Origin of the sequence: Methanoculleus horonobensis (assembly GCF_001602375.1) — an archaeon.
GTDB classification, from domain to species: Archaea; Halobacteriota; Methanomicrobia; order Methanomicrobiales; family Methanoculleaceae; genus Methanoculleus; species Methanoculleus horonobensis.
Map to the genome: position 1 here is coordinate 1 of NZ_BCNY01000015.1, position 111996 is coordinate 111996.

General features: G+C 62.9%; 113 protein-coding genes and 2 tRNA genes (1 of these 115 only partly in view). 57 read left to right on the forward strand and 58 right to left on the reverse strand.

From position 1 onward, the window contains the following. Positions 1–259: 259 nt before the first annotated feature. Complete coding sequence (locus MCUHO_RS07640) at positions 260–1132, reverse strand: ADP-ribosylglycohydrolase family protein (RefSeq protein ID WP_067076275.1); 873 nt, start codon at positions 1130–1132, stop codon at positions 260–262. Positions 1133–1199: 67 nt separating this feature from the next. Between MCUHO_RS07640 and MCUHO_RS07645 the strand changes: the two genes are divergently transcribed. The 10 genes from MCUHO_RS07645 to MCUHO_RS07685 all read left to right on the forward strand — a co-directional run bounded on the left by MCUHO_RS07645 (position 1200) and on the right by MCUHO_RS07685 (position 7638). Next, positions 1200–1466, forward strand: coding sequence for a UPF0058 family protein (locus tag MCUHO_RS07645; RefSeq protein ID WP_084385969.1), 267 nt, complete (start codon positions 1200–1202; stop codon positions 1464–1466). Between the two features lie 3 nt (positions 1467–1469). Continuing rightward, positions 1470–3044 carry a tRNA uridine(34) 5-carboxymethylaminomethyl modification radical SAM/GNAT enzyme Elp3 gene (locus MCUHO_RS07650; RefSeq protein ID WP_067076278.1) on the forward strand — a complete coding sequence of 525 codons (1575 nt, stop codon included), beginning with the start codon at positions 1470–1472 and terminating at the stop codon, positions 3042–3044. Continuing rightward, a complete protein-coding gene (locus tag MCUHO_RS07655) occupies positions 3041–4204 on the forward strand; it encodes a DNA primase small subunit domain-containing protein (protein ID WP_067076281.1) in 1164 nt (387 codons plus the stop codon). Before MCUHO_RS07650 ends, MCUHO_RS07655 begins: the two co-directional genes overlap by 4 nt. After that, positions 4201–4863: a hypothetical protein gene (locus MCUHO_RS07660; RefSeq protein WP_235808204.1), complete on the forward strand. Its 663-nt coding sequence runs from the start codon at positions 4201–4203 to the stop codon at positions 4861–4863. The genes MCUHO_RS07655 and MCUHO_RS07660 overlap by 4 nt, the downstream gene beginning before the upstream one ends. Positions 4864–4900: 37 nt before the next feature. After that, the gene (locus tag MCUHO_RS07665) at positions 4901–5179 is read left to right on the forward strand and encodes a 50S ribosomal protein L44e (RefSeq protein ID WP_048181892.1); all 279 of its coding nucleotides are present in this window, start codon (positions 4901–4903) and stop codon (positions 5177–5179) included. Positions 5180–5185: 6 nt separating this feature from the next. After that, the gene (locus MCUHO_RS07670; protein ID WP_011844885.1) at positions 5186–5374 is read left to right on the forward strand and encodes a 30S ribosomal protein S27e; all 189 of its coding nucleotides are present in this window, start codon (positions 5186–5188) and stop codon (positions 5372–5374) included. A 7-nt stretch (positions 5375–5381) separates the two neighbouring features. Beyond that, a complete protein-coding gene (locus MCUHO_RS07675) occupies positions 5382–6161 on the forward strand; it encodes a translation initiation factor IF-2 subunit alpha (RefSeq protein WP_067076285.1) in 780 nt (259 codons plus the stop codon). Between the two features lie 6 nt (positions 6162–6167). Further along, the gene (locus MCUHO_RS12375) at positions 6168–6335 is read left to right on the forward strand and encodes an RNA-protein complex protein Nop10 (RefSeq protein ID WP_084385970.1); all 168 of its coding nucleotides are present in this window, start codon (positions 6168–6170) and stop codon (positions 6333–6335) included. Next, positions 6317–7063, forward strand: coding sequence for a proteasome assembly chaperone family protein (locus MCUHO_RS07680; RefSeq protein ID WP_067076288.1), 747 nt, complete (start codon positions 6317–6319; stop codon positions 7061–7063). The genes MCUHO_RS12375 and MCUHO_RS07680 overlap by 19 nt, the downstream gene beginning before the upstream one ends. A 122-nt stretch (positions 7064–7185) precedes the next feature. After that, on the forward strand, positions 7186–7638 hold the full coding sequence (locus MCUHO_RS07685) for an RDD family protein (RefSeq protein ID WP_067076292.1): 453 nt from the start codon (positions 7186–7188) through the stop codon (positions 7636–7638). Between the two features lie 51 nt (positions 7639–7689). Here MCUHO_RS07685 and MCUHO_RS07690 read toward each other — a convergent pair whose 3' ends face one another. Further along, complete coding sequence (locus tag MCUHO_RS07690) at positions 7690–8112, reverse strand: rhodanese-like domain-containing protein (protein ID WP_067076297.1); 423 nt, start codon at positions 8110–8112, stop codon at positions 7690–7692. 92 nt (positions 8113–8204) lie between these two features. Beyond that, positions 8205–8924 (reverse strand): ATP-binding cassette domain-containing protein, encoded by a 720-nt coding sequence (locus tag MCUHO_RS07695; RefSeq protein ID WP_067076301.1) that lies wholly within the window; start codon positions 8922–8924, stop codon positions 8205–8207. 451 nt (positions 8925–9375) lie between these two features. Here MCUHO_RS07695 and MCUHO_RS07700 point away from each other — a divergent pair, with 451 nt between their 5' ends. Beyond that, complete coding sequence (locus tag MCUHO_RS07700) at positions 9376–10083, forward strand: DUF1614 domain-containing protein (protein WP_067076306.1); 708 nt, start codon at positions 9376–9378, stop codon at positions 10081–10083. A gap of 467 nt (positions 10084–10550) precedes the next feature. Here the strand turns inward: MCUHO_RS07700 and asnB are convergent, their stop codons facing one another. From asnB to MCUHO_RS07750, 10 genes are read right to left on the reverse strand one after another with little or no spacing between them, the layout of a single operon-like run. Further along, positions 10551–12383: an asparagine synthase (glutamine-hydrolyzing) gene (gene asnB / locus MCUHO_RS07705; RefSeq protein WP_067076310.1), complete on the reverse strand. Its 1833-nt coding sequence runs from the start codon at positions 12381–12383 to the stop codon at positions 10551–10553. Between the two features lie 21 nt (positions 12384–12404). Beyond that, positions 12405–12851 (reverse strand): carboxymuconolactone decarboxylase family protein, encoded by a 447-nt coding sequence (locus tag MCUHO_RS07710; RefSeq protein WP_067076314.1) that lies wholly within the window; start codon positions 12849–12851, stop codon positions 12405–12407. Between the two features lie 5 nt (positions 12852–12856). After that, positions 12857–13798 carry a methanogenesis marker 7 protein gene (locus MCUHO_RS07715; protein WP_067076318.1) on the reverse strand — a complete coding sequence of 314 codons (942 nt, stop codon included), beginning with the start codon at positions 13796–13798 and terminating at the stop codon, positions 12857–12859. Further along, complete coding sequence (locus tag MCUHO_RS07720) at positions 13795–14379, reverse strand: methanogenesis marker 17 protein (protein WP_067076321.1); 585 nt, start codon at positions 14377–14379, stop codon at positions 13795–13797. Before MCUHO_RS07720 ends, MCUHO_RS07715 begins: the two co-directional genes overlap by 4 nt. Continuing rightward, the gene (locus MCUHO_RS07725; RefSeq protein WP_067076333.1) at positions 14380–15618 is read right to left on the reverse strand and encodes a methanogenesis marker 15 protein; all 1239 of its coding nucleotides are present in this window, start codon (positions 15616–15618) and stop codon (positions 14380–14382) included. It abuts the gene before it with no gap. Further along, on the reverse strand, positions 15615–16067 hold the full coding sequence (locus MCUHO_RS07730) for a methanogenesis marker 5 protein (RefSeq protein WP_067076336.1): 453 nt from the start codon (positions 16065–16067) through the stop codon (positions 15615–15617). Before MCUHO_RS07730 ends, MCUHO_RS07725 begins: the two co-directional genes overlap by 4 nt. Before the next feature lie 5 nt (positions 16068–16072). Beyond that, on the reverse strand, positions 16073–16534 hold the full coding sequence (locus tag MCUHO_RS07735; RefSeq protein ID WP_067076339.1) for a methanogenesis marker 6 protein: 462 nt from the start codon (positions 16532–16534) through the stop codon (positions 16073–16075). Next, positions 16534–18060, reverse strand: a complete 1527-nt coding sequence (gene mmp3, locus MCUHO_RS07740; protein WP_067076342.1) for a methyl-coenzyme M reductase-associated protein Mmp3 — start codon at positions 18058–18060, stop codon at positions 16534–16536. The genes MCUHO_RS07735 and mmp3 overlap by 1 nt, the downstream gene beginning before the upstream one ends. A 10-nt stretch (positions 18061–18070) precedes the next feature. Further along, complete coding sequence (gene atwA, locus MCUHO_RS07745) at positions 18071–19684, reverse strand: methyl coenzyme M reductase system, component A2 (RefSeq protein WP_067076347.1); 1614 nt, start codon at positions 19682–19684, stop codon at positions 18071–18073. Positions 19685–19731: 47 nt separating this feature from the next. Continuing rightward, positions 19732–20574, reverse strand: coding sequence for an HAD family hydrolase (locus MCUHO_RS07750; RefSeq protein WP_067076351.1), 843 nt, complete (start codon positions 20572–20574; stop codon positions 19732–19734). A gap of 54 nt (positions 20575–20628) precedes the next feature. Between MCUHO_RS07750 and MCUHO_RS07755 the strand changes: the two genes are divergently transcribed. Then, positions 20629–21558 (forward strand): ribose 1,5-bisphosphate isomerase, encoded by a 930-nt coding sequence (locus MCUHO_RS07755; RefSeq protein ID WP_067076354.1) that lies wholly within the window; start codon positions 20629–20631, stop codon positions 21556–21558. Positions 21559–21570: 12 nt separating this feature from the next. Here MCUHO_RS07755 and MCUHO_RS07760 read toward each other — a convergent pair whose 3' ends face one another. Then, positions 21571–22377, reverse strand: coding sequence for a winged helix-turn-helix transcriptional regulator (locus MCUHO_RS07760; RefSeq protein WP_235808205.1), 807 nt, complete (start codon positions 22375–22377; stop codon positions 21571–21573). 871 nt (positions 22378–23248) lie between these two features. Here MCUHO_RS07760 and MCUHO_RS07765 point away from each other — a divergent pair. The 3 genes from MCUHO_RS07765 to MCUHO_RS07775 all read left to right on the forward strand — a co-directional run bounded on the left by MCUHO_RS07765 (position 23249) and on the right by MCUHO_RS07775 (position 24687). Further along, complete coding sequence (locus MCUHO_RS07765; RefSeq protein WP_067076357.1) at positions 23249–23812, forward strand: hypothetical protein; 564 nt, start codon at positions 23249–23251, stop codon at positions 23810–23812. 122 nt (positions 23813–23934) lie between these two features. Further along, the gene (locus tag MCUHO_RS07770) at positions 23935–24342 is read left to right on the forward strand and encodes a hypothetical protein (protein WP_067076361.1); all 408 of its coding nucleotides are present in this window, start codon (positions 23935–23937) and stop codon (positions 24340–24342) included. A gap of 63 nt (positions 24343–24405) precedes the next feature. Further along, positions 24406–24687 carry a type II toxin-antitoxin system RelE family toxin gene (locus MCUHO_RS07775; RefSeq protein ID WP_067078739.1) on the forward strand — a complete coding sequence of 94 codons (282 nt, stop codon included), beginning with the start codon at positions 24406–24408 and terminating at the stop codon, positions 24685–24687. Between the two features lie 316 nt (positions 24688–25003). On the opposite strand, the gene MCUHO_RS07780 is transcribed toward MCUHO_RS07775, so the two are convergent. The 7 genes from MCUHO_RS07780 to MCUHO_RS07810 form a co-directional block, all read right to left on the reverse strand. After that, the gene (locus tag MCUHO_RS07780) at positions 25004–26056 is read right to left on the reverse strand and encodes an ABC transporter permease (RefSeq protein WP_067076365.1); all 1053 of its coding nucleotides are present in this window, start codon (positions 26054–26056) and stop codon (positions 25004–25006) included. A 22-nt stretch (positions 26057–26078) separates the two neighbouring features. Continuing rightward, positions 26079–27068: a YcdB/YcdC domain-containing protein gene (locus tag MCUHO_RS07785; protein ID WP_153020019.1), complete on the reverse strand. Its 990-nt coding sequence runs from the start codon at positions 27066–27068 to the stop codon at positions 26079–26081. Positions 27069–27468: 400 nt separating this feature from the next. Beyond that, on the reverse strand, positions 27469–28317 hold the full coding sequence (locus MCUHO_RS07790; protein WP_067076373.1) for a winged helix-turn-helix transcriptional regulator: 849 nt from the start codon (positions 28315–28317) through the stop codon (positions 27469–27471). Between the two features lie 314 nt (positions 28318–28631). Next, positions 28632–29360, reverse strand: a complete 729-nt coding sequence (locus tag MCUHO_RS07795) for an MBL fold metallo-hydrolase (protein ID WP_067076377.1) — start codon at positions 29358–29360, stop codon at positions 28632–28634. A gap of 1 nt (position 29361) precedes the next feature. Next, a complete protein-coding gene (locus tag MCUHO_RS07800) occupies positions 29362–30648 on the reverse strand; it encodes an ATP-binding protein (RefSeq protein WP_067076381.1) in 1287 nt (428 codons plus the stop codon). Positions 30649–30691: 43 nt separating this feature from the next. Next, on the reverse strand, positions 30692–31573 hold the full coding sequence (gene map, locus MCUHO_RS07805; RefSeq protein ID WP_084385972.1) for a type II methionyl aminopeptidase: 882 nt from the start codon (positions 31571–31573) through the stop codon (positions 30692–30694). Continuing rightward, a complete protein-coding gene (locus tag MCUHO_RS07810) occupies positions 31570–32700 on the reverse strand; it encodes a M24 family metallopeptidase (RefSeq protein ID WP_067076384.1) in 1131 nt (376 codons plus the stop codon). Before MCUHO_RS07810 ends, map begins: the two co-directional genes overlap by 4 nt. A gap of 59 nt (positions 32701–32759) precedes the next feature. On the opposite strand from MCUHO_RS07810, the gene MCUHO_RS07815 reads away from it, so the two are divergent. The 3 genes from MCUHO_RS07815 to MCUHO_RS07825 all read left to right on the forward strand — a co-directional run bounded on the left by MCUHO_RS07815 (position 32760) and on the right by MCUHO_RS07825 (position 33432). After that, complete coding sequence (locus MCUHO_RS07815) at positions 32760–32993, forward strand: hypothetical protein (RefSeq protein WP_067076388.1); 234 nt, start codon at positions 32760–32762, stop codon at positions 32991–32993. Between the two features lie 31 nt (positions 32994–33024). Continuing rightward, positions 33025–33324, forward strand: a complete 300-nt coding sequence (locus MCUHO_RS07820) for a hypothetical protein (protein WP_067076392.1) — start codon at positions 33025–33027, stop codon at positions 33322–33324. A gap of 35 nt (positions 33325–33359) precedes the next feature. Continuing rightward, a tRNA-Asn gene (locus MCUHO_RS07825) sits at positions 33360–33432 on the forward strand. Positions 33433–33747: 315 nt separating this feature from the next. Here the strand turns inward: MCUHO_RS07825 and MCUHO_RS07830 are convergent. Together MCUHO_RS07830 and MCUHO_RS07835 are read right to left on the reverse strand one after the other, a co-directional pair. Then, complete coding sequence (locus MCUHO_RS07830; RefSeq protein ID WP_067076395.1) at positions 33748–33933, reverse strand: hypothetical protein; 186 nt, start codon at positions 33931–33933, stop codon at positions 33748–33750. 186 nt (positions 33934–34119) lie between these two features. Next, positions 34120–35682, reverse strand: coding sequence for a sensor histidine kinase (locus MCUHO_RS07835; protein WP_067076399.1), 1563 nt, complete (start codon positions 35680–35682; stop codon positions 34120–34122). A 506-nt stretch (positions 35683–36188) separates the two neighbouring features. Between MCUHO_RS07835 and MCUHO_RS07845 the strand changes: the two genes are divergently transcribed. After that, on the forward strand, positions 36189–36623 hold the full coding sequence (locus MCUHO_RS07845) for a sensor histidine kinase (protein WP_067076406.1): 435 nt from the start codon (positions 36189–36191) through the stop codon (positions 36621–36623). Positions 36624–36669: 46 nt separating this feature from the next. Here the strand turns inward: MCUHO_RS07845 and MCUHO_RS07850 are convergent, their stop codons facing one another. Beyond that, positions 36670–38115 (reverse strand): CorA family divalent cation transporter, encoded by a 1446-nt coding sequence (locus tag MCUHO_RS07850; protein WP_067076409.1) that lies wholly within the window; start codon positions 38113–38115, stop codon positions 36670–36672. A 142-nt stretch (positions 38116–38257) separates the two neighbouring features. Between MCUHO_RS07850 and MCUHO_RS07855 the strand changes: the two genes are divergently transcribed. Genes MCUHO_RS07855 through MCUHO_RS07865 form a run of 5 tightly spaced genes read left to right on the forward strand, consistent with a single transcriptional unit; the run spans position 38258 to position 39810 of the window. Beyond that, positions 38258–38527, forward strand: a complete 270-nt coding sequence (locus tag MCUHO_RS07855; protein WP_067076412.1) for an epoxide hydrolase N-terminal domain-containing protein — start codon at positions 38258–38260, stop codon at positions 38525–38527. Further along, on the forward strand, positions 38520–38654 hold the full coding sequence (locus MCUHO_RS13075; RefSeq protein WP_268872793.1) for a hypothetical protein: 135 nt from the start codon (positions 38520–38522) through the stop codon (positions 38652–38654). The genes MCUHO_RS07855 and MCUHO_RS13075 overlap by 8 nt, the downstream gene beginning before the upstream one ends. A 33-nt stretch (positions 38655–38687) precedes the next feature. Then, positions 38688–38834: a hypothetical protein gene (locus MCUHO_RS12765; protein WP_161485887.1), complete on the forward strand. Its 147-nt coding sequence runs from the start codon at positions 38688–38690 to the stop codon at positions 38832–38834. A 55-nt stretch (positions 38835–38889) separates the two neighbouring features. Continuing rightward, positions 38890–39297 carry a hypothetical protein gene (locus MCUHO_RS07860; RefSeq protein ID WP_067076416.1) on the forward strand — a complete coding sequence of 136 codons (408 nt, stop codon included), beginning with the start codon at positions 38890–38892 and terminating at the stop codon, positions 39295–39297. A gap of 3 nt (positions 39298–39300) precedes the next feature. Further along, positions 39301–39810 (forward strand): pyridoxamine 5'-phosphate oxidase family protein, encoded by a 510-nt coding sequence (locus tag MCUHO_RS07865; RefSeq protein WP_067076419.1) that lies wholly within the window; start codon positions 39301–39303, stop codon positions 39808–39810. Positions 39811–40017: 207 nt separating this feature from the next. On the opposite strand, the gene MCUHO_RS07870 is transcribed toward MCUHO_RS07865, so the two are convergent. Then, entirely contained in the window at positions 40018–40665 is a 648-nt protein-coding gene (locus tag MCUHO_RS07870; RefSeq protein ID WP_067076423.1) for a DUF3800 domain-containing protein, read from the reverse strand. A 191-nt stretch (positions 40666–40856) separates the two neighbouring features. Here MCUHO_RS07870 and MCUHO_RS07875 point away from each other — a divergent pair, with 191 nt between their 5' ends. From MCUHO_RS07875 to MCUHO_RS07890, 4 genes are read left to right on the forward strand one after another with little or no spacing between them, the layout of a single operon-like run. Further along, positions 40857–41372, forward strand: coding sequence for a hypothetical protein (locus MCUHO_RS07875; protein WP_067076427.1), 516 nt, complete (start codon positions 40857–40859; stop codon positions 41370–41372). Further along, on the forward strand, positions 41369–42574 hold the full coding sequence (locus tag MCUHO_RS07880) for an ABC transporter substrate-binding protein (RefSeq protein ID WP_067076430.1): 1206 nt from the start codon (positions 41369–41371) through the stop codon (positions 42572–42574). Before MCUHO_RS07875 ends, MCUHO_RS07880 begins: the two co-directional genes overlap by 4 nt. A gap of 11 nt (positions 42575–42585) precedes the next feature. Further along, positions 42586–43638 (forward strand): FecCD family ABC transporter permease, encoded by a 1053-nt coding sequence (locus MCUHO_RS07885; protein WP_067078743.1) that lies wholly within the window; start codon positions 42586–42588, stop codon positions 43636–43638. Continuing rightward, the gene (locus MCUHO_RS07890) at positions 43638–44426 is read left to right on the forward strand and encodes an ABC transporter ATP-binding protein (protein ID WP_067076432.1); all 789 of its coding nucleotides are present in this window, start codon (positions 43638–43640) and stop codon (positions 44424–44426) included. The genes MCUHO_RS07885 and MCUHO_RS07890 overlap by 1 nt, the downstream gene beginning before the upstream one ends. Positions 44427–44431: 5 nt before the next feature. Here the strand turns inward: MCUHO_RS07890 and MCUHO_RS07895 are convergent, their stop codons facing one another. From MCUHO_RS07895 to MCUHO_RS07905, 3 genes are all read right to left on the reverse strand, one after another. Further along, entirely contained in the window at positions 44432–44692 is a 261-nt protein-coding gene (locus MCUHO_RS07895; RefSeq protein ID WP_067076433.1) for a DUF3303 domain-containing protein, read from the reverse strand. A 101-nt stretch (positions 44693–44793) separates the two neighbouring features. After that, positions 44794–46053: a chloride channel protein gene (locus MCUHO_RS07900; RefSeq protein WP_067076437.1), complete on the reverse strand. Its 1260-nt coding sequence runs from the start codon at positions 46051–46053 to the stop codon at positions 44794–44796. Between the two features lie 93 nt (positions 46054–46146). Beyond that, entirely contained in the window at positions 46147–46662 is a 516-nt protein-coding gene (locus MCUHO_RS07905; RefSeq protein ID WP_235808206.1) for a PRC-barrel domain-containing protein, read from the reverse strand. A gap of 161 nt (positions 46663–46823) precedes the next feature. Between MCUHO_RS07905 and MCUHO_RS07910 the strand changes: the two genes are divergently transcribed. The 9 genes from MCUHO_RS07910 to MCUHO_RS07945 all read left to right on the forward strand — a co-directional run bounded on the left by MCUHO_RS07910 (position 46824) and on the right by MCUHO_RS07945 (position 58271). Continuing rightward, a complete protein-coding gene (locus MCUHO_RS07910; protein ID WP_235808207.1) occupies positions 46824–47156 on the forward strand; it encodes a hypothetical protein in 333 nt (110 codons plus the stop codon). Between the two features lie 75 nt (positions 47157–47231). Continuing rightward, complete coding sequence (locus tag MCUHO_RS07915; RefSeq protein WP_067076440.1) at positions 47232–47726, forward strand: hypothetical protein; 495 nt, start codon at positions 47232–47234, stop codon at positions 47724–47726. A 155-nt stretch (positions 47727–47881) separates the two neighbouring features. Further along, positions 47882–48730 (forward strand): cache domain-containing protein, encoded by an 849-nt coding sequence (locus MCUHO_RS12380; RefSeq protein ID WP_235808208.1) that lies wholly within the window; start codon positions 47882–47884, stop codon positions 48728–48730. A 173-nt stretch (positions 48731–48903) separates the two neighbouring features. Beyond that, entirely contained in the window at positions 48904–50166 is a 1263-nt protein-coding gene (locus MCUHO_RS07925) for a hypothetical protein (RefSeq protein WP_153020020.1), read from the forward strand. A 348-nt stretch (positions 50167–50514) separates the two neighbouring features. Continuing rightward, a complete protein-coding gene (locus tag MCUHO_RS12850; protein WP_162839716.1) occupies positions 50515–50652 on the forward strand; it encodes a hypothetical protein in 138 nt (45 codons plus the stop codon). Between the two features lie 190 nt (positions 50653–50842). Beyond that, positions 50843–52888, forward strand: coding sequence for a M13 family metallopeptidase (locus tag MCUHO_RS07930; RefSeq protein WP_067076447.1), 2046 nt, complete (start codon positions 50843–50845; stop codon positions 52886–52888). Between the two features lie 197 nt (positions 52889–53085). Beyond that, positions 53086–54090, forward strand: a complete 1005-nt coding sequence (locus MCUHO_RS07935; protein WP_067076450.1) for a hypothetical protein — start codon at positions 53086–53088, stop codon at positions 54088–54090. After that, a complete protein-coding gene (locus tag MCUHO_RS07940; RefSeq protein ID WP_067076453.1) occupies positions 54087–57275 on the forward strand; it encodes a hypothetical protein in 3189 nt (1062 codons plus the stop codon). Before MCUHO_RS07935 ends, MCUHO_RS07940 begins: the two co-directional genes overlap by 4 nt. A 237-nt stretch (positions 57276–57512) precedes the next feature. Next, complete coding sequence (locus MCUHO_RS07945; RefSeq protein WP_011844944.1) at positions 57513–58271, forward strand: hypothetical protein; 759 nt, start codon at positions 57513–57515, stop codon at positions 58269–58271. Between the two features lie 56 nt (positions 58272–58327). Here the strand turns inward: MCUHO_RS07945 and MCUHO_RS07950 are convergent, their stop codons facing one another. Next, positions 58328–58543 (reverse strand): hypothetical protein, encoded by a 216-nt coding sequence (locus MCUHO_RS07950; RefSeq protein ID WP_011844945.1) that lies wholly within the window; start codon positions 58541–58543, stop codon positions 58328–58330. Between the two features lie 286 nt (positions 58544–58829). Here MCUHO_RS07950 and MCUHO_RS07955 point away from each other — a divergent pair, with 286 nt between their 5' ends. Next, positions 58830–60056, forward strand: coding sequence for an MFS transporter (locus tag MCUHO_RS07955; RefSeq protein ID WP_067076456.1), 1227 nt, complete (start codon positions 58830–58832; stop codon positions 60054–60056). Positions 60057–60333: 277 nt separating this feature from the next. Then, the gene (locus MCUHO_RS07960; RefSeq protein ID WP_067076461.1) at positions 60334–61758 is read left to right on the forward strand and encodes an alpha/beta hydrolase family protein; all 1425 of its coding nucleotides are present in this window, start codon (positions 60334–60336) and stop codon (positions 61756–61758) included. Here MCUHO_RS07960 and MCUHO_RS07965 read toward each other — a convergent pair. Both MCUHO_RS07965 and MCUHO_RS07970 read right to left on the reverse strand, forming a co-directional pair. Beyond that, positions 61719–62171 (reverse strand): HEPN domain-containing protein, encoded by a 453-nt coding sequence (locus tag MCUHO_RS07965; RefSeq protein ID WP_011844948.1) that lies wholly within the window; start codon positions 62169–62171, stop codon positions 61719–61721. The genes MCUHO_RS07960 and MCUHO_RS07965 overlap by 40 nt on opposite strands. A gap of 3 nt (positions 62172–62174) precedes the next feature. Beyond that, positions 62175–62792, reverse strand: a complete 618-nt coding sequence (locus MCUHO_RS07970; RefSeq protein WP_067076465.1) for a nucleotidyltransferase domain-containing protein — start codon at positions 62790–62792, stop codon at positions 62175–62177. A gap of 210 nt (positions 62793–63002) precedes the next feature. On the opposite strand from MCUHO_RS07970, the gene MCUHO_RS07975 reads away from it, so the two are divergent. Together MCUHO_RS07975 and MCUHO_RS12625 are read left to right on the forward strand one after the other, a co-directional pair. Further along, positions 63003–64283 carry a Fic family protein gene (locus MCUHO_RS07975; RefSeq protein WP_011844950.1) on the forward strand — a complete coding sequence of 427 codons (1281 nt, stop codon included), beginning with the start codon at positions 63003–63005 and terminating at the stop codon, positions 64281–64283. 214 nt (positions 64284–64497) lie between these two features. After that, positions 64498–65847, forward strand: a complete 1350-nt coding sequence (locus MCUHO_RS12625) for a hypothetical protein (protein ID WP_153020021.1) — start codon at positions 64498–64500, stop codon at positions 65845–65847. Between the two features lie 100 nt (positions 65848–65947). Here MCUHO_RS12625 and MCUHO_RS07980 read toward each other — a convergent pair. The 8 genes from MCUHO_RS07980 to MCUHO_RS08015 all read right to left on the reverse strand — a co-directional run bounded on the left by MCUHO_RS07980 (position 65948) and on the right by MCUHO_RS08015 (position 75409). Further along, a tRNA-Leu gene (locus tag MCUHO_RS07980) sits at positions 65948–66030 on the reverse strand. Between the two features lie 101 nt (positions 66031–66131). Then, positions 66132–69989 (reverse strand): DNA-directed DNA polymerase II large subunit, encoded by a 3858-nt coding sequence (locus tag MCUHO_RS07985; RefSeq protein WP_067076469.1) that lies wholly within the window; start codon positions 69987–69989, stop codon positions 66132–66134. An 87-nt stretch (positions 69990–70076) separates the two neighbouring features. Further along, positions 70077–70670: a CheB methylesterase domain-containing protein gene (locus tag MCUHO_RS07990; protein ID WP_067076472.1), complete on the reverse strand. Its 594-nt coding sequence runs from the start codon at positions 70668–70670 to the stop codon at positions 70077–70079. Positions 70671–70682: 12 nt separating this feature from the next. Further along, positions 70683–71069: a response regulator gene (locus MCUHO_RS07995; RefSeq protein ID WP_067076477.1), complete on the reverse strand. Its 387-nt coding sequence runs from the start codon at positions 71067–71069 to the stop codon at positions 70683–70685. A 76-nt stretch (positions 71070–71145) separates the two neighbouring features. Then, positions 71146–73011 carry a PAS domain-containing sensor histidine kinase gene (locus MCUHO_RS08000; RefSeq protein ID WP_067076480.1) on the reverse strand — a complete coding sequence of 622 codons (1866 nt, stop codon included), beginning with the start codon at positions 73009–73011 and terminating at the stop codon, positions 71146–71148. A 29-nt stretch (positions 73012–73040) separates the two neighbouring features. Then, complete coding sequence (locus MCUHO_RS08005; RefSeq protein ID WP_067076484.1) at positions 73041–73568, reverse strand: HEAT repeat domain-containing protein; 528 nt, start codon at positions 73566–73568, stop codon at positions 73041–73043. 26 nt (positions 73569–73594) lie between these two features. Then, positions 73595–74797 carry a HEAT repeat domain-containing protein gene (locus MCUHO_RS08010; RefSeq protein WP_067076488.1) on the reverse strand — a complete coding sequence of 401 codons (1203 nt, stop codon included), beginning with the start codon at positions 74795–74797 and terminating at the stop codon, positions 73595–73597. 57 nt (positions 74798–74854) lie between these two features. Then, positions 74855–75409 (reverse strand): type 1 glutamine amidotransferase domain-containing protein, encoded by a 555-nt coding sequence (locus tag MCUHO_RS08015; RefSeq protein WP_067076491.1) that lies wholly within the window; start codon positions 75407–75409, stop codon positions 74855–74857. Positions 75410–75585: 176 nt separating this feature from the next. On the opposite strand from MCUHO_RS08015, the gene MCUHO_RS08020 reads away from it, so the two are divergent. Beyond that, entirely contained in the window at positions 75586–78297 is a 2712-nt protein-coding gene (locus MCUHO_RS08020; RefSeq protein WP_067076495.1) for a cation-translocating P-type ATPase, read from the forward strand. Positions 78298–78512: 215 nt separating this feature from the next. Continuing rightward, positions 78513–79793, forward strand: a complete 1281-nt coding sequence (locus MCUHO_RS08025; RefSeq protein WP_067076503.1) for an ArsB/NhaD family transporter — start codon at positions 78513–78515, stop codon at positions 79791–79793. A gap of 7 nt (positions 79794–79800) precedes the next feature. Here the strand turns inward: MCUHO_RS08025 and MCUHO_RS08030 are convergent, their stop codons facing one another. The 3 genes from MCUHO_RS08030 to glnA form a co-directional block, all read right to left on the reverse strand. Then, positions 79801–80055: a HEAT repeat domain-containing protein gene (locus MCUHO_RS08030; protein ID WP_067076506.1), complete on the reverse strand. Its 255-nt coding sequence runs from the start codon at positions 80053–80055 to the stop codon at positions 79801–79803. 61 nt (positions 80056–80116) lie between these two features. Then, positions 80117–80389, reverse strand: a complete 273-nt coding sequence (locus tag MCUHO_RS08035; protein ID WP_067078750.1) for a HEAT repeat domain-containing protein — start codon at positions 80387–80389, stop codon at positions 80117–80119. Positions 80390–80558: 169 nt separating this feature from the next. Next, entirely contained in the window at positions 80559–81887 is a 1329-nt protein-coding gene (glnA, locus tag MCUHO_RS08040) for a type I glutamate--ammonia ligase (protein ID WP_067076509.1), read from the reverse strand. A 108-nt stretch (positions 81888–81995) separates the two neighbouring features. Here glnA and MCUHO_RS08045 point away from each other — a divergent pair, with 108 nt between their 5' ends. Together MCUHO_RS08045 and MCUHO_RS08050 are read left to right on the forward strand one after the other, a co-directional pair. Then, a complete protein-coding gene (locus tag MCUHO_RS08045) occupies positions 81996–83051 on the forward strand; it encodes a class II glutamine amidotransferase (protein WP_067078752.1) in 1056 nt (351 codons plus the stop codon). Continuing rightward, on the forward strand, positions 83048–84556 hold the full coding sequence (locus MCUHO_RS08050) for a glutamate synthase-related protein (RefSeq protein WP_067076512.1): 1509 nt from the start codon (positions 83048–83050) through the stop codon (positions 84554–84556). Before MCUHO_RS08045 ends, MCUHO_RS08050 begins: the two co-directional genes overlap by 4 nt. 6 nt (positions 84557–84562) lie before the next feature. Here MCUHO_RS08050 and MCUHO_RS08055 read toward each other — a convergent pair whose 3' ends face one another. The 5 genes from MCUHO_RS08055 to MCUHO_RS08075 form a co-directional block, all read right to left on the reverse strand. Next, entirely contained in the window at positions 84563–85723 is a 1161-nt protein-coding gene (locus MCUHO_RS08055) for an aconitase X (RefSeq protein ID WP_067076516.1), read from the reverse strand. After that, positions 85724–86965 carry a UbiD family decarboxylase gene (locus tag MCUHO_RS08060; RefSeq protein WP_067076519.1) on the reverse strand — a complete coding sequence of 414 codons (1242 nt, stop codon included), beginning with the start codon at positions 86963–86965 and terminating at the stop codon, positions 85724–85726. It lies immediately after the preceding gene. Beyond that, positions 86958–87512 (reverse strand): UbiX family flavin prenyltransferase, encoded by a 555-nt coding sequence (locus MCUHO_RS08065; RefSeq protein WP_067076523.1) that lies wholly within the window; start codon positions 87510–87512, stop codon positions 86958–86960. The genes MCUHO_RS08060 and MCUHO_RS08065 overlap by 8 nt, the downstream gene beginning before the upstream one ends. Before the next feature lie 12 nt (positions 87513–87524). Further along, positions 87525–88733: an HD domain-containing protein gene (locus MCUHO_RS08070; protein WP_067076526.1), complete on the reverse strand. Its 1209-nt coding sequence runs from the start codon at positions 88731–88733 to the stop codon at positions 87525–87527. Positions 88734–88860: 127 nt separating this feature from the next. Next, positions 88861–90198 carry a hypothetical protein gene (locus MCUHO_RS08075; RefSeq protein WP_161485888.1) on the reverse strand — a complete coding sequence of 446 codons (1338 nt, stop codon included), beginning with the start codon at positions 90196–90198 and terminating at the stop codon, positions 88861–88863. A gap of 272 nt (positions 90199–90470) precedes the next feature. Here MCUHO_RS08075 and MCUHO_RS08080 point away from each other — a divergent pair, with 272 nt between their 5' ends. After that, on the forward strand, positions 90471–91373 hold the full coding sequence (locus tag MCUHO_RS08080; protein WP_067076534.1) for a 2-phospho-L-lactate transferase CofD family protein: 903 nt from the start codon (positions 90471–90473) through the stop codon (positions 91371–91373). 73 nt (positions 91374–91446) lie between these two features. Continuing rightward, positions 91447–92349, forward strand: a complete 903-nt coding sequence (cofD, locus tag MCUHO_RS08085) for a 2-phospho-L-lactate transferase (protein ID WP_067076538.1) — start codon at positions 91447–91449, stop codon at positions 92347–92349. Between the two features lie 10 nt (positions 92350–92359). Here cofD and nifU read toward each other — a convergent pair whose 3' ends face one another. The 3 genes from nifU to MCUHO_RS08100 all read right to left on the reverse strand — a co-directional run bounded on the left by nifU (position 92360) and on the right by MCUHO_RS08100 (position 93292). Beyond that, positions 92360–92749: a Fe-S cluster assembly scaffold protein NifU gene (nifU, locus tag MCUHO_RS08090; RefSeq protein ID WP_201786420.1), complete on the reverse strand. Its 390-nt coding sequence runs from the start codon at positions 92747–92749 to the stop codon at positions 92360–92362. A 5-nt stretch (positions 92750–92754) separates the two neighbouring features. Further along, positions 92755–92979: a hypothetical protein gene (locus MCUHO_RS08095; protein WP_161485889.1), complete on the reverse strand. Its 225-nt coding sequence runs from the start codon at positions 92977–92979 to the stop codon at positions 92755–92757. A 64-nt stretch (positions 92980–93043) separates the two neighbouring features. Then, positions 93044–93292 (reverse strand): sulfurtransferase TusA family protein, encoded by a 249-nt coding sequence (locus tag MCUHO_RS08100; protein WP_067076543.1) that lies wholly within the window; start codon positions 93290–93292, stop codon positions 93044–93046. 364 nt (positions 93293–93656) lie between these two features. Here MCUHO_RS08100 and MCUHO_RS08105 point away from each other — a divergent pair, with 364 nt between their 5' ends. From MCUHO_RS08105 to MCUHO_RS08120, 4 genes are all read left to right on the forward strand, one after another. Continuing rightward, positions 93657–94829, forward strand: a complete 1173-nt coding sequence (locus MCUHO_RS08105; RefSeq protein ID WP_067076545.1) for a HEAT repeat domain-containing protein — start codon at positions 93657–93659, stop codon at positions 94827–94829. A 271-nt stretch (positions 94830–95100) separates the two neighbouring features. After that, entirely contained in the window at positions 95101–95643 is a 543-nt protein-coding gene (locus tag MCUHO_RS08110) for a pyruvoyl-dependent arginine decarboxylase (protein WP_067076548.1), read from the forward strand. A gap of 121 nt (positions 95644–95764) precedes the next feature. Then, positions 95765–97054 (forward strand): aspartate--tRNA(Asn) ligase, encoded by a 1290-nt coding sequence (gene aspS, locus MCUHO_RS08115; protein ID WP_067076561.1) that lies wholly within the window; start codon positions 95765–95767, stop codon positions 97052–97054. Between the two features lie 61 nt (positions 97055–97115). Further along, positions 97116–98018: a methionine synthase gene (locus MCUHO_RS08120; protein WP_067076565.1), complete on the forward strand. Its 903-nt coding sequence runs from the start codon at positions 97116–97118 to the stop codon at positions 98016–98018. Here MCUHO_RS08120 and MCUHO_RS08125 read toward each other — a convergent pair. Together MCUHO_RS08125 and MCUHO_RS08130 are read right to left on the reverse strand one after the other, a co-directional pair. After that, positions 98015–98599: an RAD55 family ATPase gene (locus MCUHO_RS08125; protein WP_067076568.1), complete on the reverse strand. Its 585-nt coding sequence runs from the start codon at positions 98597–98599 to the stop codon at positions 98015–98017. The two genes, MCUHO_RS08120 and MCUHO_RS08125, sit on opposite strands and share 4 nt — an antisense overlap. Before the next feature lie 23 nt (positions 98600–98622). Then, positions 98623–100203, reverse strand: a complete 1581-nt coding sequence (locus tag MCUHO_RS08130; protein WP_067076571.1) for a class I adenylate-forming enzyme family protein — start codon at positions 100201–100203, stop codon at positions 98623–98625. A 143-nt stretch (positions 100204–100346) separates the two neighbouring features. Here MCUHO_RS08130 and MCUHO_RS08135 point away from each other — a divergent pair, with 143 nt between their 5' ends. Further along, positions 100347–100805, forward strand: coding sequence for a GNAT family N-acetyltransferase (locus MCUHO_RS08135; RefSeq protein ID WP_067076576.1), 459 nt, complete (start codon positions 100347–100349; stop codon positions 100803–100805). A gap of 88 nt (positions 100806–100893) precedes the next feature. Continuing rightward, positions 100894–102549, forward strand: coding sequence for a S41 family peptidase (locus tag MCUHO_RS08140; protein ID WP_153020023.1), 1656 nt, complete (start codon positions 100894–100896; stop codon positions 102547–102549). Positions 102550–102790: 241 nt separating this feature from the next. Here MCUHO_RS08140 and MCUHO_RS08145 read toward each other — a convergent pair whose 3' ends face one another. Beyond that, a complete protein-coding gene (locus tag MCUHO_RS08145; RefSeq protein WP_067076581.1) occupies positions 102791–105208 on the reverse strand; it encodes a CDC48 family AAA ATPase in 2418 nt (805 codons plus the stop codon). Between the two features lie 45 nt (positions 105209–105253). On the opposite strand from MCUHO_RS08145, the gene larC reads away from it, so the two are divergent. Together larC and radB are read left to right on the forward strand one after the other, a co-directional pair. Next, a complete protein-coding gene (larC, locus tag MCUHO_RS08150; RefSeq protein ID WP_067076585.1) occupies positions 105254–106447 on the forward strand; it encodes a nickel pincer cofactor biosynthesis protein LarC in 1194 nt (397 codons plus the stop codon). Next, complete coding sequence (gene radB, locus MCUHO_RS08155) at positions 106444–107118, forward strand: DNA repair and recombination protein RadB (RefSeq protein WP_067076588.1); 675 nt, start codon at positions 106444–106446, stop codon at positions 107116–107118. The genes larC and radB overlap by 4 nt, the downstream gene beginning before the upstream one ends. Here the strand turns inward: radB and dapF are convergent. Together dapF and MCUHO_RS08165 are read right to left on the reverse strand one after the other, a co-directional pair. Then, positions 107105–107923 carry a diaminopimelate epimerase gene (gene dapF, locus MCUHO_RS08160; protein ID WP_067076591.1) on the reverse strand — a complete coding sequence of 273 codons (819 nt, stop codon included), beginning with the start codon at positions 107921–107923 and terminating at the stop codon, positions 107105–107107. The genes radB and dapF overlap by 14 nt on opposite strands. Positions 107924–108007: 84 nt before the next feature. After that, entirely contained in the window at positions 108008–108844 is an 837-nt protein-coding gene (locus MCUHO_RS08165; protein WP_067076603.1) for a hypothetical protein, read from the reverse strand. 324 nt (positions 108845–109168) lie between these two features. Between MCUHO_RS08165 and MCUHO_RS08170 the strand changes: the two genes are divergently transcribed. Then, entirely contained in the window at positions 109169–109447 is a 279-nt protein-coding gene (locus MCUHO_RS08170) for a DNA-directed RNA polymerase subunit L (protein WP_084386016.1), read from the forward strand. A gap of 7 nt (positions 109448–109454) precedes the next feature. Further along, on the forward strand, positions 109455–110087 hold the full coding sequence (locus tag MCUHO_RS08175) for a class I SAM-dependent methyltransferase (RefSeq protein ID WP_067076621.1): 633 nt from the start codon (positions 109455–109457) through the stop codon (positions 110085–110087). Here MCUHO_RS08175 and MCUHO_RS08180 read toward each other — a convergent pair. The 3 genes from MCUHO_RS08180 to ilvC form a co-directional block, all read right to left on the reverse strand. After that, entirely contained in the window at positions 110068–110685 is a 618-nt protein-coding gene (locus MCUHO_RS08180; protein WP_067076624.1) for a translation initiation factor IF-2 subunit beta, read from the reverse strand. The two genes, MCUHO_RS08175 and MCUHO_RS08180, sit on opposite strands and share 20 nt — an antisense overlap. 107 nt (positions 110686–110792) lie before the next feature. Then, positions 110793–111287, reverse strand: coding sequence for a flavodoxin family protein (locus MCUHO_RS08185; RefSeq protein WP_067076627.1), 495 nt, complete (start codon positions 111285–111287; stop codon positions 110793–110795). 183 nt (positions 111288–111470) lie between these two features. After that, a protein-coding gene (ilvC, locus tag MCUHO_RS08190) for a ketol-acid reductoisomerase (protein ID WP_067076630.1) crosses the window boundary here: on the reverse strand, positions 111471–111996 show its 3' portion. 464 nt of this gene lie beyond the right edge of the window; 526 of the gene's 990 nt are visible here — the last part of the coding sequence; the start codon falls outside the window, past its right edge — the gene reads right to left on this strand; its stop codon occupies positions 111471–111473.

Sequence of the window (111996 nt, forward strand, 5' to 3'; positions counted from 1 at the left end):
GATCATTCCCCCCTCCCCTGTCCCCACCCCCCTCCGTGGCGATAGCCCTTGAAATCCGTATACCGGGATATTTCCTCGCTCTGGTCACTCAGTTTACCGCTCCTCAATTACGATCTCTGGAACCGAAACAGGATTACAACAGAGCATATCGAGTAAACCGCTTTTTCGAGTAGAGCCCTTTTATGGTATGTGAGAGGACCCGTCAATAACCGGACGTATGTAAACCCGGGGCACCGGAAATAGCCAATGCCCCGCAGCCCTACCCCCAACTCACCCCTGCGAGCCTGCGGGCCAGGTCAAGAAGTTCTTCCCGGTCGCGGAGCGCGGCGAGCCACGATGGGGGGATCGCCTCGAGTCCGTACCGTGCCCCGGCCAGCCCCCCGACGATCGCCCCGACGGTATCGGCATCGCCCCCGAGGTTGACCGCCGCGACCACCGCTTCGCGGAAGGACGGGGCATCCATGAAGACCCTGACGGCGCAGTGAGTGCAGAGAACGGCGTCGAGCGACGGTTCCGGCGGATACGCCCGGTAGTCCTCGATGAGGCCGCGGAGTTCGGGGTCCTCGCAGGCGGCAAGCGCCCGGCCGAAGGCTACGGGAACCTCTTCTCCCCGGCAGATCCCGCTGACCATCCGGTTGACGAACGCCGAGGCTTCGCCGGCGGCGGAGTCAAAGTGCGTCACGCGGGATGCGGCGAGGCTTGCCTCCCGGACCTCATCGGGCGGGTAGAAGATGCCGACCGGGATGCCGCGCATGACGCTCCCGTTGCTCCGGCTCCCGCCCCGCTCCTCGTGCGCCATCCTTGCGGCGATGGTGGGCGCGATGCCCGCCTCGACAAGATCGAGGACGGCACCGGAGGTCGGCCCGAAGAACTCCGGGTGAGCGCGGTAGACCCGAACCAGGCGGCGAGCGAAGTCCGCCGGGTCGAACCCACCGCACTCGATGAGAGTCTGCGCCAGGGCCGACGCCTGGAGGGTGTCATCGGTATACTGGCCCGCAGAGACGTTGTGAATCCCGCCTCCCACCATCTCCGTTACGGTCAACGGGGCCGGCGGAAGGCCTTCCAGGGGCGCGCCCAGGGCATCGCCGATTGCAAGCCCTATGAACGCTCCGACCGCCCGCATCTTGTGCATATAAAAAGATCACCAACAAATTATATCTACCCGCGGACAGTAGTATTCTTCGAGGAAAGGTGATATCGTGCAAAAGGAAGAGCTGCTCCACTTACATATGCTATTAGTCCACATCAGAAAGTACTATGAAACCACAACAGGGGAGGATGTCCCTACCGACCAGTACAACGCTCTCCACATCTCACCCGTCCATATCCATAAGAATAAGATCACTCACAAAAAGGCAATTTTAACGCTTGGGGGCGAGATCGTCCACCACATCCGGGCCAACCACAATCCTTACATCGAGTATCACGCTGATTTTCAGTCCGAACGTATTGCAACCGAACATTAAACGATGAACGATACCGATACTCTCCGGGAGATCATCTCCCGCATCCTTTCTACCGGGCCGGGCACCGCCGACGTCCAGAAGATCAAACTCGAGGTCTGCCGTGAGCACGGTGCGAACATGCCGAAAAATTCCGCTATCCTCGCCGTCGCCGCCGACGATGAGCGCGAGCGGCTCCGGCCGATCCTCCAGGTGAAACCCACGCGGACGATCTCGGGAGTGGCGCCCGTTGCGGTGATGACCTCGCCCCACCCCTGCCCCCACGGCAAATGCCTCCCCTGCCCCGGCGGGCCGGAGCACCCCTTTGCCTCCCCCCAGAGTTACACCGGAGAGGAGCCCGCGGCGCTCCGGGCAAGAGAGCACGCCTTCGACCCCTACGCCCAGGTGCAGGCCCGCCTCGGGCAGTTCGAGGCGCTCGGCCACCACGTCGACAAGGCGGAGCTGATCGTGATGGGCGGGACGATGACCGCCCGCCCGCTCGATTACCAGGAGTGGTTCGTCGGGGCCGCCGTGCAGGCGATGAACGACTACCCGCGGGCCGGGGCTCCGCAGGAGAAGCCCGATCTCGAGGCGATCTTTGCCGCGAACGAGTCGGCACGGGTCCGGTGCGTCGCCGCCACCTTCGAGACGAGGCCGGACTGGTGCCGCAAGGAGCATATCGACCGGATGCTCTCGATGGGCGTGACCAAGGTGGAACTCGGCGTCCAGCACGTGGACGACCGGCTCCTCGACTACAACCGCCGCGGCCACGCGGTCGCGGACTCGGTCGCGGCGAACTGCCTTCTGCGGGACGCCGGACTGAAGGTCGGGTTCCACATGATGCCGAACCTCCCCGCGGCGAGCATTGAGGACGACCGGCGGATGTTTCGGGAACTCTTCGCTGATCCGCGGTTCCGGCCGGACTTCCTGAAGATCTACCCGACCCTGGTGACGCCGGGCTCAGAGATCGAGGCGCTCTGGGAACGGGGAGAGTATCTGCCCTACACCGAGGAAGTACTGATCGACCTCGTCGCCTACGCGAAGTCTCTCCTCCCGGAGTACGTCCGTCTCCAGCGGATCCAGCGGGATATCCCGGCAAAGCTGATCGTCGCGGGTTCACGGCATAGCAACTTCCGCCAGCTTGCCGAGGCGCGGCTCCATGAGCAGGGGCTTCGCTGCCGGTGCATCCGCTGCCGCGAGGTGGGCAGATCGCCCGAACCGGAGGAGGTGGCGATCTCGACCCTGGTTTACCAGGCGTGCGGCGGAGAGGAGAGGTTCATTCAGGCGGGCTCCGAGGACGCCCTCGTCGGGTTCGCCCGGCTCCGGTTCCCGCACAACCCCTTCCGCGACGAACTCGCGGGCGCCGCGCTCCTGCGCGAGCTCCATGTCTACGGGAGCGTGGTGCCGATCAGCACTCCGGCATCCGCCGACGAGTGGCAGCACCGCAGTTTCGGTAGCGTTCTCCTCTCCGCGGCCGAAGAGGAGGCACGCGATCACGGCTACCGGCGCCTCGCGGTGATGAGTGGTGTCGGGGTGCGGCCCTACTACAGGAAACAGGGATATGAACGAGTGGGCCCATATATGATCAAGACGTTCCCATGAAACCCGCGACGCTCGAGTTTGTGAAGCAGAGGTTCGCCGAGTACTACCAGAGGCAGAATCTCACCGTTCCGTCCTCCCTCGAGCAGCGCGAATGGGGATTCATCTTCTTCGACGCCGCGGCCGAGGTCCGGATGCGGCGGCACATGGCGTTTGCCGACCGTGAGGAACTCGGGGCATACGTGAAAAGCCTGGTTCCCGCCCACGTCTACTACTCGACGGCCTACTACCAGACGCCGTCGGCGCCGACGATGAACGAGAAACACTGGGCGGGCGCCGACCTCATCTTCGATCTCGATGCCGACCATATCGTCCGCGGGCCCTACGCGATGATGCTTGCCCGGGTCAAGGAGGAGACCGAGAAACTGCTCGGGATGCTGACCGACGAGCTCGGTTTTGCCAGGAACCAGATCAGGATCGCCTTCTCCGGGGGGCGCGGCTACCATATCCACGTCACCGAGATCGCCGTCCGGGGCTGGAGCAGCCAGGAGCGGCGGGAGATCGTCGATTACGTCTGCGGCATCGGACTCGACCCGGCCGCGATGCTCACGCCGGGGGGCGGCGAGACCGAGTCAGACCTTCGGTCTGACCGGGCGGGCGCCGAAGGTGCCCGCACCGGGTGGCGGCGGCGCTACGTGGAGACGCTCCGCGCCCACCTCCTGGGTCTTGCCGCTCGCGACCCGGCGGAAGCGACGGCTTACCTCTCCGGGCTCGACGGTATCGGGAAGCGAACGGCCGCGGAGTTCCTTGTGGATATCGACAGCCTCGCGGCCAATGCCCCCGAGGAACTCCTCAAGAACCGGGTCGTCCGGGCGATCACGGCCGCACCCGACTTCGAGGAGAGGCTCCGGGACGCGGGGGCGCGGGCGGACGAACCGGTCACGACCGATATCAAGCGGCTGATCCGGACACCGGGGTCGCTGCACGGCGGCAGCGGCATGCGAGTCGTGCCGCTCGAGATCCGGGACTTCGCGGAGTTCGATCCGCTCGTGGACGCGGTGGTCTTCGGCGACCGCGACGTGCGGATCGACCTGAAAGTAAACTTCAGCACCTCCCTGCTCGGGAACACCTACTCGCTCAACGCAGGTGTCCAGAACGTCCCAGAAGCGCTCGCGATCTTCCTCTGCTGCCGGGGCGTGGCGGAGATAGCCGGGGGTGCATGATGACCGCCGATCTTTTAGAGAAACTCCGGCAGATGCTGCTCGATATGCAGCACTCGGGACGGCTCTCGCATATCGAGCCCGGCCTCTACGACGACGCCCGGGCGTACATCGAGAAGCGCAAGACGGACTACTACGACCTTAAAAACCCCCTGGAGAGCAGGATGGGGAGCCTGCTCATCGAGGAGATCGGCAGCGTCACCGAGACCGTCCAGGAGATCTTCTCGGTCAGGACCCGGCAGATCCTCGATCTTGCGTTCCAGCAGATGGAGGGACAGTACTTCGACAAGGATGAGGGGCGCAAGATGCTCCCGGAGGAGCGGGCGATGTACGAGCAGATCATCACCGCCATCAGGGAGTGCCGGGAGGCACTCGTCCGCGGCGGGGCCTCGCCGTTCGGCAGCGACAATGCGGCCGCCGTAGAGCGGATCGACGAGGGCGAAGGTCTTTCAGAACCCCGGAGAACGTCTGCGGTTCCCGCTCCCCGTCCCATCCAGTCTCCCTACGCCCTCGTGCATATCCGCTCCGATGTGGAGTCGTTCATGGGGATGGACGGCAGGACGTATGTCCTGGAGATGGGGGATATCGTCACCCTGCCGGAAAACAATGCAGACGTGCTCTGCGAGCACGACATAGCCTTAAATATTAGGCTTAACAAGTAATATAGGTACTCGAATCTATTGAATAGAGGTTACTATCATGAAAATGCCGTCAAAATTCAAGACATACTGCCCGTTCTGCAGGAACCACCAGGTTCACGAAGTCGTGAAGGTAAAGAGGGGCAAAGTGCGCCACTTCAACTGGATCGACCGCCAGAAGGCGCGCAGGAGCACGGTGGGCAACATGGGCAAGTTCAACAAGGTGCCCGGCGGCGACAAGCCGACGAAGAAGATCAACGTCAGATACCGGTGCACGGTCTGCGGCAAGGCCCACCTTCGGCCGGGATTCAGGATCGGTAAATTCGAGCTTACGGAGTGAGTTGATATGGTCCGGGTAAACAGAGAGAACAGGAGCACATTCCTCCGGGTAAAGTGCCCCGACTGTGAGAACGAACAGGTAGTCTTCGAGAGAGCGAGTACCGTCGTAGAGTGCACCGTCTGCGGACGTATCCTTGCGGAGCCCCACGGCGGGAAAGCTGATATAAAAGCTGAGATAATGGCAGTACTTGAGTGATTATTACATGAACGAGAGAGAGTGGCCCGAGGAAGGAGAGCTCGTTGTCTGCACGGTCGCGGATGTCAAGGACTTTGCGGCGTTCGTGACCCTGGACGAGTACAACGAGCGGAGAGGGCTCATACCGATATCCGAGATAGCGCGGGGCTGGATCAAGTACATCCGGGACTTCGTAAGAGAAGGACAGAAGGTCGTCTGCAAAGTCCTGAACGTCGACCCCGATCGCGGCCACATCGATCTCTCGTTAAAAGATGTAAACGAGCACCAGCGGCGCGAAAAGGTTCACGAGTGGAAGAACGAGCAGAAGGCCTCGAAGTGGATCGGGTTCGCCTCCGAGGCGTCGGGGGTAGACAGGAAGATCATCGAGGAGGCATTCTTCCGTGAATACGGTCAGCTGTACCCGGCCTTCGAGGATATCGTCACCACCGGCGGCGAGGCAGCGGATAAACTGAACCTTGATGAGCCGGTCAAAGCGGCGCTCATCACCGTCGCGAACGAGAACGTGAAGGTCTCGAGGGTGACGATCACCGGGCACCTCGTCCTGACATCGTCGCGGCCCGACGGCGTCAACGTGATCCGCCGGGCGCTCCGGAGTGCGCAGCCGAAGGTCGAGAACGTGGATATCGACCTGATCTACGTCGGAGCCCCGAAATACCGGATAAAAGTGACCGCGCCCGATTATAAAGAGGCCGAGAAGGCGATCGAGAAGGCGGCGAGCGCCGCCGTCGGCGTGGTCGAGCGGGCCGGCGGCTCCGGCAAGTTTATCCGGAAGCAGAAGGCCGGATAAGACCATATGAGCAGCCGCATTCGCCGCTGTCCGCACGACCGGCGATACACGCTCTCGGATCTCTGCCCGGTCTGCGGCCTGCCGTCCCGGCCGGCCCACCCGGCACGTTTTTCGCCCGAGGACAGGTACGGTAGATACAGGAGGGCCGTACGCAGATGGAACACGTCAGAGTAACCTTTCTACGGGACGACAATATCGATGCCCCGGTCCTGATCGAGGGTCTGCCCGGCATAGGACACGTCGGGAAACTCGTTGCCGATCACCTGATCCACGAACTCGGGGCCGAGAAGATAGGGGAGATCTCCTCCCTCCACTTCCCGCCGCAGGTGATCGTCGACGAGCAGGGCATCACCCACCTCGTCAAGAACGAGATCTACCGCTACGAGACGGACGGCAGAGCAGCCCTCTTTCTCGTGGGCGACTTCCAGAGCAACTCGGCCGAAGGGCACTACATCCTCGCGGAGCACTACCTCGATATCGCCGAAGACCTCGGTGTCAAGCGAGTCTACGCACTCGGCGGCTACGGTGTCGGGCACCTGGTCGAGAACCCGAGGGTGCTCTCGGCGGTCAACATGGAGCACCTCCGCTCCGAGGTGGAAGCGGCCGGCGGGTCGTTTGAGAACGCCGGGAGCGGCGGGACGATCGTGGGAGCATCCGGGCTCCTGCTCGGCCTCGGCGAGGCGCGGGGCATCGAGGGGATCTGCCTGATGGGGGAGACGAGCGGCTACATCGTCGACCCGAAGAGTGCCGAAGGTCTTCTTACGGTGCTCTCCCGCCTGACCGGGATCGAGGTCGACCATACCTCCCTGCAGCAGCGTGCCGAGGATATGGAGCAGTTCATAGCTAAGATCCAGGAAGCCGAAGAAGCCAAAGGCCGCGAAGAACTGAGTTATATCGGATAACCTCCTTTTTAATTCCGGGCCCGGAGAGAGGCCGTCGTGGTGTCCGACGCGGCCATCGGCGACCCGTCAACCACCGATCCACCCGAACCGTTAAGAACCACAGGGATCGACAGATCATCGATATGGTCACCCTCTACATCGCCAGGTGGGAGACCCGTTTCTGGGCCTGGCTCATCGACTTCATCCTGGTAGGACTGCCCGCCTGGGCGATCTCCGACCGGCTGCCGCCCTCCTGGCAGTTCAGCATAGATCCCGGGCTCATATCGATCAGCCTCTCCTCGGTCGTCTTCTTCCTCTACTGGACGCTGTTCGAGGGATATCGCGGCCAGTCGATCGGCAAGATGGCGCTCGGGATCCGGGTCACCGGTCGTGCCGGTGAAGATATCGGATTTTTTGCCGCAGCAATCCAGAGTTTCGGTAAAGCGTTTCTCCTCGTCCCCGACTGCCTTATCGGGTGGCTTGCCATGCCGGGCTCGAAGCAGCGGCTCTTCAATAGGATATCGGGAACCGTCGTGATAGAGTCCCGCGAAACGGAGGAGCCGGAGGGCGTCACCTACGTGAAGCAGAAGGAGTAAAGGCGGCCCGGTGACGGCACTCTGCTTCGCAATCCCATCGAGAACCCGGTTTTAACCGATCACGGGGAGCCCGGCCGCCTTCCAGGCGCTCATGCCGCCCTCGATCTCGTAGACCTCGCGGAATCCGGCATCGCGCATCATCTCCCGGACACCGGAGCTCCGACCGGCCCGCTGGCAGTAGATGAGGTAGGTTGCCCCGGGGTCGAGGTCATCAAGGTGCTCTGAGAAGTGTGCCGAGTCGATGTTGATCGCACCGGGGATGTGTCCGGCAGCGAACTCGTCGGGTCTCCGGACATCGATGATGACAAAACCCAGTTCGCCTCCCCCCCCTTCGATCAGGGTGGACGCTTCGAGCGGTGTGATCGTCCGGACGACCTGAGCGTCGGGCGCAGGGCTGCCTTCGAGACACCCCACGACGAGCACAAACGCAACAGCGAGCAGGAACGCGGGCAGGAGAGGGTGATGAACGGTCATGCTTCCATGTCACGGCCGCAACGATAAAGCGGTTTCGATCGTCCCGGCTGCTCCTGTCGCCGGGTTCGCCAGGGTGCAACGACCCGGGACGCTCAAGCAGGGTTGTCGAACTCGATCGGCGTCTCGTCGAGGGCCATCACCTTACGGAAGGTCTCCGGCGTGTCCAGGGCAACGACCTCACCGCGGTCCACCACCGCAACCCGGGTACAGATCGCCTCCGCCTCTTCCACATCGTGCGTCGTAAAGATGATCGTCGCGCTCCGCTCGCGGTTCAGCCGCCGGAGCAGGTTCCAGGTCTCCCGGCGCCCGGCATCGTCCAGACCGGCCGTCGGTTCGGCAAGGAAGATGACCGACGGGTGCGTCAGGTATGCCCGGGCGATCTCAAGGTGCTGCAGCATGACGGGAGAGTAGGTCTCGACAGGAGCATCGGCGCTTCCGGCGATGCCGAAGAGGTCTACGACATCGGGGATCCTCCTCCTCCTGAGATCATCGCCCAGGCCGTGCAGCCGGGCTTGGAAGTCCAGGTTCTCCCTGCCGGTCAGCGCAGGGTCGAGCACCGGCTCCCGGAGAACGATGCCCATGCTTCTGCGCACGTCCCCGAGGTTGCCGAGAATCGCAAGCGGTGAACGCTCGGCAAATCCCGGAACCGGAAAGAGCATCGTCATGAGAATGTCAATCAGGGTCTGCCGGTCCTGACCGCAGGGACAGAGGATACCAAAGATCTCTCCGCTCTTGACGTCGAATGGGATTGGGCCCCTTGCCTGAAGTTGCTCCAGATGCCGGATCAGGTCTTCAACGGTAAAAGCAGTCATGCTCCTCTGCAGAGATACAATCGGCCGGAACGGAGTTGTTCCCGACCACCCACCATCCCCGAAATCTGCACAGGATTCGTACCGATCGGAAACCTCTCTGAGCGAGGGCGGCCGGCGATTGTTATCCGGTGCCTGTTACCGGATTCGGGGAAGGAACTATTGGATTAACACTATTTTTGGTTACGCATATATGAATATATCTATTTCAAAATGAATATAAAATACGCAATTTAGGATTTCTATTTTATATTGACTCCCCCTTTTACGTTATCATCGGTGATCTTCAACATTCACAGGATGCTAAAGCAGGCCGGGTTGGGCGGCGCCGATCGGTTCAGATGACCGTCAGGTCGACGTCGTGCGGGAACCGTCCCACGGCACGTCTCCGGGGGGCTCGCCGGGGAACGGCCCGTGAAACTATTTATGGCATGAACCCCGGTATACCCGGCCAATGGAGACCGAACTGCCCGCAATCGCGATTCTTCCGGTTCCTCTCAGCCCGGAGCAGATCGTCATTGCGTTGGCGGTTCTCATACCGGCCCTGGTTATATTCAACCTCTTCCTCATCAGCGAGGGGATCTTCGAATTGATCGGGCTCCGGTTCTACCAGGCGCTGCTGGTGACCGCAGGGGCGCTGCTCGGGAGCCTGATCGATATCCCGCTCCTTTCATTAGGGGAGGACATCATCGCGGTCAACGTGGGCGGGGCCGTCATCCCTCTCTTCGTAACGCTCGAGATGGTCGGGCGGGGCCGGGTTTCGCGGCTGAAGTCCCTTGCCGCCGTTCTTCTGGTCTCGCTCGTCGCCTACGCCGCTGCAACGCCCGTTCCCGGCCTCGGGATCACGATGCCGTTCTACGTCGCACCCCTCGCAGGAGCCATGACGGGGCTCCTTCTCGCCCGCGGCTGCCGGGCCGCTCCCGGCCTCGCCTACGCGGGCGGAACCATGGGCACCCTGCTCGGGGCCGATATCCTCAACCTCGCGAATCCCGACGTGCTTTCGGCGCTCACCACAAGCGGGCCGACCGTCCTCTCCATCGGGGGCGCGGGGATCTTCGACGGCATCTTCGTCACCGGCGTCCTCTCCGTCCTGCTCGCGGCGTATGCGGGGAGGGGGCTCCGGGAGAAGGGAGGGGTCTGCCCGCAGGAGGGAGGGGAGTGAGGGGGAGAACTCCGGGATGCAGAGCGAACTCACCAAAAATACGGTACATTGCGCAAACCTAGTGCACACGAGTTCTCAAAGATTGTAAGTACCCAACACTTGAAACGAGGAAAAAACCCGGTGCAGTGGACCGTGGGGATATCGCGTCTGGGGGAGGGCGACTGGCCGAAGGGCAGGAGCACGAGAAGAACGAAGTTCTTCGAGGGGCTGACGGGGAGTGCGATGGTTCGTAGAACCGGAGCTCGACCACCGTCAGGTGGGGAGGGGGGAGTATTCCCCCCTCGAAACCCTTCGGGTTTCTCAAGCTTGCTGCGCTCGCACTCCGCACCCTTCGGGTGCTCGAGCTCCGGGCGTGCCGCCCATCGCACTCCCCATTGTCCCCACCCCCCTCTCGGCGATATCCCCTTGAAATCCGTGTATGGAGTATGCAACCGAAAGGGAAGTATGAACCGCTTGAAGGGCACTGCTCAAAATTCAACTGCTCCATCGGCATTCTCCGCCTCAAACGCCCGGAGCCACATCTCCGCGCAGGCTATCCGCCAGAACTCGGTAGAATAAGGACTCTTCCCCTCGAGGAACGCCCGGTAGTTTTCGAGCACCTGCTCCGCGTCCCAGTAGGGCCGCTCTGCGAATTCGGGCGTCGAGAAGAGGTCGAGGATACGCGGCGCAAGTTCGCCCTTCATCCAGACCTCCTCGGGGGTGACGAACCCCATCTTGTCCATCCTGCACCGGACGGCGTCCGGGACCAGCCCCCGGATCGCCCGCCGGAGGACGTACTTCGTGACGCCGCCGCGGATCTTCTGGTCGATCGGGAGCGATCCGAGGTACTCCACGAGCCGATAATCGAGGAATGGAACCCGCGCCTCGATCGAGAAGGCCATCGAGTTCCTGTCCTCCCAGTGGAGCAGGAGAGGGAGGTTCGACGCCGTGACCTCTCGTTTCAGCACCTCCTCAAGCGACCCCGCATACCGGAGGATCTCCGGCGGCGATCCCCGGAGGAGTTCACGGCGCTGCGACCGTACCCGGGATTGAGCAGCCGCCCACGAGAAGAACGACCGGTGGTGCCGTACACTCCCGATCCCCTCCCGGAGAGCAGCAAGGAACTTGCGCCGCCGGAGGAGACCGCGGATATAAGGCGCCTGGTAGGCGATGTAGCCGCCGAGCTGCTCGTCGGCGCCCTGCCCGTCGAGAACCACCTTCACCTCGTTCTGTGCGAGCCGCATCACGCAATACTGGGCGTAGATCGAGAGGGATGCAAACGGCTCGTCCTGCATGTAGAGCAACCTCTCGATATCCTCCCAGAGCCCCTCCGTGCCCGGCGTCGTCCGGCGGTTCGCGACGCCGGTCGCCGCGACCACCGTCTCGATATGCCGGCTCTCGTCGAATCTCGGATCATCGAAACAGACCGAGAACGTCTTCTGCCGCTCGCCGACGCTCTCCGGGCTCTCCGCCTGCAGGAGAACGTTGATCAGGGCGGTGACCGTCGAGGAGTCGATGCCGCCGGAGAGGCAGGTTCCGACCGGGACGTCGCTCCGGAGCCGGAGCCGGACGGCGTCGGTCAGGAGATCGCGGACGTCGCGTGCGGCGGCTTCGTCGTCGGCCCCGCCCGGAGCGCCGTTCATCGCGAGGTCCCAGTAGCGTTCCGGCTCCCCGACGCCTTCCGCGGAGACGAGGAGCGCATGGGCCGGCGGGAGCTGGAAGACACCGTCGTACATCGTCTCGGCGGTGTGATCCGCAACCCCCCATGCAAGGAACGTCGAGAGCATCCGGTCGTTCGGCCGCCGGCCGACCCCGGGATGCACCCGGAGCGCCTTGATCTCCGAGGCAAAGAGGAACGAGCCCCCGGTCACGACGTAATAGAACGGCTTGACGCCCAGGCGGTCCCGGGCGCAGAAGAGTTCGCGGCGGCGCCCGTCCCAGAGGGCGAACGCCCACATCCCGTTGAACCGGGCGAGGCAGCCCCTCCCCCACTCCTCGTAGGCGTGCAGGATCACCTCCGTATCGGATGCGGACGCGAAACGGTGGCCGGCGACCGAGAGTTCCTCCCGGATCTCGCGGTAGTTGTAGATCTCGCCGTTGAAGACGATCTGAAGCGACCCGTCCTCGTTTCCCATCGGCTGGCGGCCTTCGTCGGAGAGGTCGATGATCGCAAGGCGGCGATGGGCAAGGCCGACCGGCCCGGAGAAGAACGTTCCTTCGCCGTCAGGGCCGCGATGAGCCAGCCGCCGGGCCATCTCCCCGACGAGAGCCGCATCCGCATCCTCCCCGTTCAGGGCAAACTGCCCGGCAATACCGCACATACTCAGGAGACCAGAAACAGGTTATTTGTCCGAGCAGGTCTTATCGAGACCTGTCCCGTTGATGTCGCAGGAGGGGCAGGGGGCCGAGCCGTTCACCACCCGGTAGGCATCCGCGAGGACGGCGGAGTTCGCGAGCATCCCCGCGATCAGGATCACCTCGAGGATCTCGGCCCGGGTCGCGCCCTTCGCCATCGCGGACTGCATGTGGTACTCCACGCAGTGGCTGCACTTGAGCGCGGCGCCCACCGCGAGGCTGATCAGCTCGATCGTCTTCGGTTCGAGCTGGCTTGTCTCGACGACGGCGCCCTTGTAGAGGAGGTGCGAGATGAGGATCTCGGGCCGTTCCGCCATCCGCTCAAAGATCAGGGGAACTCTCCCGTACTCGTTCTCGATCTCCCGGAGGAGATCCTCCGCGAAGACATCCGACCCCCGTTCCATAACCCGCGTGAGTACCTTCTCGAAGTCCATGGCAACTACACCAGTATCCTCGTTTCCGAGAAAGGTTTTATCCGAATCAATATGTAGTTGCGCATCCGTGACGGCGTGACGTCGGCGATATCGCCGACCGTCACCCCTTCAGCGACCGGAAGCGACCGCACGTCGTCGGCATACGAGTCGTAGGGGAGCTTCACCCGGAGCCCCTCCATCTGGGCGGTCACCGGCGTCGGGTGCGTGAGCAGGCTGATCTCGTGGATCTGCTCCTCGATGATCGCCATCAGGCGGGGCGGAAAGACGGAGAGCGGGTCTTTTGCGAGAGCATCCCGGCGGCCATCCAGGACACGGGAGACCTCGTCCACCAGTTCATCGAGTTTCCCGAGTTCCTCGGGGCGCTTGAACCGGTGCATGATCCTGCCGACTCCCCCGACGTAGCCTTCGACGGGCGGGTCGATCGCCCGCATCAGGGTCTCGCGGTCGGGCGCGCCGGTCACCACGATCGGCACGTGGATCTCACGGCGGATCGCCGGGAACTTCTGCCGGATACACTCCTCGAAGTTGCCGAGCGCGTAGACGGCGAGATCGTGCTCGTTGATGACGTCCCGCTCCTCGTCGTTCAAGTTCGCAATCCGTTTCCCGAATCCTCTCGATAGCCCGACCATGTTGGTCTTCGCGCCCGACCGCCTGAGATACTCGGCGATATCGCAGGCGACGTGGGGAAGGTGATGGATCTCCAGACTCGGGCTCACGACGGCGATCTCGGTTCCGACGAGGGGCGCCTCGATCACCTCGCCGGCGAGCGGTTTTGCGATCCGGCGTATCATCTCGATATCGTCACGCGGCACGAACGACTGGAGCACGACATCCTGGGCCATGACGTGCTTCTGGACGATGTAGCCCCCGAGGTCGTCGATCAGATCCATGATCTCGTCGTGCCGGTAGACGCCTCCCTTGTAGGTCACCGGCACCAGTGTCGTCATAGCGTCACCCCCATCTTCTCAAAGAGCGGCACGACCGCCGTCTCCACGATATCGGTCGGCAGGGTATCCTCGCTCGCCACGTAGTAAAACTTCCCATCCCGGATGTACTGGCGGCGGACCTTGAACCCCTCGGGGGCGATGTACTGGAGCGCGTAGATGATGTCCTTATAAAGGGTCTCGCTCGGATCGGCTACCACCAGCTGGTCGAGATCGTCTTCCCCGGCCACTCCCGCCGGGAGGACGACGGTGAACCGGTCGGGCTGATCGACGTTCTCCTTGCCGTAGATCGTCCAGAGTTTCTGGAGAAGCGGCGCAAGGTAGGTTTCGTCGCCGATATCGAGGACGATCTCCTTCTCGCCGCGGTTGACGTTGGCGAAGTCGGCGATACGGATCGCACGCGGCATATGCCGCAGAAGCCCGACGGCGACGAAGATCGGCACTTTCGGGTCGACGGAGATGTGCAGCCGGTCGATCACCTTGATGAGATCGAGGTCCTGGAGGACATCGGCTGCGACCCGCTCGTAGGCCACTCTCCCGACCTCATCCGGCGACTCGACCACGAAGTAGTTCAACGGGGGCATCTACTCTCCCTTGATGAATCCGGACGCGAGCAGGGCAGATCCGACCGCACCGATATACTGCGAGTGGTGCGGGACGACGATCTCCGTCTGCAGGAGCTGGCCCATCGCGTAGACCAGCCCCTCGATCAGCGAGGTGCCGCCGACCATGATCACCGGCTCCTTGATGTCGATCTCCTGCAGCTGCTGCTCGAAGACCTGTTCGGCGACGCTGTGGCAGGCCGCGGCCGCGACGTCCTCGCGCGAGGAGCCGGCGGCGAGCGCGTTCACCAGGCTCTGCGTCCCGAAGACGATGCAGTAACTGTTCATCGGAACGTTCACGCCCATGCCCTTCATGGCGAGAGGGCCGAGTTCGGTGATATCCACGCCGAGCCGTTTTGCGGTCATCTCGAGGAACCTGCCGCTCGCCCCGGCGCAGATCCCCCCCATCGTGAAGGTTCCGGGGATGCCGTCGATGACGCTGATCGCCTTGTTGTCCATCCCGCCGATATCGATGACGGTCGCGGAGCCCCGCTGGTGGCCGGCGAGGTAGACGGCTCCTTTCGAGTTCACCGTCAGTTCTTCCTGGATGAGATCCGCCCCGAGATGCTTGCCGATCAAGAACCTGCCGTATCCGGTGGTGCCGATCGCCTGGATATCCTCGCGCGAGAGTCCGGCCATCTCGAGCGCGTCCGCGACGGCGCTCTCGGCGCTCTTGATCACCTCGGTCGTCGGGTGCCATCCGGTGCCGACGATCTCGTTCTCCTTCATCACGACGGCCTTCGTCGTGCTCGATCCCGAGTCGACGCCCATCGTGATCCCGGTCTGCTCCTCACGGGCAAGGAGCGCTCTCCGGCGGGCGATGGTGGTCAGGGCCTCCATCCTGGTGAGGAGGGTCCCTGAGGTCGTCCGCTCGGTGAAGGAGTAACTCACCACCGGCAGACGGGAGTTCTCGTGGATGTATCGCCGGAGTTCGTTTCGGACGATCGCCGCCTCGGCGCACCTGAAGCAGGTGCCGATGAAGACCCCGTCCGCATCGACCTTCCCCTCTACGAGGGCCATCGCCCGGGCGATCATCAGTTTCAGGTCGGCGCTCCGGACGTCGAGGCCGAACGCTTTGACGCCCCGCTCGACGTCGGCGAGAGCGATGTCGGGGAAGAAGACTTCCGCATCCACCGACTCGGCGGCCTCGTAGATCTCTTTCTGGACGCCGCTGTACTCCGGCCCGCAGGAGAGCTGGGCAATCCGCACCTTGCGGCTCATGCTTCGTCCTCCCCGGGGAGACCGTCGAGGAACTTCCTGACGGCAGCAACGAACTGTATCCCTTCCTCTTCATCCGTCGGATACTTCAGTTCCAGGATGGGTATCCCGCTCTGGCGGAGAGTGAAGACGATCAGTTCGTCGGTGCGGGCGCAGCCCATGCAGCCGAACGCAAGGTCGGCGTCCGTGACGATGATTGCGGCTTCTGCCTCCTCGATGAGGGGGCCGTAGATCGCCATCCGCCCCCTGACACCGGACGGCACCTCGACGGCCGCGTACTTCAGGCCGCGTTTGGGTTCTTCGGGGGTGATCTGCAGGGGCGGGGAGTCTACCCCGGCGGTCTGTATCCTCTCCCGGATACCAAGGGCTGCACCGAGCGGTTTATGACCGAACCGGGCCACCAGGTCGGAGAGGATGAGGCTCGTTGCAGGATAGATAAACACCTTTGCCATTGTATTCAGGACTCCTCTGTATCTATCAGTTCTTGTAGTCGCTTGATATCAAGTAACGGTCGTTTCTCAAGTGCGGGCGGTGCCGGTTCCGCCTCACCTTCTTCACGCCGGTCGAGCTCCTCGAGCCCGCGGGTGATGTAGCGCAGAAGGCGGAACTCCCGTTCGTGACCGAGGTACCCCGGCCTCGCTCCGCCGAGGTTCGCCCGGCAACGTCTCGGATCTCCGGGAGGAAAACCCCGGTCCTTGACGAAGATGTGAGTCGGGTCGAACGAACGGATCTCCTCGATGAGGCGGTCGACGGACTCCGGTTCGCCCGTCACCTGCAGCCCGAAGCACGTCTCCTTGATGAGGACGCCCTCGGAGGCCTCGTAGGCTCTGAGCGCGAGCTCGCCGGGGGTCATCGTCGGAGACTCGACGAAGACATACTTGGTCACCGTGCCCACATAGTCAGGAGTATATTCGGCCATCACTTCACCTCTTTCACGTATACCGTGGCCCCTTCGCTCATCCCGGCAAGGTTCCCCGCATCCAGCACCTTCCCGATGACATTCGTACCGGTGAGCGGCTCGGACGTCGGGCCGAACTCGGCGTTCGGTGTCGTGCGGAGCCCGACCATGCCCGCGCCCCGCCGGGAGTCATTCGTCATCGCGAGGGTGTAGGCCGGCACCTCGCCGTCGGGAGTGTTCTCCGGGATGATCCCGACGCCCTTGCCGATCTTCGGCTTGAAGAGGAAGACGTCCTCGAAGACGAAGACGAGCGGCATCTTCCCGACGCTATGGTGCTTGAGCCCGGTCACTTCACGGAAGATCGTGACCGACCGGGGCGCGGCCGCCTCGTCGAGGGTGATGCTGACGACATGGTCGGCAGGCACCGTCTCGATCCGGACCTCGCCACCGGCCAGCGCCTCGAGCGTCGTCGCCGGGGTCTGGGCGACCACGACGCGGTCACCCTCGGCCGCATCGGCGGCGAGGGAGATGCCCCGCCGGGCGGCGACCGCTTCCGCATCGGCGAGCGAAAGGCCGACGAGATCGAACTGCTCCGGTTCCGCACGGATGGCGAGGAGGTCGCCCTCTCCGGCAAACCTGAGGAGTTCGATGCCGTGGACGACCCGTCCTACAACGGTGTGCGCCGGGCTTGCCGAGACGCCCTGGGTGTAGATGTAGACTCCTCCCGAGGACTTCCCGGCGGTCCTGACGGTGACGGTGCCTTCAAGCCTCGGACCGGAGAACTCCGCCGGGACCCGGGTCGGAACCAGGTGCGTATCGGCGACGTAGGTGCTGGTCGAGCGGTCCACCCTGAATCTGCCGCCCTGCACGGAGAGAAGAAAGTGCTCGACGCTCCGGGCGGTTCCGGTATCGATCCCGTCTTCTCCGAAGCCCTGCACATCCGCTTCCACGTAGGAGACGACCTGCATCCCGTCTTCGAGCGGGAAGTCGGAGTCGCGGATGACGACGACGTTCGAGCGGTCGACACGCCGGAAGACCCGCTCGACGCCGGTGATCCGGTCGCCGTCGGCGAGCCGGTCGAGCAGCCCGCGGCCGGTGACGACCTTGCCGATGACGCCGCCGTCCTCCGGGGCGCCGTAGTCGGCGGTATGCCTCATGCGTGCGAAGATCAGGTAGGACTGGGAGGGATCGTAACCCCCGCACCCGAGGATCACGTCGCCGCGCTCGTACCGGCCCGGACGGCGTGCCGGGCGGATGTCGGTCTCGAACGTCCCGAAGGCGGCGGCGTACCGGTCCTGCCAGTGCAGGCGGAGCCGTTCTGCATATTCCGGCTGAAGGAGACGGGAGACTGCTGCGGGCTTCGCCACCTCGACGACCAGGTCGCCCGCCGGGGTGGCGAACCTGACCCCCTGCGACTCGCCTTCATCTTCGACGAGCGCCGGGCGGATGATGGCGACGCTGTACCGTTCGTCCCGTTCGGGGAGGAGATCCCCGAGCCGGGAATCTTCCGGAACCAAAGTGTGTTTGCCGTCCAGGTGGATCTCCATTACGTGCACCTCAGGGGGTTCCACCGGCCCCCATCACCGTTCGTTCGTCCTCGGTGAGGTGGGCGAGCACCTCCTCCGTCGGGCCCATCTGGATGATCTTGCCTCCCCGCATGAGGGCGACGCGATCGCAGATATCTCTCACGAACTCCATATCGTGCGAAACCACGATAAATGTCTCGTCCATCTCTTCGCGGGCGTGGAGGATCGAGTGCTTCACGTCGATCTTCGTGATCGGGTCCATGGTGCCGGTCGGCTCGTCGAGGACGACGAGCAGGGGCTCGCGGATGAGCACCTGGGCGAGCGCCACCCGGTGCTTCTCACCTTCGGAGAGCTGGCCCGGATAGCGGTCCAGGATCTCCTTGCTCTTCTCGGGGGTGAACCCGGCCATCCCGAGGGTGATGATTGCCTTCCTCATCGCAAGTTCCTTCGGGAACTCGAGCCCGATGGCGTCGGTGAGGTTGTCGAGCACCGTCCTGTGCGGGTAGAGGTCGTACTCCTGGTGGAGGAGCCCGATGTATCCCTTCGCCCGGCCGCGGTTCTCGATGCCGGGTTTCGTCATATCGATCCAGTCGTCGCCGATCCGGATGTTCATCTCGCCGCTGGTGGGCTCGAGAATCCCGGATATGATCCGGGAGAGGGTCGTCTTGCCCGCCCCGCTCTTGCCGATGATCCCGAAGATCTCTTTCTCGCCGACCTCGAACGAGACGGTGTTGACCGCCCGGACGACGCCCCGGTCGACCGAGAGGTAGCGCTTGACCACGTCACGAGCGACCAGGATCTTCTCGCCGACCGCCCCGGCCTGGTGCTGCTCGACGTCGCTGTAGTTCTCCATGAACCGGCCGATGACCTCTCCCGGGACACCGATCCCCTTGATCTCCCCGTTCTCAAGGAGGATAGCCCGGTCGGCCACGTCCTCGATGACTTTTGAGAAGTGGGACGTGACGATCATGCCCATGTCGTTTGCCCGGGCACTCTCGATGAGCATCCGGTGAACGAGCGTGGCGGTCTCCGGGTCGAGCGTCCCGGTCGGTTCGTCCGCAAAGAGCATGAACGGGTTCTTCGCGAGCTGCCGGGCGAGCACCACCCGCTGCTTCTCGCCGCCGGAGAGGTCGCGGGCGATATGCATCATCCGGTGGGAGAGCCGGACCTGGTCGATGAGGTCGGCGGCCCTGCTGACGGCCTTCTCGCCCGGGTAGCCGACGTCGTCGAGCGCTCGCAGGACGTTCTCGATCACCCGGTCGTCACCGTAGAGTGCGAACGTCCGCTGGAACATAATGGCGGTTCTCCGCATGATCCGCCGTTTCATCGGGGCGCTCTCCTCGGCCCAGAGATCGATATCCGCCGGTTCGAGGTTGCCCCCGCAGGCAGGACACGGTTTTCCTACCTCGCTCGGGACACCGATGTAGTCGCATTTGCCGCAGATGCCGACGTGATAGATGATTGCACCCTTTGTCGGAGGCTGGTCGACACCCCGCATAAGGTGCATGAGAACGGTCTTGCCGGCGCCGCTTCTGCCGATGATGCCGACAGTCTCTCCCTCCGCCACCTCAAAATTGATGTTTTTAAGCACGGTAGTCCCGTTAAACTCCATGCAAAGGTCTTTCACCGTAATAAGTGGGGTCATCTTGAGATCCTCGTTAAACTAATCTTCTTCTGGTATCATATTAGGGTTTATATTGTTGCACTTTTCCCGGTCGCCGCGGTATCCGTGAGGAGTTCTGCCACGATACCGGGCACCTCGCTGACGTTGAGGATCACCCGATCCACGCTCGCATAAAGGACGGCCGGTTTCCGATCCGACTGCTGTTCGGTGAGCACTGCAAGATCAGCCTTCCGAAAGGCGTTCAGGTCGTTGATGGCATCTCCAACCATAACAACTTTATCGTACTGCTCTTTGAGATCCTCTACGATCCGGGCCTTCATCGAGGGGGTTGCGACACCGTAGACCCTCTCCCGGGGGATTCCGAGGTAGTCGCCCATCCGTTCGAGCTTTGCGACGCGATCGCCGGATGCTATGTATGCGGGAACACCCATCCGGTGCAGTTCGCTGATGGCCTCTTTCGCGCCTTCGAACGGTCTCCCGCCGGTCGTCACCGTGAACTCGATGCCGGGGATCTCCATGTTCAGGATCACGCCGCTGTTCATGGTGACGATCGACTCTTTCTTGCAGCAGCTCCAGACCTGCCGGATACATGCCTGCAGGTCGCCGATGCGGGCATGTTCGTCGTTGTAGAGGAGGTTCCCGACCTCTTCGGCGGGGATGACCCGGCGGGAACAGGCCACGCCGAACCCGATCGACTGCTCCAGGAAGAACTCGGAGAGGCACTGATCCTCCGGCGCCTCCATGACGTCCCGGGAATGGAGGTGGAGAACGACGAGCACCCGGGCGTCCGAACCGAAGGTGATGGTCGTGGTCTCGACCTCGGTCAGCATCTCGTCGTGGAGGATGTCGCGTGCTACCCGGTAGGTCCGCAGAAGTGTGCCCGCACTATCAAAAACAACGGCTACCGACATATTCTCACGTCAATAAGTCTATTTAGTCTCTTGTCCTCTCTTGAATGAGGACGTATGTTACTGAGTGAGACGGCAGCAAGCATAAAGAATATGGAGATCCGGGGCGCCGGCAGGATCGCCCGGGCTGCGGTGGAGGCACTGGCCGATTATGCCCGAAATCTCGATGTATCCGACCCCGAGACCTTCAAGCAGGAGATGCAGAGGGCGGCCGACATCCTCACCGGAACCCGGCCGACCGCCGTCTCGCTTCCGAACGCCGTGCGCTCCGTGATGCGGGCGCTCGACTCGTTCGATTCGGTGGAGGCCGCACGGGACGCGGTTCTTGCCCGGGCGGCGGAGTTCGTCGACCACTCGGAGCACGCGGTCGAGCGGATAGCGGCAATCGGGGCACGCCATATCTCCGACGGCGACGTCCTCCTGACCCACTGCAACTCCGAGGCGGCGCTCGGGTGCATCCTGGAGGCCCACCGGCAGGGGAAGGATATCGAGGTCTACGCGACGGAGGTGCGGCCCCGGGGCCAGGGGCTCATCACCATCAGGACGTTGAACGACGCCGGTATCCGGACGAACTACATCGTCGATTCGGCGGTCCGCTACTTCATCAACGACGTCGACCTGGTCGTCGTCGGCGCCGACGCCATCGCGGTGAACGGCGCGGTGGTGAACAAGATCGGGACCGCCCAGATCGCGCATGCCGCACACGAGGCCCGGACGAACGTCATCGTGGCTGCGGAGACCTACAAGTTTGCTCCGCGGACGATCCTCGGGGAGCTGATCGAGATCGAGGAGCGCGACCCCGACGAGGTGCTGCCCCGCGAGGCGGCGAAGGAACTCCCGTTCGTCCGGGTCAGGAACCCGGCCTTCGACGTGACGCCCGCGGAGTACGTCGACCTGATCGTCACCGAGCAGGGGGCGATCCCGCCGGGGCTGGCGTTCACGGTGATAAGGGATTATCTCGGGTGGAGGATCGAGGAGTTGCGGTAGGGCCCGGAACGCCTACCGGAGAGGTGAGTCGGCACGGCTTTCGGCACCCGTTCCGTTCCAGGGAAGGAGGGGCACCGTATCGCCTACCGTCCCCTCGAGAGCCCCGGAAGACGCCAGTGCCTCGCTGGTGAGTGCGTAGCGTACCGTCCGGCCGTCGCGATTCGTTTCGACGAGTCCGTCTGCGGCGAGCCGTCGCATGTGCCAGGCGGCTGTGGAACACGAGATGCCGACGATCTCGGCTATCTCTGACTGCGTGATGCCGGGTTTTTCAAGGAGAAGGGCAAAGATCTGCCGACGTGTGCCGTTCTGGAGGTGCAGGCATACGACCTTCTCGGCCGTGTCATAGTCGCCGTTCCGAAAACAGCCCACCCTGCCGTCCCGATGCAGGATACTGACCAGACCGGCCTCCCGGAGGCGGGAGAGGTGGTAACGGATCGTTCCCCGGTTGATCCCGGTGATACGGGCGATCTCTGCGGGCGCGATCCCGGGGTGGTCCCGGATGCAGGCGTAGATCCGGGACCGTTTCTTGTTGTCCAGGAGACTGCGTGAAGACCGGTAGCCGAGGTACGCCGTGACGCCGGTAGAATAGACGAGTTCGAAGGGCATCGCGAGGAGCGGGCAGTGGAGGAGGAGGAGAATGGTGAGCAACTCCATCGGCGGGTAGGACCAGAGCGGCATGAAGAACTCGTCGTCGACGTTTATCCCATCAGTGGGGAGTTCAGCGGGACCTGGTTCGACGATGATCTTTGCCGCTGCAGGGCTCCAGAGGAGGAGCAGGGCCAGGGACAGGACAATGAACAGGTCAGCCGCTCTGTGCACGGTCCGGCCCCCTATGAGGGGGCTGCACCGGACAACGCCCCATTCTCCAAAGTGTGCACTGTGCTTTGTTATGCGCATGAACCCTATGCACAACGTCCGAACCCCCAACCTTAAACGTTCTGTGCTGACCCTCGAATTGTCATCGGGAATTTCCGAGTAACGCTTTCATCGAATCAGCGATGGATATCGATAACACGGAAGGAATGGAGATTTTCCAGTGGAAGTCACCCCCGGACACAGTCCAGGAGGCTAAACGGCGTTTAGAATCAATAACAGAGATACTCCCCGGAATGGCAAAACCCGGCAATATTATGACCCTCCTCGGAAAATCCACCTCCGGCAAGGGGATTATGCGCGCCCTACGAGGAGACTGTAGCGCCGCTGGTTCTTCGTAACGAGCGACCATCACCGGAGTTCCGATCCCGGGTGGATCTACTGCACTCTCAACGGATCGACCAGCTCAACCCGGGTCACCAGGGGCGCTTTGTCCGGCCCGGTCCTACCAGATAAACCTGCTGAGCATATCTGATAATTTACACGGGCGGACATCACGCGGTGCCTCGTAGGCTCGGTAACCCCGTAGGATCTTCCCGAGTACCGGAGTATCTGCAGAACTGATCATATTCGCTGTTCGGAGCCTTCAAACGCCTTGACGTGTCGATGATTGGCACAGAAAAGGTATTAAGAGAAACAACAAAGCCTCAATCGAGGATACCGCACGTGGTATCTCGCGGGGGCCGGGTGTCTCGATTGGCGTCGTGCCCCGGAGCCCACAGCGTGCCCGGGGGCTGATGGTGCTGACGGCTGCGAACAGGGATAGCCGTTGCGGTTCCGCGGCCTCCTGGAGCATGCGTGAAAGGGGAATCGAATCATGAAACAGAGCAAAATCTTCAGAATGTGCGCTGCAGCTGCCATCGGCCTGCTTCTGGCCTGCATGGCGGTGGTGCCGGTCAGCGCAGAGAACGATCCGACCCACATTATACCTATCGATGGGAATTCGGCACGCATCACGCCCGTAGATCCGGACCTGACCACCATCATGTCCGTTGGCGGGAACCTGACATGGGTCCACATCATACCCATCGACGGTGGTTCGCTCGTCATCGACGAAGGAGGAGGGACAGATTGCACCGCATATGCAGGCTCATGGTTCGTCGAGAACAATGTGCCGGGGTCGGTTTACCGGTTCATCGTGGAGTGCGAATACGCCGACACCAACCGTGCAATCGGAGAGACAGCCGAGTTCCGGCTGGAAGGGCCGGATGGTGCGGTAGATACATGGTCCATAAACGACACCCCGTTCTTCAACGACGACTGGAAAGGGACGCTGTCGGTGGATTTCATGCCTGAGGGTCCCGGTGCGTACCACTGGGAGATCGCGTGCGATAAAGGCGGAGAGAGCGCTTCGTCGCGCGGGGATCTCATCTTCCGGTAGGAGATCATCCGAAAGAGAATGAACCGTATAATCTCTGAAAAGTGCCCGGCGATATCTCATTTGATGTCCTTGAGGGGTGGCTCCTGTAGGGTGTAGCAATCTAATGAGCAGCAGGTAACATCATGGCCAGCATAAACGCGTTGACTGCCGGTATCGTAATACTGGCCTTCATAGCCGGAACCGGGGCCGGCTATCTCCTTACAGCAAGGAATGAAGCCCCCACAGCAGGGGCTGAAGGGACGTGCCCGGCAGAGGTCACGTCCCTCAATATACTGACCGTGGCGCTTAATGACCCGAAGGTCATCGGATTGCTGGGCAACAAAAGTATTGGCGCAATCGCGTTCTCACGAGGCACCTATAGCGAACAGGATATGAATTATACCCAGATCGTCTTTCGTCTCCAAGATCCTGACCCCGACGACCACATGACCGCCTCGATGATTGTTGTTCAGATCAACGATTCCTGCAAGGTATACTCCGTCTATGAGACATATCCATCGTATATCCCCAAGATTGTCCCGGAGACGTAAGAGTGGTCACTTGAAGAATCTCAGAGCCAGAAGGGTCCGCACCCAGAGGAGGGCATGAGGAATATGAGGAGTAATAACCGGCCGTGTGGTCTCACCGAGGCAGCCCATCATCCTTTTAAGGGCATTCCACGACCCCTAGCAATCCGGATAGGCGAGGAGATTGCATCACTCGCCGGCGAGACCGACCCGAAGAAGCATCTCAAACAATTGAAGGGAGCGAGCAATCCCCCGCTCTACTCGCTCCGAAGCGGGGACTACCGGCTGGTTCTCTCGATCATAGACGACCTCCTGGTGATCCATGTCATCGCAGTCGGACACCGGAGCAGGGTGTACCGCAGGTTCTGAACGGAGAGCCTCTGCAGGAGGGTGCCGGGCTTGCCTCAATCGTACCCACCGGGAGCACGCCATGACAGGGTGGGCCGGTTCCCTACTTCGACATCATTTCGGTTCATGAGTAATGTGGCCGACATCCAGTGGAAATCGACCCAAGCTGCCCCGGGTGTGGGGGCGTGCTTCGAACCGCAATTCGTACATCTTCCCTCCCATTCTAAGATCTTGCGACACTGTTGGCCCGCTCCCGAGATGACCGCACGACAGGAATTAAGTGCGCGCGCACCTGCCCGCCGCACGTGTACACACCGAGTGAAACCCATCTCCGCCGTCACCGGATATCCATCCTCATGAAACGGGTGTATGCCGCTCCGAAGAAGATCGCCGGTAACGCAAGCATCGCGACGATCGGCTGCCAGATGAGAGCGATCAGGCCGGGTAGATCGGGAAGCGGATCTTCCCCGGGGTGGGGTGTTCTCAGGGCGAAGGGGTCCGGATTGATCCACATCGAGAACCGTGGATTGGTGATCGCTACCGAGAGTTCCTGGTAATTCCTTTGTGGCGAGATGAGGCGGACGGTCGCTCCGATACGCTCCTGGTGTTCGAGGTAGGCTCGCTCCTCCTCCCGGTACTGCAGCCACTCCTCCTCGGTGGGATGCGGGTCGCCCATAAGATCCACCACATCCGGGGGCGTTCCGGCAGTCGCATCGGTAAGGATGCTACCGGCCATCGGTACGACGGAGGAGAAGACGAAGATAGCGACCAGCGACCAGACAAGAGCGCTCCCGCTCTCGGCAACGACCGCCGAGGCGAGGAGAGCGACCGAGAAGAACGTGAAGAGATACACCAGCGAAACGAGCCAGAAGGCCAGGATCGCTCCGAGCTCGGCTGGTGAGGGGACGATTGCAGAGAGCAGAAGGAGCGCGAGCGCGATGAGAACCGCGATGCTCATCGCCAGCGTCAGGGCGGCGAACCCGCCGAGTGCCTTGCCGGTGATCACCTCGTCGCGGAAAACCGGACGGGAGAGGAGGGTTTTGAGCGAACCCGACCAGCGTTCCCGCGTGATCAGATCGAACCCGGTCGCGATCGCAAGCAGCGGGCCGTAGCTCAGGACCTGCGAGGAGAGGTTGAGGAAGACTACGAGGAGGGAGGGTTTCTCCGGCATCCAGCCGGGGTAACCCAGGAATTTCGGCACCGGCGCGGTACCGTCGGAGTATGCCGCGAGTTTCTCACTGTAGTTCTCGACGCCCTCGTAGAGGGAGACGGAGCAGAGGATCAGGAAGAGGAGGAGGACAAGGGTGAACCGCCGGCTCGCGAGGTGGTCGGCAAACTCTTTCCCTGCCACGAGGAGCGTGCGGCTCGGATCGGATACCCGGTCTGCCATTCTCCCGCCTTCCACGAATCCGTTACCATCCCGGGTTGTAATTTGCAGAAAGAACCTCTCCCGAATGGGCGTTCATCCATATTTCAGCCGCCCTCGGCGGATCCTGCGAGCGGTGCCGCTCGTCGTCGAACGTGATGTGCCAGGCAAGAGGCACCGCGACCGGTTCCTTTGATGGGCGTTGCCGTGCGTTCAGGTCGTACCACCGCAGCTCTGTCGACCGGATGGCGAACTCGCCGGGATCCTTGCCGTAGGTATCGTTGAGGTACGCCAGAACCCGTTCCTGTACCGCGTCTTCCGGGATCGAGGGGTCAGGATCGGCCATGGTGTCGTTGTTCGATACTTTCCAGAACTTAGAAAAAGAGACGACACGGCCGTTGACTGAATCGATCGCAAGGATGAACCCGTCATACAGGCAGAGGACGCCGTCGATCGAGCGCCGATATACGAAATGGTACGGGCCGTTTCGCGAACCCAGCGGTGTATCTACCATAGAGAGTGCGGCGTCGGTCTTCACGACGTCCGAACGCTCGGTTCGCTCCCGGAGATATGCATCGGCAATCTCTTCCGCCGCATCGATCGTGATTGCAGGATCATCAGACCGGAAATAGTCGCGGCCATCCTGGAAATGCACCATCTCCCCGTCGACAGCATCGATCCATACCATGATATCACCTTCAGGGTCGGGGTCGTCTACCGCTTTCACCCGGAACCGCCAGACGTCGCCATAGGTCTGCACGTCATACGGTTCGGCGACCATCCGTTCGATCCGGACCCCGGGGATCTCCCGTCCCAGTGCGGCCGCGGCGAGAGAACGTGCTTCCTCCTCGCCGATCAGGCCGCCCGGCGACGGTTGAGCCGTTGTCACCCCGGGCGACACCGTCGCCTCCGGCGACGTCGGTGCAGCCGGCCCGTTTTCACTCGCATCCGTCCCGACACACCCCGCCGACGCTGCCAAACAGGCAAGGAAGAGGACTGCTGCGAGTGTGTAACCGATTTTGTTGATAGGTTTCATGGTTCTATCCTCATTTCACGCATGCCCCGGGAGGCCGCGGAACCGCAAGGGCTATTCCTGTTCACAGCCGCCAGCACCATCAGCCTCCAGGCACGCTGTGGGAGCCGGGAAACGACGCCAATCGAGATCCGCAGACTCCCGCAGGATACCGCATGCGGTATCGCCAATCGAGACGTTGTTGTCCGTCGTTATACCTTTTCTGTGCCAATCATCAAATCGACCGGGCACTCGAAGGCCCCGGATCGGGAATATGATCAGTTCTGCAGATGCAGGAGCCTGCTACTCCGGCACAATCCCCGAATACCGGCTGCAGGCCGATCGGGCACGTCTGCGCGACGCCGGCGGGGGCCGGAGATGTGCCGGACTGAAGGTGGCAAGAGCCTTCATCCGCAAGACAGACTCACCCGGTATGTTCCGCAGGAACCTGTGCGGGTTCGGGACTGCGGTCATGCACATACTCCGTCATCAGCATTCGAGCGTAGTTGTCGGTGAGAGTATACCGCACATACCGCCCCTCCCTCTCGGACATTACAATTCCCTGGTGTTCCAGATATTTTACGTGCGTATAGACTGTGGCTTTGGACAGACCCGACTCTTCGGCGAGCTCTTCGGTGTGTGCACCCCCATTCAGGAAGATCTGTGTTATAATCCCCCGCCGGGCGTCATTGTTCATAGTAATGATAAGAGTCTCATTTTCAGCCGAATACGGCGAACCGGGGGCAAAATAGTGGATTCTCCCCCTGCTCCTGATCGCCTTCAACAGACCTGCGGACTCCAGTCTCTCCAGATGGTAGCCAAGTGTTCCTCTCGTCAGGGACATCTCCTGCAACAATTTCCTGAAATGCAACCCCGGGTTTGCCTTGATGAAATTCAGGATCTCAAGCCTCCGTGGGCTGTCCAGAACATTCTTTCTGGAGATTCGTTTGTACCCGAGGTAGCCGAAGGCCTTCAGGGGGAGAAGGACCTCGATCGGGGCCGCCGTCAACTGGGGAAACACGCACAGCAGCAGGACGAGCCAGAGCGGGATCGGGTCGATCTCCCGCACCGTCTCGCCCGATACAGAGGCGCCGGGCTCTTGCCCGACATTTCTCGAGGGCCGAACCGTGTATTCGGTGGCATCGGCAACCGATATCAGCAGAACCGAAAATAGGATCGAGAGGGTGAGTAACCGGAGAAGTCTGCCCGCTCCGGCGCCGGTAGAGGTTGAGGACGTACGATCTCCGGAACGACACCTGTTCGCCGTATACATAGAATCTCCCGGGGCCATGAATTTTCTCTTAACTGATACCTCAATATGGCTTTCCGTATTTTATGAGTTTTATAGCACAAAAATCAATTTTATCTCGTCTCTGCCCGCTTCGTCTCCAGGAGACGAACGTACCTGAGGACCATCACGACCGTATCGTGCCCGCCGGAGTTGCCATATCCGAAAAACAGGTGCAATGCTGACGTGCCGGGACGGCCTGCGCGCAATGCACGGCGAGAGCGCCCTCCACCGGATCTGCTGAAAGACTTCGTTATACCCCGAGAGGCGCACGGGTAGATAGAGCGCCCTCCGCCGGCTCACTCCCAGCAGAACGTCTCCATATCGTATCCGGCGTGCGGCATATCCGGCGGAACCATGTGGCTCATGTGGACGCACCGGTAGTCCCTCGCCCCGACGCCGCGGGCGAACCGGACGGCCTCGGCGTAGTTCATGTGCTTGGTGATGGAGTAGCCTTCGGGAGCGATGGCGTCGACGAAGAGGAGATCGATATCGGTATTTTTGAGGAGATCCATGCTCGCTTCCGGGATATCCTCCCGCGTGTCGGCGGTGTAGGCGACCGCAACATCGTCGTGCTCGATCAGGAGCCCGCAGGTGTAGACCGGCGGGTGGTTCACCTCAAAGAACGTGAAGGTCACGCCGAAGAGGTCGAACGGCTCGTAAACGGGGACCGGGTGCTTCTCGAACGGCAGGAAGTGGAGGTAGCCCGAGCAGTAGTCCATCACCGGCGGCGCCGCGTAGGCCGGCGGCACCTTCTGCACCCGGTAGAACTCGCCGAACCCGATGAAGTGGTCGTAATGGCCGTGCGACCAGAGGACGGCGTCGATGTGGGGCGAACAGGCCCGGAGGAGTTGCTGGCGGAGGTCCGGGGACGACTCGATGAGGATGTGCTTTCCATCCGTCTCGACGAGGAGGGACGTCCGGAGCCTCGACCGCCCCGCCGCGACCATCGCCCGGCAGTTCACGCAGTCGCACCCCACCTTCGGCGTCCCGATGGCGTCCCCGGTCCCGAGCAGCGTGATCCGCATCTCAGCGCCCTGTCCGGATGACGTTCCTCTCCTCCGCCCGGAGGAGACCCTGCTCGATGTCCACCGGGCCGATCCGGTGCCGGTCCTCCATCAGCGCCGACATCACGGCCTCTTTCATCATCATCCTCAAATCGGAGCCTGAGAACCCTTCCGTCCGGGCGGCAAGGTCCGCGAAGTCGCATTCGCACTCGATCGTGGCGGCGACCTTTTCGAGGATCGCCTGCCGCATCTCCCGGTCGGGGAGCGGGAACTCCACGACCTCATCGAACCGCCGCCAGGCAGCCTCGTCGAGGATCCTGGGGTGGTTCGTCGCCCCGATGAGGAGGACGCCGTTCTTGATGAAACTGATCTGGTCGATGTTTTTTAAGAGCATGTTCACCGCGCGCTTCATCGCGCCGTGGTCGTCGCTGACCCGGGTCTTCGCGACGAAGTCGAACTCGTCGATGAAGAGGATGCAGGGGGAGAGTTTCTTCGCGAGATCGAAGATCCGGTCGATGTTCTTCGAGGTCTCGCCCAGGTACTGGGAGGTGACCATCGCGAGACGGACCTCGAGCACCGGCATGTGGAGCGCCCGCGACATCGCGAGCGCAAGCGAGGTCTTCCCGGTTCCGGGCGGGCCGACGAAGAGGAGCCGGCCGAACTCGTAGATGCCGTGCTGTTTTAAGAAGTCGCGGTGCCCGAGGGCAACGCCGATCTTCTTGATGGTCTCCTCCTGCCGGGGCGTGCAGACCAGTTTCTCGACGGTGAACTCGACCTCGTTCGGTGCGCTGATGATGATGAGGTCGCGCGCTTCCCGCATCTCCTCGCTCTCTCCGATGATCCGGGAGAGCCTCGCCTCCACGTACTCCTTCGTATCCTCGAACCGGCGGTTTTTCGCCCGGACGTCGCGGTACCTGACCCCGACGCCGTCTTTCCCGTCGAAGAAGTACGCGAGAACGGGATTCTCCCCGACCCTCTCCTCCCCGCCTTTCTTCAGGAACCATCCCGCCGCCGTGTCGAGCGAAGGCAGGTTCAGCCGCTGCCCGAACTCGTCGTATCCGACGAACGGGTTTGCGCGAACAGCCTGGCAGACGGCGTCAGGGGTGCTGAAAACCTTCCTGATCGCTCCCTCGCTCACGATCAGGGGACGTTTCACCTCGGGATTTCCGCTGCTCCCGGCACCGAAGAACTCCCGGCAGCGCGGGCTGAGGTCATTGATGTCGAGTTCCTCGTTCCGGTTGAATATCTCCGCGGTGAGCAGGAGTTCCATGATGGCGAGGACGTCACGTGTACCAGTGTCGCCGGTCATTCTATGAGCAGACATATTTGTGCGCGGCATCAATAAGCGTAACTCACCGGGTGGTGACCTCGCACCCCTCTTCGGTGACGATCATGGTGTGCTCCGCCTGCGAGACGAACGAGCCCGGGACGTCGTGCAGCATCGGGAAGGGATGAAGGATCCCGTTCCGCACAAGGGTGGATAACCCGATCTCGATCTTGTCCCCCTGAACCCAGCGGCGGGAGAACGGTAACCCCCTGCGCGGCCGGGCGGTCTCGAGAATCCGTCTTGCCGACGGGAGGCGTGCGGGCCGGGCTGCGATCTGCTTGTAGATCTCCACGCGCGCCGCCTCGGTGACCTTCCCCGACCCCGTTGTGGCGAAGGGCTCGATCGCAAAGACCATCCCCTCTTCGATGACGGTGCCGCCGCTCATCGCGACGTTCGGGATCGTGGGCTTTCCGTGGAGGTCGTAGCGGTCGAGGCCGTGCCCGGTGAGGTTTCCGACCGGCTTGTAGCCGTGCTCCTCGATCGACGCCTGGATGATCGTCCCGAGCTCCCCGGTGACGATGCCCGGCCGGACAACTCCGATCGCCGCCTCGAGGGCCGCCCGGGACGCCTCGACGAGCGCCCCGTGGTCGCCGAGGTCGACGGTCATGGCGGTGTCGGCGATGTAGCCGTCGACGTGTATCCCGAGATCGACCTTGATGAGGTCGCCCCGGGCAAACACCCGCTCGTCTCCGGGCATGGCGGTGTCATGCGCCGCGGCCTCGTTGAAGGAGACGTTCAAGGGGAAGGCGAGCAGCGCTCCCTCCTCGGCCACCATATTCTCCGTCTCTTCGACCATATCGAGGAGGAGCGTCCCCTCCTTCACGAGCCCCGCACCACGCCGGAGCACCTTCCTTGCCAGCGCCCCTGCTTCCCGGTAGGCATCGTAAACTTCGTTATCCATGATCATAGCGTGAGCTCCTCTCTGTATTGGGTGAACCGGTCAAACCCGATCTCAGTCACCGCGCCCATATCCTCCAGTCGGACGCCGCCGGTTCCGGGATAGTAGAGCCCCGGTTCGATCGTGACGACGTTTCCAGGGACGAGTTCCCCGCCCTGCGGCCCGAGCGACGGCTCTTCGTGCACCTCGAGCCCGACGCCGTGGCCGAGGCTGTGGGTGAATCCCTGCGTGTTGCTCTCGTAGCCGCGGTCGCGGAAGAACTCGACCGTCGCGCGGTAGAGATCGGCGCCGACGGCACCGGCACGGACCATCGATGCTGCGTTGGCTTTTGCGTCCCGCACAGCCTCGTACATCTCCCGGATTGCAGGAGAGGGCTCGCCTTTCACGACCGTCCGGGTCATGTCGGCGTGGTAGCCGGTAAATTCGTCCTGCGGGTAGATGTCGATGACGATCGGTTCGTTCTCCCGGAGCGGCCCTGCACCGGGGCTGTGCGGGAGAGCGGTGTCGGGACCGCAGGAGACGATGGTGTCGACCCCGCGGTAGCCGTTGGCGAGAAGGCAAGCGTGCATCTCGGCGCGGACGGTCTCAGAGGTGAGGGGCGCGCCGTTCCGGTGAAGGACGCCCCCTTTCGGGACGGACGAGCGGATGAGCGCCAGCCCGTGCTCAATCGCGGCCTCGGTAGCCCGCTGAACCGAGCGAATCCACTCGATCTCCTCCGGCGTCTTGACCGCCCGCATCGCCTCGACCGCCCCCCGCTCGTCGAGGACGACCGGCTGGAACGATTCGAGTTCTCTCGCGAGCGCAAGCGGGAAGTTCGCGGGGACGAGAACCGGGCCACCGGCGAGGTCGGCGATCATGTGGGCGGTCGCACGCCAGCGCGGCTCTCCGGCCTTGATGTACTCGAGGTACCCGGCATCGGCACGGGTGGCGACCGCCGCCGTCGATTCGCGGACGGCACGTTCGTGCTCCATCTGCGGGACGACGATCATCCCGCGCTCGCCCGGTTTCTGGACGTAGACCACGGGGTCGGTGGTGCGGAACCGGGTCAGGTAGCGCACGTTGGCATCTATAGACGAGCCGTAGGCCGCGTATGCCGCTGCATCCGTGTCCCGGATAACCGAATCCAGTCCATTCATTCTACCAACTCTTCCGTTGAAACCACAAGTACTTTTACCCGCGCGTTCAAGTATGAATAATGGATGAGGCAACCAAACAGGTCTTCAAGGCTAAGTTCATCATGCTGACGGTGATGCTCAACGTCATCGTCCTCTGCTTCGCCATGGGTGTCTTCGTCCTCTTCCGGTTCGCGCCTGAAGGGACCACCGGCCTTGCGATCGGTCTTCTCCTCCTCGCGGTAGGGGCGATCGCCTCCATATCGTTCCGGACGCAGTATGCCCGGGCGAAGGTCTGGCTGCACGAACAACCATAATAATGCGCGTGACACGTGCGCGGAAAAACCCATGCTGGCAAAGATCAAATCCGAAATTGAACTCGTCTCAAGGCACCTGGAGGTGATCCGGGCGGTCGTGGAGCACCAGCCCATCGGCATCATGAAACTCGCCGAGATCCTGGACCTCCCCTACCACCGGGTCCGCTACTCGCTACGCATCCTGGAGCAGGAGGGATACATCCGCGCCTCGCCGGCCGGCGCGGTGGCGACACCCCTTGCAGGCGACCTTCTTTCCACCCTGGACACCGAGGTCGACGAGCTGATCGATCTTCTTCGGGTTATCCGGAAGGAGAATTCCCGTAACGTTTAATACGATTCAGTCGAGACATTATAGAGCACTTGTGTGCCGCCATAACTCAGTTGGTAGAGTGGCTGGCTGTTAACCAGCATGTCACAGGTTCGAGTCCTGTTGGCGGCGTTTCCATCTCCGGTCTTTTCAGCAGAATCACGCCTTATTGCACCCCGTATTTTCATTCCCGCGATCTCTCCCCTGAGCGCCCGAAGACCTATACAACACATTGTCCCGATCGTTTTGGTTCTGCAAAAAAGAATTCCCGTGATGTCTGATACGATTCAGTCGGCGTCTTTCCGAATCCTCGTTACCCCACGCGAAGGCTATGTCGACCGGGTCGGGATACGCCTCCGCACCGAAGTCTCCGCTCTACGACGATGAACGCCGTTTTGCACCGCTACGCACAGAACCTCATGACGAGACGGGTTCTCTCGGGCAGGGTTACTTGCTCCAGGGCGATTGCCCCGAGACCAGGAGTTTCTCCGGCCGGTGCCCGTCCACCCCGGCGTCCTGCTTTGCCGCCGCCTCCAGGCATTCCGCGCTGCAGTAGGGTACGCTTTCGCCTGCGGCTCGCTCCTTCAGCGAGAACTCCCGTCCGCAGTATCCACAATAGGCTAATTTTGGCATCCGAACTCACCTGAAGATAGAAAAGGTATGTCAGAGGATAAACTTTCCCCCAGGTTCCGAAAGATCGCCATCGGTCGATCCAGAATTGTCCGTTCGATGAACCGGAGACGTCCGGCGGATGGCCTCGTGCATGGGAGTGCCCCCTCCTTTTACCGGCGCCGGCAAGGCGATGCTAAGGGCACACCTTTACGCGGCCCGCTTCAGCGTGAACCGGAACGCCGCCCCCGCATCCGGGGCGCCGGGCACCCGGTCTTCAACCCGGATCCACCCCCCATACCGTTCGACAAGCATCCGGCAGATGAAGAGTCCGAGCCCCTCTCCGCTTCCCCGTCCCATGCCCCGCTCGAACCTGGCAAAGAGCCTTTGCTTTATCTCGTCCGGTATACCCGGACCGGTGTCCTCGACCGAAACCAGCACCTCCCTGTCCTGCACCTCTACCCGGATGGTGATCCTAACATCGGGACCGCCGAACTTCACGGCGTTGCCGATCAGGTTGATAAAGACGGTCGGGAGGAGGCCGTCCGCCAGCACCTCGATCTGCGGGTCAGGGTAGTCGATCGATGCCTCGGGGAACCTGCCGATCTCGTTTCGGATAACCGCGTCGAGGTTCACCGGCACAAGGCCGGTCTCTTCTTCGTGTATCCGCCGGACGGTGGCGACGCTCCTGAGGATATCATTGCTTCGCTCGATGCTGCCCTGCAGCTTCTCCGCATAGGTCTTCAGGTCGCCGTCGGCGAGCTCGGTCAGGAGGTCGGCATACATGCCCGAGACGTTGTTCGCGTTCCGCACATCGTGGGTCAGGATGTCGAGGTACATATGCGCCTCGTCGCGTGCTGCTTCCACCTCCGCGCTCTTCCGGGCAAGGTCTTCGGCGCGGCGCCGGAGTGCTTCTTCCGCTCGCTTGCGGCCGGTGATATCCCGGACGATCATCGTCGTTCTGGCGTTTCCGTCTCTGTCCGTGTAGAGTGCAGACGATATCTCAACGGGGAAGACGGTCCCGTCTTTGCGCCGGAATCGGAGTTCCCCCCTGAACTGCCCTTTCCTGGCTCTCTCCTCAAGGCAGGATCGGAGGCGCGGGTCCGATGGATCCATGACGCCGTCCCTCCCTGCACGGATGAGTTCCTCTTCGGTCATGCCGAAGATCCGGCAGGCTTCACGATTTGCGGCATAGATTGAGCCGTCGGGAGCGGTGAGAAGGACTGCGTCGATGCTGTTCTCGACGAGGTTCCGGTACTGATCCTCGTTCTCGCGGAGGGCTTCTTCTGCTCGCTTGCGGTCGGTGATGTTACGTGCATTCACCACGAAACCCCGGACAGCCGGCTCTTTTACAAGATTGATACCGATTACGTCGAAGTTCAACCACTCTCCTGATTTGTGCCGAAGCCGAACTTCGAGGGTGACCCGGTCCTCCGGATGGGCGGCAACAGTGGAGAGGGCATTCGTCACCAGCGACAGATCGTCGGGATGCGTCAGTTCGATGGCATTTCGCCCGATGAGTTCTTCGGGCGCATATCCCCCGACCTGCCGCACCGATGGGCTTGCATACGAGATGGTTCCGCCTGCATCGAGAACGATGACGATATCGGAGGCGTTCTCGGTGAGGAGCCTGAATCGTTCTTCACTCTGCCGTAACGCGTCCTCGACCTTTTTGCGCTGGGTGATATCTTTTCCGTATACGTTCACGTAGTGCAGATCCCTTAACGGAACAAATGTGAGGAGGTAGGTCTCTGCACCTACGCGGTGCTCCACCTCCTGCCGGACACCGGACGCCAGGGCTGTTTCTGCTATCGCGGCAATATTTTCGGGGACATCCGTGCCGGGGCCGGCGAACGCCTCTGCAAATGCCGCCCGGGCTGCGCTGTTGGCATAGATGATGGTGCGCCCGTTGTCAAGCCGCAGGGTTGGATTAGGATTTTCGGCAGGGAACCGGGCAATGGACTGGAGTTCCTCCTGTGCCCGCTTGCGCTCCTTGATCTCGCTCTGGAGCCGGATGTTGGCACGTTCGAGTTCGGCAGAGCCGCGACCTTAAAGAGGCACGGAACGAGGCGAACCTGTACCTCGATATCCTGACCCACGATATCGGGAACACCGAGAACGTCGCGAACCTCTATGCCGACCTGCTCCTCGGCACGCTCTCGGGGGATGCTGCCATATATATCAAGAAACTCAAGCGCAGCATCGATAAGAGCATCGAGATCCTCGGAACCGTCTCCACCATCCGCCGGATCCATTCCGGGTCGCCGGAGATCAAGGCGATGGATCTGGATGCGGTCATCAACGAAGAGATCAGCCACTACCCCGGGAGCAGCATCCGCTACGAAAATGCCCCTGGACTGATTCTTGCCGACGACCTCCTCCGGGAAGTCTTCGCAAACCTGATCGGCAATGCCGTCAAACACGGTGGTCCCGATGTCGAGATCACGATCCGGACGGAAGATGCGGGGGGGGTTGTCCGCGTCTCGGTCGAGGATACCGGCCCGGGCGTGCCGGACGACCAGAAGGAGGCGATCTTTCATCGATACGAGCAGCAGAAGCGGGGTGTCGGGGAAGGGCTGGGGCTCTACCTGGTGCAGATCCTGATCGACCGCTACGGGGGGAAGGTCTGGGTCGATGACCGGGTGCCCGGCCGGCCAGATGGGGGGGCGGCGTTCGTCTTCACGCTCCAGAAGGCTTCACCCGTCCCCGGGTAGGATCGCGACCCGTCCGCCCGTCTCCTCGATACGGGGGCCTACGGGCTCACCTGAGCCACCCAATCTTGTAAAAGATCCAGCCGACCCCGAGCATGGCGATCACCGTCCAGACGGTCACCTGCCAGAGGTAGAGGCTGAAGGGGACATCAAGGGTGTTCATCCCGAGCATCTGGCCGACCAGCGTCGGGATCAATACGAGGGCGGAGAGGACGGCGATCACCCGCATCGCCCGGTTCATCTCGTAGGAGACGGTGTTGATGTGGACGTCGATCAGGGTGAGGAGCCCTTCCTGGATGTTCCCGGCGGTCTCGTGCAGGTAGTCCGTCTCGCTCGCGAGGGCGTCGAAGATACTCTTCTGCCCCGCCCATGACCCCGAAACGGAGATGCTCCGCGCGAGGACCGTTGTCACCTCCCGCTCGTGAAAGAGGCTCGAAGCAAGAGCGCTGCTTATCCGCTTGAGGTGGAAGACGGAATCGAGGAAGTTCTTCGGCATCTCGTTGCTCGGGGTGCCCTCGAGGCGCAGCAGCTCGGCTTCCAGTTCCACGAGGATCGCGGCGTAGTTCTCGTTGATCCGGTCGAGGGCTCCGTAAAGGACCCGGGAATGCAGGGGAACCCCGGGAAGGGCGTTCGCACCGAGACCTGCCTGGACCTGCTCGAAGAAGTGGTCGCGTGCCTTCGCGACGGTGGCGATCGTTTCACCCCGGTTCACGACGATGAGCCCGATCTTCGTCACGCCCGGAACCGGGGCACCTTTGCGAACGCGGCTGATCTGTTCCGGCTCCTGCACGAAGATGAGCCGGGTTGCCCCGGCGGAGGTTATCCCCGGGTGGGACGGTCGCATCAGCCGGCTCTCGAAGTAGACGGCGGGAACCCCGAGGAGTTCGGCGAGGATGGGAAAGTCCGGCCGGGAAACCCCGGAGAAGTCGAGCCAGACCCCGGCCGGGGCGCTCTCGAGGTACCGCTTCGCCTCCTCGGAGGTGAGGTCGAGCACGTCTCCGGTCCCCCCCGCCATTCCGCGGATCCGCATCGTCGAGAACGGTGGCGGTGCAGGCTCCAGGGCAGTGACCTCCGGCTCGATCCGCCGCTCCACTGACCGCCCGCCGGCCGCCGCCACCCGAACCACCCGGAGGAGCCGGAGCGCGGGGGACGACCGGGCAAGGGTCGAACCGGCCACCGGAAGCACCTCGAGAGCCGGGAGCGTGATGATGACGAGGTCGAGGAGGTGCCAGCGGTCCAGGAAGTGGCTCACCCGGTTCTCCGCAAGGCCCAGTTTGAGAAAGTACTCGATGACGAAGATGGCGATGATCAGGGTGTCGGCGAGGTTGAAGAACTCGATGACCGGTTCCGGGAGGGCAAAGAGGAGGGGCAGGATGACGATCGGGGCCATCACCAGGCCGAGGAAGATCATCAGGCCGTCGGAGAGGATGCGGTAGACGAGATCCCGTGCGGCCGCCTTTCTCCCCTTCTCCCCCGAAGACCGGAGCCCCTGCATATCGTTCCTCTCCTGATGACCGGACAAGAGCCGCGGATGAGGTGAAGGGGTTTCGTCGTGTATATATACCCTGGGTTGCGGGCCGCTGGAGACTGCCCTGGTGAGCGCAAGAGTTATCCCTTCCGTCTCCAGCAGTCGTTGCATGCCGATAGACGCTTTTCGCATCGACACTCCCGGGCAGGTCCTGGACGACCTCCGGGTTCGGCTCCGCGAGACCCGTCTCCCCGACGAGGTCGAGGGTTCGGGCTGGGACTACGGCACGAACCTCGGTTACATGGAAGAACTGGTCGACTACTGGCTGAACCGGTTCGACTGGCGGGCTCGCGCTCCCCCCGAAGGATATCGACCCGATTCCGCCGCGGGAGTATGCGGAGCGCAACCTGAAGGATATCCGGCGCTGGACGGTGCTTGAACACGGCGGCCACTTCGTGGCGATGGAGTTCCCGGATCTCATGGCCCGGGAGATCCGGGAGTTCTTCCGGCCGCTCTGTGCGACCCGGAGGGAGGCGATCCCGAAAGGAAATCTTCGTAACCCCTGAAGTCGAGCTCCATGCATCGATGGGGAGAACGAGATGCCGAGGCTGGTGCTGATCGATACGGCGACGGGGACGCGGATCCGCCACCGCATCAGGAGCCTGAAGCAGGCTCTGAAGCAGCAGGAGTGGTACGAGACGAAACTCGGGCGGCGGGTGCGGATCGAGAAGGTCTTCGGACGGTAGCACCGCTCCGGGCGGCGGGAAAGAATGATAGTCCTGCCGGACGTACCTGACAATCATGCACGGCGATGCGGCGGAACCGGTCTCGCTTGCGGACGCTATAGCGGCGGCGGAGGTCTCCCGCCGGGAGAAGAAGAAATACCCGGCGATTGCGGCAGGGCTTTCGCTCCTCTTCAACGGCCTCGGCCAGGCCTACAACGGACAGTTCGCACGGGGCGTCCTGGTGCTGCTCGGAAGCCTCCTCGGCCTCTTTGTCATGATCGTTCCGGGGGTGGCGATCTGGGCCTGGGGCGTCTACGACGCCTGGGCCACGGCCCAGCGGATGAACGAGGGGCTCGTCCCCTACCGGGAGACGAGTCCGCTCGAGATCGTCGCGTTCGTGGTCGTCTGGGCGGTGACGATCTTCCTGCTCTCGGCGGCGTCGGCGATGCTGCTCGTCGCGCTGGGGCAGCAGGGGATGCTGTAGGCGATGAGACGAAAGGATAAGGAGATAGCCGACCCTGCGCTGCTCGCCGCGGTTCTTCGCGAAGCGTTCGTCTGCAGGCTCGGGCTTGCCGACGGGAACCTGCCCTACGTGGTGCCGGTGAACTTCGTCCACTCCGGCGGATGCCTCTACCTCCATTCCGCGAGCGAGGGACGAAAGATAGAGATCCTGAGACGGAACAGCCGGGTCTGTTTCGAGACCGAGACCGGCGTGGAACTCGTGCGCTCGGAGAGGGCGTGCGACTTCGGCGCCCGGTACGTCTCCGTCATCGGCACCGGCACTGCGTCGTTCGTCACGGACTCTGCCGGGAAGAGCCGGGTCTTCGACCTCTTCATGGAGAAGTACGCCCGATCCGGGAGCGGGTCATACCCCGAGGCGGCACTCCGTGCGGTGACCGTGATCCGCATCGACGTCGAGACGCTGACCGGGAAAGCGTCCGGCTATACCGAAGAGGAGGTGCGGCGCCTTCTTGCCGGTGAAGCGGCAGGTTCGTGAATCGGGGGAGGCGAACGGCCGGTTATCTCCCGAGGAGCGCGATGCCTTCTCAAATGGGCCGGATTACAGACACCCGGTTGTCGGCGTTGCGGTTACGTAACATTTATATCCCCTTCTGCATTGTATGTATATAGTGAGTAAGTCCTTCCCGAAACGGATGAGGCTACCTTGAGGTAGGTGGGACAAAGTAGGGAAGGGTTCACCATTCTACTTCTGGCGACCCTTAAAAAAATCGAGCGCAATTGTCGTTTTAGGTTCGATAATGCTGTAGTAGGTTTCATCATCATCCCGATACCGCTGGTGGACTGCACCTGCTGCAAAGTCTGCAGCCTGTATGCAGGGTTCTGTTCGAGAATCAACGTGTTCGATGACGAGCTGGTCAAGTGGTGTCGCACAGGGAACGCCGTTGTCGAACATACGGTACGCGAGATAGTCGTCAAAATGGTCACGTTGAAGGCTGTACATCGATTTGTCCATACAGACGTAAATACATCCTTCGATCGTGTACTGGTTGGCAATACTGGATATGAGGGATCCGGTGAGATAATTATAGACGATCTGCTGCTTATCCCTCAACCTGCCGTACACCTGATCCTTCCGGAGCACCGCGTAGGCAATGTCAAGATCACAATCGGCTATGCACTGTAAAATACGGTCCTTAATCAACCCTTTTGTGTTGTTATACTTGAACTCAGGGAGATCTCTGAGTGATTTCTTGAGTTTTCTCTGGCGGATCTTTTTAAAACAGCGCCGAATCGTCTGCTCATCACGGACTACAAGGGCCGCAAGGACAAAATAACGAGACGCCCTTTGTCCAAATCCGAGATCTCCAGATTCATCGACGTATATCTTCACGCAATAGATAATTGGGGGTACTCTTCATAAAGACTGTGAGGATTCACGCACCCTCCCGCCTCACACCGGTGTGTCCTGCGATGCACCTCTCCACCAGGGCCGTCATCACGATATACTTCTGAACACCCGATCTTCAGACTTGTTAGCACAATGAGAAACATTCATATTACCTGATCGACAAACGAGAACCCATGATAGGTCTCCCGGCAAACCGCCTTTTCTGCCTCCTTCTCCTGTCGCTGCTCATCCCGGCCGTGGTCTGCGGCGCACCGGTCACCCGGACGCTCTCGACCGCGGAGCCCGGGGCGGGGGAGGTCGTTACCGTCTCGCTCGCGATCGACGGCATCGACCTCGGCGGAGTGGTCGAGACGCTGCCGGCAGGCTACGCCTTCGCGGGAACCGATCACCCGGACGACCGCGTCCTCGTCCGGGGGCAGAAGATCGGGTTTGTGGTGATGAACGAGACCCGCATAACCTACTCCGTCACCGCCCCCGCCTCCGGGAGCGGGGATATCACCGGGACGTGGGAGGACTTCCTCGGTGAGTCGGACGGGGAGGTAGCCGCCTCGCACGTCGCGGTGGACGGGATCGAGACGGCACCGGAGAGCGGCGGCGAGAAGCCCGCCGCACAGGAAGCCGCATCGCCGTTCGCTGTCATTGCGGCGGTTGCCGCCCTCCTCATCGCCGTGCGGGGTGGCCGGCGATGAAGCGGCTCCTTCTCGTTCTCCTCCTGCTCCTCGCCGTCCCGGCATCGGCGGCAGACGGGATCCCCGGGGACGGCGACGGCGACGGGGTGCTTGCCTCCGGTGAATACGCCTCGGCGGCCCTCGCCTACCTCGATACCACCTATATGGGCGGGGCGGGAGACCTCGACCGGGACGAGATCCAGGACGCCGCCTGGGTCTACGCCCGCTGGGACGGGAAGCCCCGGGAGGTCGTCGATTCGTCGGGGCAGACCGTGACGCTCTACCGCCCCCTTCGCCGGGTCGTGACCTTCAGCGGCGAGTCCCTCGAGACCCTCCGGTCGGTCGGGTTTGATATGGACAGGGTCGTCGCCGTCGACAAGTACAGCCACGAGAAGAAGACCTTCTTTCCCGAGTGCCAAATGAAGGCGAACGTCGGGTCGATCTGGTCGCCCGACATGGAGAAGGTTCTCTCTGTCCGGCCGGACGCAGTCATCCTCTACGCGACGATCAGCACCGCGGCCTGCGACGACATCCAGAAGAGGCTCGGGGCGAGCAGCCCCGGTATCCGGGTCTTCCGGTTCGACTGCTTCAAACCTGCAACTTATGCGGACGAGATCCGCACGCTCGCCTCGATCGTCGACGAGACCGAGCGGGGAGAGGAGTTTGCATCATTTTACGAATCGACGATGAACCAGATCCGGGACGGCGCGGCGGGGATCCCGGAGGACGAGAAGACCCGGGTTTACTTCGAGTACTGGTTCGACTACACGACCGTCGCCGCCAGTGCGGGCTACAACGAGAAGACCGAACTCGCCGGCGGGAAGAATCCCTTCGCCGTCGGAACCGCGGAGTACCCCGTCGTCGACCCCGAGGCGATCCTCGTCGCGGACCCAGAGGTCATCGTGAAACTGGCCGGGCAGGGCCTGGCCGTCGGCGGATACGCAGGCCACGACCCTGAAGCGCTCGACGCGATACGGTCGGCGCTGCTCGACCGGCCCGGATGGTCGAGGATCTCCGCGGTGAAGGACGGCCGCGTCCACGTCATCCACTCCGACATCCTCGGCGGCGCCCAGCACTTCATCGGGACGGCCTACCTCGCGAAGTGGTTCTACCCCGACCGGTTCGCCGGCCTCGATCCGCACGCCGTCCACCAGCGCTACCTCACCGGGTTCCAGGGGATTGACTTCGACCTCGCGTCCGAAGGGACGTTCGTCTACCCGTGACCGGTGCCGCCATGGAACAGAGCGTCGTCATCCAGGAAGGGTATGCCCGGCTGAAGAAGACCCGTGCCCTCTTCGTCGGGGGACTCCTCGCCGCCCTCGCCATCCTCGTCGGCGTCGCGGTCACGCTCGGGTCGGCCGACTTCACCGTGGCCGAGTCCTACCTCGCGATCCTTGCCGGGCTCTTCCCCGGCACGTTCACCGCCCCGGAGATGGCCGGGATCATCGTCTGGGACTACCGGCTCCACCGGGTGCTCTTCGCAGTCTCGGCCGGGTTCGGGCTCGCGGTGGCGGGCTGTGTCATGCAGGGGATCCTCAGAAACCCGCTCGCGAGCCCCTTCACCCTCGGGATCGCCTCGGCGGCCACCACCGGGGCCTCGATCGCGATCGTCCTCGGCGCCGGGGTCGTCGGCGGGGAGTACCTCGTCATCGGCAACGCCTTCCTCTTCGCTTTGCTCGCGGCGCTCGCCATCTACGGGATGGCACGCTACCGGGGGATCGGGTCAGAGACGATGGTGCTCGCCGGTATCGCCATCATGTACCTCTTCTCCGCGGTGACGTCGCTCTTGCAGTACGTCGGCAGCGCCGAACAGCTCCGTGCGGTGGTCTTCTGGACGTTCGGGTCGGTCGACAAGTCCACCTGGCCCAAACTCGCCGTCGTCAGCCTCGTCCTCGCCTGCACCATACCCTACCTCCTCTACCGCGCCTGGGATCTGAACGCCCTCGCGGAAGGAGACGAGGTGGCGGCCGGTCTCGGGGTGCCCGTGGAGCGCTCGATGATCGTCTTCATGGCGATCGCCTCTCTCATCACCGCGGTGATCATCTGCTTCACCGGGACGATCGGGTTCATCGGGCTCGTCGCCCCGCACATCACCCGGATGGCGATAGGAGGGGATTTCCGCACGCTCCTCCCCGCCTCCGGCCTGGTGGGGGCGCTCCTCCTCCTTGGTGCGGACAGCATCGCCCGGAGCGTCCTTGCGCCGCAGGTTCTCCCCGTCGGGATCGTGACCGCGTTCCTCGGCGTGCCGTTCTTCATCTACCTCTTCATGCACCGGAGGGACGCCTGATGCCCCGGATCTCGGTAAACGGCCTCTCGTTTGCCTACCGCGACCGCCGGGTGCTTCACGGGGTCACCTTCTCGGTCGGCGCGGGCGAGGTTCTCGGGCTCGTGGGGCCGAACGGGTGCGGGAAGACGACGCTGATCAGGTGCATCGACGGGATGCTCTCCCCCGGCGGGGGAACGGTGACGCTCGATGGGCGGGAGCTTCGCACGATGCATCGGCGGGAGGTCGCGCAGGCGATGGCCTACGTGCCGCAGTCGGCCGGGAACCGGACAGGGGCGACGGTCTTCGAGACCGTCCTGATGGGGAGGCGGCCCTACCTGAACTGGACGGTGAACAGAACCGACGAGGAGAAGGTGGTTGCCGCGCTCGACGCCCTCGACCTCGGGGATCTCGCGCTCCGTAACGTCGGCGAACTCTCCGGCGGGGAGCGCCAGCGGGTGATGATCGCCCGGGCGCTCGTCCAGGAGACCGGGGCGATCCTCCTCGACGAACCGACGAGCAACCTGGACGTCTGCCACCAGATGGGGGTCATGGAGGTTCTCCGCGGGCTGGCCGGGGAGAAGGGCCTCTCGATCGTCATCGCGCTCCACGACCTGAATCTCGCCGCCACCTACTGCCACCGCCTCATGGTGATGAAGGCCGGGGCGGTCTACGGCTACGGGGCTCCGGAAGAGGTCCTCACCGAGGAGATGCTCAGGGCGGTCTACGGCATCGAAGCGGTGGTGAAACGGGATCTTGCGGCGCCCTATATGGTTCCGGTCAGGCCGGGCGGCCTCAGGGGAGGGGTGTAGAACCCCTACCTCCCCAGATGCTTCAGCGCCTCCTTCGCCTCCATGACCGGGTGCATCTCGGTATAGCCGAGATCGCCCCAGGGATAACCTGCTTTCAGGAGGGCTGCGGAATCTTCCACCTCGACCAGCCGGAAGACCGTGTTGCTGCCGAGATCGAGCCACTCGTTGATCACGACCATCCCGTCCGGAGCTTTCTCCGCGGCCCGCATCTCCATGACCTCGCCGGTTCTCCCGGGCTCCCAGGTGAAGATATTCATGAACTGCATGCCAAACCACCCATTCCGTCTCCCGCCCGGCACGCCGGGTGGAGTAAACCGGCGTCAACGGGCTCCAGGTATAAATACCTGGTGCAGGGCGGAGCCATCCATTACGCAGACCGCCTCTTAACGGCGGCAGCGATGACCATGGCGGTGACGGCGGAGATGACAAGGAGGACGACCGTGTACTGGTCGGCCGTCCCCACGACCGCGACCAGGAGGATGGAGGTCAGGGGCGCCCCGAGGGCGAGAGTGAGGGCCGCAACCTCGATGCAGAGGACGAAGATGCCGACCGGGATGCCGGGGAAGACGAGGTTCAAAGCGAGCCCGATCAGCGTCGACGAGAAGATGATCGGAAAGAGGGGGCCGCCGATGTACCCGCTCTTGAACGAGAGCGCGAGCAGGAGGACCTTTAAGATTGCTACCCCAAGCAGCATCCCGACCCCGAGCCGGGCCGGGTCGGCGATGATCCCGTGCAACTGGGCCTCCCCGGAGAAGAGCACCTCCGGGACGAAGTAGCCGGCACACGCGATGACCGCCCCGGCGGCGAGGACGCGGGTGATGACCGCCTCCCCGAAGACCCGATCCATCACCGTCCCGGCGGCCTGCATGGCGACTCCTGCAAAAACCGCGAGGAGCGATCCGAAGATACCGAGGGCGATCGCACAGAGGATGTAGCCGGGATGCAGCCCGCCGATCGGCTCGAACGGGATGCTCCGCGCGAAGGAGGGGAACCCGAGGAGCAGGTAGAAGAGGTAGCCGACGGTGCCGGCGAGCAGGTTCCAGGTGAGGAACCGGAAGGCGTTCCTGTTCCCGCCGACCTGGAACTCGGTGGCGAAGACCCCGGTAAAGAGCACGCTGCCGACGATCCCGTTGAACGCCGATGCCAGGGCGGCGACGTCGAACCCGAGCGCGGCCCCGGGCGACTCGATCCCGAGCCGGTCGCGGACGTACGAGGAGACGTAGCCGACAAGAACGGTGATGGTTCCTTCCGGCCCGACGCTTGCCCCGGAGAGGAGCGAGAAAAGCGACGAGAGGAGGGCGCCGGGAAACGTCCGGTAGTCGGGTCTCTCGCCTCCGCCTCGGAGCGATTCGGTGAACCCGCCGTGGATCACATCGGGTGCGTGCAGGTACCTGCGGCAGAGGCCGACGAGCAGCGAAAACAGCAGCACCCCGGCCGGAACCGCCCAGGGGGTGTCATGCATGAAGCCGTCCTCGGACCAGACGGCGTTCTCGAGCAGCCCGTAGAGACCCAGGTAGGCGGCCGTAAAGACGATCGCGACTACGGCGATGAGGACGATCTGCCAGAGGGCCGGGGTTCGTCCCCGTTCGTCGGGCAGCGCTCCCGAACCGTCTCCAGTGACGGGCATAGCAGGCACGGCATCACCGTTTGGGGTAGTTGTGCGGCCGGCTCCACCCGCCCACCGAAAAAAAGCAGCCGTTCCCCGGACTGCCGTCCGGGGTTACCTCCGCCGGGGCCGCGTCTCGACCCGCTCGGTCGTCACGACATCGGGCGGCGGGGTCTCCGTCCGCTTCATGGCTTCCGCCTCCTCGCGGGTCGGCGGGGTTATGCTTCCGGCCGACTGGATGAGGCTGTAGTCCGCTTCCCGGGGCCAGTGGTCTTCATCGAAGCCCGGCAGGTCGTCCAGCCGCTGCTTGTCGATGTTCACGACGAAGTTGTCGTCGCCGGGGCGGTAGATCACGGCTTCCGGCGGGACAGCAAACCTCTTTGCCGCCATCCCGAGCACGCCGCCGTACCTGAGCACCAGGTAATCCACCTTGCCCTCGGGGAACCCAATCCGCATATCCGAGATCTCCCCGAGGTCATCTCCCTCCTGGTTGATCACGTTCTTGTCCAGGATGTCGTCGGCCGACATGAACCACTCCTCGCCGGCCGTTCGCGTCCTGCGTTCGAGAATTACCTCCGATCTCTCCTGCATCTTCTTCAACTCCATCGCCCCCATATCCAGGGGAAACATCCCACAGCGGGGGCGTGCACTGAGTGCCGGGAGTCCTTAAAATGATTTGCACACCGTGCCCGGGGGGCAGCCCGACCTCACGGGAGGGGCGACCCCTGCCAAAATGGGCACAGGAAAATCCCATGTACCAAAAAATAAGCCACATACGAAGCCTGAATGAAATGGATGAAGTTATTACCGGGTGCGTCAATCCCCTCTTCATGGGGCCTACTGTCAAACTGGATCTCACCACAATCCTTCAGGCAACAGGCGAGTTGCAGCATTTTCTTGACCTCGGGGCGGCCCGCCTGCGAGCGGAAGGGCCGTTGCCGGAAGAGGCATCCGAGGAGCTGATATTTACCATGGCCGATGAACTTGAGGATCACCTGCGGGCGATGCGAGACCGGCGGGGGTCCGCGAGCATCAACGATCTCCAGGGCTGGACGCAAGCCTGGATAGACGAGCAGCAGGAAGCGCTCGCCCGAAAACCGTCGCAGGGCGGCGATCGGGGGTAACCGCCCGGCGGCTTCGCCGGGGCTGCCCCCGGAGAGACCCCATGATTTATCAGCACGCGCACCCATGCGCACCCGATGCCTCACTTCGACCTCTTCTTCAAGACCGAGGATCTGCGGCGGAGGCTTGAGCCGCACCTCCGGCTCATCCCGCCGTACTTCCAGTTCACCGTCCGGACGGGCACCCCGGAGGTCCGCTACTTCGACCAGAAGGATCCTATGTGGAAGGGCTTCCCGTTTCCGGTCCCTGACGGAACCGTCTACGTCTTCGACGACGATATTCCCGCCCGAGCGCTCGGGGGCGGGATGCAGAACCGGGCGAGCATCCGGGTCGCACGCGAGGACACGGACGACGAAGCGCTCATCCTCCGCATCTGGCACGAGGTTCTCCACGCGGTCGGGCAGCCGGCGGACGATCTGGTCAGGCGGGCGGGCGAGTGGCAGAGCCTCTCCGACCGGCTCATGTGGGCGGCCTGGCAGTCGCTCTCCCGGCCGATCGACGTGCCGTTCTGGCACCGGAAGTTCTACGCGTGGCTGACGGAGCGGGCGGCGAGCGGAGCGGGGGGAAGGTAAAACCACGGCCGGGATGCGCCCCATGCGGCAATCAGGAACTATGCCTGCCGACAAATTATATCAACAGGCGAAACGAATCTGTGAGGATGAGATCTCTCGCGATTTCACTCACAGTCCTGCTTGTTCTCGGCCTGTCTCTGCTCTCGGCCGGTTGCATGCAGAGTGATTCCAGTGCCGCTGTCCTGACACCAGAGATTACCACCGTACCAGAGGCAGAGTACACCTCGAACGAGACGCTCGTCGCCTTCGTCGAGAGCGCGGGTGCCTATGTGCAAGAAAACGGCAAGGAGGCCGCCCTTGCCGAGTTCAACGACCCGAACGGAAGGTTCGTCCAGGGTGAACTCTATATCTACGCGTATGACTTCAACGGCACCACCCTCGCCCACCCGGTGAACCCCGAGAAGGTCGGCGTCAACCGCCTGAATGAGACCGAGGGGAATGTGGGGGCGTTCCTCCGGGAGATGAACGATGCTGTCAGGAACGGGGACGGTTTCGGCCGGATTGCCTACATCAACCCCACGCGTGACCGGACGCTCGAGTCGAAACTGGCGTACGGGGTGCAGGTGGACGAGGATTGGTGGCTCGGCTCCGGGATCTACACAGGGTCCGTCGATCTGCCCGAGGCAGCAAACCCGACGGTCCGGGCCGATTACCCCGGGATGGTCGGCGTCTGGAGAGCGGACGACGGCGTTGTGTACTTCCTGAATGACACGATCGACGAGGTGCTTGCCGGAGAGAACAGATGGGTGGTCACCGCGCAGGACGACCGGGTCATCAGCGGGTTCAAGGTCTTCTCCCTGCCGGATGGAACGGTGGAGAACCAGACGTTTGTAGGCATATTCGATCCCAACAAAGAGACCATATCGTTCATCGACCAGCCGGGAGGATGGGCGACGGGAACCCTGGCCGATCAGGACACCCTCTACATCGCCTGGACGAACCCGGGCGGTGATACGGCAACGGTGGTGGGCGCTCTGACCCTGCACCGGGATACCACAGCGTGAACGACCCCTCCGCTTCCAGAGAGGGCCTTCCCGCGCGTGCCGCCGGGCCGTGCGGGGATACATTCCTTCCCATTTTGATGCGGGCCGGACGACCGGGGACATCCTCGCCTTCAATCCGGAATACTCCCGCCGCACCTGCATTTTTATGAATAACCCCGGAGAAATTATGATCGATGAGAATGCCGTACGGGAACCGGTCCGGGAAGGATAACGAGGCAGGAGTCACGGCGATCTCGCCGGACGAGTTCTCGCAGAGGCTCGAATACACCCGGGCCGAGGCGGAGAAGATCCTCAATGCGGCAGAGAACGATCTGGCCACCCTTACCGGGGTGAAGTGGAGTCTTGAGTACACCTCGCCCATCCTCGGAGCGGCGATCCTGATCAATCTGGGGCTTTTACTCGCATACACCGGGGAGTACTACCTCTACTGGATCATGGCGTCCTTCATATTCCTGATGATAAACCCCTTTCTCCTCCTGCTTCCGACCGATACGGGGGATCTGAAGTCCTACATCAGGTATTTCTACGATCTCAAGAATCGCGAGCGAAAGAGCCTCGAGGAGATCATCTCGTGGGAGAGTCTCGAAAAGAGCGCCGCCGTCCCGGCCGAGGCGATAGAGGCGGTCAGACGGCTCACGCAACAGAGGAATTCCCTCTACGAACTCGGCTGGAACCTCTTCTTCATCAACTGCCAGCCGCTCGCCCCGGGCTTCCTGGTGCTCTTCACCCTCTCCTCGGTCTTCGCACTTGCAGGCTGGCTCTTGAACGGCGCGTTCGAACCGCACTCCGCCGTGATCGTCGTCATCCAGTCCGCCGCAATCGTCGTCTTCTATGTCGCGATCGTGTATGTGCAGCCGTACTCGCGGGGCTTCTTTGCGGGGATACTCGGGATGCAGTCCCGCATCAAAGAACGGTATAACGAGGCCTGGATCCAGGGGCTGAAGTATGCCCTCACCGCCACCGTCGTGACGACCGTCGCCGGCATCATCTCCATCGCGGCGATCGTCCTCCCGGGGGTGACCTACAACAGTTTCACCGCCGTCGAAGCCGATATCGAGCTCGGGGCCGGCATCTTCGCTCTCATCTTTCTGACGCAGATGATCGTCGTGCGGCACCTGCAGGGCGGTTACAGCCGCACGCTCGTCCACTCCCTCCTCTCATCCCGGATCGAGATGATCCGCGGGAAGGTGCTCCCGGCCGTCGAAGACCTCGCCCGGGCATCGCGGAACGACACCGTGACCCCGCAGACGGCGCAAGACCTCGAGAGGATAACCCTCGACCTGACCCGGTGCCGGGCGCTCAAGATCGACTACGCATCGCTCTTCGGCTACTTCCCGGTCGCTATGGTGACGCCGGACGTCGGTGTCCTCATGCGTGTTGCCGGAACGGTGGGCGGCGGGCGCGGAAGAGCCCGGGCCGACGAGGCAGCCGCGTAGCCGGGTGCCTGCAGGGTTCCCGACAATTCCCGGTAAATTCAAGGCCGGACGATCCTCATCAACGTCCGCGATGCCGCCCCACGCATAACCGGCCCCGGCTGTTTGGACGAAGGATATCCGCCCGTCTACGCGCCCGTTCCGGTATCGCCACCCTCTCCCGGATTCGAGAGTCCGCCTGATTTTCCGCTCGGTCGTATACCTGCAGGAAATCATCATCTCCAGGGCCTTATTTCTGAAACAACCGCTTGATACCGGATGGAAATAGGAACGCCGCCCTCATTACAGGGGGGTATGTATATGAAGGAAAACGATGAATAGAACCAGTCAAAGAAGGAGCAGAGTAATCGTATGCCGACGAGCAAGAAACAGATGGAGAAACTGAACCGGGCAAAGAAGGCCAAGGCAGAAGGACTCGCGCAGCAGGCGGCCGAGGGCAGCGAGGCCGCCAAGAAGAAACTCAAGAAACTCCAGAAGAAGATCAAGTGAGCCGCCCGGGATAGCCACTTTTTTACCGTCGTCTACGGTCAATTCGACGGACAGAGCGCCCGGTCGAGACCGCGATCATCCTTGATGGCGTATCGGGGCGGCGAGGTTCCGGCCCGACACCCCGGAACCCTGTACGACGCCGATTGGCGCGAAGCACAACTCTTATTCCCGCGAAAAAATCACACTCCTTGTGAAGCACGTTCTTCTGACCCTTCTCCTGATCGCCGTTCTCGCCTGCGCGGGGTGCTCCGCCCCGTCCGGGACGGCGACCCTCGATCCCGTATCGCAGCCGCCCGAAAGCGAGTTCGTCCTCAACGAATCCGTCCATCCGGGCGACGACTTCTACGCTTACGTGAACGATCCGTGGATAGCGGAGCACCCTATCCCGGCCGACAAGCAGTATTACACGACACTCACCGCGATGCACGATGATGTGGACGACGATCTTCATACCCTCTTCGAGGAGGCTGCAGCGGCTCCGCCGGGGAGTGTTGATCGGAATACCACCCTCCTTGGAACATTCTACCGGTCGGGCATGGATACCGATGCGATCGACCGGGAGGGACTCTCCGGGATCTCCGATCTCCTCGCGGCGATCGATGCGATCGACTCCCGTGCCGACCTGACCGCGACCACGGTCGTCCTCCTGGAGCAGGGCTTCCTCCCGGTCTACTTCTACGGGGCCGGAACCAACCCCGAGAACAGCAGCGAGATGATTCCGTACCTCTACCAGGGCGGGCTCGGGCTGCCGCAACGGGACTACTACCTCCGAAACGACAGCGAGAGCGTGGAGCTCCAGGACGCCTACCGGGAGCACATCGCCCGGGTGCTGGTGCTCGCCGGCGAGTCCTCAGAGCAGGCCGCCGCCGGCGCAGAGGCCGTATACGCCATGGAGAAGGCCCTTGCCGCCGCCCACCTCAGCTCCGAGGAGGGCCGCGACCCGCAGAAGATCACGAACATCCACACCCTCGCCGAACTGGAGGAACGGTACCCCGCGGTCGGGTGGGAGACCCTCGCCGCCATCCCGGGCTCCGGGCCGGTCGAGGAGGTGCACGTCTACCAGCCGGGCTACGTGGAGGAACTCGATTCCCTGCTCGTGACCGCGCCGCTCGAAGACTGGAAGGTCTACCTGCGCTACCGGCTGATCGACCAGGCGTCCCCTTACCTTGGGGCGCCGTTCGAGGAGGAGCACTTCGCCTTCTACGAGACGACGCTCTACGGGGTTCCCGAGATGAAGCCCCGGTGGCAGCGTGTCGTAGCGGCGGAGAGCGAGCTCCTCGGCGACCTGGTGGGCCGGGAGTATGTCGCCCGGTACGTCGATCCCCGGACACGCGATATGGTATCGGAGATGGTCGTTGCCATCCGCGAGACCTTTGATGAACGGATAACCGATCTTACCTGGATGAGCGAGCCGACGAAGGCCGCGGCCCACGAGAAACTTGCCGCCATGGGGGAGAAGATCGCGTATCCCGACCAGTGGACGGACTACTCCGGGCTGAACCTCTCGGACTCATACGTGGAAAACGTCCGTGCCGCAAAGGCCCATTCCTTCATCCACGGTCCCGAAGGGCTTGAGAAGGTCGGCGGGCCGGTCGACCCGGGCACCTGGTTCATGCCCCCGCAGACGGTGAACGCCTTCTACGACCCGACCAGGAACGAGATGGTCTTCCCCGCGGCCGTCCTCCAGCCGCCGCTCTTCGACCCCGATGCGGATCCCGCCTTCAACTACGCGGCGCTCGGCTGGATTGTCGGGCACGAGATGACGCACGGTTTCGACGACCAGGGAAGGCAGTACGACAAAGACGGAAACCTGAAGGACTGGTGGACGGAGGAGGACGCCGCGAACTTCAACGACCGGACGGCCCTGCTCGTCGCCGAGTACAACGCGTTCGAGGCGCTTCCCGCCCTTTACGTCAACGGCAACCTCACCCTAGGGGAGAACATCGCCGACCTCGGCGGCCTGACCATGGCCTACCACGCCTGGAAGAAGGCGGAGAACGTCTCGGCCGACTCCGCCGCGGACCGGCGGTTCTTCCTCGCGGCCCCCCGCCTCTGGAGGGCGAACGACCGGGGGGATTCGCTCCGGAACCTGGTGCTGACCGACCCCCATTCCCCGGAGAAGTTCCGGGTGAACGGCGCTCTCTTCAACATCCCGGAGTTTTACGAGGCGTTCCCGGAGATCCAGCCCGGCGACGCCCTGTACCGGGAGGTCGAGGAGAGGCCCGTCATCTGGTGACGGGCTCTGTATACTTTTTTGTCCCCCTGCACCAGCCGTGTCACGGGCGAAACGTTTAGGATAGGTTATATACATCGAAACCAATGATATAATATTTTCCATTGGGAAATGTCGTTGATTCTGCGATATCGCAGATTCCGGAGGAGATTGGCCAAATATTTCCAAATTGGAAGGCTTTTCAGGGGTGTTGAACAGTAATGGCAGACAGTGACAAAGTGAACGAAATTTTTGGCAGGTGCAAAGAGGTCGCATCCGTTGCCGCCGATAAGGCAACCGTGGCGATCGACTCTGCATCGGCCAGCGTTTCAGCGGGTATCAAGGAGATGCGCGAAGAATCTGCGGCATCTCCGCGTACAGACGACGGCAGCTATGCCCGGGACGGCGAGGGCCGTGCAGCGGCTGAGGCAGGCGAGTGCGTCCTCTCCGGCGAACTCGCCATCTCCGGTGCTGCGGACGATGCAGCGGGCATACCGGTCAGGCATACCGCGGGCGAGGTCATGAAAGGATGCGTGCTACAGAGGATCAACGGCTTCAAGAGCGGTTTGCAGAATAAAAAACTCCTGATCACCGCGGGAACCATGGCCCTGGTCTGGTTTGCCCTGACCATCCTTCCGGCCCTGGGGTTCAACCCGGCTCCCGTGCAGTCCCTCTCCTTCCTGACCTTCGCGCGGGGCGGGCTCTCCGGCGGCGTGCCGGGGCTCATTGGCGGCCTCATCGGGAAAGGGCTGATCGCCTACTTCGCGACGCTGCTCATCGTCGGCGGGATATCCGGTGAGAGCATCGTAGCAAACGTTCGCTCTCTTGCTGCAAGGTTCTCCGGGCAGAAATGGGACGCCGCATCGATCTCTCCTCTTCTCATCGGCGGCGGCGCGGCCCTCTTCGTCTACAACTTCCTTGCGGGAACGTCGTCGATCATGAACTGCATGGTGGGGGTCGTGGCGTTCCTCATCGCCGCCCGTGCGCTGGCGAACCGGGCGGGCTGCGTGCGGCAGGTCTTTGCCGCAGTCTTTGCGAGAGAGGGCAGGGCCGACTCCGGGCTGGTCACGCATGTGATGGCGGGATGGGCCGGAGGGTTCGGTCTCGGCGTCGTCCTCTCCGTCTTCGGGGGATACACCTGTTACATCGCCGGGTTCCTCCTTCTGGCGGCCGGTGCCGTCCTCATGGTTACGGTTCAGAAGCAGGCAGGAGGTGTCCCGGCATGAGGCCGATGGCGAGACTGCTGCTTGTCCTCCTTGCAGCCTTCTTCCTCTCCGGAACCGCGGCTGCAAGCTACTCGCTCACCGATACCAACAGTTACGACTACAAACTGGCGAGCAAGTACATCCACAGCATGGAAGACGAGGGGTTCGTCGTCGAGATGCCGATCGGCGTCTACAAGAAAGGGACGGACGAACTCCTTGCGACCGAGAACACGCTGCTGATCATCGGCAACCTCGGAAAGATTGACCCCGAGGCTGAACGGCTTGTCCTGACCGAGATCCCGACAGACGTCTACAGTTACACCTATCAGGGCGACGCAGGCGGCGGCGAGATCAGGACGAGTACGGGAGAAGTCACCTGCGGCCGCTACATGTTCACCGAGTTCGGCCTCACCACGAAGTACAAGACGGTGAGCGAGTATGCCAGCTACTTGAAGACCGAACTCGAAAAATCGGTCGAGACTTCCAGCGCAAGGATCGAGTACGTGGATACGACCATAAACGGACACCGCGTCGTCGGCGTGCGCGAGTTGACGGACGACTCCAACTGGGCGGCCGGCGGCGGCTCCATGGACAACCACCTGGAGAACACGTTCACCTACTACGTGATCCGTGAGGACTTCTACCCGACGGGCTCGGGGCTCGCCCACATCAGGTTGCGCGGTCATGTCGGCCTCGAACATGACAACGGCCGGTCATTGACGTATGATCCGTATCCCTCGGAGAACCAGGTAGCTATAGCACTCTCCGAGATGAAAAGGGCGTACGAGGATGCGAACAAGGTCATGGACTCGATCATCGCCGATGCGGCGAACGCAAAGGGAACGCTCATCGTCGGGAACTACGAAGAGGTCTTCGGCGGCTACGGCGGCGGCAGCTTCTCCATCGATACCCCGGGCGGGGGTGCCGGTGAGAGCGATTACGGCATACCGCTCGCGGTTATAACCGGGATCGGTGCCGCGGGAGCCGCGGTTGCGGGCGCTGCAGCGGCGGCCGGCGGCGGTGGCGGCAACGGCGGCAGCGAGACGGAGCGCACCAGCACCTACCGGATGAGGATCCGCAAAGACTTCGAGGATTATATCGTCTGCGGAAAGAGCCCCGAGACCATCTACGCCCAGATGATCGAGATCACCGCGGAAGGCCAGACGATCGAGCGTGACGACCTCACCGCGACGCTCTCGATAACCTCCGGCGGCGGGCTCCGGGTCGAGGATCAGACGCTCGCCGGCAGTTACATGGGAGCGTTCGTATCTGCGGACGAGAACGAACTCGCGGAGGAAGGCATCGTCAGGGTGGCCTACACCGGAAAGGGCGGGTCGTTCACGAACAACATCCACTTCCGGATCATCGGCGAGCCGAGGATCAAGTTCCCCGAGCAGGGGGCGGCGATGGACATGCGGCTGAACGTCCTCTACGGCGACGGGCTGACCTACGACGTCGAGGTCGAACTCGTCGACTTCATAGAACCGCCCAAGGAGGTCACGATCACCCAACTCGACGAGGCGCCGTTCACGAGCTCGCTAGAGAAGATCGACGATACGCACTACATTGCAAAGATCGTCAACACGAGCCCGCTGCCCGAGAAGGGAGCGCCGGTGACGAGATACGGCGCCAGAGTCATCGCCACCTGCGAGGATGACGAGATCGTCGAAGAAGCGTTCACGGTGATCTTCTATCCCGAGGGCATCAGCGTCACCGACGTCGTCTACGACGACGAGGGACACGCCCAGTTCGCGGCCTACGACGATCTCGACACCGAAGAAGACGACGTTGCAGCGACCGGATTCATCGTGAACCTCGCCGTCAGGGTGACCGAGAACGAGAAGGAAGTGGTGAAACTCCTGGACGGGACGGAGTACGCGCCCGAGTTCGGCGAGCTCAAGGGAACCGACCAGAGGACGGAGGTCCTTGCCTCGAGGTTCAAGTACACCATCGAGAAGAAGCCGGACAACACCAACAAGGCCTACAAGTTCACCCCCGCCCAGCAGATCGGCGAGGACGAGAGGAACCCCTACTTCCTGGAACTCCCGATCACCTGCGAGTACGGCGACGAGACCTATGAACTCGATCTCCCGATCCGCCTCATCGGCGACAAACTCGGGGTGCGCAAGGATCGCGAGACCGAACTTGCGAACTTAAAGAAGAGGATCCAGAAGTTCGGCATCAATCCGGACACCGCCCGGTTCCTGCGGGAGAACGTGCAGAACTTCAATGCCGCCGAGCTCCGCCTGATGAGCAAGAAGATCGTCTACGACTCGATCGTCTACTACACCCAGGAGTCGGCGGACTTCATGGAGACCGCCGAGACCATGGACGACTGGATCACCTTCCTCTCCGTCGTGAAGTGGTTCGGCGATCAGGCGTTCTCGTACCTCATGACCATCTACACGGGGCCCGCGGGAGAGGCGATCCTCACCCCGACGAAGGAGCTTACGGTCGAACTGATCGGCGAGATGTCGGCCGACCTCTTCATGGGCAACGGGGTGAACTGGGACGAGATCAAGGTCGGTGTGCACATCTCCGAGATGATCGAGAACTACACCAAGTCCTGCTTCGAGGATCTCGGGAAGGCAAACCCGAAGAAACTCGCCCAGGTGATCGCAGGGCTCTGCGTCTTCAATCTGGTGCGCCACTACTCCTTCGATCTCGACGAGAACGGCAAACGCAGCCTGTATAACGCGATCATCTCGTCGTTCTCCGACATCTCGCTCGAGTTCTTCTCGAACAAGTTCTCGGGCTTCCTCAAGGGCAAGGTCAACGACCCGAAATCGGGCCTCTCCAAGCTCCTGAACTCGTCGGCAGCCAGGATGCTCGAGGACATGATGCCGGAGGGCAAACTCGCGGTTCCGGGCGTGAACACCCTCACGGAAGACGTGGCGGTAGGCCCTATCCTCCAGAAGTACGTGGAGGGGCTCTTCGGCTTCGGTGCGTCCTATGTGACGCAGGAGTTAGGAACGGCGGCTGCCGAGACTCTCTATGTGAAGGTGAAGGTCGGCGTCCCCAATTCGGACCGGGAGATCGACTGGTATGTCTTCATAGACCCGATCAAAGCGGCCGACAAACTCCTGGACTACATCTTCACGTCGCTCTTCGAGAAGTTCCCGTTCCCGACCGCGGAACTGGGAGAAGCCTCCAAACCTCGCGACCCGCTCTACATGGATCCGAAGACCAACCAGCGGATCGGATAATCCTCTTTTTTTGAGTGGTTGCCCGGCACTCTCGGGCAGCAGGGAACCGTCTCGCGAAGGGGTGTCGCGGGCGGCGCCACGCAGATTTCGCGAGACTATATGATCATTGCGGGTACCGTGTTCTTTACCGCTGTTTGTGATATTATTTTTCCTTAAATCCCAGAATCCGCCAATATTATTCACACCCGGCGGTTTTCTTTACTAATATTTTTTATACAAGATATTTCATTCACTATTATGCAATCCCTATCGAACTGTTGTCGTCTCCTTCTCATCTTCGGGCTCCTCATGCTCTGCGTTCCGCCGGCAGCGGCGCAGGCCGGCTCGCATACCACACTGCAGGTCTACACGGATGAGACTGTTCTCGGTCGAATCGTCTCGATCACCCCGGCTTCGGATGTCGGTGCGTATTCCATCACCATCACGCGCGGCACGAGCGTTCAGCCTGCCGGCGTGGGCGACACACTCCGCCATAAAGATATCATCACCCTGCAGCGCGGCTCGTTTGCAGACATCCAGCTCGTCGACAGGAGCGATACGACGATGCTCGGCGGAGGCACCGGGGGAACCGCGATCCTGATCGAACGGGCAGGCGGCAGCTCCGGACAGGCGGCGGCTCCCGAGGTGACGGAAACCCCGTCGGGCAGCGGGATAATTTACGTGGATTACGGACAAACTGAAGCAGGAACGGTGACATCTATTCAGGGCAGAGCGGAGATCCTTAGAAATGCCCGGATCTTTCCTGTATATAGAGGAGATAGCCTGCTTGTCGGCGATACCCTGTTTATCAGAGAGGGTGTGGTGACCGTTGAGATCTGGGACTCCGGGACAAGGACGATCTATGAGGGAGGGATACTCAGCGTTGAACAAAGAGCGAAACCCCAGGAACTGCTCGAACCGGTCTTCACCTTCTTCAACGATCTAAAGAATTCCCTTGAACGCGCTCTGGGATTTGAAGTCAGGGTCCCAACCGACACAGCCGGGGTCCGGGGATAACGGGATACGGGGGAGGAGCCCTCCTCCGGCTATTTTTATCGCTACGACCGAACCGGTCAGCGCTTCGTGCGGCGGTCGAGGTCTTCAGCCGCCGCCCTGAACTCTTTTAGGCGGTCTTCAACCGATCCGTCGGCGTCGCGAAGGGTCACAAGCCTGCCGCAGCCGCCGCAGACGATCGGTCTGTTCTCTTGCAGGTGCTCGACCGTAACCTGAAGCGGAAGATTGCAGTCCGGGCAGCGTATCGTTGGTATGGGGTGGGTTCCGGGGTTCATATTCAGGATTGCGGACGTTGATGGAATAATCTTTTCATACGCAGTTTCTTACCGCTCTAATCCTGTCAAACCGGATTACGATGCGCTCTCCCCACCTCCGCCACGGGGATCTTCGCGGATTCCGCGGGGGATCGCCAACCGCAAGCCGACGGGATTGCATACACTCCGCTCTCACCCCTGCTCATCCGGTCTCGAGTGGAACAACGACGAATCATCGATCACGGCAATCTGCTACTGTATTCAGGTGCACTTCCTTCATGTCGCATTACGGACAACTGAATAAGGCATGGTTACACCGTTCAGACCAACGAGATGGACGCTGCTTTTCCTCCTGCTTGCAGCCATGATGGTTCTCATGGGAGGAGCTGCAGTCGCGCCGGCTCTACCGTTGATCAGCGAAGCATTTCCCGATGAACCAGAAGCCACGATCTCCATGATCATTACACTTCCCGCGCTTGCGATAGCCCTCACCGGCTTTTTCGTCGGAGAACTCTCGGACAGGATCGGTAAAATACCGGTCCTTGCCGTCTCTGTTGCTATCTTCTCCATCGCGGGATGCTCCGGATATTTCCTCACCTCCTTACCCGCAATACTGGCCGGGAGGTTCATCCTCGGGATCGGCATCGCCGGGATCATCTGCACGACGTCCGCCCTGATCGTCTGTTATTACGATGGGATCTCCCGCACCAGGGTGCTCGGATACCAGGCGGCCGCAATGGGCATGGGAGTGGTGGTCCTCGAGACCAGCGGCGGTTATCTCGCAGGGATATCCTGGCGTGCGGCGTTTCTCATCTATCTGGTCGGTGTCGTCATTCTCGCGGGCGTTCTCCTGACGATGAGGGAACCCGCTCGCGTGAACGTCGAGAAGACGGCGGGAGCACCCGAAGAGACCTTCCCGGCCTCCCTCCTCCTCCCTGCATATGCAACCGTGTTCCTCGGGAACCTGCTCTTCTTTCTGGTGCCCACGAAGTTCCCGTACCTGATTGCGAATCTGGATGCAGCGCGGATCCTGGGCGAAAACTTCGCGCTTACCGCCGGGATATTCCTCGGAGCCATGGGCTGCGCCTCCTCGCTCGTGGGACTCGTTTACGGGAGAGTTGCCTGGAGGTTCCACCGGTATACCCTGCTCACCCTCTGCTTTGCCTTCTTCGGAACCGGTCTGTGCGGCCTCGGGTTTGCCACGTCGCTTCCCGCCGTCGGGGTCTCCGTGATCCTCGTCGGTCTGGCCCAGGGCATCCTGATGCCGACGATCCTGAGCTGGATCGCCGCGATCACGCCGAAACCGTTCATCGGCAGGGCAAGCGGCGGGTTCTCGGTGACCATGAACCTCGGCCTGTTCGTCTCCACGCTTGCCATGGTGCCGGTCATCGCGGTTGTCGCGACCTACGGCAACCTCTTCCTGGCGTTCGGATCTGCGGCGTTTGCGCTCGCTCTGCCGTATCTTTTCTCGATGGTGAAACGGCAGTTTGCCCCGCCGGGGGTTGCCGTCGACGTGAAGCCCGGGGCGGAGTGAAACCTTTTTTTGCGGGGTTCTGTAGTTCAGGTTGTGCTAAAAACCGGGTCCGGTTGAGTACGAGAGCGTTGTCATCACCCTCCGCCGGGCGCACCTCTGCGATCACGGGGAGGGCGTCCCGAACCCCCCCCTGCATCGCCGCCCGGCTCATCATACCACCGGCGCATGGCGGGGCCGGACAGTTATGCAACCTTTTTTTAATAGGCGACGTATCGAGAGTCCGCACGAACATCGCAACCATTATCTCCCCTGTTACGTGATCCTTTTACGATCCACCGTGAAACCCGGCAGAACCCTGATAACCACGATCACCCTTTTCATCGCAATCCTCTCCGTCGTCTTCGCGGGCTGCAGCGCGACGGGCGAGCAGTCGCCAGTATCGCCTCCCGCCACGCCGGTTGCCGCACAGGCCTCCGACTGCCCGGCGCTCGTGTTTACGGATCGGGAGTTTGCGTTCGAACTCCAGCGGACACTCGGCGCCTCGTATTCGGGAGAGGCCGATATCGGCGAGTGCCTTGCCACTGCGTCCAGGATCAGGGAAGGGGACTTCGAGAGCTGGTATGGCGAGTGGAAAGCGACCGCAGACAACTTCAGGGCGGCGGGCGACGAGAGTCTCGCCGCCGGGCACAGGGTCACCGCGATGGAGGCATACTACCGGGCCGCGACGTATTACCGGACGGCCGAGTTCTTCCTGCACGGCAACGCCACCGATCCCCGCATCGTGGAGACGTGGGGGATGAGCCGGGAAACGTTCCGCAACGCGCTCGCGCTCGACGCCGTCCCCTACGAGATCGTCGCCGTCCCGTACGAGAATACCACGCTGTCGGGCTACTTCTATGCGGTCGACGACTCCGGCAGACCCCGGCCGCTGCTCATCGTCCAGACCGGCTTCGACGGCTGCCAGGAGGAACTCCACCCGTACGCGATGGAGGGGATCCGGCGCGGATACAACGTCCTGACGTTCGAGGGGCCGGGCCAGGGCGAAGTGATACGGGTTCAGCAGATCCCGTTCCGCCACGACTGGGAGAAGGTGATCGGGCCCGTCGTGGACTACGCGGTGAGCCGGCCCGACGTCGACGAAGGTCGGATTGCGCTCTGGGGGATCTCGCTCGGGGGCTACCTCGCTCCCCGCGGTGCCGCATACGAGCCCCGGATCGCGGCGCTGGTCGCGGACGGGGGCACCTACGATGTCGGACAGACGCTCCTCGCGAACCTGGAGGCCGGCGGGGCAGGGAACCTGACGGAAGACGAACTCCGGGAGTGGCTGCAGACGGATCCGGTCGAGTTCAACGACGCCATCCGCGACGTCATGGCCCACGATACCGGCACCCGATGGCTGAACGAGAACGGGATGTTCGTCTTTGATGTCGGGTCGCCGGCGGAGTTCTGGGCGAAGTGGATGGAATTTTCGCTCGCCGGGGTTGCCGAAGAGATACGCTGCCCCACGCTGGTCTGTGCCGGTGCGGCCGACCACTTCGACCCGGACGGGGTGCAGGCGAAGGCGCTCTACGACCACCTCACCTGCGAGCGGGAACTTATGGTCTTCTCCGACGACTACGGTGCCGGGTCGCACTGCCAGCTCGGGGCGTTCGCGCAATCGTTCGGCGCCAAGTTCGACTGGCTCGACGATAGGATGGGGATGGCGGGGACTTCTCCCGGCGATCACGGGGAAGGCGTCTCGAACCCCTCTCCTGCAAGATAACCGGAGACTATCTCGAAGATCTCCCCGGCATCGTGCACGGTTCCGTTTGCGGAGGCTTCACCGTACGTCAGACCATAGTCGGCGGCCTCCCGTGCGGTCTTCGCCCTCCGGAGGTCGGAGACAACTGCAGCAGGGAGCACACCTTTTTCGACGAATAGCTCTTCGATGGCGGCTATAAGGCACTCGTGGCTTTTCTCGACGTAACCGGCGCTAAAGAGCAGCGATTTGCAGGTGTGGAACATAGAATAGTATGCCTTGATGATCGTCCACTTGAAGTCCGAGTCACAGAAAGAGTTCTTCGCCGAATCGAGATCTCGTTTCGCTTCGACTAACTCCTTCTCGACCATCGCCCTGCTTGCGGGGCGTTTGACCACACCCCGGCGGTTCACGCAGTCCTGAAACCTGTATGACATTCTTCACCCGCTTAGAACAATCCCCTGTCGGATACTATCGAAGAATGGGGCATCCCCAGTCTTTAATCGATAGGTTTCGTCCGGGGTATGGACGACCGGGGAGAGTTCCCGCGAGAGAGCGGCCCGGTGCCGTTCCAGCACCTCCCGGACGGGTTCTTTTTCGGCGGTCTCGATATAGAGGTCGATATCGCTCGAAGACGTATCCTCCCCTCGTGCACAACTGCCGTAGAGGACGACGCTCGTCGTCACGTCCTGCAGGTCGCGGACGAGGGGCTGCAGTTCCAGGAGTGTGAACCAGATCTTCATCTGCCGGAGGAGAACGCTCTCCATCCTCGCCTGGTAAAAGGCGAGGTTTCCCACGTCATCACGGGTGACCAGACCCATCGCCTCCAGGTCTTTGAGGTTTCTGCTGACGAGCGAGACGTCGCGCCCCACCATCCGCGAGAGATCCCGGACGTGAAACTGTTTCGTGTATTCCCTTCCGAGGACGACGAGGAGGATCAGCGACGACTTCCGGAGGAGCGAGCCGTAATCGTCCAGGAAGTCCCAGGGGTGGAGGTCCCCGGCCGGGGTGGGCTCCGGGGTCTTGTTGTGCGGGGGTTGCCGGGTGGGGTTATCCATTTGTTGAGTTACATTCAACACATGTTGATCCCTTGTCATCATTTGTTGAGTATATGTCAACTGAGATACATAAAGGCATCTGTGGGGAATTGTCATCTGCACAGGCGTACCCGAGCAACCTCTCTATCCCCTCATCTACAACATCTATCAATTTGTTACATTTTGATAGATAATGATAATAAGGATCGAAGCAATAGATGAAATTAAACCATGAAACCCCCTCGCACTCCCGAATACTCTCCGGCAGATGTAAAGAAGGCCTGGGAGCATGCGGATACCAGAGATGTGATCGACGCGGTCTTCAACTACAACAAACGGTACCTGCACTGGGAGGAACTCAAATGGCGCGATCTCCCGGTAGACCCCCTTTACGTCTGGATACTGATGAAGGCCTTCAGAGAGAGGGATATGAAATATGTCTCGTTCGACGATCTTCGGCTGAAATATAACCTTCTTGATGATTTTCTCGAAAACCTTCATTTTCTCGACAGATCGGCAGCGGAGATCATCTCATCGGGCCTCGATTCGCGGCCCCAGGATCGGAACCGGTTCATCACCAACTCCCTGATGGAAGAGGCGATTGCATCGAGCCAGATTGAAGGAGCCGCAGTCACGAGGACGATTGCAAAAAAGATGCTCCGTGAACAGAGGAAGCCCGCCACGAAAGACGAGAGGATGATCCTGAATAACTACATCACGATGAAGAGGATCACGCAGGTAAAAGACGAAGATCTGACCCCGGAGTTGATCTTAGAGATCCACAAGACCATCACCCGGGATACGCTCGAAGATCCGAACGACGAAGGGAGATTCAGGGACAACAACGAGATCAGGGTCTTTGATATGCGGGGCAATGTCCTGCACACGCCTCCCGATTTCGCGTTGATCGAAGGACTCATCGAGGAACTCTGCGCCTTTGCAAACAACGACGACGGGCAGTTCATCCATCCGGTGATCAAAGGCATCATCCTGCACTTCCTGATAGGATACATACATCCGTTCAATGACGGAAATGGTCGGACTGCACGGAGTATCTTTTACTGGTATATGCTGCGGAAGGACTACTGGCTGTTCGAATATATGGCGGTATCGAGAGCGATAAAAGACGCGGAGGGGCAGTACAAACTCGCATACCTCTACACCGAGAGCGACGAAAACGACCTCACGTATTTCATCCGCTACAATCTCGCGGCAGTAAAGACCGCGGTCGACAATATCCGGAAGTACATCGAGAAGAAGCAGGGAGAGAGCAAACAGACGTTGACCATTCTTCAAAAGAACGAGGGGCTGAGCCTTCGCCAGGCAGAGATCATCAAATCCCTTATCAAACATCCGGATAAGCCGATCACGATCAAGGAGATCGTCGAGACATACCGTGTGGCCTATGGAACGGCAAGAAGCGATCTCTTCCGACTCGAAGAGTTGGGATACCTGGCGAAGCGGAAGTCGGGCAAGGAGTATATCTTCATATTCAGGGGTTTGAAGGAGTGAACTCCTGCAATTGCATGTATCAGCAGTCGAAGAAGTCGTTCTTGTGTGATTCATGGATTTAGAGCACGATTACTGGAAGTAATCATGAAAAACGCTATATGCAGGTGATAACTGCAGAATGTGTAATAAATTATTTAGAATAGTTATACTCTCGGAAGTTTGACTTTGCTAGTTATAGCAACGTATTTATTCGAGTACTAGATATTTTGAACACATGGACTATGTAAAAATATCTTTAATTTGCAGCCTGCTATTCATTTTCATAATTGTAAATGTCTCTGCTGTACCCGCGATAAAATATAATCGTAACTCGATACCCACGCTAGAATTTGGTAATTCTCCTTTGATCGAAAAAATTGAATGGGGATATACAATGGAAAGGGAGGATTACCAATTTCCAATATCTAATTTAGATACCCCTGACATCTCTGTTGATTTTGTTCTGCTTGGACGCGCACATTCTAAAAACCCACCATCCATGATAAGTACTACTACGCTCGCTCGCAATGAGAAAACTGGTGAATGGGAAGTTGTTGGGAAGTCCACCCCCGATATGATTAAAGCTGCATCAAGTAAAGCTGCATCAAGCAACTCATCTGGAACATATTTAGCGGGTATAGATGAATATCTGGATCCTCCAATTGCCCAGAGAATATATTTTGAAGTGAATTACTCAATAACAAATCCTGATATCTCGCATTTTTCTCCACTTATTTTTGAATTAGGTCAATGGCCCAAGAATGTGGGAAATAAAAGAATTGACGATATAATTAATGTACCTATATCAGACCCCACTGTGGTTTATGGTAACGATAAAGCACTAATAATTTCTGAAACTTCGAATTGGTTTAACTATATTTTTAAAAACATCAATGGTTCCTACTATCTATACGTTGAAAAACCAATAAATGAGCCTGAGAAGGGTAAATTAAAATTATCCTTGTTTCCTGCGCTTATCACCTTCCACGTTAGGATTGACGAAGTCGATATTGGAAATCTAAGAGATTCCCTTAGTTTTAAACCGACATTGGCAGTTAACATATCAAACAAGGGAGTTAATCAACTAAAATTTACATATCCATCCAAAAATAGTGCGATTACAGACAACATTGGTTTGGATGCTAATGGTCAGATAGTTTTCGCTAAATATGTGTACCCTGAAGGGAATAAGATCTGGTATCCCTTTGATAATTATGTAGCAAAAATTGATGTGTATCCTCCTTTATTGGTCAAGGAAGAGCAAAACGTTGAAATGCCATACGGATCTGATCTCATCGGGAGTGTCCAGATAGAGAATGATGAAATATACATTAAATTGACCAGACCCCCAGGCGTACTAATTATATATTTTGGGCTCTTACTCATTAGTCTCGTCCCAATGGCCTTAGCCATTTATTTAAAAGATTTTTCTTTCTTATTCGGTCTTGGAGTTCTTCTTCAAGTAATAGGGATATATATAACGTCCAATCGCGGCTATGTGAATAGTATTGGCTCTCTTATATCATTAATTGTAATCATCGTTACATTTTGGATTATCCTTAACCGAAATTCTTTCATAAACTAATCCTTACTGCCAAACAAATTTTAACTGTTTTACCGCAACAATGTCTTGTAGCGCCCCTATTTCAGTCATCCTTGGCGCTATTAAATGAAATACCAAAAAATGCGAGTGGCAGGATTCGAACCTGCGAACTCCTTCGAGAATCGATCTTGAGTCGATCACCTTTGGCCGCTCGGTAACACTCGCGCCTGTACCTCTTGAACCTCAAAAGTAATGAGCTTGATGGCGGGCGGCCCCGGCGGGCGGAGACGCGATCCCGGCACGCCCTCCGGCGCCCTCCGGCCCCTCTACATGAAATCCGCGAGCCCCAGTTGCTTCTCCGGGGGCTCGCCGAAGGTCGACTCGATCTGCATGAAGAGCACCTCCACCCGCTGCTTCGTGTAGTCCGATATCGCGTAGGTCGCACAGATGTTGCGCGACATCTCCAGGTACTTCTTCACCGAGCCCTCGTGGACGGTCGGGATGACGTTGCCGCCGCAGCGGGTGCACTTCCCCGCGAGCGGCATCCGCCGGTACTTCGCGTTGCACTTCATGCACCGGACTTTCTGTTTGGAGAACGCGTTCAGGTTGCCCTGGAGGTCGCGGATGAAGTGGGTGTTCAAGACCCGTTCGGCAACATCGTCCTCGTCAACCGCCCGGATCCTCTTCGCGAGATCGAGCTCCGCCTCGAGTTTGTCGAGCATCGACCCGAGCCTCGTGTAGGTGGACTCGAGCGGCCCCGCCGAGATGTTCGATGTCTGGTGGGTGAAAGAGAACCCCTCACACTGCGCCGGGGTCCCGAGCCGCCGCTCCACCCGGTCGACGAACGCATCGAGGTCTTTGGGGTGGGCGTAGGCGAGACAGCCGTTGTAGACCTCGATCGGGTAGTGGTCGCAGACGTCGACGTTGTGGCTCTCCTTGTCGACCTCCGCCGGGTCGATCCGGGTCGTCAGGACGAGCGGTGCGTCCATCGTCCCGCCCCGGGTCTCGGGGAGGTAGGCACGGGAGAAGTTGATCAGGCCGTCGAGGAGGAGCATCACGCAGTCCTCGTCGCCGTCGCACTGCCCGCAGAAGATCCCGTTCGCGACGAGGGTGTGGTTCTCGGCAACCGTCAGGCAGTAGACCCGGTCGTCGAGCGCCTGCACCGTCTCGCGGGAGACGACCTCGTCCGCCACGACGAGCCCGCCCTCCTCCACCGGGACGCGGTCGCCGACCGCGACCTCGAGCGCCTTGACCTTCCGGAGATAATCCGTGTCCCAGACCAGCATCGCGTGGTCGGGCGTCACCGTGAGGATCTTCCCCCGGCCTGTTACGAACCGGACGAGGTGCGCCGGGGCGCGGTGGACGGAGACGGACGTCACCTTTTTGACGCTAGTCTTCCCCTGCGAATCGATGCTCCTGACGTAGAACGGCTGCTTCGGATCGGAGTAGAACGTTCCCACGTGGTCAAGCCCCGGCTTCGAGAGATCGAAGCTCTCCGTCACGAACTGCCGGATCGGCATCGTCGTCCACCCCCGGCCGTCGGAGACGGTGATCTCCGTATCGCCTGCGAAACAGTTCCGCCGTTTCGCCGCGTGGAAGAACGGGTGGCCGTAGCCGACCGGGGCCTTCGAGAACCCGATCAACCGGACGAGAACCCCGGCGCTCGTGTGCGGGGCAAGCCCCATCAGGAGGTGGCCGACCAGGTCGAGCGGCTTCTCCGCCTTATAGAACGGTTCGAGCCCGTACAGCCGCACCAGGAGATCGTCGACGAACTTCGCCACCCGGACGAGCCACTCGCCGCAGTCCTGCGAGACCAGGATGTCCTGGTGGCGAAGTTCCAGCACCTGGTCGTCCGAGACGAGTTCCCGGCCGTAGGTGTCGTGGGTGTAGCCGAGCTCCCGGAGCCGCTCGATCGGGACACCGACCTCGTCCGGCCGGAAATGGGTCAGGGGAAGGTCGATCATATCGTAGCGGACGGTGCCGTCCTTGAAGACATAAAGGTTCTGCAACGCCCGGAGGATCCCCTTCTCGATCGGCTCCACCGGCCGCTCGCGCGAGATCAGCCCTTTCACGCCCTTTAAGAGCGCGACCGAGGACTCGCGCACCCCGAGGCTCTCCATCGCCGCCAGATACTCCGCCTTCACGTTGATCGTGACCTTCTGGAGGCAGACCGTCGGCATGTTGCACCGGGGGCAGATGGCCTGGCCGACGTCCTTGCCGCACTTCGGGCACCGGAAGACCGGGTTCGTGTGCGCCCCGCACTCACAGAGGTTCTTGTAGGTGAAGGCGCCGCAGGCGGGGCACTGCCGCTCCCCGACCTCCGCCTCGATCACCCCCCCGTCGGTGTTCGACCGGGGCTTCGAGGAGCAGGCCGCCTGGAACGACCGGCGGGCGCCGCCGTCGTCGCCGATCGGAAAGAGGGAGTGAGGCGGCGGGCGCATCTCCCGCGGCTTCGACTTCCCCGGCCGCCCCATCCGGCCGCCGATCCGGGTTCCCGCCCGCGAGCGCACCGTAAAGCCCGAGAGGTGCATCACCAGATCGAGCGAGTTCTCCATCGGCGCGTCCTGCCACGCCGGCCGCTTCGTCAGTTGCAGCGTCAGCCCGAGGCAGGCGAGGAAGACCAGGTGCTCGCGGATCGCCAGCCGGTCACCCGAGAGGTGGTGGGGCACCAGGATCTCCTCGAGGACCGCCTTCGTCTCGGGGGTGTTTCGGATCATCAGCACCCCGTCCTCGATCGTCCCGCCGGCGCTGACCGCTTCCGCGAGGCGGGCTATATCGGCCGGGGCGACGTCGTCCCACATGTAGGTGTGGTCGGGATGGAGCGGAGCCCCGTCGAGCGCGAACTCGATCGCTTCGAGTTCGTTCTCCGGGTGGCGGGGGCCGCCCTCGAGCATCCACCACTCCTCGCAGTAGGCCGGGGGCATCAGCGGGTGGTTGTTCTCCATGAACTCCCCAAAACTGACCAGCATCTCGCCGACGTCCAGGATCTCGTCCACCTGCCCCGCGAGCCGCCGGGCCTCCGCCGCGTCGTCCACCCGGCACACCTCCCCGCTCCGGAGTTTGACCGTCGGCCCCTGGATCGAGTCGACCGGCACGACCCCCGCAGCCTTCCCCGGCCGCTCGACCTTCATCTGCGTCCCGACCGCGAGGAAGTCACCGAGGATGTGCAGCGTCGCCGGGTTGAAGCCTGCGGCCGCAAACCCGGTGTTCCGCGCCCGGCCGAGGCGCAGCCGGAACCCGCCCTTCCGCATCGGGTAGGAAAAGACCGGCCGGCCGCCGATCAGGTCGCGGATGTACTTGTCTTTCGGCTTGATCGCAGCGCTCGCATCGTCGTCGTCGCTCTTCGGGCCGCCGCTGATCATCTCCTCGATCCAGTCCCAGCCCTCCATCTTCATCTTGCGGACGTTTTTTAAGACTTTCGGGGCCTTCAGCGCCAACCCTTCCGCGACGACGAGCGCCATCCCGCCCCGGACGGTGTTCGTCTCCACCCGCTCCAGGTTCCGGTAGCCGCTCACCTCCTGCTGCTCCGTCGGCTCGCCGTCGATGCAGACCGGGCAGTTCTCGATGATCGTCCGGAGTTCCTTCTCGCTCGGGAGATACTGGAGGCTCATGATGTTGTTGTACTGCCGGATCTCCTCGATGTAGCGCTCCACCTCCTCCGGGCGGGGAATGTAGCGGTTGATCCCGAGCGCCTGGCGCACGTAGTCGCCCACCAGCACCGAGAGTGCCTGCGCCGTCCCGCCCGCGCTCCGGATGGGGCCCGCGTAGTAGATCTTCAGGTACTCCGTCCCGTCGTCGTTCTTCCCGAGACTGACCTTCCCGATCCCCTCCGTCGGGGCGGCAACCACGCCCTCCGTCAGGAGCGCCATCGCTCCCCTGATGGCGTGGTCGAGGATCTCCTCCGGCGTGGTCTCGCCGAACTTCCGGGCCACGAAATCGTCGCCGATCTTGAGCGCCGCCTCTTCGCGGGACATCTCCGCCTCGAGCTCCCGTATCCGGGCCGCGATCCCTTTGTAGCCGAGGAGCGCTTCGACACGGTCGGCGAGGTCGCTTGCCACCGGGATCTCGATCTCCGTTCTCGGATCGAGCCCCCGGGTGCGTGCGGCGGCGGCAAGCCGCATCGCAGCCTCGAGCCCTGCCCCGAGTTCGTCGAAGTACCGGGCGATAGCAGGCGAGACCTCCATGCATGAAGTATAGGCCCTTCACGCATTTAGAGCAGTCGTTCGGGCCTCCCGGCCCCGGTCCCGGCAGACTGCAAAAAAGGCTGAATATCAGAGGATTCCGGCGAACCTGATGAGATTCTCGCGGATTCCTTCCGGCGGAAGCATCTGATCCACCCGCCCGGTCGCGAACGCGGCGCGGGGCATGTAGTGGATGGCGCATGTCCGGAGAGCCTGCGCGAATGTGGCCCCTCCGATGGACTTGATGTGGCGGATCCCCTCGGCACCGTCGCTTCCCATCCCCGAGAGGATCACCCCGGCAAACCGGTCGCTGCCGCGCCGTTCAAGCGACATCATCGCGACGTCGATCGAGGGCCTGACGTACTGCACCTTCGCATCGTCGAAGAGGCTGATCGTCCGGTTTTCGACGAGTTTTAAGTGGACGTCGCTTGGAGCCACGTAGATCTTGCCGTGCTCGATCTCTTCGCCGTCCTCCGGAATCCTGACCTTCATGAAAGAGATCTCTTCGATATGGCGGCAAAGCGCGTTGTTCATGGTGTGCGGCATGTGCTGGACGAGGATGACGGCGGCATCGACAAGCGGGAACTGGGAGAAGACGACCTCCAGCGTCCGCGCCCCTCCGGTCGACGAACCGATGACGACGATCGTCCGCCCATCCCGGGGAAGAGATACGTGATAATCCATGCAATCTCCCCCTTACGGCAGGTAATTGAGGTACCCTTTCACGAGGGCCACGATCTCGTCCGCCTCAAACGGTTTCGTGATGTAATCGATGACGTGCTCCTTGAGGGAGTCCAGTTCTGCGTCCGGGACATCCTTTGCAGTGAGCATCGCGATGACGTTCCCCTCCATGAGATCGCCGTCGATCATCTCCTGGATCGTCTCCCATCCATCCTTTCGGGGCATCATGATGTCCATCAGGATGACGCCCCGGAACCCGTTCGCGAGTTCTGCGATACATGCATCGCCGCTCTCCGCGGCGACGACCCCGATCCCCTCCGGTTCGAGGAGTTCCTCCATCACCTCGAGGATGAAGACGTCGTCGTCGACGACCATTATCCGCCTGCTCGATTCCTCCGCCATCTGCTGCCTCCCCGGGACCCGCCGGGTTGTTAAATAAACACTCTCACCCGGAGCAGTATATAACCCTGCGGATTTCTCACGCCGCGTCTACCGCCTCGAGGGTGAATATGATCGTCGAACCCCTCCGCTCCCCGGCGCTCTCGGCCCAGATCCGCCCTCCGTGCCGCTCCACGATCCGCCGGCAGATCGTGAGGCCGAGGCCCGGTGAGTCGAGGTCGTGCCGGGAGGCGTCGGCCTTGTAGAACTCGGCAAACGCCTTTTCGAGCTGCTCGCGGGTCATGCCGATCCCGGTATCCCTGACCGAGACGACCACGACCTCCTGCTCGCGGGCGGCATCGATGGTGATCGTCCCCTTCTCACCCTCCAGGTACTTGACGGCGTTGGCGATCAGGTTGTTGAAGACCTCCCCGAGAAGAACCCGGTCGGCCCTGACGGTGGTTCCGGGGGGGATGTTGTTGTTGAGGGCGACGGCCTTCGTCTTGAAGAGAACGGCGTAGTTCCGGAGCGTGTTGTCGAGTTCCGTCTTCAGATCGAGGGGTTCGAGATCGAGCTCGATGTAGAGGGAGTTCATCCGGGCGAGCTGCAGGGTCTTCTGGACGAGTTCCTTCATGTAGGTGACGTTGTGACCGACGATCTCGAGGAGGCGCCGGAGATCCGGGTTCTGCTCCCGCTCTATGACCCTCGGCATGAGCGCGACCAGCGGGGTTAAGGGCGTCTTCAAGTCGTGCCCGAGCTGCGATATGAACTCGTCCTTCTGGGCGAGGAGTTTCTCCACGTCGGCGGTCCGCTCCCTGACCAGCGCATCGAGTTCCTGGTTGACGACGGAGAGCTGGCTCCGGAGCATCTCCAGTTCCCGGTTCTTCGCCTGGAGGTTCCCGGCAAACCCTTTGAGCGCCTCTTCCGCCTGCACCCGCTGGGTGATGTCGATCCCGAGCTGCAGCATCAGGGGCGCCCCGTCCGTATCGGTGAACGGGTAGGCGTGAACCTCGTAGGTCTTCCCGTTCGTATGATCCCACTCCCACTGCTGCGGGCTTCGGAGGGTGAAGACCATTCCCCCCTTGCAGGGGTTGCAGGGTCTCCGGGAGCCGCGCTGCACCTCGTAGCAGCGTCCTCCCTCCGGGTCGCCGAAGGTCTCCCGGAACGCCCTGTTGGCGAACCGGATGGTGTGATCCTCCCCCTGCAGGGTGACGTACGCAGGCAGGGTATCCAGGATCGAGAAGAGGCGGCGGCGTTCGGCGTTCAGGGCGGATTCCGCTTCCTTGTACCGGGTGATCTCCGAGACGCGGCAGGTGACGACGACGTCTTCGAGGCAGCGCCCCCAGAGGACGAGCCAGCGTATTCTGCCGTCCCTGCCGAGGAACCGCGTCTCGATGACTACGTTGCCCGCCCCCGGCTGCGCCTGCGCGAAGAACCGCTCGCGGTCGTCGGCATACGGCCAGATCTTCGATAGCGGCAGATTCTGGAGATCTCTCCTCGCGTAGCCGAGAAGTTCCGCGAAGTCCCGGTTCACGTCCACTATCGTTCCGTCCTCCCGGCTGAGAAGAAACGCGCCGCCGGGAGCCCGTTCCATGGTCTCCCGGTAGTGGATCAGTTCCCGGGTCGAGTAGCCCACGGTCGAGGCGAGCGACGCAAGGGCGACCATGGCGACGAAGGGGAGGAATATGCTCGGGTTGAGCGGGTAGGCGCGCCCTGCCGTGACACCGAGATAGGCGATCCCGAGCACGGTGGCGGCAACGATCCCTTTCTCGCGGTAGAGGTAGCCGACCGCGATTGCGGGGACGAAGAGAAGGGCCCAGAGGATGAGGTTGGTGCCGGGCGGCTCCACGAGAAGCGCGGCAAGGATTGCCGTCCCGAAAGCGCCGGCTACCAGGACTTTGCCGGGTTCACGGAGGTCGCCCTCCTGCAGGAACCGGAGGGGGCCCTCCGTCGTACGAGATGCCATCAGACCCTAGAGATCTGAAGGCGTCTCGATCATTTATTGTTCGCGGATTGGCTTCTCGCTTCCAGCGCCTCGGTGAGCGGGCCGGCACCCGTCTCCCCCATCTTCCAGAGGAGGAGCGCGGCGCGCTCCTGTGTCTTCGCATCAGGGCTCTCCATCAGGCGGAGGAGCGGTCCGACCGCCGCCTCACCGATCTTCGCCAGGGCCAGCGCGGCGAACGGCTGGAGGTCGGCATCGGCGTTCTCGATGACGGCGACAAGGGGTTCGACGGCGGGATCGCCGATCTCCGCGAGGGCCGCCGTGGCGTAGCGCCGGAAGTCGCGGTCGTCTACGGCACGCATCGCCATGAGGAGGGGATCGATCGCCGGCTCCCCGATCCACATCAGCGCACGGGCGGCATACCACCGAACGTCGTTGTTTTCGGCCTTCATCGTGCCGATAAGCGGTTCTACAGCCTCTTCCCCGCTCTCACCGAGCTCGGCGGCCGCCGCCCGGCGCGCCGCGAGAGGGCCGTCCCGGAGATCGGCGATCAGTTCCTCGATCCGGGTTCTGTCAGTCATAGCGTTCAGGTGCACACTTGCTGTTGTTATGTCTTCCTGATGTTGCCGAGCGCCTCCCGGGCAGCCTCGCGCACCTCAGCCCGTTCGTCTTCGAGCGTCCGGATCAGGATGTCGGCCGAACTGCGATCCCCGATCTCCCCGAGGGCGCGTACGGCTCCCGTCCGGACACGCAGGTTGTCGCCGTTCCGGAGCACGATGGCGAGCGCGGGGACGGCGGGCTTCCCGATGAGGCCGAGAGCGGCGACCGCTCCCCGCCGGAGGAGTTCGCTCTCTGTTCCGAGCGCCTCGATGAGGGAAGGGACGGCAGGCTCGCCGATATCCCCGAGAGCAGCGCAGGCCCGCTGCCGCACCTCCCCGTCCGGGTCGCGGAGCGCTTCGACGAGGATCGCAGTACTGCCCTCCCCGCCGATGCTCCCGAGCGCAATCGCCGCTCCCCGCCTGACGCGCTCGTTCCCGTCAGAGAGGCCGGCGACGACCTCCTCCCGGGCGGGCTCGCCGATCGCGCCGAGTGCGAGAGCCGCCCGGCTCCGGACGTAGGAGTCCTCGTCGTCGAGCGCGCTCATCAGCGCCGGAATCGCCGCGGGATCGCCGATCTCCCCGAGAGCGACAGCGGCCATCCAGCGGACATCGACGTTCTCGCTCTTGAGGCTCGCCGTGAGCGGCCCGACGGCCGGAGACCCCAGTCTTCCGAGTGCCTCCGCCGCCTTCCACCGGACGCCGACCTCCGGATCCGCGAGGAGTGCGGCGAGCGGTTCGACCGCTGCGGGGTCGCCCCCGTTGCCGAGGCACCCGGCCGCCTGGTAACGGGTGTCGGGGTCGCGGCTCGATAGCCGGGAGATCAGCCGTCTCGTGTTCCGGTCGCACGCGGTTCCGCCGGTCTCATCGATACGGAAGTGGAGACCGCCGGCACGCCTGCCCGCCATCTCGAAGAGGTAGCCGAGGAGGTATGCGGCGACGACGAAGGCGGCCGCATTCACCAGGATGCCGGTGCCCGGGGTTCCGTAGAGGATGCTCCCGACGGTGACGTGAACCATGGCGAGCAGAACCCCGACGATGATCGCACGCCGCCGGTACCAGAACGCAGCGAGGATGAGCACCAGGTAGAAGAGGTGGGTATACGCGATCGTGCCGAAGGCGAGATCCAGGAGAACGGCAAGTGCCGTGACGAGGACGATGACTGCAGGCCTGCCCCATGCCTCTGCACTCTTCGACGAACCTGCAGGACTCATCTTTAAGAGGTGGTGCGGGCCGCACCCATAAAGAGTTTATGCGGTGCGGCTTCCGCCTCACCGCTGCCCTGCAGCCGCAGCCCGGGTCTCCTGGCCCGGGGCCTCCTTGAGTTTCGCGAGCGATGCTTTGATGAACGCGGGAATGTCGTCCGGCTGCCTGCTCGAGACGATGTTGCCGTCGACGACCACCTCCCGGTCGACGTACTCCGCACCGGCGTTCCTGATATCCTGCGCGACGGACTTCCAGCCGGCAATCTTCCGGCCGCGGAGCACCTGCGCGGTGATCATGAGCTGGGGCGCGTGGCATATGGAGAGAACCGGTTTCCCGCTCTCGACGAAGCGGCGCACGAACTCGACGGGCACATCGTGGGCCCGGAGTTTGTCGGGCGAGTAGCCGCCCGGTATGAAGAGCGCGTCGAAGTCGTCCGGTGACGCGTCCGATACGCTCCGGTCGATCGTGACCGGTGTTTTATCCGCCTTCCCGTGCACGGTCTCCCCCGCGGAGAGGCCGACGTGGACGATATCGTGGCCAGCCTCCCGGAACGCCCCGGCAGGCTCCGTGTACTCGACATCCTCGAACATATCCGTGATCAGGACTGCTATTCTGCTCATCGTCGTTTCTCCCCGGACCGGTCGCCCGGCCCGGCACCGGATCGGTTCGGCCGAAGGTTATAATCCTGCCGGAGGTCCGGCAGACCCGGGGATATCCGGCCGCCGGGGTGACCTCTATACTATTTATAGCCCGGCGCAGAACCGGGAAGATATGCCCGTGCCGACAGGAGAACCCGGTGGAGGCGCGATCTCCGGGGGGGAGCCCTCTGCCTGACTGGCACGCCCTCTCCGCGGAGGAGGTGGAGCGGGAGGTCGGCGCCGACCAGTCGGGTCTCTCCACGGGCGAAGCAGAGGCGCGGCTGCAGCGCTACGGGAAGAACGTTCTCCGCGAGGAGGCGCGGGAGACCCGTCTCAAGGTCTTCCTGCGGCAGTTCAAGAGCGTCCTCATCGTCATCCTGATCATCGCCGCTGTGGTCTCGTTCCTCGTCGGCGAAGCCCTGGACGCCGCGGCCATCCTCATCATCGTTGTTCTGAATGCCATCCTCGGGTACTCGCAGGAGTGGCAGGCCGGCGAGGCGATCGAGGCGCTCAAAAAGATGCTCGTCCAGCACGCCGTGGTCGTCCGCGACGGCGAGCGGCGGGAGATCGAAGCGTCGGAGATGGTGCCGGGCGATCTCGTCCTCCTCGAGATGGGGGAGCGGGTGCCCGCCGACATCTACATCGTCGAGGCGACGTCGCTTGAGGTGGACGAGGCGCCGCTGACGGGCGAGTCGGCCCCCGTGGACAAGGCGCCGGGAACGCTCCCTGCCGGGACGCCCCTTGCCGAACGGAGCAATATGGCGTTCGCCGGCACGACGGTGACGAACGGGCACGGCCGGGGGTTCGCGGTCGCCACCGGAATGCAGACGGAGTTCGGGCGGATCGCCGGCCTCTCCCAGCGGGTCGCGGACGAAACGACGCCCCTTGCCCGCCAGATGGACCGGCTCGGCCGCGATCTCGGGCTGATCGCCCTCGGGATTGCCGTTCTCGCGGTCGCCGTCGGCCTCCTGCAGCAGCGGGAACTTCTCGAGATGTTCCTCGTCGGCGTCTCGCTCGCGGTGGCGGTGATCCCGGAGGGGCTTCCGGCGGTCGTGACGCTGACGCTCGCCATCGGGATCAAGACGATGATGCGGAGGAACTGCCTGATCCGCCACCTTCCGGCGTCGGAGACGCTCGGCGCGGTCTCGGTGATCTGCACCGACAAGACCGGAACGCTCACGAGGAACGAGATGGCGGTCGTCCGGGTGCGGACGCCTGACGCGGACGTAGCGGTCACCGGGGCGGGGTATCTCCCGATGGGCGAGTTCCTCCATGAGGAAAAACCCATCGACCCCCTTGCCGACCCGGGGCTCCGGCAGTTCCTCCGCACCGTCCTCCTCTGCAACCACGCGACCCTCGCTCTCGAGGAAGGGGGGTGGCGGGTCTTCGGCACCCCGACCGAGGGGGCGCTCGTCGTCGCGGCGGAGAAGGCCGGGCTCTCCCGCGACGACGTCCCGGAGGCCGTGAAGGAGTTCTCGTTCAACTCCACCCGGAAGCGGATGACGATCATCTACCCCGAAGAGGGGGGAGACGTCGCCCACGTGAAGGGGGCGCCGGAGGTTCTCCTCGCCCGGTCGTCCCGGGTTCTCCGGGGAGGTTCGGCCGTCCCGCTCACGGACGAACTCCGGGACGCGCTTCTTGCCGAACTCGAGGGCTACGCGTCGCAGGGGCTCCGGGTGCTCGGCGCGGCCTGCCGCCGGCTCCCCGCCGGCATCGAGTGGACGGCCGATACCGTGGAGACCGATCTCGTCTTCCTCGGATTTGCCGGGATCGTCGACCCCCCGCGGCCCGAGGCGGCGGAGGCGATCCGGCTCTGCCGGAGCGCCGGGATCGACGTCATCATGATCACGGGGGACAACCCCCTGACCGCCTCCGCCATCGCCCGCGCCCTCGGGCTATCGAGCGAAGGGGCGATGACCGGGGCCGAACTCGAAGCACTCCCCGACGACGAACTCGATGAGCGTCTCAAAACGACGAAGGTGCTCTCCCGGGTCACCGCGGAGCACAAACTCCGGGTGATCGACATCCTCTCCCGCGACCGGGAGGTCATCGCCATGACCGGCGACGGCGTCAACGACGCTCCGGCGCTCAAAAAGGCGAGCATCGGGATTGCCATGGGCATCAAGGGGACAGACGCGGCCAAGGAGTCGAGCGACATGGTGCTCGTGGACGACAACTTCGCGAGCATCGTCGCCGGCGTCGAGGAGGGGAGGCGGGAGTATGACAACATCTCCCGGTTCACCCGCTACCTCCTCTCCTCGAACGTCGGGGAACTCGTCGCGATCGTCGGCGCGCTCCTCCTCGGCCTGCCGCTGATCCTCATCCCCGTCCAGATCCTCTGGATCAACCTGGTCACCGACGGTCTCACCGCGCTCGCCCTCGGCCTCGAACCCGCCGAGCGGGACGTCATGCAGAGACGGCCGCGCGACCCGCAGGAGTCCATCCTCACGCGGAACGCCTACGCCGTCATCCTCATCCTGGGGATCTGGCTCGGCCTTCTGACCATCTACGTCTTCATGGGCCTCTACGCGGTCGACCTCGACCGGGCGCGGACGATGGCGTTTACCGGCCTCATCGTCTTCGAACTCTACAACGTGCTGAACTTCCGGTCGTTCCGGTATCCCCTCCACCGGATCGGGTTCTTCTCGAACCCCGCCTTGCTCCTCGCCATCCTCGGGAGCCTGGCTCTCCAGGCGCTGGTGGTCTACGTCCCGATCTTCAACGCCTTCCTCGGAACCGCGCCCCTGACCCTCGCCGATTGGGGCCTCCTTGCCCTGCTCGGCCTGCCGGTGCTGCTCGCCGGGGAGGTCTACAAGATTCTCATGCTGAGGCGAGCATCGGGCATGGTGGCGTCCCCTGCAATGGGCTGAACCCGGCGTGGCAGATCGCCGCCGCCCCGTTTCCCGGGTGCAGGAGACTGCACCGGCGTTCTCCCCACAGCAGTGTTGACCGGCACGATTATGGGAGGAGCATGCACACCTGAATCCTGAAGTTCGTTCTTTTCGGAGAGTCCCATGGCATATCGTCAATCTCTCGTTGCATACCCCGCCGTCCGCAGCCCCAACCCTCGCCGGGGTGGGAACGCGTGATCGGCCCGGAACTGATCGCCGTCGCGGTCTTCCTCTTCACCTACGCGCTGATCATCGACGAGCGGATCCACCGTGCTGTGGCGGCGATGTTCGGCGCTTCCGTCATCGTCTTCCTCCACATCGTCCCGTGGGAGAAGATCCCGGAGTACATCGACCTCGGCACCATCTTCCTCCTGATGGGGATGATGATCATCGTCAACACCGCCCGCGGCAGCGGCCTCTTCGAGTTCATCGCCATCAAGACGGCGAAACTCGCGAACGGGAGCCCGATGCGGGTGCTGCTTCTCTTCTCGCTCGTGACGGCCGTGACGAGCGCGTTTCTCGACAACGTCACCACGGTCCTCCTCCTCACTCCGATGCTCCTCTACATCGCGAACGTGATGCGGATAACCCCCCTGCCCTTCCTCATCGCCGAGATATTCGCCTCCAACATCGGCGGGGCGGCGACGCTCATCGGCGACCCCCCGAACATCATGATCGGCTCGGCCGCCGGCCTGACGTTCAACGAGTTCATCATCAACCTCGGCCCGATCATGGTCGTCGACCTCGTCGTCGTCCTGGGGATGCTCGCCCTCATCTACAGAAAAGTCCTCCACGTCTCGCCCGATGAGCGAGCGGGGATCGAGAAGACGTTTGCGGACTTGAACGAGCGGGAGGCTATCCGTGACGTCTCGCTCTTCAAAAAATCGGTCGCCGTCATCGCGCTCGTCATCGGGATGTTCTTCGTCCACGACCTGCTCGGGCTGGAACCCGCTCTCGTCGCCCTGATCGGCGCATCGATCCTCCTCTTCTGGAGCAGGCAGCCGCCGGAGGAGATCTTCGAGAAGATCGAGTGGCCGGCGCTCTTCTTCTTCGGCGGGCTCTTCGTCGTCGTCGGCGCCCTCGTCGAGACCGGGACGATCGCGACCGTCGCGGAGTTCGTCGTCGAGAACGTCCACTCGGAGGGAGAGGCCATCATGATCATCGCCTGGTTCGCGGCGATCGCTTCGGCGGTCGTGGACAACATCCCGCTCACCGCCACCCTGATCCCCCTGATCCAGGATATGGGCCTCTCGATGGACACTTACCCGCTCTGGTGGGCGCTCTCGCTCGGCGCGTGTCTCGGCGGGAACGGCACGGCTATCGGGGCTTCGGCGAACGTCGTCGTGCTCGGGATCGCGGCACGGAACAACCTCTCCATCTCGTTTCTGGAGTTCCTGAAGGTAGGGATGCTCGTGCTCTTCGTCACGGTCGGGATCGGCAGCGCCATCCTCTATCTCAACTTCGCCGTCCTGTAGGCCGGTGCTACCGGGCGGCCTCGATCTCCCGGAGCCGGCCGACCACCCACCGGTGCGCGGTCGCGGCCGCCTCCCTGACCGAGGCGCTCGGGTCCTCGTCCCTCACCTTCGCGAGCGGTTCCTGCGCCTTCGGGTCGGCGAGAGTCCCGAGCGAGAGGGCTGCCTGCGACCGGACGAACTCGTCCGGGTCGGCGAGCGCCCGGATCAACCCGTCGACGTCCCGGGCATCCCGCATGGTATCGACCTCATCGATTGTCGGCATAGCAGTCTCCTGGTCGTTTCGCGTAGACGTCGCGGGGATATATATGCCTTACCGGGTGCGGCTACGACTCGCGGGGCATCCGCTCCGCCGACTTCCTGTCCGCGAGCCTCCCCACCACCCGGGCGTGCGCGAACGAAGCGGCCCGCCGGACGCCCGCATCGGAGTCCGAGAACTTCAATCGCTCGAGCGGCTCAAGCGCCCGTTCGTCGCCGACGGAGCCGAGGGCATCGACGGCGGTCAGCCGCACGATCTCTTCGGGCTCGAAAAGTGCTGCAACCAGGCCGTCGATGTCCCGGTGCCTTCGCATGGTGTCGATATCAATTCTCTGTCTCATGTGGCTTCCCCGTTCGGCCGATAAGCGCATCTATGCTTTTTGGGGGATATGAACGTTCCTGCGACGGCACGGTTTGGGTGAGCGGTAACGGCGGGATGAGGATAGAGCGTTACCCGGGTTTTCGGCGAACGGAGGTGCCGGGTGCTCCCGCCGCATAAGAAAAAAGAGTTCAGTAGGTCGCCAGGTACCGGTCGATCTCCCAGGGGTGAACCGTCGTCCGGTAGGCGTCCCACTCGGCTTCGGCAACGCTCGTGAGCGCATCGACGACGTGGGGGCCGAGCGCGTTGCAGATGAGGTCGTCGGCAAGCAGCGCCCGGTGGGCCTCGTGGAGGTCTCCGGGCAGGGTCGCGATCCCGTTCTGGCCGCGCTCGGTGGACGTCATGTGGAAGATATTCTTGTGAACATCGGTCGGGGGCTCGATCTCGCTCCGGACTCCGTCCATCCCGGCGGCGAGCATCGCCGTGAAGGCGAGGTAGGGGTTGCAGGTCGGGTCGGGGCTGCGGAACTCGACCCGGGTGCTGTTGCCGCGGGGCGCCGGAACCCGCACCAGCGCCGAGCGGTTGCTCGCGCTCCAGCTGATGTAGCAGGGCGCCTCGTAGCCGGGGACGAGCCGTTTGTAGGAGTTGATCGTCGGGTTCGCGATCCGGGTGATGGCCGGCGCGTGTTTGAGCAGCCCGCCGATGAAGTGCATGCAGGTCTTCGAGAGCTGCAGCGGCGCATCCGGGTCGTAGAAGGCGTTCACCCCGTCCTTTGCGAGCGAACAGTTCACGTGCATCCCGCTCCCGTTGATGCCGTGGATCGGCTTCGCCATGAAGGACGCGTGCAGCCCGCGCATCAGCGCCATCGTCTTGACCGCGAACTTGAAGGTGATGACGTTATCCGCGGTATGGAGCGCGTCGCTGTACTTGAAGTCGATCTCGTGCTGGCTCTCGGCGACCTCGTGATGGGAGGCCTCGATATCGAACCCCATCTCGGTGAGCGTGAGGATCGCCTCGCGCCGGAGGTCCTCCGCGAGATCGGTCGGCGCCAGGTCGAAGTAGCCACCGGCGTCCTGGAACTCGGTGGTCGGCCGGCCGTCGAGCATCTTGAAGAGGAAGAACTCCAGTTCCGGGCCGGTGTTGAAGACGTAGCCGTCCTTCACCGCGTCCTCCATCGCCCGCCGGAGCACGGAGCGCGGGTCGCCCTCGAACGGCGTGCCGTCCGGCTTACAGACGTCGCAGATGAACCGGGCGACGCTCTTATCCCGGGGGCGCCATGGGAGGAGGGTGTAGGTCGAGAGGTCGGGCTTGAGCACCATATCGGACTCTTCGATCCGGACGAAACCCTCGATTGACGACCCGTCGAACCCGATGCCGTCGGTCAGCGCCTTCCCGACCTGCTTCGCCGGGATGGAGACGTTCTTGGGCATGCCCAGGAGATCGGTGAACTGCAGCCGGAGGAACCGGACGTTGTCCTGTTCAATGCGCTCGAGCATCGCTGAGATGTTGTCGGCACTCATATGGAAGGAAACTTCCTTCCGATATTATATATACTTGACGGATCTAGATCTATCAGAGCGTTCCCCGACCACCCGGCGGTGGAGGGGGGCGGGTCGACCGTGATGATTATGTGCGGCATAATTGGTGTAATGGACAGATCTCGCCGGACGATGGACGGTTCCGGCATCCGACAGGCCCTCTCCATGATGAACGAGCGCGGCAGCGGCGAGGGGGCGGGGTACGCGGCCTACGGCATCTACCCCGACTTCCGGGACTGCTACGCCCTCCACGTCTTCTTCGACAACATCCGCGAGAACAAGCCGCTCCTCGACTCGACGCTCGCGCAGTGGGGGACGATCGAGCACGACGAGGCGATCCCCACCTGCGACCGGCCGGGCCTCCGGGCGGTTCACACCCCCTGGCGCTACTTCTTCAAGCCCGACCCCTCCCTCGCGCCGCCGGGGAGCGCGACGCCGGAGGACGAGATCGTCAGCGCCCTCGTGATGCAGGTCAATGCCGCCCGCCGCGGCGCGCTCATCTTCTCCTCCGGCAAGGACCTCGGCGTCTTTAAAGCGAGCGGCTGGCCGGAGGACGTCGCGGACTTCTACCGGATCGAGGACTACGAAGGCTACACCTGGCTCGCGCACAACCGCTACCCGACGAACACCCCCGGGTGGTGGGGCGGCGCGCACCCGTTCAACCTCCTCGACTGGAGCATCGTGCATAACGGCGAGATCACCTCCTACGGGACGAACCGGCGCTACATCGAGAGTCTTGGCTACACCTGCACGATGTATACCGACACCGAGGTCGTCGCCTACCTGATCGACCTCCTGGTGCGGCGGCACGGCCTCGACGTCGACCTCGCCGTCCGGGCGCTCGCCCCGCCCTTCTGGGAGGAGATCGACAGGATGCCCGCGGCGGAGCGGGAGTGGAACGGAGCCCTCCGGCTCGCCTACGCTTCCGCGATGATGAACGGGCCGTTCGCCATCGTGGCCGCGAACCGCGACATGATGGTCGGGTTCACCGACCGGGGCAAGCTCCGGCCGATGGTCGTCGGCGAGTGCGGCGACCGGCTCTACATCTCGAGCGAAGAGGCTGCAATCCGGGCGATGGAGCCGCGGATCGAGTCGATCCGGATGCCGGCCGCGGGCGAGCCGGTGATCGGGAGGGTTGTCTCATGATCGGGAGCCTCCCTCCCCGCTACCGGATCAGTATCGACCCCGTCCGGTGCATGGAGTGCGGGCGGTGCATCGAGAACTGCTCTTACGGCGTCTTCTCCCGGGACGGCGACAGGATCCAGGTCAACTCCCGGAACTGCACCGCCTGCCACCGCTGCGTCGCCTGCTGCCCCCGGGACGCGATCGGCATCGAGGAGCACCCCTGCGACTACCGCAGCCACCCGCTCTGGACGAGGGAGGCCCGGGAGGCGATCTACAACCAGGCCCGGACGGGCAAGATCATCCTCGCGGGGATGGGCAACGCCCTCGACTACCCGGTCATCTTCGACCGCCTGGTGCTGGACGCCTGCCAGGTCACGAACCCGAGCCTCGACCCGCTCCGCGAGCCGATCGAACTGGTGACCCACCTCGGGAAGAGGCCGGCGCGGCTCGACCTTCGGCGGCGGGAGGGCGGCGACGTCGAACTTTCGACCCGCCTCACCCCGAACCTCCGGATCGAGACGCCGGTGATGATCGGGCACATGAGTTACGGGGCGATCAGCCTCAACGCCCAGGTAGCCATGGCCCGGGCGGCAAAAGAGACCGGAACCTATATGGGCACCGGGGAAGGCGGGCTGCACGCCGCCCTCCACCCCTACCAGGACCGGATGATCGTTCAGGTTGCGTCCGGGCGGTTCGGGGTGAACATCGACTACCTGGAGCGGGGCGCCGGGATCGAGATCAAGATCGGCCAGGGGGCGAAGCCCGGCATCGGCGGCCACCTCCCGGGGGAGAAGGTCTGTGCGGATATCTCCAGGACACGGATGATCCCGGAAGGGAGCGACGCGATCAGCCCCGCGCCGCACCACGACATCTACAGCATCGAGGACCTCGCGCAGCTCGTCCGCGGCCTCAAGGAGGCGACGGAATGGAAGAAACCGGTCTTCGTGAAGATCGCCGCCGTCCACAACGTCGCCGCCATCGCCGCGGGCATCGCCCGCTCGCCGGCCGATGCGGTCGTCGTCGACGGGTTCCGCGGCGGAACCGGGGCGGCGCCGATGGTCTTTCGCGACCACGTCGGGATCCCGATCGAGGCGGCGGTCGCGAGCGTGGATCAGAAACTCCGCGACCAGGGGATCAGAAACGAGATATCAGTCATCGCGAGCGGGGGTATCCGGGGAAGCGCCGACGTCGCGAAAGCGATCGCCCTCGGAGCGGACGCGGTCTACATCGGCACCGCGGCGCTCGCGGCGATGGGCTGCCGGGTCTGCGGGAACTGTTACCGCGGCCTCTGCCCCTGGGGGATCGCCACCCAGCGGCCCGACCTCGTGGCGCGCCTCGACCCCGACGAGGCCTCAATACAGGTGGCGAACCTTATCCGGGCGTGGACGCTCGAACTCGCCGAACTCCTGGGTGCGGCCGGGATCAACAGCATCGAGAGCCTGCGGGGCAACCGCGACCGGCTCCGGGGCTACATGCTCGACGAGGGCCTGATGCAGGTGCTCGACGTGAAGACGGTTGGGGCGTGAACGCCCTCACGACGTCGCGACCTCGACGCACTCTTTCCTCGTCCCGATCCGGGCGAGCGCGCCGCACATCCCGGGAACGTAGGCGAGAGCCTTGCCCGAGTCGACCATGATCGAAGCGAACTCGTCCATCCGGGGCGAGACGACCATGCAGGTGTCCGTGATCACCCGGGCACCGCTCCGCTCGATGACGCTCACGAGGTCGGGGTTGTGCTTCGCGACCCCTTTTGCGGCGAAGATGTAGAAGGGTTTCGTCGTCGTCTTCCCCCGGAGGAGTTCCGCGAGTTCACGGAGTTCGTCGGCGGAGCAGTGCGGGCACCCGACCGCGACCGCCTCGACCTCGGTCTCCGTAAAGAGGGCCTCGATCTCGTCCGCCGTCACCGTCACCCGTTCGAGATCGCCGGTGTCGAACGTGAAGACCCGGGCTTCCGGGGTGATCTTCTCGACGTGGAAGAGGGCGACCGCCCCGGTTGCCGCCATCGCGGCGCCGAGGGCTTTGAGCTGGTCGCGGTTCGGCCGGATCCCCTGGAAGAGCGGGATCCGGTTCCCCACCTTCTTTCCGGCGACGTGGCCGATGGCGCCCCAGTGGGCGGCGTGCGGGCCCGTCCCGCTCTCGACCTCGACGACGACCTGCGGCCGGCGGTTCTCGACGATGTGGAGACCGTAATAGGGGGTCTTTCCGATGATCGCCGCCGCAAGGGCGCTCGGCCCGCCTTCCCGGTTCGTCCGGGCGCCGAGAACCGAGTTTGCGTAGGCGACCGCCGAGGACTCCGACCAGGCAAGGTGCTCCCCGTACTCCGTGATCCGGAGGTAGTAGGGCGTGCAGGTGCACTCGACCCGGATCCCGAGCTTCCGGTAGGCCTCGACGACCTCCGCCTGACGGCGGGCGAACTCCTCGTCGATCCCGAACTCCTGCCATCCCTCCCGCGGCATCCCGATGGGGTTCAAGACCGCCGGGACCGCCGCCCGGGCGTTGAGGCTCTGCAGCCAGGAGAGCCCCCATCTTCCGATGGTCTTGTAGGACGCACCGCTCACCTGGGCGCTCGTGATCGGGACGAGTTTCTCCGCCCCGTAAACGTCCCCGAGCGCGACCAGGATCTCCATCATCTTCTGCCGGGTCTCGCCGAACTCGCCGGCGAGCACCCGCTCGTCATCGTTGTCAAGATACATCTACACCCACTCCGCTCTTCTGAATTCGTCTTCTCTGCCCATGACCATCGTGGCGTCGACCCCGACCTTCACGTTCGTCCCGTCACCCAGCCGTGTCGGGTCGAGCGACGAGCCCCGGACGCCGGGGATGACCATGATGTCGGTGTCGCCCCGCACCCTCGTCGCGATCGCGTATTCGACGTCATTGGGGTCGTGGATATCGATATCCTCGTCCACCACCACGACATGTTTGAGGGACGTATGGGCGGCAAACGCCGCCATGATGGCGTTCTTCGCGTCGCCCTGCGTGTTCTTCCGGATCTTCACCACTGCATGGAGGTAGCCGGCGCCGCCCTTCGTGAGGAGGACGTCACGCACCGTCGTCACCTCCCCGACCGCACGGTAGATCTTCGGCTCGTACGGCGCTCCCATCAGGAGTTTGTGCTCGTCGCCGGCCGGGAGGATGCCGTGGTAGATGGGGTCCTCCTTACAGTACATCTTCGTGAACTCGATCACGTGCTGTTGCCGCACGGGATCGTATGTCCCGGTAATATCGACGAACGGGCCTTCCGCCGCCATTTCAGCACTGATGTAGCCCTCGAGGACGAACTCGGCGTCGGGAACCCGGACGCCGTTCTCGCACTCCCGGATAGAGAGTTCCCCGCCCATCAGTTCCGCAGCGTAGGCGAGTTCCTTACCCTCAGGCACGCGGGTGCAGGCGGCGAACGTCACCAGCGGATGGGTGCCGACGGTGACGGCGACCGGGAGTTTCTCCCCTCTGGCGAGCGCCGCTTTGAGGAGGGTATGGGTGTGCCTTCCTTCCACCAGGCGGGCGACGACCCTGTGATCGTCGAGGACCATCATCCGGTGGATGGAGGCGTTCTCGACGCCGTCGTAGCGCGAGAAGACGATCCCAGAGGTGAAGTAGCGCCCGGCGTCGCCGGGGAAGTGCTTCATGACCGGGAGGCGGGAGAGGTCGGCAGGAATACCGCCTTCAAGCCGTCCGGCACCGAGGACGCGGCCGCTGTAGGTCATGCCCGCGAGGTGTCCGACGAGGTCCCGCTCCTCGACGCCGAGCGCCGCTGCAAGCGATCGGCGGTCTGAGAGGAGGTTCATCACCCCCCGGCGGCCGTCGAGGTCGTGGAAGAAGAGGATCTTATCCGTCCGGCTCGCCATACGGGGAGCCTCGTAGACGGTCGAGCAGGGGCTCTCGATCTCCTCGACCCGGCCCTGCTCCCGCATCAGTTCGATAAAGTTACGCATCGTATCCGCTCCATCGGGTTCCGAGGTCGTGTTCGACCCCCATGTGGTCGAGCACCCGGGCCACCACCATATCGACGAGGTCGTCGATGGTCTCCGGGCGCTGGTAGAAGGGAGGGCTTGCGACCATCACGGTCGCACCGGCATCGTCGGCGGCAAGCATGTTCTTCAAGTGGATCCGGGAGAGCGGCATCTCCCGCAGCAGGAGGAGGAGTGGGCGCTTCTCCTTGAGGCAGACGTCCGCCGCCCGGGTGATCAGGTTGTCGGCGAACCCGTTGCTGACGGCGGCAAGCGTCTTCATGCTGCAGGGCACGATCGCCATCCCGTCGTAGCGAAACGATCCGCTCGCGATATCGGCCGCGAGGTCGCTGTTCTCGGCATATATGGCATCGAACCCCTCGAGGTCGACGCCTTCGATCCCGGCGATCTGCCGGGCGGTATCGGAGATGACGATATGCACCGTTGCGTTATCGCAGAGCACTTCGAGGAGGCGGCGGGCGTAAACAACCCCGCTTGCCCCGGTGACCCCGACGACGAATTCCTTCTTCATGCGCTCTCCATACTATGTCACTACGAGTTTATCCTGTTTTGTCGCCCGCTTCACCCGGAGGATCTCCATCGCCGCCGCTTCCACCGCGTTCCGGTGCTCCTCTACGGTATAGACGCCGAGACGCCACTGCTGCCGCCGGGTGTCGTTCAAGGTGTTGATGAGGGGGGAGACCTCCTCGATATCGACCATCGCGTGGCTGTTCCTGACCCGGACCTCCATCGAGAGCGCCCGGGGGAGCCGGGGGATGTCGACGAGGACGCAGTCTTCCGTGACGCCGGCTGTCTCGGCGATCTCGCGGGCGATCTCCCGTTCCCGGGCGGGCCCGAGCGCCTGGCGGAGGGCTGCGGCGTTCACCCGGTCTTCGCCGATATACAGCGCCCGCTTGTAGAGATCCCGGGCGTAGACCCGGCGGGCGAGGTCGCGGGCGATCGGGGAGGGGGAGTGCTTCAGCCGCTCCATGCAGGCGGCGTCGTCCATCCGCATCAGTTCGCGTGCGTCCGTGCCCGGGACGTTTCGCACCTCCTCGCGGAGGGCGTGGACGAACATGCTCGTCGCGATCCGGCTCACATGGTGGAAGTAGACCGCCGGGCGCATCAAGGTGCGGGCGATGAGGAGCGACTCGGCGGCGTTGATCCCGCCTTCGGAGAGGGCGATGCCCGACTCGGTGAAGATGGTGCTCCGGATCAGCCGGTGGGCGTCGACCGTCCCGTAGGGGACGCCGGTGTAGTGGGCGTCCCGCATCAGGTAGTCCATCCGGTCGACGTCCAGGCTCCCGTGGATGATGCTCGCGAGGCGGTGCTTCCCTGCAACGACGGCGCAGACTTCGGCGGGGTCGAGCCCTTCGCCTTCGAGGATCCCGGCGGTCGTCCCCTCGCGGACGAGGTGATCGATCTGGTGGTGGCTCCTCCCCGTGAACTCCTCCATCACCGGCTCGGTGACGTGGGAGAAGGGGCCGTGGCCGATGTCGTGGAGGAGGGCGGCCGTGGTGACGAGTTTCGTCTCATCCTCGCCGAGCCCGAGCTGGCCCGACAGGAGGGCCGCGAGATGCATCGTCCCGAGCGAGTGCTCGAACCGGGTATGGTTTGCCCCGGGGTAGACGAGGTTTGCAAACCCGAGCTGGGTGACGTGGCGGAGCCGCTGGACAACCTCCGAGTCGAGCAGCCGGAGCGCGAGCGGTTCCGCCTCGACGTAGCCGTGCACCGGATCTTTGATGATCTTCATCGGTTCAGTTAAGAATCTTGGGAGATGGAAGATAAAGGTATTCAAGAACGCGCGGATTGTGAGATTGTTCTGCTCGCACGGCGCGCCGGCCCGGCCGGAACCCAAAAAGAGGGTTGGGCCGGCCCGATCACGGTTGTGGGGCTCCCGGTACCTCCCACATATAGATCTCCCACTGCCCGGTGTTGTTGCCCATCCAGACGGCCACCTCATCGGAGATATCCGGGAGAGACTGGGCATACGGGTCCTCGGTGACCGGCGTCTCCACTCCGGTGCTGATGTTGTAGAGGAAGATGTCGAGGTTTCCGTTCCGCCAGTCCGAGTAGACCAGATAGTTCCCGTCGACCGCGACCGCATCGGGTTGTGCGGATTCACCGGTCACCTGCGTTAGGTTCCCGGTCGAGGCGTCGTAGAGGTAGACAGCGGTCCGGTTCTCGTTGGCGTTGATCCAGGCGATGCGGTTGCCGTCACCCGACAGATCGGGGTAACTGTCGTCGCCGGCATCCCCGAGCAGCATCACCCTCGACTCATTCCGGGAGGCCACCGCGATGTCGAGGTCTCCCCCCTCGGTCTCATTATCCGCCCAGACGAATGTGTCTCCACCGGCGTCGGGCAGAATCTGCTCGTAGGGATCGTCCGTCACCTGCGTGGTGTTCCCGCTCGCAATCTCGTAGAGGTAGAGATCGCCCAGTTCGTCCCCGTCAATCCAGACGACGAAGTCCTGCGAGACACCCGGGTATCCGGGGACTCCCGAGCCGTTCGTCACCTGTCCCAGCCTGCCTGATGCGATGTCGTAGAGGAACACGATATCTCTCCCGGTCTGCGGGTCTCCTCCCGTCCAGACGACGTTCTTCCCGTCGATGGCCAGTTCGTGCGGCAGGCCGATAGGAGTCGATGCTGCAGTGGATATGGTCGATAGGTTCCCCGATGCAATCTCATAGAGCTGGATCGAGGCTGAATCGTTGTCGTACCAGACGATGTTGTCTTCGGATATCGCCGGGAAGAGGTTATCCCCCGGGCTGCTTGAGATCTGCGTCCCGGAACCTCCCGGGGTGGTGCTCTGCGGAGCCGGGGTGGGCTGCACCCCCGGCTGCAGGGGCGTGACGGACGGCGGCAGCGCCCACGTGACCGTCTGCATCGGCGTGGGCATCGTGGTCGCCGGGACGGTCGGCAGTTCCGGTATCGTACCTGTCGGGGCGGTTGTCGGGGTCGTTGGCGATTGTGTCGGCGGCTGCACGGGCGTGGCCGTTGGAGCGATCGGCGGCTGGATAACCGGATCCAGGGGTCCGACCACCGGCGGTCGGATGGGCGTTGGCGTCGGTGTCGGCGTATCCGTGGGTGGTGCAATCACCAGCGTTCGATCCGGCTGCACGGGGCTGATGATCTGTGCCGAAACAAGCCCTGTGGCACAAATTACAGCGATGACGACGATGGTGACGGCCATCGCCCGGGGAAATGCATCTCTCATCGATCTCACCTTCTTTCTTGCAGGCTCCCGTCTCTCAACGGGAGAGCCCATCGCATGCGATCCCGGCCCCGCGGGCGGTCTCTGGCGAGGCACCGTTGTATCGATGATCGCATGGCGCGGCGTGATGGAGAAGAGGACATATATACATGACTGCATCGGGGATCCCGTATGGCCGGGCAGGAGAGAACGGTCTCCGATATCCCGAGAGGCGGCTCTCTGCAGAAATGAAACTGTTAACCCCCCGGACACTCCACCTACAATAACATTCAGCCATGATCACCTTCCTCTCCGGCGGAGCCGGAACCCTCTCGCTCATCCGGGGCGTCCGGCAGATCCTCTACGACAGCGAGATCACCGTCGTCGCGAATACCGCCGAGGATCTCTGGATATCGGGCGGCCACTGTGCGCCGGACATCGACACCGCCGTCTTCCTCTTTGCCGGCATCCTCGATACCGGGCGGTGGTGGGGGATCAAGGGCGACACCTACGCCACCCATAACTACCTCCCGAAGGTGGCGGGCGGCGAACCCTTCCCGGTCGGCGACCGTGCCCGGGCCATCCAGATCGCCCGGGCGGCGCTCCTTGATGAGGGCCTGACCCTGACAGACGCCGTCCGGGCGCAGTGCCGCTCGCTCAGGATAGGGGCGACCGTCCTCCCGATGACCGACGGCGACGCCGCCCTCTTCGTCGATACCGGCACCGAACGCATTCCGCTCCTCGAGTACCGGATGGCCGCCGATGCCGGGACGGAGGTCCGGGAACTCGTCCGGCCGGAACCCCCCGCGGTCACGGACAGGGTGCGGGCGGCGATCGAGGCAAGCGACGCCGTGGTGATCGGCCCCGCGAACCCGGCGGCGAGCATCCTCCCCATCCTCGACTGCGCCGGGATGCGGGACCTCCTCCGTGAAAAGTTCGTCGTCGCGGTCTCGCCGTTTCGGGGCGGCGTCGCGCCCGACCAAAAAGACGCCGCCCTCATGTATGCCGTCGGCGAGCCCCCCACGTCACCGGCGGTCGCCCGGCTGTACGGGGATATCGTCGACGTCTTCGTCCAGGACATCCACGACAGAGACGACGTCCCCGGATCGCTCCGCCTCGAGACCCGTCTTTTACACGAGCGGCAGGCCGAATCGCTCGCCTGGGACATCACGGCGGTCATACGCCACGCCGTTTCGTGAATTCGGGGTGTTTACCTCCCGGCATAGTTTGGGAAAATTCATATACGCATGCGCTTGATACGCTAATTATCCAATGATAACCTTCCTCTCGGGCGGGACCGGAACCCCGAAACTCCTCCGCGGGATGCGGGAACTGCTGGACGAGCGGGATATCACGGTCGTCGTCAACACGGCCGAGGACACCTGGCTCTCCGGCAACCACCTCTCGCCCGACATCGATACGGTCATGTACCTCTTTGCGGGCATCCTCGACACCAACCGGTGGTGGGGGATTCGCAATGACTCCTACATCACCCACGACCTCCTCGCCCGGCTCGGCATCGAGGAGTACATCGCCGTCGGCGACCAGGACAGGGCGGTTCACGCAGCACGGGGCGAGATGCTCCGGAGCGGCATGCGACTGACGGAGATCACCCGCACACTCTGCCACACGCTGGATATCCGGGCAACCGTCCTCCCGATGACCGACTCCGTCGTGACGACCTACGTCCGGACGCCCCGCGGCGAGATACACTTCCAGGAGTACTGGGTGAAGCACCGCGGAGAGGTGGCGATCGACGGCGTCGTCCGGAGATTCGAAGAACCGCCCGCAGCGACCGACGAAGTCATCAAGGCGATCGAGGAAAGCGACGCCGTCGTGATCGGGCCGAGCAACCCGGTCACGAGCATATCCCCGATCCTCGAATGCACCGGGGTGCGGGAGGCGCTCCGCCGGCAGCACGTCATCGCCGTCAGCCCGTTCATCGGCGATGCGCCGATCAGCGGCCCGGCGGCCGCCCTGATGCAGGCGTTTGGAAAAGAGCCCTCGTCCGCCGGAACCTACGGTCTCTACGAGGATTTCGTGGACGTCTTCATCCAGGACACCCGCGACCCGGTCGAACTCGAAGGGGCGCTGCGCCAGGACACCCTGATGGTCAACCGGGGCAAGAGCCTCGACCTCGCAAAGAGTATCCTGACCCTGGTCTACGGGTGCTGAGAAGACCCCTTCACTCGTTCTTCTGCTTCCCCCGGTAATCCTCGATCGCCGCGTGGAGCGCGTCCGCCGCAAGGTTCGAGCAGTGCATCTTCTTCGGGGGCAGCCCCTCGAGCTCGGTCGCGACGTCGTCGCGGGTGATCTTCAGCGCCTCATCGAGCGTCTTCCCCCTGGCCATGTCGGTCACCATGCTGCTCGTCGCGATCGCCGACCCGCACCCGAACGTCCGGAACCTGATATCCTCGATGACGTCGTCCTTGACCTTGATGAAGATCTCCATGATATCCCCGCAGACAGGGTTGCCGACCTTGCCGTAACCGTCCGGGTTCTCGATCACCCCGACGTTATGCGGGTTCATGAAGTGCTCCATCACCTTCTGGCTGTATCCGATCTGATCCGCCAAATCTTTCACCTACACCGGTGTAATAGCCCCCAGGCGTTTAACTGTTTCTTCGACCGTCCCGGCGATCCGGAGTCGCCGCTAAAGAAGCAAAGACCGGCCGGGCGGGTCTCTCCCCCGTAACCCGGCGGGATGACCGCGAGAACGTTGAGGGCGACCACCCCTTCCCCGATGAAACCCGCTGGTTCCATGCCGAGGAGCCGGGCGCTCTGCTCGCAGATGGAGATCTTCACCCCCCGGATCATCAAATGGACATCGGCGCCGCGGGTCTAAAGATACGCCACCCCTGCCGATCGATCACGTCGCTTCTACCGCCGGTGCCGCTCCCTTGCGCACGATGAGGGTCGTAACGCCGCTCGCGACGTGCTCCTCCTCGACCTTATGCCCGCTCTTATCGGCCCACGACCTGACCATCTCGACCAGGTCGGGCCTGTCGGCCGTCACCTGCAGAACCTGCCCTTTCTCGAGCACCTCCATCTCCTCCTCGATCAGGAGCAGGGGAGACTGGCAGGATCCAACACAATTTACCGTCCTATCCGCGTACATTCATCTCACCTCATTTCATCTTCCGGATAGAGAGCCGCATGGCCCCATAATCCGCCTCGAACCACACAAACTCTCGTGCCCCACACGGTGCAGGCCATGACCGGCCGCAGGTTCTCTCCCCGGCTCCGTCTCCGCACCATCCATTGCGGGCGCGCGTGGGAGCCCGGGCCCCGTGACCCATCCGCGGCACACCCCCGGGAGCACCGGATGCTGTCCCATCCCATATAAGCGTTCCTCCGGGGGTGGCGGCGGTAGAGAGCGGCAACGGGTGGTTCCCGTGCCTCCGGGAGAAGATCAGAAAGGTTATACTCCATCTTCTGCCACCTACCATCATCGGAGAAGACCGATCGTAAGGAGAATACCGATGGGGCTGTGGAACCGGTTCGGACGCAGGAAGGGGGAGGAAACGAACGCATCAGTCGATGCGGAGGAGGAAGCCCGGGTAGCGGGACTCGCTCTCTCGCTTGAGAGCGAGGATATCGTAACCCGGTGGAGAGCGGTTCGAGCGCTCGGGGAGATCGGGGAAGCCGCAGTGCTCCCGCTGATGAAAGGGCTCGACGACGAGGACTGGTGTGTCCGCAGGGAGGCGGCGGCCGCCCTCGGCCGGGTGGGGCCGGCGACAATCCCCCACCTCATCGGGACATTCCTGCACGCGGACGACGCCATGCGGCAGGACGTCGTCCGGGCGCTCCGGGCTCTCGGGAGCCCGGCGGTGGATGCCCTGAAGGACGCGGCGCACTACGGGGACGCGGCCGTCCGCTGCGGGGCGCTGGAGGCGCTCGAAGGATTCCCCGCCAGGGACACCTTCCTGGAGGCGCTCGCCGACGACGACCCCCGGGTGAGGCGGTGTGCGATCGCCGGGGTGCGGCAAACCCATGACGAACGCGGCATCGAGGGGCTTGTCGCTCTCCTTCGCGACCCGGACGAACAGGCCAGGGCTCTCGCCGCCGAGACGCTCACCGCCTTCGGCAAGGCTGCGGTCAAGCCCTGCATCGAGGCGCTTGGCGACGAGGACGAGGACTTCCGGCGGCGAAACGCAGCGGTTCTCGCCCGTATCAGCGCTCCGGCGGTCGGCCCCCTCTCGGCTGCTCTCCAGGACGAACGGCCGTCCGTCCGCCGGTGGGCAGCCCGGGTGCTCGGGGAGGTCAAGGCCGGCGAAGCGATTACGCCGCTCATCGAGGCGCTTGCCGACCCCGACCGTGAGGTGAGGTGGCACGTCGGCGGTGCGCTCGCAGGCATCGGCACGCCGGCCGTCGGCCCGCTCATCGAGGCTCTCGGGAACGGCGACGAGGCCGCCCGGCACCGGGCAATGGAGGCGCTCTGGCGGGTCGGAGAGTCGGCGGCACCGGCCCTGATCGACCTCACCGGTGCCGGCGACGCCGAGACCCGGCGCAGGTCCGCCATCGTTCTCGGGGAGATCGGTGCTCCCGGCGCTTCCGAAGCGCTCCAGCCCCTTCTCCAGGACTCTGATCGGGATGTCCGACGGGAGGCGTTCGAGGCGCTGGAGGCGATCAAGGCGCGGGGAGACCTCGCCTGACAGATGCGCTCTGCCCCTTCACCAGGAGGCGTCCGGGACAAATATTACGGCAATTCCGGTTCGGATCGCGCTGAAGGGAAGGAGAGACACGATCCGGCGTGGCCGCAGTCCCTCAGGGGCATATGAACCACCCGCTTTTTTCCGGCTGATTTCCGGTTTGTCGGAACTTCATCGACCTAATGCCAAAAAGGGGAGAAATTTTATTCCTTTTTCAATTTGTGACTGTTATAACCGAAAATATTAAAGAATCCAAACGATAAGAAGATCCCTAATGTTCGTTCCGACCAAGTGTTTCTTTACGAAAGGTGTGGGGATCCACAAAGACAAACTGGCATCGTTTGAACTGGCTCTCAGGCAGGCGGGCATCGAGAAGTACAATCTGGTCTACGTCTCGAGTATCTTCCCCCCGAACTGCCAGCTGGTCTCGAAGGAAGAGGGTTTGAAAGAACTCTCGCCGGGCAGCATCGTCTACGTCGTCATGGCCCGGAACGAGACCAACGAACCGAGCAGGCTTGCTTCCGCCGCAATCGGCCACGCGATGCCCAAGGAGAGCAACGCCTACGGCTACCTCTCCGAGCACCACGCCTTCGGGGAGACGGAGGAGATCTCGGGCGAATACGCAGAAGACCTTGCGGCAACCATGCTCGCGACGACGCTCGGGATCGAGTTCGACCCCGACCAGGCATGGCAGGAGCGGGAGCAGATCTACAAAGCGAGCGGCCGAATCATAAATACGACCCACACCTGCCAGGCGGCGGAAGGGGTAATGGACGGCCGCTGGACGACGGTCATCTCCGCAGCGGTCTTCCTCTAAGACCCGCACCTCCCGGGGCGGCCCTCCTCTTTTCCCGCGGCCGCCCCGCAGAAGTTTTCTCCCGGCCCGGAGCGCAAAACAAAATACCTTCCGGGGTCCACACTGTATCCAGGTTTTTCACATGCGTCAACCAATACGGGCCGTAACCCCGGAAACGGAATCTGCCGAGATCGTCGGCTGGGTGCACGAGGTTCGCGACCTCGGAGGACTCGCGTTCTTCCTGATCCGCGACCGGACCGGGATCATCCAGGTGACCATCCCGAAGAAGAAAGTCACGGCAGAGATCCTTGAAGTCGCCCGGAGCGTCTCGAGAGAGTCCGTGGTCAGGGTCCAGGGCACGGTCAAAGCAATCGAGAAGGCGCCCGGCGGGCGCGAGATCGTCCCCGAGGAACTCGAGATCATCAGCACCGCAGAGAGCCCGCTCCCCCTCGACGTCGCCGAGAAGGTTCCCGCCGAGATGGACACCCGGCTCGATTCCCGGTTCCTGGACGCGAGGAAACCGCGTGTCCGCGCCATCTTCTTCGTCCGGTCGGCGGTGACCTCCTCCGCGATCGCGTTCCTCGCCTCCCGCGGCTGCATCAACATCACCACCCCGAAAGTTGTCGCGGCGGCGACAGAGGGCGGCACCGAACTCTTCCCGATCGCCTACTTCGAGAAAGAGGCGTTCATGAACCAGAGCCCGCAGCTCTATAAACAGATGATGATGGCTGCCGGGTTCGAGGCGGTCTTCGAGCTCGGCCCCATCTTCCGCGCCGAGGAGCACAATACCGTCCGGCACCTCAACGAGGCGACGAGCCTCGACGTCGAGGTCTCGTTTGCCGACCACAACGACGTCATGGAACTCCTCGAAGACCTGATCGTCCACGTCTACGACCACGTCGCGAAGAACTGCGCCGACGCGCTCGAGGAACTCGGGGTCGACCTCAAGATCCCGGCAAAACCGTTCCCCCGGATCCCGTACACCGAGGCGATCGAGATCGCGAACAAGACCATCGAGGAGAAACTCGCCTTCGGCGACGACCTCTCTCCGGCGGCCGAGCGGGCGATCGGGGATACCGTCGGGCAGCACTACTTCATCGTCGACTGGCCGACCGATATCAGGCCCTACTACGCGATGCCGTATCCCGACCGTCCCGAGTTCTGCAAGGCGTTCGATATGATGCATCCCCGGATGGAACTCTCCTCCGGCGCCCAGCGTATCCACGATCACGACCTTCTGGTGGAGCGGATTCGCGCAAAGGGCCTCTCTCCCGAGAGTTTCGAGTTCTATTTAAAGCCGTTCCGCTACGGGATGCCCCCGCATGCCGGATGGGGTCTCGGTATCGAGCGGCTGGTGATGACGATGCTCGACCTCGCTAACATCCGCGAAGCGGTACTCTTCCCGCGCGACCGGCACAGACTGACGCCATGAGATTAAATACACCGGCGACCTACGGATCGTTGTGCTTGCGTAGCGGGCAGAGGAGATTCCGATGACCCTGACGAGCGTGCTCCTCCCGACCACCGTGGTCGGGAGCTACCCGGTGGTGAAAGGATCGGGGGTTCGCGCCCTCATGGATCCGCTGAAACATGCGGTGGAGGTAGCGGTCGCCGACCAGATCGGCGCCGGGATCGATATCATCTCCGACGGCCAGGTCCGGGGCGACATGATCCGGGCCTTCACCTCCCATCTCCCCGGGATCCGGGGGTCGTCGGTCGTCGGGAAGGTTCAGCCGGCCGCCCGGCCGATCACCCTTGCGGACACGAAGTACGCCCTCTCCAGGCACCCGAAGGTGAAGGGCATCCTCACCGGGCCGAGCACGCTCGCCCACGGCCTCTCGATCGAGACGCCGTTCTACAGGAACAAAGACGAACTGGTTCTCGATATCGCGCAGGCGCTCGCGGTCGAGGCGAACTACCTCCAGGAGGCCGGGGTCACGCTCATCCAGGTAGACGAACCCATCTTCTCGACGGGGGCGGCGAACCTCGCCGTCGGCCGCGAGGCGGTGAACGCGATCGCCGGCATGCTCCGGGTGCCCGTCTGCCTCCACGTCTGCGGAAACCTCGGGGACGTCATCGACGACGTCCTCAAAATAAACGTCGCAGCATTCGATTTTGAGTTCGCAAACAACCCCAAAAACCTCGAGGTGCTCTCGGCAAAAGACCTGCGCGGCAGGATGATCGGTTACGGGTGCGTGGACTCGGCCGATCCGGGCGTCGAGAGCATCGAGACGATCAAAAAGAGGATCGAGGCCGGCATCGATCTCTTCTCCCCCGACGCCATGCTCCTCGACCCCGACTGCGGTCTAAGGATGCAGACGCGTGACGCGGCGCTCGGAAAACTGAAGAATATGGTTGTTGCGGCGGGCGATGTCCGGGCCGAGTATACCGGCTAGACCACCCTGCTCGTCGTCGAGAGCTCGATACCGTCCGCCATGATGTTGTAGGGGATGACACGCTGCGGCACGTCCGAACCTTTGAACTTCTCGACGGCGAGCGTCCGCTCGAACTCGTTGCCGTTGACCTCCTGCCTGAGGGTGATGAAGACGTCGGTCGCCCGCATGATCCGCGCCTCTTCGGTGGGGCTGTGGGCTCCCGTGTAGAGGAGATAGACGATGTTTGCACCGCCCTCGATGATCGGGCGGGTATCTTCGAGGACGAACCTGGCGGCCGTATCGATCCCCCAGGCGGCGATCAGCGTGGAGAGAGAGTCCACGATGATCTTCTCGCCCTCCATCGCCGCCGCCGTCGCCGCAGGATCCATGCCCCGTGCATCGATCATATTCTCCCCCGGCACGGTATCGAGCATCAGGTAGGCTCCCGCCCCTTCCCCTTCCTGCCAGAACTGCTGTGCCAGGAGTTCAAGGCCGCTCAGCGGAGATCCGGAGATGACGATACGGGTGCCCGGAGAGAATCCTCCGTCGAGCGCCAGATCCAGGCCCGCGATTCCTGTCGAACGTTTGGTGGTGTCTGCCACGTCTGTACCTCGGGTAAGTGTCCTCAAACAGGACCTTTGCCGCCCTTTCCTAAATAATTACCCTCGTCACTGCCGGCGCCGCAGTACTCCTCACGAAGCCGCTTTCTGAGAAGTTTCCACCCGTTCACCCGGGGGATCTCTTCCGCGATGATGACCCGGCGGGGAACCTTGTAGCCTGCGAGGCGTTCGCGAGCGAAGGCGACGATCTCGTCAGGCGAGATGCCGTTACCTACCGGAACCACCACGGCCACCGGAACCTCGCCCCGGTGCTCGTCGGTGCACCCGAAGACCGCCGCGTCGCGGACGCCCGGGTGCTGGACGAGGACATCCTCGACCTCGGTCGGGTAGACCTTCCAGCCCGACATCACGATCATGTCCTTCTTGCGGTCGGTGATGTAGAGCATCCCGTCCTCGTCCAGGTGGCCGATGTCCCCGGTCAGGAACCAGCCGTCGGGGAGAAAGACGGCGGCGGTCTCCTCGGGCATCTGCCAGTAGCCAAGCGCCACCCCCGGCCCCCGGAGGGCGATCTCGCCGTCAACACCCGGCCTGAGTTCCTGCGCAGGATCGTTCGCATCGACGATCTTCACCTCCGAGAACCCGACCGGGGTGCCGACGCTCCGGAACTCGTCGGCGGTCGCGTAGTGTTCGGGCCGGATGGCGGTTCCGGTCCCGACGACGACCGTCTCGGAGAGGCCGTAGGCGTTGACGATGGGAATACCGAACCGTTCGTGGAAGGGTTTCCAGACACCGGGCGTCAGGGGGCCGCCGCCGCTGATCATCGCCCGGGCGGTGGCGAGCGCCGTCTCGGTTCCCGGCGGGGTCTGGATGAGGGAGTGGATCACCGGCGGCATCCCGGCGACGATCGTCGCCCGGTAATCGCGGGCGAGGTCGAGGTAGCGGTCGAGCTCGAACCGCTCCATGACGACGTAGGTTCCGCCGGCCCGGAGCGTCGCGATCCCCCAGCTGAGGCCGACGTGCCCCATGGGATAAATCCCGAGGTAGACGTCCGCATCGGTGATCCGGAGAACGTCCCGCTCGGCATCCATCGCGGCGATCCAGTTCCCGTGGGTGAGCATGGCGCCCTTGGGTTTTCCGGTGGTGCCGCTCGTGTACTGGATCTGGCAGAGGTCGTCGAACCGGCAGTGGACGGCCCGACAGTCCGGCGGTGCACGGAGGAGATCCGCCCACGGCATTGCGCCCGCAGCCTCCCCGCCGACGGCGACGACGTGCCGGAGGGTCGATGCCTGGTCCCGGATACGGCCGACGAGCGCCGCACCCTCCGCGTCGGTGATGACGGCGACAGCCCCTGCGTCGCGGACGGCGTAGAGAACCTCGCTCTCCCGGTAGACCCGGTTCGTCGGGACGGCGACGGCGCCGATACGCCAGAGAGCGAAGTAACTGACGAGGTATTCCGTCGAACTGTCGAGGTAGATGCAGACGCGGTCCCCGCGCCCGACCCCGAGATCGAGGAGGCCGCGCCCGACCCGGCAGACCCGATCGAGGAGTTCGGCGCGGGTGTATGACTCTCCGGTCGAGGGAACGATGAGCGCAGTCTTTTCAGGGTTACAGGCGTTGGCGTCGAGAAACGTGGTGCAGTTCGGCATGGATTGGCTCCGGGCGGCAGGTATGCGCTTTGATGTATATGCTTGTGCATGGAGCGGTAAATAGGTTGCCCCGGGAGGCCACACCATGGGCGATCTCCGCTCCGGAGCCAAAAGCAGATTACCGAAGAGGCAGACTGAGATATATGGAACGCGACACGCTGCTCGTCCGGGAGGCCGCCGAGAACGACCTCGCCGCCGTCCTCTCCCTCTATACGCACCTGCACGACGCCGACGAGAAGGCCGACGGCCGTGCGCTGGAAAGAGCCTGGCAGGAGATCCTCGCCGACCCGCGAACCCATCTCTTCCTCCTCGAGTGCGGGGGCGTGCCCGTCTCGACGTGCGTCCTCTATATCCTCCAAAACCTCACCCGGGGCGCACGACCCTACGGGCTCATCGAGAATGTCGTGACCCGTCGCGAGTTCCGGAACCGGGGGTTCGGCACGGCCCTCCTCAACCGTGTGCTCGAGTGCGCGTGGAACGAGGACTGTTACAAGGTGATGCTTCTGTCCGGCCGTCGCGAACAAAACGTCTTCCGGCTCTACGAGAAGGCAGGGTTCGTCCGGGGCGCCAAGGAAGGGCTGATCGCGTATCCACCGGAATGATCTCCGGCGGCTCGCCGGTCCGAATATGCCGGAAGAAAACGCAAACTCCAAATCCCCGGCAAAAGATGGATGGTAAAGGTAGATAGTCGTGCAATCAAAGCGTTCACAGACCGCGAGGGCCGGATCGATCCTGTTCACCCTGCTCCTCACTCTCGTCTCTCCGGCATCCGCCGGCCTCTACACCGACTCGTGCGGGATGGTATGGACGGACGCCTCCGTCCCGTTCGAGCACAACAACGAGACAGCCTACAACGAGGAACTGATGGCATCATATGCACCCATCATGGCGAACCTGACGGAGCCCCCTGATCTCGGCAACATCTCCTGGAGCGCTGCCTTCCGCGAGACCTGCGCCTACATGGAGGAGCGCTATGCCTTCACGGAGTGGCGCGGCGTCGACTGGGACGCGCTGCATGCGGGGTATGCGCCGAAGATTGCGGAGGCCGAGGAGAACGAGGACAGCGCCGCATACTACCGGACGCTCCGCGAGTTCGTCTATGCCATCCCCGACGGGCACGTCCTGGTTCTCTCCCCCGACGACTTCGGGGCGAAGCATGCCGACATCGGCGGGGGCTACGGGCTCGGTGTCGCACGGCTCGATTCGGGCGAGGTGATCGTGACCTACGTCGCGAACGGAAGCGATGCCGAGCGGGCGGGCATCCGGTTCGGCGACGAGGTGGTCTCCTGGAACGGCCGGCCGGTCGGGGAGGCGATCGACGCGACCTCGATCATCTGGACGCCGATCAAGCCCTCGACGGCGGAAGGCATCCTCCTCCACAAACTGCGATTCCTGACCCGGGCGCCGGTCGGCACCCCGGTGGAGATCGGCATTGCCGGCCCGGCGGATTCCGTTCCCCGCACGGTCAACCTGACCGCAACGGACGACGGCTACGAGACCCTCGCCCGGACGAGCATCTTCCTCGGCCGCGAGGTGAACGACGGAGCGGCCGGGTCGTCGGCGGAACTCAAGGCAATGATCACGAACGAGACCGTGACCACCCGGACACTCCCGGGAGGGATCGCCTACATCGCGGTCTACGAAGAGTTTTATGATGTCTACCAGCCTTTCAAGGCGGCGATGAAGGACGCGATCGCCGACGGTGCGCCCGGCATCGTCATCGACCTCCGGTTCAACCGGGGCGGGGACGACAACCTGGCCGCCGCCTACGCCGGGTGGTTCGTGGATCGGCCGGTCTTCTACGAGTACGGCACCACCTACGACCCCGGCACCGGGGAGCCCGCGGTCCTCTGGGAGTCATGGACACGGCCCCGGCCCGACCGCTACGAGGGCCCGGTCGCTCTCCTCGTCAGCCCCTACACCATCAGTTCGGGCGAGGGCCTCCCGAAGGTCTTTGCAGAGTCCGGGACAGGCGCGATCGTCTCGTGGTACGGGACGAACGGGGCGTTCGGGATGGAGTCGATGGGGCCGGTGCTCCCCCTCGGGGTCATGACCGCCTTCCCGCAGGGTGCCTCACTCGACGAGAACGGCCGGATCCAGGTCGACAGCAACGCGTCCCTGGTCGGCGGGGTCGCCCCGACGGTGCGGGTGCCGCTCGACCGGGATACCCTGGCGCGGGCGATGGCCGGGGAGGACGTCCAGCTCTCGTATGCGGTCGACTGGATCCGGGCTCAGGCGGAGGAGACGACCGCGGAGCCTTCCGCGGAGCCGACACAGGCAGCGCCCGGGTGGGCGGCCGTGCTCGCGGCACTTGCGGTTGTCGCTGTCTGGTACGGCCGGCGGTGAGGGTTAGGAGAGATCCTCACGCGAAGCCGCAAAACCGCGAAAGGGGGTTACACCTCCCGAACTTCGCGCACTTCGCGTTCTCGCACCTAAAGGTGCTCATGCTCCGGACGTTCCGTCCGTCGCACTTTACGGGAACTTTTCCGTGAGATTACCCCAGGCCGAAGAGACGAGGATCTTCCCGGATGGGGACGGTAAGTTGTAAAAAAAGAGTGCTCCGGGGGCATTCCCCCGGAAGATCCGCTTACTGGTATTCCGGGGGCTGGATATCTTTCGGCAGCCCGCCCTTGAAGTGCTGCTGCACCTTCCCGTAGTACTGCCGCAGCCGCTCGTTCATCGTCGCGTGCACCTTCTCCCGTGCCCGCTCGAAGTGCGAAGGGCTCACGACGGCAGCACTCTCCCGCATGGCGAGCATGGCCGCCTCCCGGGCGAGCGCCTCGAGATCCGAGCCGACGAACCCCTCGGTGTCGGTTGCTATCTTCTTGAGGAGGAGGGCCCGTGCGGGATCGTCGAAAGTCACCTTCTGCTGCGCGAAGAGATCGACGAGTTTCTTCCGCCGGACGTGGTTTGCAAGCCCCTCGTCTTCGGTCGGTGCAATCGCAGCGCGGTGCTCCTTCAGCTCTTCGGCGCTCACCTGGCGGTTCGCTCCCACGGCGAGAACCAGGTCTTCGAGATCGTTCTCGGTGAGCCCCTCCGTCATCGCCACGAGGTCTTCCATCTTCGAGCCCTCGATCGGTATATAGCGGGTGTGGATGGAGAGGATCTTCTGCCGGTCTTCCCGCCCGGGCTCGCCGATGTAGACGAGCCGGTCGAACCGTCCGGGCCGGAGAAGCGCCGGATCGACCATGTCGGGACGGTTGGTCGCACCCATCACCACCACGCCCCGGAGTTCCTCGAGGCCGTCGATCTCGGTCAGGATCTGGTTTAGGACGCTCTCGACCACGTGCGACTCTGTGCCGCCGCCCCGGGCGGGGGCGAGGGCGTCGAGTTCGTCGAAGAAGATGATCGACGGCGCCACCTGCCGGGCCTTCTTGAAGATCTCCCGGACCGCCCGCTCGCTCTCCCCGACCCACTTCGAGAGGAGCTGGGGGCCTTTGACCGGGACGAAGTTCGCCCCGCTCTCGCTCGCGACCGCCTTCGCGATCAGGGTCTTACCCGTCCCCGGCGGGCCGTAGAGGAGGACACCCTTCGGCGGCTCGATACCGAGGTTCTCGAACCGCTCGCGCTCGGTGAGCGGATACTCCACCGCCTCGCGGATATCCTGCTTCGCCTCTTCGAGGCCTCCGACATCCGCCCAGGTGGTGTGGGGGACTTCGAGGAGGATCTCCCGCATGGCGCTCGGGCCCACGTCGCGGAGAGCATCGCGGAAGTCCCTGCCCTGCACCTCCATCTTCTCGAGGATCTCCGGCGGAATCTCGTCGGCTTCGAGATCGATCTCGGGGAGGTAGCGCCGCAGTGCCTTGATCGCCGCCTCACGGGCGAGTGCGGCGAGATCCGCCCCGACGAACCCGTGGGTCTGCTGGGCGACGTCGGCGATCGTCACGTCGTCCGCAAGCGGCATGCCCCGGGTGTGGATCTGGAGAACCTGGATCCGGTCATCCTCTGCCGGTACCCCGATCTCGATCTCCCGGTCGAATCGCCCGGGACGGCGCAGCGCAGGGTCGATGGCGTCGAGCCGGTTCGTGGCCCCGATCACCACGACCTGACCGCGCTCCTCGAGGCCGTCCATCATCGTCAGGAGCTGGGCGACCACCCGGCGCTCGACCTCCCCGGTCACCTCCTCGCGCCGTGGTGCGATCGAGTCGAGCTCGTCGATGAAGATGATCGCAGGAGCGTGCTGCCGTGCATCCTCAAAGACCTCACGGAGCCGCTGCTCGCTCTCGCCGTAGTACTTCGAGATCACCTCCGGCCCCGCGATCGAGATGAAGTGGGCGCCGCTCTCGCTCGCGACCGCCTTTGCGATCAGGGTCTTACCCGTTCCCGGCGGGCCGTAGAGGAGGACGCCCTTCGGCGGCTCGATGCCGAGCTTCCGAAAGATCTCCGGGTGGCGCATCGGCAGTTCGATCGTCTCGCGGACCCGCTGCAGCTCGCCCTTGAGGCCGCCGATATCCTCGTAGCTGATCCTCTTGACCCCCTCGAATCCAGCCGCAGGCTTCTCGGAGAACTCTATCTTCGTGTTCTTGGTGATGATCACGGCGTTCTCCGGCTCGACCACCACGGCCTTGAACGCGACGAGCTGGGGCTGCATGAACGGGAGCCCGGCCTGGATCGGAACGGAGTCGTTCTTGACGACCGGAAAGTCGATCAGCTTGTTGACGACGCTGCCGTAGTTGATGGGGAGCTGTTTGGGGAGGTCCTCGGGCGGCGCGAGCACGACCCGTTTCGCCTCGGCCTCCTCATCGAGCGTTCGTATCTTGACCCGGTCGCCTATGCTCGCACCGGTATTGAGCCGGGTGAAGTTATCGATCCGAACTTTGCCCTGGTGCCAGTCGTTCACCATGGCGCGCCAGACCTTCGCTACGGTGCGACGCTTTCCTTCGATGGCGACGAGGTCTCCCGGGTTGAGCCGAAGCTGCAACATGGTGTCAGGGTCAAGCCGTGCCTTGCCTGCCCCCTGATCCTCCGGATAAGCGCTATCTACCTTCAAGTATATCTCGGGCATTACCTCTAGTTCTTATATTTCGGGGATTTATAAGTACTGGAGAGCATGAACGTACTTCTCTTCGACCCGTTCAACGGAGCCGCAGGCGACATGATCATCGGAACCCTTCTCGATCTCGGGGCCGACGAAGGACTTGTCCGGGCAGCCATGCGTTCCGTCGTCGGGGAACCGACGATCGAGCGGGTAGACCGTTCCGGGATCCGTGCCGTCCAGGTGAGAACGCACGCCCCGGTCGATCACCGCACCCTTGAGGAGGTGCTCGACCGGGTGGCCGGAAGCGACGCTCCCGCACCCGCAAGGGAGATGGCGCGGCGGGTCTTCCTCCGGATACACCGGGCCGAGGAGAGTATCCATGGAGAGGGAGCGCACTTCCACGAGGTGGGTGCGGACGACGCGATCGCCGACGTGGTTGGTGCCTGCACCGCCCTCTCCTCCCTCGCCCCCGACGGTGTCGCCGTCCGCCCGGTCGCACTCGGCCGGGGGTTTGCGGTCGGCGCCCACGGCACCTTCCCTGTCCCGGCCCCCGCGACGGTCGCAATCCTCGCCGGATCGGATCTCGCGACCATTCCCGGGGATGAGGAGCGGGAACTCTGCACCCCGACGGGAGCCGCGCTCCTCGCCGAGTTCTCGACCGTCCGGCCCGAAGACCTCGGCCCGGCGGGGATCCGGGCGGTCGGCTACGGGGCGGGGAGCAGGAACCCCCCGGGAAGGCCGAACGTCCTCCGGTCGATGCTCCTCTCTACTAAAGATGCCCCGGGAGGCGACCGGGTGGACATCCTCGAGACGAACGTCGACGACGTCACCGGGGAAGCCCTCGCCTACACCATCGCCTGCCTGATGGAAGAAGGGGCACGGGACGCAAGCGTTACTCCCGTGGTGATGAAGAAGGGGCGGAGCGGCCACCTCGTCCGGGTGATCTGCCGCCCCGACGCGACCGACCATCTCATGGGAGTGATGGCGCGGGAACTCGGGACGCTCGGGATCCGGTGCATCCCGATGGTGCACCGGGCCGTCGCGGAACGGACGATCGAACCGGTCACGGTGACCGTCCGGGGGAAGGAGGCGACGATCGACGTGAAGTGCGGCTGGTGTGAGGGGAAGATCGTCTCGTTCAAGGCGGAGTACGAACAGGCGGCGGCGTGCGCACGGGAGACCGGACTCCCGTTCCGGGAGGTCGCCGGAACGGTCGAGGCGGCAGCACGCCGGATCTTCGTCGAACGGGGTGTGCTCGAACCATGAAGACCGACCGGATCAGCACGGGAAGCACGGCGTTCGACGACCTCCTCGGCGGCGGGCTCGAGCGGCGGGCGATCACCCAGATCTACGGCGAGCCCGCGAGCGGCAAGAGCACCCTCTGCCTGATGGCGGCGGTGGCCTGCCTCCGGGCCGGGAACTCGGTCGTCTACATCGACACCGAAGGGTTCTCGGTAGAGCGCTTTACGCAGATCGCCGGGGAGAACGCCGGAACGCTCGCCGACCGGCTCTACCTCTTCGAGCCGCTCGATTTCTCCCAGCAGGGAACGATGATCGCCGATACCGAAGGGTTGCTCAAGAACGGCCACGCCCCCGTGGGGCTGCTGGTGATGGACTCGGCCACCGCCCTCTACCGGACGGAACTCGATCTCGGGCGGGAGGCGATACGGAAACTCTCGCACCACATGATAAAACTCCTCGGGCTCGCAAAGAAGTACGACATTCCCGTCCTGATCACCAATCAGATCTATATGGATGTGGAGCGCGACCGGGTGGCGGGGCTCGGGGGGACGGCGCTCGAACACCTCTCGAAGGCCATCGTACGGCTTGAAAAGAAGGATAGCGTCCGGCGGGCGATGCTCCGGAAGCACCGGTCCCGGCCGGAAGGGCTCTCGTTCGACTTCGTCATCACCGAAGACGGGATCAGAACGGTATAACGCCGGAAAAGACCGTCTCGGCGGGACCTTCCATCGTGACGGTCTCGCCGAACCGGATCACGAGCGGGCCGCCTTTTGTCTCGACCCTGACCGTATTCCCGACTTTGCCGAGGTGATGGGCGACCGCGGCGGACGCCGTCGCGCCGGTGCCGCAGCTCTCGGTCTCGCCCTCGACGCCGCGCTCGAACGTCCGGATCCGGATCGTGTCGTTGCCGGCCTCTTCGACGAAGTTGACGTTCGCGCCCTCTACGAAGGAGGGGTGGTTCCTGATGGCCGGACCGACGGCGGCGATATCGACTGCGCCTATTTCTTTCACGAAGGCAACCGCGTGGGGAACGCCGGTGTTCGCGGCATACACGGTGAAACCCCGGATCTCCTCTCTGTATTCGCCGTTCCCGGTGGCCGGGATGGCGCTCCGCTCGAACGCGGGCTCAGGCATCGTGATCGTTGCGGTGAACGCGTCATCGGCATAGCCTGCCGAGACCTGGACGACCCCCACCCCGGTCTCGACCGAGCAGGACTCTTTCACGTATCCGGCGTCGTAGGCGTACTTCGCGAGGCACCTGATACCGTTCCCGCACATCGCGGCCTCGCTCTCGTCGGGCTGGAAGAGCCGCATCCGGATCTCGGCCGCCTCGGACGCCTGGAGGAAGAGGATCCCGTCGGCGCCGATGCCGAACCTGCGGTCGCAGAAGAGCGCCGCAAACGCCCCCTTCATATCCCCGGGAATGACCTCGCCGTTATGCTCGTCGATCAGAACGAAGTCGTTGCCGTTTCCCTGCAGTTTGGTGAACGCGATCTCCATGGTATAGCCTCTCCTGTAGGTATGGGAGCGGCGGGTGATAAACCGTGTGGGGGTTGGGTTCCAGCCCCGGCGATCAGGGCTTCCTCACGCCGCACCGCAGAGACGCGTCCACCCCGACGAATCCATTTCAGGACCCATGACCGGCTCCGGCGGGGAGATGAATACCGTGAACTTCACCGGAATACTCTCGATTCCCATCTCCCTTGCCCGCGTATCGAGCATCGCATACACCGCGTCTATCGAGAATACGTTCTCCGGCGGAGGCGGGCCGTTCCAGACGTTCACCCGGAGATACCCGTCGATGTCGTAGCCGTACCCGATGAGGGACCCGTTGGGGTAGAGGTAGCGTTCCCGTATCAGACTCTCTGTGGCGGCGGTGAAGACTGAGAACGATATTCCGCTCCCACCCTTCGAGAAGGGAAGCCCTCCGAGCGTGACGGTGACGGGCTCCTGTCTGTTCAGGGCGGCTTTGAGGTCTTCTACCCCCGGTCCGGTGAAGACCCGTTGGGATGACTGGAGTTTCGCGGTAGATGTTCCCGACCCCTGACCCGGGAAATCTTCCGGATGATCCTCGTTGCTCTCGTCATAGCGGTGCCGAGCAACAGAGCGATAGTTATGCAACTCTCTAAGCCTTTCTGCAAGTTCTCTGCTCTCACTCTCATTCATGCCGTCAAGATACGATACCCCTGGCATCTCTTCGATCATTTGAGAGACTTCCTTATCGCTCAATCTGTTTCCGGCATCATCAAAGAGATGAGGACTTCTCTCCAGCACTACGTCCCGGTCTACCGGATCCCCTCCGAACGGACGGATATTCTCCGGAGTATCCTCATTCGCGCTCACCGCCGCCACGAAGAATGTGCCGACGATCAGCAACACCGCAAGCAGGGCGCTGATCCCGGAGAGGAATTTCGTATTCATGGTTCCTGTCCTCCTTTTCACGCGCATCCCAAAGGCCACGGAACCGCAACGGCTATCCACGATGTGCAGCCAGCACGACCATGAGCCTCCGCACCGGTGCAGGCGCCGCCTGCGAAACCCATGATTGAAAACTCAACGTTCATCTATATCCCTTTTCTGTCACGATCATCTACACGTCGAGGCGTTTCGATCGAGAAGCATGCCGCAACCGGCCGGAGGCCACGCCCGGCCGATACGAGGGCCGGCACGATAGAAAAAGCCGGCCCTGTGCCCCACCCATACGTATATACCCCTCCCGGAACCAAAACATAGGTGCGTATGGCCATGAAACTCAAACTCCTGGAGCTGACTGACGACAAGGCCCGGATCCTCTTTGAAGGCGAAGGCAACACCTACATCGACGCGCTCGCCGCCGAACTCATCCACGATCCGCAGGTGGACGTAGCGCAGCGCAAACAGGCATTCCGGTTCACGGATCCCGAACTGGTCGTCACCACGGTCGGCGACCGGCCACCTCTTCTTGCAGTTACGGACGCGGCAAAGCGGCTCTCCGGCTACGCCGGCGAACTCCTCAGCCAGATGGAAGCGCTCGAGACCGCGTAGGCGTCCCATGAAGAAGAGCGCCGAAGGCTTCGCCCGGGTTGCCCGGGAAGTCTTTGCTCCCATCTACCCCGTCATCGCGGAGCAGGCGCTCGCGTGGTCGGGGATACGGGACGGGATCGCGCTCGATATCGGGAGCGGCCCCGGCCTCCTCTCCGTAGCGCTCGCACAGAGAAGCGATCTCGTTGTCGTCGCGCTTGATGCCGACCCGGCGATGTCCCGGATTGCCCGGACGGCCGCCGCCGGGAGTGCCGGCCGGGTGATCCCGGTCACCGGCGACGTCCACTGCATGCCGGTTCGGGACAATACCGTCTCGCTCATCGTCAGCCGCGGCTCGATCTACTTCTGGGAGAACCGGCCGCGGGCATTTTTAGAGATCGAGCGCATACTCCGGCCCGGCGGCGTCGCGTACGTCGGCGGGAGTTTCGGGACGCCCGAACTCCGGGAAACGATCTTTCATGAGATGCGGCGGCGAAACCCGAACTGGGACAGCGACGTCGCCCGGCGAAGCGGGCAGGCGACCCCCGAGATCCTCCGCCGCGAACTTGCAGAGAGCGGTGTCGCCCACGCCCGTATCAGGGACGAAGAAGAGGGGATGTGGGTGGAGATCAGAAAAGACGCGATCAGTCCGCGCGCTCGGTGAAGATGATCGTCCCGGCGATCCGGGTGATCTTAATCTTTACCGTCTGACCCGGTTTTGCATTTGCAACGTACATCGTGTAGCGATCGATCTTCACCACACCGTCGCCGCGCTTCGAGAGGAACTGCGGGGTGACGTCCATGATCGCGCCCTCGGTCGGTTTCGAGGCTGCAGAGGGATCGATCGTCGTTTTTCGCTTCCGGACCGGCCGGTGGCCGCCGCAGGCGTCGCACCGGAGCGTCAGGATACGTTCGGTCTTGACGAGGCGGGTGTCGGGCTTCCCGCACTCCGAGCAGATGACGTAGTCGTCGACGTAGCCCTTGATGATCATGTTGATCTGCTCCTGCTCGAACTTCCCGGAGAAGACCGCACGTGTGCCCTCCACCTTGCCGGCGGTGCCGAGCTCGCCGAGGAGGTGCTTCATCAGGTGATCCTGGTCGCGCCGGAGGGTGCTCGCGATCTCGGCGAAGTTCTCGAGAACCGTGGTCTTCCCCTCGATGAAGACGCGGGCGACAGGAACCGTGAACCGGTCCTCGAACTCCGTCGGCTCCGTGATATTGGTATACGCCTTCTTCAGAAGGTCTTCGTATGACGGGCTCATACCTCACTATTGATCGCGCGACGTCAAAAAGTGGTCACCTCACACGTATGCAGGTGGGCGGCCCACCGGTTCCACAGTATGCTGCCGGCACATGACCGTGCGGTGCGTTACTGAACGGCCATCTCTCTTCGCGACTGCCGGACGAGGTCGACCAGGGGCTTCACCGCCTCCGGTCTCTTCGCGTCGCGTGCAGTGAGCGGGACCGCACCGCGGACGTCGGCACCCTTCTTCGCGAGCATCGCCGTCAGCGTATCAAGCGTCTTTCTCGGTGACCCGCCCGATGTGCAGAAGACGACCGTGGGTTTCCCCTCGATGCCCCGGAGAGCGTCGACCGCGGCGTTGATCGCAGGGGTAGGGTTCCCTGCCCATACAGGGGTTCCGACGACGACCGTCTCGTAGCCGGAGACGTCGATAGCCGCGGGTTCGATATCGGCAGAATCTCCCCTCATGGCTCGGGGAGCGCCCTTCAGGTACATCCCCACCTTCGAGTAGTTCGCAAGGTCTCTGACCCCGACGAGATCGCCGCCGGCGGTAGCGGCGACCTGCTCGGCGACCACCCGGGTGTTGCCGGTCTCCGAGTGATAGATGATGCAGACGGACATACCGGAGGGTATGGCAGACGTATATAAACGGGTATCGGGTGGGGCCACTTGGAGCAATGCTCGCAGGCCTCACGCGAACTCCGGCGCAGGTATCGGCAACTCCCCTTCGCGTCTTCGCGTGAGGTTACCGGTTCAAGAACGGCGATATAGTTTCACGCGAAGGACGGAAAAAAGAGAAGGGCCTTACTTCCTGAACTGCGGCATGAACGAGCGGATCTCCGCACCGACCTCTTCGATCAGGTGCTCCTCGTCCGCTCTCGTCAGTGCGTTAAAGACCGGGCGGTTCACCATGTTCTCGAGCATCCACTCCTTCGCGAACTCGCCGTTCTGGATCTCCTCGAGGATCTCCTGCATCGCCACGTAGGTCTCGGGCCCGATGACGCGGGGGCCGCGAGTCAGGTCGCCGTACTGGGCGGTGTTGCTGATCGAGTCGCGCATCTTCGTGAACCCGCCCTCGTAGATCAGGTCGACGATGAGCTTCGTCTCGTGCAGGACCTCGAGGTAGGCCATCTCGGGCGCATACCCGGCATCCACCAGGGTCTCGAACCCGGCCTTGATGAGCGAGGTGATCCCGCCGCAGAGAACCGCCTGCTCGCCGAAGAGGTCGGTTTCGGTCTCCTCGGCAAACGTCGTCTCGAACACGACCGCGCGGGTCGCGCCGATCCCCCGTGCGTAGGCGAGCGCGATGGCCCGTGCCTCTCCCGTGGCG

Coding starts and splice junctions, on each gene's coding strand:
- MCUHO_RS07640 (WP_067076275.1), bottom strand. CDS start 1,132: ATGCACAAGATGCGGGCGGTCGGAGCGTTCATAGGGCTTGCAATCGGC.
- MCUHO_RS07650 (WP_067076278.1), top strand. CDS start 1,470: ATGAACGATACCGATACTCTCCGGGAGATCATCTCCCGCATCCTTTCT.
- MCUHO_RS07655 (WP_067076281.1), top strand. CDS start 3,041: ATGAAACCCGCGACGCTCGAGTTTGTGAAGCAGAGGTTCGCCGAGTAC.
- MCUHO_RS07660 (WP_235808204.1), top strand. CDS start 4,201: ATGATGACCGCCGATCTTTTAGAGAAACTCCGGCAGATGCTGCTCGAT.
- MCUHO_RS07665 (WP_048181892.1), top strand. CDS start 4,901: ATGAAAATGCCGTCAAAATTCAAGACATACTGCCCGTTCTGCAGGAAC.
- MCUHO_RS07670 (WP_011844885.1), top strand. CDS start 5,186: ATGGTCCGGGTAAACAGAGAGAACAGGAGCACATTCCTCCGGGTAAAG.
- MCUHO_RS07675 (WP_067076285.1), top strand. CDS start 5,382: ATGAACGAGAGAGAGTGGCCCGAGGAAGGAGAGCTCGTTGTCTGCACG.
- MCUHO_RS12375 (WP_084385970.1), top strand. CDS start 6,168: ATGAGCAGCCGCATTCGCCGCTGTCCGCACGACCGGCGATACACGCTC.
- MCUHO_RS07680 (WP_067076288.1), top strand. CDS start 6,317: ATGGAACACGTCAGAGTAACCTTTCTACGGGACGACAATATCGATGCC.
- MCUHO_RS07685 (WP_067076292.1), top strand. CDS start 7,186: ATGGTCACCCTCTACATCGCCAGGTGGGAGACCCGTTTCTGGGCCTGG.
- MCUHO_RS07690 (WP_067076297.1), bottom strand. CDS start 8,112: ATGACCGTTCATCACCCTCTCCTGCCCGCGTTCCTGCTCGCTGTTGCG.
- MCUHO_RS07695 (WP_067076301.1), bottom strand. CDS start 8,924: ATGACTGCTTTTACCGTTGAAGACCTGATCCGGCATCTGGAGCAACTT.
- MCUHO_RS07700 (WP_067076306.1), top strand. CDS start 9,376: ATGGAGACCGAACTGCCCGCAATCGCGATTCTTCCGGTTCCTCTCAGC.
- asnB (WP_067076310.1), bottom strand. CDS start 12,383: ATGTGCGGTATTGCCGGGCAGTTTGCCCTGAACGGGGAGGATGCGGAT.
- MCUHO_RS07710 (WP_067076314.1), bottom strand. CDS start 12,851: ATGGACTTCGAGAAGGTACTCACGCGGGTTATGGAACGGGGGTCGGAT.
- MCUHO_RS07715 (WP_067076318.1), bottom strand. CDS start 13,798: ATGACGACACTGGTGCCGGTGACCTACAAGGGAGGCGTCTACCGGCAC.
- MCUHO_RS07720 (WP_067076321.1), bottom strand. CDS start 14,379: ATGCCCCCGTTGAACTACTTCGTGGTCGAGTCGCCGGATGAGGTCGGG.
- MCUHO_RS07725 (WP_067076333.1), bottom strand. CDS start 15,618: ATGAGCCGCAAGGTGCGGATTGCCCAGCTCTCCTGCGGGCCGGAGTAC.
- MCUHO_RS07730 (WP_067076336.1), bottom strand. CDS start 16,067: ATGGCAAAGGTGTTTATCTATCCTGCAACGAGCCTCATCCTCTCCGAC.
- MCUHO_RS07735 (WP_067076339.1), bottom strand. CDS start 16,534: ATGGCCGAATATACTCCTGACTATGTGGGCACGGTGACCAAGTATGTC.
- mmp3 (WP_067076342.1), bottom strand. CDS start 18,060: ATGGAGATCCACCTGGACGGCAAACACACTTTGGTTCCGGAAGATTCC.
- atwA (WP_067076347.1), bottom strand. CDS start 19,684: ATGACCCCACTTATTACGGTGAAAGACCTTTGCATGGAGTTTAACGGG.
- MCUHO_RS07750 (WP_067076351.1), bottom strand. CDS start 20,574: ATGTCGGTAGCCGTTGTTTTTGATAGTGCGGGCACACTTCTGCGGACC.
- MCUHO_RS07755 (WP_067076354.1), top strand. CDS start 20,629: ATGTTACTGAGTGAGACGGCAGCAAGCATAAAGAATATGGAGATCCGG.
- MCUHO_RS07765 (WP_067076357.1), top strand. CDS start 23,249: ATGAAACAGAGCAAAATCTTCAGAATGTGCGCTGCAGCTGCCATCGGC.
- MCUHO_RS07770 (WP_067076361.1), top strand. CDS start 23,935: ATGGCCAGCATAAACGCGTTGACTGCCGGTATCGTAATACTGGCCTTC.
- MCUHO_RS07775 (WP_067078739.1), top strand. CDS start 24,406: ATGAGGAGTAATAACCGGCCGTGTGGTCTCACCGAGGCAGCCCATCAT.
- MCUHO_RS07780 (WP_067076365.1), bottom strand. CDS start 26,056: ATGGCAGACCGGGTATCCGATCCGAGCCGCACGCTCCTCGTGGCAGGG.
- MCUHO_RS07785 (WP_153020019.1), bottom strand. CDS start 27,068: ATGAAACCTATCAACAAAATCGGTTACACACTCGCAGCAGTCCTCTTC.
- MCUHO_RS07790 (WP_067076373.1), bottom strand. CDS start 28,317: ATGTATACGGCGAACAGGTGTCGTTCCGGAGATCGTACGTCCTCAACC.
- MCUHO_RS07795 (WP_067076377.1), bottom strand. CDS start 29,360: ATGCGGATCACGCTGCTCGGGACCGGGGACGCCATCGGGACGCCGAAG.
- MCUHO_RS07800 (WP_067076381.1), bottom strand. CDS start 30,648: ATGACCGGCGACACTGGTACACGTGACGTCCTCGCCATCATGGAACTC.
- map (WP_084385972.1), bottom strand. CDS start 31,573: ATGATCATGGATAACGAAGTTTACGATGCCTACCGGGAAGCAGGGGCG.
- MCUHO_RS07810 (WP_067076384.1), bottom strand. CDS start 32,700: ATGAATGGACTGGATTCGGTTATCCGGGACACGGATGCAGCGGCATAC.
- MCUHO_RS07815 (WP_067076388.1), top strand. CDS start 32,760: ATGGATGAGGCAACCAAACAGGTCTTCAAGGCTAAGTTCATCATGCTG.
- MCUHO_RS07820 (WP_067076392.1), top strand. CDS start 33,025: ATGCTGGCAAAGATCAAATCCGAAATTGAACTCGTCTCAAGGCACCTG.
- MCUHO_RS07830 (WP_067076395.1), bottom strand. CDS start 33,933: ATGCCAAAATTAGCCTATTGTGGATACTGCGGACGGGAGTTCTCGCTG.
- MCUHO_RS07845 (WP_067076406.1), top strand. CDS start 36,189: ATGGATCTGGATGCGGTCATCAACGAAGAGATCAGCCACTACCCCGGG.
- MCUHO_RS07850 (WP_067076409.1), bottom strand. CDS start 38,115: ATGCAGGGGCTCCGGTCTTCGGGGGAGAAGGGGAGAAAGGCGGCCGCA.
- MCUHO_RS07855 (WP_067076412.1), top strand. CDS start 38,258: ATGCCGATAGACGCTTTTCGCATCGACACTCCCGGGCAGGTCCTGGAC.
- MCUHO_RS12765 (WP_161485887.1), top strand. CDS start 38,688: ATGCCGAGGCTGGTGCTGATCGATACGGCGACGGGGACGCGGATCCGC.
- MCUHO_RS07860 (WP_067076416.1), top strand. CDS start 38,890: ATGCACGGCGATGCGGCGGAACCGGTCTCGCTTGCGGACGCTATAGCG.
- MCUHO_RS07865 (WP_067076419.1), top strand. CDS start 39,301: ATGAGACGAAAGGATAAGGAGATAGCCGACCCTGCGCTGCTCGCCGCG.
- MCUHO_RS07875 (WP_067076427.1), top strand. CDS start 40,857: ATGATAGGTCTCCCGGCAAACCGCCTTTTCTGCCTCCTTCTCCTGTCG.
- MCUHO_RS07880 (WP_067076430.1), top strand. CDS start 41,369: ATGAAGCGGCTCCTTCTCGTTCTCCTCCTGCTCCTCGCCGTCCCGGCA.
- MCUHO_RS07885 (WP_067078743.1), top strand. CDS start 42,586: ATGGAACAGAGCGTCGTCATCCAGGAAGGGTATGCCCGGCTGAAGAAG.
- MCUHO_RS07890 (WP_067076432.1), top strand. CDS start 43,638: ATGCCCCGGATCTCGGTAAACGGCCTCTCGTTTGCCTACCGCGACCGC.
- MCUHO_RS07895 (WP_067076433.1), bottom strand. CDS start 44,692: ATGCAGTTCATGAATATCTTCACCTGGGAGCCCGGGAGAACCGGCGAG.
- MCUHO_RS07900 (WP_067076437.1), bottom strand. CDS start 46,053: ATGCCCGTCACTGGAGACGGTTCGGGAGCGCTGCCCGACGAACGGGGA.
- MCUHO_RS07905 (WP_235808206.1), bottom strand. CDS start 46,662: ATGTTTCCCCTGGATATGGGGGCGATGGAGTTGAAGAAGATGCAGGAG.
- MCUHO_RS07910 (WP_235808207.1), top strand. CDS start 46,824: ATGGATGAAGTTATTACCGGGTGCGTCAATCCCCTCTTCATGGGGCCT.
- MCUHO_RS07915 (WP_067076440.1), top strand. CDS start 47,232: ATGCCTCACTTCGACCTCTTCTTCAAGACCGAGGATCTGCGGCGGAGG.
- MCUHO_RS12380 (WP_235808208.1), top strand. CDS start 47,882: ATGCAGAGTGATTCCAGTGCCGCTGTCCTGACACCAGAGATTACCACC.
- MCUHO_RS07925 (WP_153020020.1), top strand. CDS start 48,904: ATGAGAATGCCGTACGGGAACCGGTCCGGGAAGGATAACGAGGCAGGA.
- MCUHO_RS12850 (WP_162839716.1), top strand. CDS start 50,515: ATGCCGACGAGCAAGAAACAGATGGAGAAACTGAACCGGGCAAAGAAG.
- MCUHO_RS07935 (WP_067076450.1), top strand. CDS start 53,086: ATGGCAGACAGTGACAAAGTGAACGAAATTTTTGGCAGGTGCAAAGAG.
- MCUHO_RS07940 (WP_067076453.1), top strand. CDS start 54,087: ATGAGGCCGATGGCGAGACTGCTGCTTGTCCTCCTTGCAGCCTTCTTC.
- MCUHO_RS07945 (WP_011844944.1), top strand. CDS start 57,513: ATGCAATCCCTATCGAACTGTTGTCGTCTCCTTCTCATCTTCGGGCTC.
- MCUHO_RS07950 (WP_011844945.1), bottom strand. CDS start 58,543: ATGAACCCCGGAACCCACCCCATACCAACGATACGCTGCCCGGACTGC.
- MCUHO_RS07955 (WP_067076456.1), top strand. CDS start 58,830: ATGGTTACACCGTTCAGACCAACGAGATGGACGCTGCTTTTCCTCCTG.
- MCUHO_RS07965 (WP_011844948.1), bottom strand. CDS start 62,171: ATGTCATACAGGTTTCAGGACTGCGTGAACCGCCGGGGTGTGGTCAAA.
- MCUHO_RS07970 (WP_067076465.1), bottom strand. CDS start 62,792: ATGGATAACCCCACCCGGCAACCCCCGCACAACAAGACCCCGGAGCCC.
- MCUHO_RS07975 (WP_011844950.1), top strand. CDS start 63,003: ATGAAACCCCCTCGCACTCCCGAATACTCTCCGGCAGATGTAAAGAAG.
- MCUHO_RS12625 (WP_153020021.1), top strand. CDS start 64,498: ATGGACTATGTAAAAATATCTTTAATTTGCAGCCTGCTATTCATTTTC.
- MCUHO_RS07985 (WP_067076469.1), bottom strand. CDS start 69,989: ATGGAGGTCTCGCCTGCTATCGCCCGGTACTTCGACGAACTCGGGGCA.
- MCUHO_RS07990 (WP_067076472.1), bottom strand. CDS start 70,670: ATGGATTATCACGTATCTCTTCCCCGGGATGGGCGGACGATCGTCGTC.
- MCUHO_RS07995 (WP_067076477.1), bottom strand. CDS start 71,069: ATGGCGGAGGAATCGAGCAGGCGGATAATGGTCGTCGACGACGACGTC.
- MCUHO_RS08000 (WP_067076480.1), bottom strand. CDS start 73,011: ATGGCATCTCGTACGACGGAGGGCCCCCTCCGGTTCCTGCAGGAGGGC.
- MCUHO_RS08005 (WP_067076484.1), bottom strand. CDS start 73,568: ATGACTGACAGAACCCGGATCGAGGAACTGATCGCCGATCTCCGGGAC.
- MCUHO_RS08010 (WP_067076488.1), bottom strand. CDS start 74,797: ATGAGTCCTGCAGGTTCGTCGAAGAGTGCAGAGGCATGGGGCAGGCCT.
- MCUHO_RS08015 (WP_067076491.1), bottom strand. CDS start 75,409: ATGAGCAGAATAGCAGTCCTGATCACGGATATGTTCGAGGATGTCGAG.
- MCUHO_RS08030 (WP_067076506.1), bottom strand. CDS start 80,055: ATGCCGACAATCGATGAGGTCGATACCATGCGGGATGCCCGGGACGTC.
- MCUHO_RS08035 (WP_067078750.1), bottom strand. CDS start 80,389: ATGAGACAGAGAATTGATATCGACACCATGCGAAGGCACCGGGACATC.
- glnA (WP_067076509.1), bottom strand. CDS start 81,887: ATGAGTGCCGACAACATCTCAGCGATGCTCGAGCGCATTGAACAGGAC.
- MCUHO_RS08045 (WP_067078752.1), top strand. CDS start 81,996: ATGTGCGGCATAATTGGTGTAATGGACAGATCTCGCCGGACGATGGAC.
- MCUHO_RS08050 (WP_067076512.1), top strand. CDS start 83,048: ATGATCGGGAGCCTCCCTCCCCGCTACCGGATCAGTATCGACCCCGTC.
- MCUHO_RS08055 (WP_067076516.1), bottom strand. CDS start 85,723: ATGTATCTTGACAACGATGACGAGCGGGTGCTCGCCGGCGAGTTCGGC.
- MCUHO_RS08060 (WP_067076519.1), bottom strand. CDS start 86,965: ATGCGTAACTTTATCGAACTGATGCGGGAGCAGGGCCGGGTCGAGGAG.
- MCUHO_RS08065 (WP_067076523.1), bottom strand. CDS start 87,512: ATGAAGAAGGAATTCGTCGTCGGGGTCACCGGGGCAAGCGGGGTTGTT.
- MCUHO_RS08070 (WP_067076526.1), bottom strand. CDS start 88,733: ATGAAGATCATCAAAGATCCGGTGCACGGCTACGTCGAGGCGGAACCG.
- MCUHO_RS08075 (WP_161485888.1), bottom strand. CDS start 90,198: ATGAGAGATGCATTTCCCCGGGCGATGGCCGTCACCATCGTCGTCATC.
- MCUHO_RS08080 (WP_067076534.1), top strand. CDS start 90,471: ATGATCACCTTCCTCTCCGGCGGAGCCGGAACCCTCTCGCTCATCCGG.
- cofD (WP_067076538.1), top strand. CDS start 91,447: ATGATAACCTTCCTCTCGGGCGGGACCGGAACCCCGAAACTCCTCCGC.
- MCUHO_RS08100 (WP_067076543.1), bottom strand. CDS start 93,292: ATGTACGCGGATAGGACGGTAAATTGTGTTGGATCCTGCCAGTCTCCC.
- MCUHO_RS08105 (WP_067076545.1), top strand. CDS start 93,657: ATGGGGCTGTGGAACCGGTTCGGACGCAGGAAGGGGGAGGAAACGAAC.
- MCUHO_RS08110 (WP_067076548.1), top strand. CDS start 95,101: ATGTTCGTTCCGACCAAGTGTTTCTTTACGAAAGGTGTGGGGATCCAC.
- aspS (WP_067076561.1), top strand. CDS start 95,765: ATGCGTCAACCAATACGGGCCGTAACCCCGGAAACGGAATCTGCCGAG.
- MCUHO_RS08120 (WP_067076565.1), top strand. CDS start 97,116: ATGACCCTGACGAGCGTGCTCCTCCCGACCACCGTGGTCGGGAGCTAC.
- MCUHO_RS08130 (WP_067076571.1), bottom strand. CDS start 100,203: ATGCCGAACTGCACCACGTTTCTCGACGCCAACGCCTGTAACCCTGAA.
- MCUHO_RS08135 (WP_067076576.1), top strand. CDS start 100,347: ATGGAACGCGACACGCTGCTCGTCCGGGAGGCCGCCGAGAACGACCTC.
- MCUHO_RS08145 (WP_067076581.1), bottom strand. CDS start 105,208: ATGCCCGAGATATACTTGAAGGTAGATAGCGCTTATCCGGAGGATCAG.
- larC (WP_067076585.1), top strand. CDS start 105,254: ATGAACGTACTTCTCTTCGACCCGTTCAACGGAGCCGCAGGCGACATG.
- radB (WP_067076588.1), top strand. CDS start 106,444: ATGAAGACCGACCGGATCAGCACGGGAAGCACGGCGTTCGACGACCTC.
- dapF (WP_067076591.1), bottom strand. CDS start 107,923: ATGGAGATCGCGTTCACCAAACTGCAGGGAAACGGCAACGACTTCGTT.
- MCUHO_RS08165 (WP_067076603.1), bottom strand. CDS start 108,844: ATGAATACGAAATTCCTCTCCGGGATCAGCGCCCTGCTTGCGGTGTTG.
- MCUHO_RS08170 (WP_084386016.1), top strand. CDS start 109,169: ATGAAACTCAAACTCCTGGAGCTGACTGACGACAAGGCCCGGATCCTC.
- MCUHO_RS08175 (WP_067076621.1), top strand. CDS start 109,455: ATGAAGAAGAGCGCCGAAGGCTTCGCCCGGGTTGCCCGGGAAGTCTTT.
- MCUHO_RS08180 (WP_067076624.1), bottom strand. CDS start 110,685: ATGAGCCCGTCATACGAAGACCTTCTGAAGAAGGCGTATACCAATATC.
- MCUHO_RS08185 (WP_067076627.1), bottom strand. CDS start 111,287: ATGTCCGTCTGCATCATCTATCACTCGGAGACCGGCAACACCCGGGTG.